The 114,592-nt window shown below is 56.8% G+C and carries 108 protein-coding genes and 4 pseudogenes (1 of these 112 cut by a window edge); 83 read left to right on the top strand and 29 right to left on the bottom strand.

What is annotated here, in order from left to right:
- Positions 1–495, top strand: the final stretch of a protein-coding gene (locus B30_RS16425; protein ID WP_009573266.1) for a tyrosine-type recombinase/integrase. 600 nt of this gene lie to the left of the window's left edge; 495 of the gene's 1,095 nt are visible here — the last part of the coding sequence; its start codon lies beyond the left edge, outside the window; its stop codon occupies positions 493–495.
- Between the two features lie 255 nt (positions 496–750).
- On the opposite strand, the gene repC is transcribed toward B30_RS16425, so the two are convergent.
- The 3 genes from repC to repA all read right to left on the bottom strand — a co-directional run bounded on the left by repC (position 751) and on the right by repA (position 4,237).
- A complete protein-coding gene (gene repC / locus B30_RS16420; protein WP_009573265.1) occupies positions 751–1,845 on the bottom strand; it encodes a plasmid replication protein RepC in 1,095 nt (364 codons plus the stop codon).
- Between the two features lie 224 nt (positions 1,846–2,069).
- On the bottom strand, positions 2,070–3,047 hold the full coding sequence (gene repB / locus B30_RS16415; protein WP_040402774.1) for a plasmid partitioning protein RepB: 978 nt from the start codon (positions 3,045–3,047) through the stop codon (positions 2,070–2,072).
- Positions 3,047–4,237: a plasmid partitioning protein RepA gene (repA, locus tag B30_RS16410; protein WP_009573263.1), complete on the bottom strand. Its 1,191-nt coding sequence runs from the start codon at positions 4,235–4,237 to the stop codon at positions 3,047–3,049. The genes repB and repA overlap by 1 nt, the downstream gene beginning before the upstream one ends.
- A gap of 557 nt (positions 4,238–4,794) precedes the next feature.
- Here repA and B30_RS16400 point away from each other — a divergent pair.
- From B30_RS16400 to B30_RS21520, 5 genes are read left to right on the top strand one after another with little or no spacing between them, the layout of a single operon-like run.
- Entirely contained in the window at positions 4,795–5,703 is a 909-nt protein-coding gene (locus tag B30_RS16400) for a siderophore ABC transporter substrate-binding protein (RefSeq protein WP_009573261.1), read from the top strand.
- Positions 5,704–5,735: 32 nt separating this feature from the next.
- Positions 5,736–6,686 carry an ABC transporter permease gene (locus B30_RS16395; RefSeq protein ID WP_009573260.1) on the top strand — a complete coding sequence of 317 codons (951 nt, stop codon included), beginning with the start codon at positions 5,736–5,738 and terminating at the stop codon, positions 6,684–6,686.
- A 10-nt stretch (positions 6,687–6,696) separates the two neighbouring features.
- Positions 6,697–7,680, top strand: a complete 984-nt coding sequence (locus tag B30_RS16390) for an iron chelate uptake ABC transporter family permease subunit (RefSeq protein ID WP_009573259.1) — start codon at positions 6,697–6,699, stop codon at positions 7,678–7,680.
- Complete coding sequence (locus tag B30_RS16385) at positions 7,677–8,465, top strand: iron ABC transporter ATP-binding protein (protein WP_009573258.1); 789 nt, start codon at positions 7,677–7,679, stop codon at positions 8,463–8,465. Before B30_RS16390 ends, B30_RS16385 begins: the two co-directional genes overlap by 4 nt.
- Entirely contained in the window at positions 8,462–9,508 is a 1,047-nt protein-coding gene (locus B30_RS21520; RefSeq protein WP_009573257.1) for a siderophore-interacting protein, read from the top strand. Before B30_RS16385 ends, B30_RS21520 begins: the two co-directional genes overlap by 4 nt.
- A gap of 114 nt (positions 9,509–9,622) precedes the next feature.
- Here the strand turns inward: B30_RS21520 and B30_RS21970 are convergent.
- The 3 genes and pseudogenes from B30_RS21970 to B30_RS16370 all read right to left on the bottom strand — a co-directional run.
- Positions 9,623–9,748: pseudogene (locus tag B30_RS21970) on the bottom strand (ExbD/TolR family protein); the annotation flags it as partial.
- Positions 9,741–10,232, bottom strand: a complete 492-nt coding sequence (locus B30_RS22550; protein WP_232616938.1) for a MotA/TolQ/ExbB proton channel family protein — start codon at positions 10,230–10,232, stop codon at positions 9,741–9,743. The pseudogene B30_RS21970 and the gene B30_RS22550, both read right to left, overlap by 8 nt.
- Positions 10,233–11,087: 855 nt before the next feature.
- On the bottom strand, positions 11,088–11,387 hold the full coding sequence (locus B30_RS16370) for a hypothetical protein (protein ID WP_009573254.1): 300 nt from the start codon (positions 11,385–11,387) through the stop codon (positions 11,088–11,090).
- Positions 11,388–11,479: 92 nt separating this feature from the next.
- Between B30_RS16370 and B30_RS16365 the strand changes: the two genes are divergently transcribed.
- The gene (locus tag B30_RS16365) at positions 11,480–12,379 is read left to right on the top strand and encodes a LysR family transcriptional regulator (protein WP_009573252.1); all 900 of its coding nucleotides are present in this window, start codon (positions 11,480–11,482) and stop codon (positions 12,377–12,379) included.
- A gap of 281 nt (positions 12,380–12,660) precedes the next feature.
- On the opposite strand, the gene B30_RS16360 is transcribed toward B30_RS16365, so the two are convergent.
- Positions 12,661–13,305 carry a TetR/AcrR family transcriptional regulator gene (locus tag B30_RS16360; RefSeq protein ID WP_009573251.1) on the bottom strand — a complete coding sequence of 215 codons (645 nt, stop codon included), beginning with the start codon at positions 13,303–13,305 and terminating at the stop codon, positions 12,661–12,663.
- A 98-nt stretch (positions 13,306–13,403) separates the two neighbouring features.
- Positions 13,404–14,348, bottom strand: a complete 945-nt coding sequence (locus B30_RS16355) for a nucleoside hydrolase (RefSeq protein ID WP_009573250.1) — start codon at positions 14,346–14,348, stop codon at positions 13,404–13,406.
- 97 nt (positions 14,349–14,445) lie between these two features.
- On the opposite strand from B30_RS16355, the gene B30_RS16350 reads away from it, so the two are divergent.
- The 7 genes from B30_RS16350 (at position 14,446) to B30_RS16320 (ending at position 21,170) form a co-directional block, all read left to right on the top strand.
- Positions 14,446–15,441 carry an isopenicillin N synthase family dioxygenase gene (locus B30_RS16350; protein WP_009573249.1) on the top strand — a complete coding sequence of 332 codons (996 nt, stop codon included), beginning with the start codon at positions 14,446–14,448 and terminating at the stop codon, positions 15,439–15,441.
- 67 nt (positions 15,442–15,508) lie between these two features.
- Positions 15,509–16,360, top strand: a complete 852-nt coding sequence (locus B30_RS16345) for a transporter substrate-binding domain-containing protein (RefSeq protein ID WP_009573248.1) — start codon at positions 15,509–15,511, stop codon at positions 16,358–16,360.
- Between the two features lie 59 nt (positions 16,361–16,419).
- Complete coding sequence (locus B30_RS16340; protein WP_198430625.1) at positions 16,420–17,379, top strand: amino acid ABC transporter permease; 960 nt, start codon at positions 16,420–16,422, stop codon at positions 17,377–17,379.
- Between the two features lie 10 nt (positions 17,380–17,389).
- Positions 17,390–18,178 carry an ATP-binding cassette domain-containing protein gene (locus B30_RS16335; RefSeq protein WP_040402800.1) on the top strand — a complete coding sequence of 263 codons (789 nt, stop codon included), beginning with the start codon at positions 17,390–17,392 and terminating at the stop codon, positions 18,176–18,178.
- 505 nt (positions 18,179–18,683) lie between these two features.
- Positions 18,684–20,195, top strand: coding sequence for a flavin monoamine oxidase family protein (locus tag B30_RS16330; RefSeq protein WP_232616936.1), 1,512 nt, complete (start codon positions 18,684–18,686; stop codon positions 20,193–20,195).
- A 17-nt stretch (positions 20,196–20,212) separates the two neighbouring features.
- Positions 20,213–20,617: a c-type cytochrome gene (locus B30_RS16325; protein ID WP_009573244.1), complete on the top strand. Its 405-nt coding sequence runs from the start codon at positions 20,213–20,215 to the stop codon at positions 20,615–20,617.
- 61 nt (positions 20,618–20,678) lie between these two features.
- Positions 20,679–21,170, top strand: a complete 492-nt coding sequence (locus B30_RS16320; protein ID WP_009573243.1) for a RidA family protein — start codon at positions 20,679–20,681, stop codon at positions 21,168–21,170.
- 177 nt (positions 21,171–21,347) lie between these two features.
- On the opposite strand, the pseudogene B30_RS22545 reads toward B30_RS16320, so the two are convergent.
- A pseudogene (locus B30_RS22545) lies at positions 21,348–21,596 on the bottom strand (IS30 family transposase); the annotation flags it as partial.
- 192 nt (positions 21,597–21,788) lie between these two features.
- On the opposite strand from B30_RS22545, the pseudogene B30_RS16315 reads away from it, so the two are divergent.
- The 9 genes and pseudogenes from B30_RS16315 (at position 21,789) to B30_RS16275 (ending at position 30,459) form a co-directional block, all read left to right on the top strand.
- Positions 21,789–23,081 (top strand): annotated as a pseudogene (locus tag B30_RS16315) (ABC transporter substrate-binding protein).
- 110 nt (positions 23,082–23,191) lie between these two features.
- Positions 23,192–24,079 (top strand): branched-chain amino acid ABC transporter permease, encoded by an 888-nt coding sequence (locus tag B30_RS16310; protein WP_009573241.1) that lies wholly within the window; start codon positions 23,192–23,194, stop codon positions 24,077–24,079.
- Positions 24,076–25,113: a branched-chain amino acid ABC transporter permease gene (locus tag B30_RS16305; protein WP_009573240.1), complete on the top strand. Its 1,038-nt coding sequence runs from the start codon at positions 24,076–24,078 to the stop codon at positions 25,111–25,113. Before B30_RS16310 ends, B30_RS16305 begins: the two co-directional genes overlap by 4 nt.
- Positions 25,101–25,844 carry an ABC transporter ATP-binding protein gene (locus B30_RS16300; protein WP_009573239.1) on the top strand — a complete coding sequence of 248 codons (744 nt, stop codon included), beginning with the start codon at positions 25,101–25,103 and terminating at the stop codon, positions 25,842–25,844. The genes B30_RS16305 and B30_RS16300 overlap by 13 nt, the downstream gene beginning before the upstream one ends.
- Positions 25,845–25,846: 2 nt before the next feature.
- Complete coding sequence (locus tag B30_RS16295) at positions 25,847–26,548, top strand: ABC transporter ATP-binding protein (RefSeq protein ID WP_198430628.1); 702 nt, start codon at positions 25,847–25,849, stop codon at positions 26,546–26,548.
- A gap of 38 nt (positions 26,549–26,586) precedes the next feature.
- Positions 26,587–27,237 (top strand): GMC family oxidoreductase N-terminal domain-containing protein, encoded by a 651-nt coding sequence (locus B30_RS16290; protein WP_009573237.1) that lies wholly within the window; start codon positions 26,587–26,589, stop codon positions 27,235–27,237.
- A gap of 145 nt (positions 27,238–27,382) precedes the next feature.
- Positions 27,383–27,604 (top strand): annotated as a pseudogene (locus tag B30_RS22805) (aldehyde dehydrogenase family protein); the annotation flags it as partial.
- A gap of 95 nt (positions 27,605–27,699) precedes the next feature.
- Positions 27,700–29,151, top strand: a complete 1,452-nt coding sequence (locus B30_RS16280; RefSeq protein WP_009573236.1) for a hypothetical protein — start codon at positions 27,700–27,702, stop codon at positions 29,149–29,151.
- Positions 29,152–29,316: 165 nt separating this feature from the next.
- Positions 29,317–30,459, top strand: coding sequence for an FAD-dependent monooxygenase (locus B30_RS16275; protein WP_009573235.1), 1,143 nt, complete (start codon positions 29,317–29,319; stop codon positions 30,457–30,459).
- Between the two features lie 59 nt (positions 30,460–30,518).
- On the opposite strand, the gene B30_RS16270 is transcribed toward B30_RS16275, so the two are convergent.
- The 8 genes from B30_RS16270 to B30_RS16235 all read right to left on the bottom strand — a co-directional run bounded on the left by B30_RS16270 (position 30,519) and on the right by B30_RS16235 (position 37,672).
- The gene (locus tag B30_RS16270; RefSeq protein WP_009573234.1) at positions 30,519–31,127 is read right to left on the bottom strand and encodes a flavin reductase family protein; all 609 of its coding nucleotides are present in this window, start codon (positions 31,125–31,127) and stop codon (positions 30,519–30,521) included.
- A 198-nt stretch (positions 31,128–31,325) separates the two neighbouring features.
- Positions 31,326–32,978 carry a tannase/feruloyl esterase family alpha/beta hydrolase gene (locus tag B30_RS16265; protein WP_009573233.1) on the bottom strand — a complete coding sequence of 551 codons (1,653 nt, stop codon included), beginning with the start codon at positions 32,976–32,978 and terminating at the stop codon, positions 31,326–31,328.
- Positions 32,979–33,100: 122 nt separating this feature from the next.
- Complete coding sequence (locus tag B30_RS16260) at positions 33,101–33,721, bottom strand: isochorismatase family protein (RefSeq protein WP_009573232.1); 621 nt, start codon at positions 33,719–33,721, stop codon at positions 33,101–33,103.
- A gap of 82 nt (positions 33,722–33,803) precedes the next feature.
- Entirely contained in the window at positions 33,804–34,835 is a 1,032-nt protein-coding gene (locus B30_RS16255) for a leucyl aminopeptidase (RefSeq protein WP_009573231.1), read from the bottom strand.
- Positions 34,836–34,868: 33 nt separating this feature from the next.
- Positions 34,869–35,645, bottom strand: coding sequence for an alpha/beta fold hydrolase (locus B30_RS16250; protein WP_009573230.1), 777 nt, complete (start codon positions 35,643–35,645; stop codon positions 34,869–34,871).
- Positions 35,646–35,656: 11 nt separating this feature from the next.
- Complete coding sequence (locus tag B30_RS16245) at positions 35,657–36,358, bottom strand: maleate cis-trans isomerase family protein (protein WP_009573229.1); 702 nt, start codon at positions 36,356–36,358, stop codon at positions 35,657–35,659.
- A gap of 159 nt (positions 36,359–36,517) precedes the next feature.
- Positions 36,518–37,189, bottom strand: coding sequence for a TetR/AcrR family transcriptional regulator (locus B30_RS16240; RefSeq protein WP_009573228.1), 672 nt, complete (start codon positions 37,187–37,189; stop codon positions 36,518–36,520).
- 51 nt (positions 37,190–37,240) lie between these two features.
- On the bottom strand, positions 37,241–37,672 hold the full coding sequence (locus B30_RS16235; protein ID WP_009573227.1) for a MarR family winged helix-turn-helix transcriptional regulator: 432 nt from the start codon (positions 37,670–37,672) through the stop codon (positions 37,241–37,243).
- Between the two features lie 349 nt (positions 37,673–38,021).
- Between B30_RS16235 and B30_RS16230 the strand changes: the two genes are divergently transcribed.
- Positions 38,022–38,510, top strand: coding sequence for a (2Fe-2S)-binding protein (locus B30_RS16230; protein ID WP_009573226.1), 489 nt, complete (start codon positions 38,022–38,024; stop codon positions 38,508–38,510).
- Positions 38,503–41,916, top strand: a complete 3,414-nt coding sequence (locus B30_RS16225; RefSeq protein WP_009573225.1) for a molybdopterin cofactor-binding domain-containing protein — start codon at positions 38,503–38,505, stop codon at positions 41,914–41,916. The genes B30_RS16230 and B30_RS16225 overlap by 8 nt, the downstream gene beginning before the upstream one ends.
- Positions 41,917–42,266: 350 nt before the next feature.
- Here B30_RS16225 and B30_RS16220 read toward each other — a convergent pair whose 3' ends face one another.
- Positions 42,267–43,178 (bottom strand): LysR family transcriptional regulator, encoded by a 912-nt coding sequence (locus B30_RS16220; RefSeq protein ID WP_009573224.1) that lies wholly within the window; start codon positions 43,176–43,178, stop codon positions 42,267–42,269.
- A gap of 112 nt (positions 43,179–43,290) precedes the next feature.
- Between B30_RS16220 and B30_RS16215 the strand changes: the two genes are divergently transcribed.
- The 4 genes from B30_RS16215 (at position 43,291) to B30_RS16200 (ending at position 47,030) form a co-directional block, all read left to right on the top strand.
- The gene (locus B30_RS16215; RefSeq protein WP_009573223.1) at positions 43,291–44,232 is read left to right on the top strand and encodes a ring-cleaving dioxygenase; all 942 of its coding nucleotides are present in this window, start codon (positions 43,291–43,293) and stop codon (positions 44,230–44,232) included.
- 103 nt (positions 44,233–44,335) lie between these two features.
- Positions 44,336–45,526: a low temperature requirement protein A gene (locus B30_RS16210; protein WP_009573222.1), complete on the top strand. Its 1,191-nt coding sequence runs from the start codon at positions 44,336–44,338 to the stop codon at positions 45,524–45,526.
- Positions 45,523–46,494, top strand: coding sequence for an ion transporter (locus tag B30_RS16205; RefSeq protein WP_009573221.1), 972 nt, complete (start codon positions 45,523–45,525; stop codon positions 46,492–46,494). Before B30_RS16210 ends, B30_RS16205 begins: the two co-directional genes overlap by 4 nt.
- Entirely contained in the window at positions 46,491–47,030 is a 540-nt protein-coding gene (locus B30_RS16200; RefSeq protein ID WP_009573220.1) for an NADPH-dependent FMN reductase, read from the top strand. The genes B30_RS16205 and B30_RS16200 overlap by 4 nt, the downstream gene beginning before the upstream one ends.
- A gap of 150 nt (positions 47,031–47,180) precedes the next feature.
- Here the strand turns inward: B30_RS16200 and B30_RS16195 are convergent, their stop codons facing one another.
- Positions 47,181–47,495: a GNAT family N-acetyltransferase gene (locus B30_RS16195; protein ID WP_009573219.1), complete on the bottom strand. Its 315-nt coding sequence runs from the start codon at positions 47,493–47,495 to the stop codon at positions 47,181–47,183.
- Positions 47,492–49,033, bottom strand: a complete 1,542-nt coding sequence (locus B30_RS16190; protein WP_009573218.1) for a VOC family protein — start codon at positions 49,031–49,033, stop codon at positions 47,492–47,494. The genes B30_RS16195 and B30_RS16190 overlap by 4 nt, the downstream gene beginning before the upstream one ends.
- A 161-nt stretch (positions 49,034–49,194) precedes the next feature.
- Between B30_RS16190 and B30_RS16185 the strand changes: the two genes are divergently transcribed.
- From B30_RS16185 to B30_RS22675, 5 genes are all read left to right on the top strand, one after another.
- Positions 49,195–50,133, top strand: a complete 939-nt coding sequence (locus tag B30_RS16185) for a pirin family protein (RefSeq protein ID WP_009573217.1) — start codon at positions 49,195–49,197, stop codon at positions 50,131–50,133.
- Between the two features lie 5 nt (positions 50,134–50,138).
- A complete protein-coding gene (locus tag B30_RS16180; protein WP_009573216.1) occupies positions 50,139–50,678 on the top strand; it encodes a DUF924 family protein in 540 nt (179 codons plus the stop codon).
- 1,043 nt (positions 50,679–51,721) lie between these two features.
- Entirely contained in the window at positions 51,722–52,270 is a 549-nt protein-coding gene (locus B30_RS16170) for a cytochrome c oxidase subunit 3 (RefSeq protein ID WP_009573214.1), read from the top strand.
- Entirely contained in the window at positions 52,267–52,536 is a 270-nt protein-coding gene (locus B30_RS16165; protein WP_009573213.1) for a cytochrome C oxidase subunit IV family protein, read from the top strand. Before B30_RS16170 ends, B30_RS16165 begins: the two co-directional genes overlap by 4 nt.
- Positions 52,537–52,589: 53 nt before the next feature.
- Complete coding sequence (locus B30_RS22675) at positions 52,590–52,724, top strand: hypothetical protein (protein WP_269771049.1); 135 nt, start codon at positions 52,590–52,592, stop codon at positions 52,722–52,724.
- Here B30_RS22675 and B30_RS16160 read toward each other — a convergent pair.
- The gene (locus B30_RS16160) at positions 52,703–53,116 is read right to left on the bottom strand and encodes an Rrf2 family transcriptional regulator (protein ID WP_009573212.1); all 414 of its coding nucleotides are present in this window, start codon (positions 53,114–53,116) and stop codon (positions 52,703–52,705) included. The genes B30_RS22675 and B30_RS16160 overlap by 22 nt on opposite strands.
- 47 nt (positions 53,117–53,163) lie before the next feature.
- Here B30_RS16160 and B30_RS16155 point away from each other — a divergent pair, with 47 nt between their 5' ends.
- From B30_RS16155 to B30_RS16085, 15 genes are all read left to right on the top strand, one after another.
- Positions 53,164–53,718 (top strand): hemerythrin domain-containing protein, encoded by a 555-nt coding sequence (locus B30_RS16155; RefSeq protein WP_009573211.1) that lies wholly within the window; start codon positions 53,164–53,166, stop codon positions 53,716–53,718.
- Positions 53,719–54,003: 285 nt separating this feature from the next.
- Positions 54,004–54,534 (top strand): ubiquinone anaerobic biosynthesis accessory factor UbiT, encoded by a 531-nt coding sequence (gene ubiT, locus B30_RS16150; RefSeq protein ID WP_009573210.1) that lies wholly within the window; start codon positions 54,004–54,006, stop codon positions 54,532–54,534.
- A complete protein-coding gene (ubiU, locus tag B30_RS16145) occupies positions 54,534–55,532 on the top strand; it encodes a ubiquinone anaerobic biosynthesis protein UbiU (protein WP_009573209.1) in 999 nt (332 codons plus the stop codon). The genes ubiT and ubiU overlap by 1 nt, the downstream gene beginning before the upstream one ends.
- A 5-nt stretch (positions 55,533–55,537) precedes the next feature.
- The gene (ubiV, locus tag B30_RS16140; protein ID WP_232616934.1) at positions 55,538–56,449 is read left to right on the top strand and encodes a ubiquinone anaerobic biosynthesis protein UbiV; all 912 of its coding nucleotides are present in this window, start codon (positions 55,538–55,540) and stop codon (positions 56,447–56,449) included.
- A gap of 396 nt (positions 56,450–56,845) precedes the next feature.
- Positions 56,846–58,357 carry an aldehyde dehydrogenase family protein gene (locus B30_RS16135; protein WP_009573207.1) on the top strand — a complete coding sequence of 504 codons (1,512 nt, stop codon included), beginning with the start codon at positions 56,846–56,848 and terminating at the stop codon, positions 58,355–58,357.
- Positions 58,358–58,600: 243 nt separating this feature from the next.
- A complete protein-coding gene (locus B30_RS16130) occupies positions 58,601–60,178 on the top strand; it encodes a GMC family oxidoreductase (RefSeq protein ID WP_009573206.1) in 1,578 nt (525 codons plus the stop codon).
- A gap of 25 nt (positions 60,179–60,203) precedes the next feature.
- On the top strand, positions 60,204–61,493 hold the full coding sequence (locus B30_RS16125; RefSeq protein ID WP_009573205.1) for an ABC transporter substrate-binding protein: 1,290 nt from the start codon (positions 60,204–60,206) through the stop codon (positions 61,491–61,493).
- Between the two features lie 5 nt (positions 61,494–61,498).
- Positions 61,499–62,260, top strand: coding sequence for an ABC transporter ATP-binding protein (locus tag B30_RS16120; protein WP_051130646.1), 762 nt, complete (start codon positions 61,499–61,501; stop codon positions 62,258–62,260).
- A complete protein-coding gene (locus B30_RS16115) occupies positions 62,260–62,964 on the top strand; it encodes an ABC transporter ATP-binding protein (protein ID WP_009573203.1) in 705 nt (234 codons plus the stop codon). The genes B30_RS16120 and B30_RS16115 overlap by 1 nt, the downstream gene beginning before the upstream one ends.
- The gene (locus tag B30_RS16110) at positions 62,961–63,833 is read left to right on the top strand and encodes a branched-chain amino acid ABC transporter permease (protein ID WP_009573202.1); all 873 of its coding nucleotides are present in this window, start codon (positions 62,961–62,963) and stop codon (positions 63,831–63,833) included. Before B30_RS16115 ends, B30_RS16110 begins: the two co-directional genes overlap by 4 nt.
- A gap of 2 nt (positions 63,834–63,835) precedes the next feature.
- Positions 63,836–64,867, top strand: coding sequence for a branched-chain amino acid ABC transporter permease (locus B30_RS16105; protein WP_009573201.1), 1,032 nt, complete (start codon positions 63,836–63,838; stop codon positions 64,865–64,867).
- 2 nt (positions 64,868–64,869) lie between these two features.
- Entirely contained in the window at positions 64,870–65,976 is a 1,107-nt protein-coding gene (locus tag B30_RS16100; protein ID WP_009573200.1) for a class II histone deacetylase, read from the top strand.
- 43 nt (positions 65,977–66,019) lie between these two features.
- The gene (locus B30_RS16095) at positions 66,020–67,054 is read left to right on the top strand and encodes a TRAP transporter substrate-binding protein (RefSeq protein WP_009573199.1); all 1,035 of its coding nucleotides are present in this window, start codon (positions 66,020–66,022) and stop codon (positions 67,052–67,054) included.
- Between the two features lie 53 nt (positions 67,055–67,107).
- Positions 67,108–67,620 (top strand): TRAP transporter small permease subunit, encoded by a 513-nt coding sequence (locus B30_RS16090; RefSeq protein ID WP_009573198.1) that lies wholly within the window; start codon positions 67,108–67,110, stop codon positions 67,618–67,620.
- Between the two features lie 9 nt (positions 67,621–67,629).
- Positions 67,630–68,955, top strand: a complete 1,326-nt coding sequence (locus tag B30_RS16085) for a TRAP transporter large permease (protein WP_009573197.1) — start codon at positions 67,630–67,632, stop codon at positions 68,953–68,955.
- 62 nt (positions 68,956–69,017) lie between these two features.
- On the opposite strand, the gene B30_RS16080 is transcribed toward B30_RS16085, so the two are convergent.
- Positions 69,018–69,584 (bottom strand): nuclear transport factor 2 family protein, encoded by a 567-nt coding sequence (locus tag B30_RS16080; protein ID WP_009573196.1) that lies wholly within the window; start codon positions 69,582–69,584, stop codon positions 69,018–69,020.
- Between the two features lie 251 nt (positions 69,585–69,835).
- Between B30_RS16080 and B30_RS16075 the strand changes: the two genes are divergently transcribed.
- From B30_RS16075 to B30_RS16040, 8 genes are read left to right on the top strand one after another with little or no spacing between them, the layout of a single operon-like run.
- On the top strand, positions 69,836–70,996 hold the full coding sequence (locus tag B30_RS16075) for an amidase (protein ID WP_009573195.1): 1,161 nt from the start codon (positions 69,836–69,838) through the stop codon (positions 70,994–70,996).
- On the top strand, positions 70,993–72,144 hold the full coding sequence (locus B30_RS16070) for an acyl-CoA dehydrogenase (protein WP_009573194.1): 1,152 nt from the start codon (positions 70,993–70,995) through the stop codon (positions 72,142–72,144). The genes B30_RS16075 and B30_RS16070 overlap by 4 nt, the downstream gene beginning before the upstream one ends.
- A 46-nt stretch (positions 72,145–72,190) precedes the next feature.
- Positions 72,191–72,553: a hypothetical protein gene (locus B30_RS16065; RefSeq protein WP_009573193.1), complete on the top strand. Its 363-nt coding sequence runs from the start codon at positions 72,191–72,193 to the stop codon at positions 72,551–72,553.
- A 55-nt stretch (positions 72,554–72,608) separates the two neighbouring features.
- Complete coding sequence (locus B30_RS16060; protein WP_009573192.1) at positions 72,609–73,886, top strand: aromatic ring-hydroxylating oxygenase subunit alpha; 1,278 nt, start codon at positions 72,609–72,611, stop codon at positions 73,884–73,886.
- Positions 73,883–74,377, top strand: a complete 495-nt coding sequence (locus tag B30_RS16055) for an aromatic-ring-hydroxylating dioxygenase subunit beta (RefSeq protein ID WP_009573191.1) — start codon at positions 73,883–73,885, stop codon at positions 74,375–74,377. Before B30_RS16060 ends, B30_RS16055 begins: the two co-directional genes overlap by 4 nt.
- A complete protein-coding gene (locus B30_RS16050) occupies positions 74,377–75,138 on the top strand; it encodes an SDR family NAD(P)-dependent oxidoreductase (protein WP_009573190.1) in 762 nt (253 codons plus the stop codon). The genes B30_RS16055 and B30_RS16050 overlap by 1 nt, the downstream gene beginning before the upstream one ends.
- 2 nt (positions 75,139–75,140) lie before the next feature.
- Positions 75,141–76,106, top strand: a complete 966-nt coding sequence (locus tag B30_RS16045) for a PDR/VanB family oxidoreductase (RefSeq protein WP_226946234.1) — start codon at positions 75,141–75,143, stop codon at positions 76,104–76,106.
- Positions 76,107–76,116: 10 nt separating this feature from the next.
- The gene (locus B30_RS16040; protein WP_009573188.1) at positions 76,117–76,620 is read left to right on the top strand and encodes a flavin reductase; all 504 of its coding nucleotides are present in this window, start codon (positions 76,117–76,119) and stop codon (positions 76,618–76,620) included.
- Between the two features lie 14 nt (positions 76,621–76,634).
- Here the strand turns inward: B30_RS16040 and B30_RS16035 are convergent, their stop codons facing one another.
- Positions 76,635–77,105 carry a MarR family winged helix-turn-helix transcriptional regulator gene (locus B30_RS16035; protein ID WP_009573187.1) on the bottom strand — a complete coding sequence of 157 codons (471 nt, stop codon included), beginning with the start codon at positions 77,103–77,105 and terminating at the stop codon, positions 76,635–76,637.
- 146 nt (positions 77,106–77,251) lie between these two features.
- Here B30_RS16035 and B30_RS16030 point away from each other — a divergent pair, with 146 nt between their 5' ends.
- The 5 genes from B30_RS16030 to B30_RS16010 all read left to right on the top strand — a co-directional run bounded on the left by B30_RS16030 (position 77,252) and on the right by B30_RS16010 (position 82,106).
- Entirely contained in the window at positions 77,252–78,274 is a 1,023-nt protein-coding gene (locus B30_RS16030; RefSeq protein ID WP_009573186.1) for a TRAP transporter substrate-binding protein, read from the top strand.
- A complete protein-coding gene (locus tag B30_RS16025; protein WP_232616933.1) occupies positions 78,271–78,792 on the top strand; it encodes a TRAP transporter small permease in 522 nt (173 codons plus the stop codon). The genes B30_RS16030 and B30_RS16025 overlap by 4 nt, the downstream gene beginning before the upstream one ends.
- Positions 78,793–78,806: 14 nt before the next feature.
- The gene (locus B30_RS16020) at positions 78,807–80,096 is read left to right on the top strand and encodes a TRAP transporter large permease (RefSeq protein ID WP_040402787.1); all 1,290 of its coding nucleotides are present in this window, start codon (positions 78,807–78,809) and stop codon (positions 80,094–80,096) included.
- An 87-nt stretch (positions 80,097–80,183) separates the two neighbouring features.
- Positions 80,184–81,242, top strand: a complete 1,059-nt coding sequence (locus tag B30_RS16015) for a maleylacetate reductase (RefSeq protein WP_009573183.1) — start codon at positions 80,184–80,186, stop codon at positions 81,240–81,242.
- Between the two features lie 24 nt (positions 81,243–81,266).
- A complete protein-coding gene (locus B30_RS16010) occupies positions 81,267–82,106 on the top strand; it encodes an intradiol ring-cleavage dioxygenase (protein ID WP_009573182.1) in 840 nt (279 codons plus the stop codon).
- Between the two features lie 67 nt (positions 82,107–82,173).
- Here B30_RS16010 and B30_RS16005 read toward each other — a convergent pair whose 3' ends face one another.
- The 3 genes from B30_RS16005 to B30_RS15995 form a co-directional block, all read right to left on the bottom strand.
- On the bottom strand, positions 82,174–83,658 hold the full coding sequence (locus B30_RS16005; RefSeq protein ID WP_009573181.1) for a tripartite tricarboxylate transporter permease: 1,485 nt from the start codon (positions 83,656–83,658) through the stop codon (positions 82,174–82,176).
- A gap of 11 nt (positions 83,659–83,669) precedes the next feature.
- Positions 83,670–84,209: a tripartite tricarboxylate transporter TctB family protein gene (locus B30_RS16000; RefSeq protein ID WP_009573180.1), complete on the bottom strand. Its 540-nt coding sequence runs from the start codon at positions 84,207–84,209 to the stop codon at positions 83,670–83,672.
- Positions 84,210–84,299: 90 nt separating this feature from the next.
- Positions 84,300–85,235 carry a tripartite tricarboxylate transporter substrate-binding protein gene (locus B30_RS15995; protein WP_009573179.1) on the bottom strand — a complete coding sequence of 312 codons (936 nt, stop codon included), beginning with the start codon at positions 85,233–85,235 and terminating at the stop codon, positions 84,300–84,302.
- Positions 85,236–85,450: 215 nt separating this feature from the next.
- On the opposite strand from B30_RS15995, the gene B30_RS15990 reads away from it, so the two are divergent.
- The 4 genes from B30_RS15990 (at position 85,451) to B30_RS15975 (ending at position 89,760) form a co-directional block, all read left to right on the top strand.
- Positions 85,451–86,479, top strand: a complete 1,029-nt coding sequence (locus tag B30_RS15990; protein WP_009573178.1) for an AraC family transcriptional regulator — start codon at positions 85,451–85,453, stop codon at positions 86,477–86,479.
- Positions 86,480–86,838: 359 nt separating this feature from the next.
- Positions 86,839–87,978, top strand: coding sequence for a tyramine oxidase subunit B (locus B30_RS15985; protein ID WP_009573177.1), 1,140 nt, complete (start codon positions 86,839–86,841; stop codon positions 87,976–87,978).
- A gap of 33 nt (positions 87,979–88,011) precedes the next feature.
- Positions 88,012–88,434: a Rid family hydrolase gene (locus B30_RS15980; RefSeq protein ID WP_009573176.1), complete on the top strand. Its 423-nt coding sequence runs from the start codon at positions 88,012–88,014 to the stop codon at positions 88,432–88,434.
- A 33-nt stretch (positions 88,435–88,467) separates the two neighbouring features.
- On the top strand, positions 88,468–89,760 hold the full coding sequence (locus tag B30_RS15975; RefSeq protein WP_009573175.1) for an NAD(P)/FAD-dependent oxidoreductase: 1,293 nt from the start codon (positions 88,468–88,470) through the stop codon (positions 89,758–89,760).
- 88 nt (positions 89,761–89,848) lie between these two features.
- Here the strand turns inward: B30_RS15975 and B30_RS15970 are convergent, their stop codons facing one another.
- Positions 89,849–90,628 carry a DeoR/GlpR family DNA-binding transcription regulator gene (locus tag B30_RS15970; protein ID WP_009573174.1) on the bottom strand — a complete coding sequence of 260 codons (780 nt, stop codon included), beginning with the start codon at positions 90,626–90,628 and terminating at the stop codon, positions 89,849–89,851.
- Positions 90,629–90,918: 290 nt separating this feature from the next.
- Here B30_RS15970 and glpD point away from each other — a divergent pair, with 290 nt between their 5' ends.
- From glpD to B30_RS15890, 16 genes are all read left to right on the top strand, one after another.
- Positions 90,919–92,502 (top strand): glycerol-3-phosphate dehydrogenase, encoded by a 1,584-nt coding sequence (gene glpD / locus B30_RS15965; protein ID WP_009573173.1) that lies wholly within the window; start codon positions 90,919–90,921, stop codon positions 92,500–92,502.
- A complete protein-coding gene (locus B30_RS15960; RefSeq protein WP_009573172.1) occupies positions 92,499–93,587 on the top strand; it encodes an ABC transporter ATP-binding protein in 1,089 nt (362 codons plus the stop codon). The genes glpD and B30_RS15960 overlap by 4 nt, the downstream gene beginning before the upstream one ends.
- The gene (locus tag B30_RS15955; RefSeq protein WP_009573171.1) at positions 93,580–94,662 is read left to right on the top strand and encodes an ABC transporter ATP-binding protein; all 1,083 of its coding nucleotides are present in this window, start codon (positions 93,580–93,582) and stop codon (positions 94,660–94,662) included. Before B30_RS15960 ends, B30_RS15955 begins: the two co-directional genes overlap by 8 nt.
- Positions 94,659–95,531 (top strand): carbohydrate ABC transporter permease, encoded by an 873-nt coding sequence (locus tag B30_RS15950; RefSeq protein ID WP_009573170.1) that lies wholly within the window; start codon positions 94,659–94,661, stop codon positions 95,529–95,531. The genes B30_RS15955 and B30_RS15950 overlap by 4 nt, the downstream gene beginning before the upstream one ends.
- Positions 95,532–95,576: 45 nt before the next feature.
- Positions 95,577–96,416 (top strand): carbohydrate ABC transporter permease, encoded by an 840-nt coding sequence (locus B30_RS15945; RefSeq protein WP_051130648.1) that lies wholly within the window; start codon positions 95,577–95,579, stop codon positions 96,414–96,416.
- Positions 96,417–96,444: 28 nt separating this feature from the next.
- Positions 96,445–96,720 (top strand): DUF2160 domain-containing protein, encoded by a 276-nt coding sequence (locus B30_RS15940; RefSeq protein ID WP_009573168.1) that lies wholly within the window; start codon positions 96,445–96,447, stop codon positions 96,718–96,720.
- A gap of 81 nt (positions 96,721–96,801) precedes the next feature.
- The gene (locus B30_RS15935; protein WP_009573167.1) at positions 96,802–98,508 is read left to right on the top strand and encodes an ABC transporter substrate-binding protein; all 1,707 of its coding nucleotides are present in this window, start codon (positions 96,802–96,804) and stop codon (positions 98,506–98,508) included.
- A gap of 98 nt (positions 98,509–98,606) precedes the next feature.
- Positions 98,607–100,112: a glycerol kinase GlpK gene (gene glpK, locus B30_RS15930; protein ID WP_009573166.1), complete on the top strand. Its 1,506-nt coding sequence runs from the start codon at positions 98,607–98,609 to the stop codon at positions 100,110–100,112.
- A gap of 539 nt (positions 100,113–100,651) precedes the next feature.
- Positions 100,652–102,229 (top strand): hypothetical protein, encoded by a 1,578-nt coding sequence (locus B30_RS15925; RefSeq protein WP_157789826.1) that lies wholly within the window; start codon positions 100,652–100,654, stop codon positions 102,227–102,229.
- Positions 102,230–102,544: 315 nt separating this feature from the next.
- The gene (locus B30_RS21515) at positions 102,545–103,186 is read left to right on the top strand and encodes a hypothetical protein (protein WP_051130644.1); all 642 of its coding nucleotides are present in this window, start codon (positions 102,545–102,547) and stop codon (positions 103,184–103,186) included.
- Positions 103,186–104,469: a TolC family protein gene (locus B30_RS15915; protein WP_009573163.1), complete on the top strand. Its 1,284-nt coding sequence runs from the start codon at positions 103,186–103,188 to the stop codon at positions 104,467–104,469. The genes B30_RS21515 and B30_RS15915 overlap by 1 nt, the downstream gene beginning before the upstream one ends.
- 24 nt (positions 104,470–104,493) lie before the next feature.
- A complete protein-coding gene (locus tag B30_RS15910; protein WP_009573162.1) occupies positions 104,494–106,629 on the top strand; it encodes a type I secretion system permease/ATPase in 2,136 nt (711 codons plus the stop codon).
- Complete coding sequence (locus B30_RS15905; protein ID WP_009573161.1) at positions 106,626–107,798, top strand: HlyD family type I secretion periplasmic adaptor subunit; 1,173 nt, start codon at positions 106,626–106,628, stop codon at positions 107,796–107,798. The genes B30_RS15910 and B30_RS15905 overlap by 4 nt, the downstream gene beginning before the upstream one ends.
- A gap of 320 nt (positions 107,799–108,118) precedes the next feature.
- Complete coding sequence (locus tag B30_RS15900) at positions 108,119–109,210, top strand: BamA/TamA family outer membrane protein (protein WP_157789825.1); 1,092 nt, start codon at positions 108,119–108,121, stop codon at positions 109,208–109,210.
- A 329-nt stretch (positions 109,211–109,539) separates the two neighbouring features.
- A complete protein-coding gene (locus B30_RS15895) occupies positions 109,540–109,971 on the top strand; it encodes a hypothetical protein (RefSeq protein WP_157789824.1) in 432 nt (143 codons plus the stop codon).
- 66 nt (positions 109,972–110,037) lie between these two features.
- A complete protein-coding gene (locus B30_RS15890; RefSeq protein WP_157789823.1) occupies positions 110,038–110,400 on the top strand; it encodes a hypothetical protein in 363 nt (120 codons plus the stop codon).
- Positions 110,401–110,425: 25 nt separating this feature from the next.
- Here the strand turns inward: B30_RS15890 and B30_RS15885 are convergent, their stop codons facing one another.
- On the bottom strand, positions 110,426–111,166 hold the full coding sequence (locus B30_RS15885; protein WP_226946241.1) for a response regulator transcription factor: 741 nt from the start codon (positions 111,164–111,166) through the stop codon (positions 110,426–110,428).
- A 92-nt stretch (positions 111,167–111,258) separates the two neighbouring features.
- Positions 111,259–113,232 (bottom strand): hybrid sensor histidine kinase/response regulator, encoded by a 1,974-nt coding sequence (locus B30_RS15880; RefSeq protein WP_009573156.1) that lies wholly within the window; start codon positions 113,230–113,232, stop codon positions 111,259–111,261.
- 289 nt (positions 113,233–113,521) lie between these two features.
- Here B30_RS15880 and B30_RS22210 point away from each other — a divergent pair.
- Positions 113,522–114,592: BapA prefix-like domain-containing protein (locus B30_RS22210; protein ID WP_009573155.1), on the top strand; the 1,071-nt coding region annotated here is incomplete at its 3' end.

Raw genomic sequence — 114,592 nt, 5'->3', positions numbered from 1 at the left:
CTCGACATGCGCAAGGACGACACGCTGGACGGCAAAGGTTGGATCGAGATTTTGGACGATGGTGTGCTTTTGACACTCAACGCCAAGACCGGCTGGCGCGAGGTCGAAATTGGCCGTGGATCCTCGGAGCAAACCTGCCCTGTTCACGCTCTGGCACAGTGGCTGCATTTCGCCAAGATCGACATTGGCCCAGTGTTTCGCCGCGCGTCTCAGGATGGCACCCGCGCGTTGGAGGCGCGCCTCTCAGACAAGCATGTCGCCCGCCTGATCAAGCAAACGGTGCTGGCCGCGGGCATCCGCTCTGATCTGCCGGAAAAGGACCGCCTTGCATTGTTCTCCGGCCACAGCTTGCGCGCCGGTCTCGCCAGTTCGGCGGAGGTCGATGAGCGCTATGTTCAGAAACACCTTGGCCATGCCAGCGCCGAAATGACCCGCCGCTACCAACGCCGCCGCGACCGGTTTCGCGTCAACCTCACCAAAGCCGCGGGGTTGTAGCACATGGTCCGTAAAGAGAGGACCCTAGTTGCCATGTTTGAACGCCATGCGGCCCTGAATTGCTTCACACTCGCCTAATCTGGGGCTTTCAGCATATGTAGCGATACATAGCTTGACGGAGATGGGGATGGATTTTTCCACGACATCACAAAGCTCTGCGGGTTTTGGTCTCAGCTTATTTTGGAGGGTTGGCATTTTTATCCGAGCCATCTTAAGTCCGTAATTTTTAAAATATTGTCCGCGGACAATATTAGCTTAGGCCGCATAGGTTTTCGCTGCCGCAAGACGCCTGATGAGCTTTTCTGGACTGAACTCAGCGCTCTTTGACCCCGTAGTAATCGCCCGGAAATATGCACCGATGGCTTTGATTTTGTCGTGGAATTGCATAATTGCCCAAACGGTTGCCGCCGCTCTTAGCCCGCCAAGACGTCGATGTGCGGCTTCATAGCTTTGGCTGCTGATGCCTAACATGGGTGCAAGCGTCCTTGCGTGGGCTACGACGTCATGCACTGTCTCGATGTTCTTCAATGAAAACTGTGCGGCTTCAGGACAAGCTGAGAGCAATTCAGGAACTGTGATTGGCTCTTCTGCTTGGGATGGGGATGTCTCTTTTTTTACACAGCCTTCTTCTTTATCAATATGTTCTTTATTTGACTTATGAAGGTGCCGGACAAAATGACCGTCACTGGCGGACAGTGTTGTTGTCGAATGAGCAGGAATATCGTCGGTTGTTTCGGCTTCAACCGTGGTGACGGTAAGCTCCGCAAACAGGGTTTCGCAGTCCTTGAGTGACAATTTACGACGAAGCGTACGCAACGTTTGAAGGGCAATCTCATCATCGGGATTGATCCGCAGGCTATCATTGGCGGCAGCTCTGATTTTGGCGCGGAGGTATTCAATTTGCTCTTTTTCTCTGAGGACCTCGGCGGCGAGGGCGGCAAACTCGTGGAGTCTTGAAAACAGAGGTGACAGATCAAAGCCAAATCGAAGGGCTGTGCCTTCGTGGCTGTTATGTTTTGTGAAGCGCTTCCTATTGGGGCTGTCACGGCGGATGAGGAGACCGAGATCCTGCAACACGGCCGCGTGACGCCTGATTGTCCGGTCTGAGATGCCGTTGAGGCGGAAGGTCAGCGTTGTGTTCGATGCAAAGACGGTATGGTGATTCCGTTTTGGTGCGAGGCATGAAAGCATCGCGTCCAAGGTCGAAATCACGGACGCGCTGAGACCCAGGCGAGGGGCCGCATTTCGGAGGGTTGCAATCACGATGTGGCGCTCTGGAATCGAATTGTCCGCGGACAATAGCTCTGTGTTCCGCAGCCCAATGGGTGCGGTTGCCTGTTTAAATGCCATGTTTTTTCACGACAACCTGGTCTGAAAGGCCCCGTCAGGTCCTAAATCAGAAAAAAGGCAACAAAAATGGGTCAACCGAATCGGTTGTTGTTGACTGACGTGGAGAAGCTGGTAAATCTGAAAGTGCAAAGAACAGATTGGGCTCTCCTAGGGAAACCTTGGGGGGCTCTTTCTTTTTGGGCTGTTGGTCGTGCTCCTTTTGATGTGGTTCTGCTCGTTTATGGTTAGTCCGGCGTTTGCGCCGACTGCCACGCCTCATAGAGACGCGTAAGCTCAGCTTCTGCGTTGTTACGCATCCACTGAGCAAATTCTGGGGCTTCGGACTTTGACAGTTTAAATGTCAACGCGCGGGCCGTTTCTTTAATTTCAGCCGAGACTGTTCCATCACCCAGTTTGATCGTCAGGGTAGGGGAGGGGGCTGGTTTTGCCGCCGCTTTGGCCGTCAGGGATTGTGCAACCGCATCACTGATCAATCCAAACCGGTCGTCAGAAGTCTTGGCAGTGTCGAGGTCAAGTGTGTGAGCGATCTGTTCAAGATCGACATCATGGGTGCGCATCTGATCGGCAAGCTCTTCCCAGCGACGCCGTCCGATGCCATGGGCGGACCCAATCCGCTCGATGACGGATTGGGGAATGGATCGCGCGACCTTGGTCATGCGCGACAGCATCGGTTTGTCGACGGCCAAGGCATCAAGAATGATCGCTTGCTCATAGCCGCTTGTGGCCAACTCAGCCGCAAAAAGCGCCTTTTCAATGAAACTGGGGTCCAGGCGCTGTGTGTTTTCCTGGCCTTGGGCGAGAATGGCCTCCTCGTCAGACAGAGACCGGACAAGGGCCTTTGCGGGGAGCCCAAGAGACCGTAAGGCCCGCAATCTGCGGCGACCATACACAATCCGATAATGTCCGGGCCGATCCGCGAGAGGTCGAACCATGATGGGGACTTGTTGACCATGGGCCTTGATGCTCGCCGCAAGGGCTAAAACATCGGCATCCGTAAAGGACAGGCGATCCTTGGGACCGTTCTCTTCAATGACATCGACCGAAATTTCTCGCACAGCATTGCTTGCGACATCCTTCAAGGTCGATTTGACACCACTCATGGCACCGGTATTGGGAAAGCGCGGTTTTTGCTCGCCGCTGGACATCGCGGCGCTACCAGTATTAGGTGGGGCAGGGGGCTGGAACAGGTTTCTACGGGCCATCAGTCAGTCTCCCTTCCCCAAGCGTGCTGGATCGTCTTTTCGAACTCGTCAGCGACGCCGTTCACGCTTTCAAGGATGCGATCCAGCGTCTTTTTCACAACTTGCGAAGGCTCCAGCTCATAGATGGTTTGCTGTGTCATGCCGGCGTCAGAGATTGCCGTGGATTTGAGCATCGGCGTGGTCAAAACTTGATCGAGCAAAATCGACCTCAGGAAACCCGCCATTTGCGATTGGGGGACGTCCGTTGGTTCATATCTGGCAATCAGAAACTTGAGGAAATTCCAGTCAATCGGCCCCGCGGCCTCCTCTAGAGTTTGGACAGTTTCTCCAGCCATTTCAAGGAATTGCGCCATTGAGGCGACATCCAACATGCTTGGAACGACTGTGATCAACAGGCCCGTTGACGCCAATAGTGCCGTCATGGTTGTAAAGCCCAGTTGCGGTGGGCAATCAATGATCACGAGATCGTAGTTTGCCTCAACTTCGTCGAGCGCAATCGCGAGGCGCTGAGTAAAGGGGGGATCGACCCTATGCTGAAGCGCATAGGCGGTTTCGGTCTCGTACTCAGACAACAAAAGCCCCGCAGGCGCGAGGTCGAGATTGTGAAAATAGGTCTTTCGGATGACTTGGCTTAAGGGAACGGGGTCATCGTATTTGAGCGCGTCATACACTGTGCCGCTCTCAGCAAACTCGATCTCAGGACGATATCCGAACATCGTCGTCAAGCTGGCCTGCGGATCCATATCGACGGCCAGCACCCGATAGCCTCGCAAGGCGTAACGTTGCGCCAAGTGGATGGCGCTGGTCGTTTTGCTTGAGCCACCTTTAAAGTTCACGATGGAAATCACCTGAAGAGCGTCATTTTCGCGACGGCCAGGGAGATAGGTATCGCCATTTCGACCTGTTCGGGCCATCACATGGCGGATTTGGTCGATCTCTTCTGCGCTGTAGAGCCTACGGCCTCGGGTATCTGTCTCGACATCAGGAAAGTCGCCTTCCTGATGGCGTGTTCTGAGATTTGACATACTGATGCCAGTGAGCTCAGATACTTCGGCAGGGTGGAACTTGCGTAGCACTTTTCGGCTGTCGGGCTGAAAGCTATTGCGCATATGGGTATTGAGCGCTTCTGACAAGCGCGCAGCATTTGACGCAATGGAAGCTGCGATGGAACTGGAATCTTCAGTTTTCATGTTTAAATTCACTCTGCCTTGTTGACCTCTTACTGGGTCTTTCTCGTTTCGTCGCTAAACGGCGCTATTTACGGCACATTGCGACAACTCAACTCATGACACGCAAGTTATCACGAGGCAATATTTTTTTATCTTTAGCCCGTCGAGGGAAGGGGGTGTGTGTTAAGGCTGTGCTCTAACTATTTCCGTTAACATTATGATAATATAGAATTTTTAAGTAATTTGTGAGATTTCGCAACATGTTGTGGGAGAACAGCCTCGAACCTCAAGCGCTGGTCATGGATGCGCGCTTCGAATCGGCTCTTTCTTCTGAATATCCCACATGTGACCCGGGAGGGGATGATAGTGGGGTGGGAAGCGATCCAGCCCGACGTGTCACCATAGGCCGTTAACTTGACCATGCCAGCCAGGCCTTTGTCCATCATCCGCGCCCATTTTTTAAAGTTTACTCTTTTTGTCGGTTAATTTATCGTCTAAATCGTTTCTACATATTTATGATCATGACTGCCCTCCCAGCCGCCGCCACGAGTCAGTCTTTCTCAAAAGAAAGCAAAGCGATGTTTGGACAACTCCTAAAGGGGGCCGCGTGTGTGATTGCCTTTGCAGCCCCTGCGGCTGCCGCAGAAACACAATTGACCACACTGGCCGGCACAGTCTCGGTTCAGCCTAACCCGACTGAGGTGATCACATTCGACCTTGGAACATTGGACACCCTCACGGCGTTGGAGGTTGATGTGGCAGGTGTTCCCTCGCCGATATATGTTCCGGCTTTGGAACATCTGGATGACGGCACGCGGCCCCATATTGGTACCTTGTTTGAACCGGATTATGAGCAGGTCTTTGCCCTCAAGCCTGACCTCATCCTCGCGGGACCGCGCACCCGAGAACAAATTGAGTTCTTGGGGAAAATCGCGCCAACCGTGGATATGTCGCCGTTCTCAGACGATATTGAAAAGGTGGTCAAAACCCAAACCACCGAGCTTGGTGCCCTGTTTGGAAAAGAGGCCAAAGCGACGGATCTGGTCGATCAGCTCCACAGGTCGCTCGAAACCCTGCGGGCTTTGACGAAAGATGCGGGGAAAGGTTTGATCGTCATGACCAATGGTCCGAAACTCTCCGCCTTTGGACCGGGATCGCGCTTTGGCTGGGTGCATGAGACCTTTGGCGTGGAGCCGCTTTTGGACAACGTCGACGCGGAAACCCACGGCGAGGCCATCAGTTTCGAGTTCCTGCATGAGGTCAACCCGGATTGGTTGATCGTCTTTGACCGCACCAAAGCCACGCGCGGCGATGGCGCAACCGCAGATGTGACCCTGAACAATGAGCTGGTGGCGCAAACCACGGCGATGCAAAAAGGGCAGGTGATCTATGTCCATCCGGCAGATTTTTACATTGCCACGACCGGGGTGCGTTCGCTGCAAGACACGGTAGACCAATTTATCGCCGCCTTTGGCGCCGCTCAATAAGCGTTTGTAGCGTGAAATCTCTGCATCTTCATATGGGGCTCGCCTTGACCAGTATTTTGGTCATGGCGCTTCTGTCTTTGACCATCGGTGTCGCTGATATGTCTTTTGGTGCGGTGCTTCAGGGTCAAGTCGATGATGCGCTCATTCTGCTGGCAAGCCGGGTGCCCCGCACCATGGCGCTGATCCTGACCGGGGCGTCTATGGCGATTGCCGGTCTGATTTTTCAAATGCTGACGCGCAACAAATTCGTTGAACCTGCCACCGCCGGAACGGCCGAAAGTGCGGGGCTCGGCCTGCTTGTTGCGGTGTTCTTTTTGCCGACCGTACCGATGTTGGCCAAAATGCTCCTTGCATCCGGCTTTGCCATTGCGGGCACGGTGCTGTTTTTGCGTCTTCTTGATCGGTTGCCACGGCATCAACCGTTGCTCGTGCCTTTGGTCGGGCTGATGTTGGGCGGGGTGATTGGGGCTGTGGCGACGTTTTTCGCCTATCAGACCGATTTGCTGCAATATCTCGGCATTTGGACCACGGGTGAGTTTTCCGGCGTGTTGCGTGGGCGCTACGAACTCCTTTGGATCACCGGCGGTTTGGCGTTGATCGGGTATCTCTATGCGGATCGGTTTTCGATCATCGGCATGGGCAGCGATGTTGCCATCACACTGGGGCTGAACCATCGCGGGGTGATGTGGTTGGGGCTTTTGGTCGTCTCTGTCATCACTGCCGTTGTTGTTGTCACCGTCGGGTCGATCCCGTTTCTCGGTCTCATCGTGCCGAATATCGTCAGCCGGATGGTGGGAGACAACCTGCGGGCAGCGGTGCCATGGGCGGCGAGCCTTGGCGCGGGGCTGTTGTTGTTCTGCGATATCTTGGGGCGGGTGTTGCGCGCCCCTTATGAGGTGCCGATTGGCACAATTCTGGGAGTGCTTGGATCGGCTGTGTTTCTGATGCTTCTTTTGGGACGACAAAGCCATGCCGTCCGATAGGTTTGCACAGATGGCCCTCCCACAAACGGGTCAGGCTCCACTGGATCGGGCGCGCGCACGCGTGCTGATCCTTGGCGCGCTGTCTCTGGTGGCACTCGGGCTTTTTCTCACTCTGGGCGTGCCGGGCGGGGCATGGGGGTTTGCACTTCCGTTTCGGGCCGGGAAACTCGTGGCCCTTGTGCTTGTGGCCTATGCCATCGCCACCTCTACCCAGCTTTTCCATGCCGCCACCCGCAATCAAATTCTTACCCCCGCCATCATGGGGTTTGATGCGCTTTATTTGATGCTTCAGGCCGGGTCGGTCTTTTTTATAGGAGCTATGGCGACACAAGATCTTGACCCGATCCTCAAATTTTCCCTCGAAGTGATCGTGATGATGGTGTTTTCCACCGGGCTGTTCCTGTGGCTTTTTTCCACGCAGGCGCGCGATCTGTATCTTTTGGTGTTGGTTGGGATCATTTTCGGCACGCTGTTTCGCAGCCTGTCCAGTTTCATTTCCCGGATGATTGACCCCAATGATTTCGTTGTCGTTCAAGGCGCAACCTTCGCGCAGTTCAACACGGTCAACATTGATCTTTTGTGGATCTCACTGGTGCTTTGTGCGTTCACAGTGCCTGTTCTGTGGCTGTTGCGGCACCAATTTGACGTGCTGGCCTTGGGCCGGGACACGGCGATAAACCTTGGGCTGCCCTATCGGCGGGTCATGTTGATCACCTTTGCGACGGTTGGCCTGTTGGTTTCGGTGTCGACCGCGCTTGTCGGGCCCGTCACGTTCTTTGGTCTGTTGGTCACCCATCTGGCCTATCGTCTTTTGCCCGGTGCGCGGTTTGGGCCGACATGGATCGCCGCGAGCCTTGTTGCGGTGATCACCCTTGTCGGCGGTCAGGCGGTTTTTGAACACGTGCTCGGCTTCAAAGGCACGCTCTCCGTGGTCATTGATTTGCTTGGCGGTCTCGTTTTTCTCACCCTCTTGCTCAAAGGCGCGCAGCGATGATTCAAATCTCCGATGTCAGTCATCAGATTTCGGGTCTTCCGATCCTCACCGATGTGACATTCACCTTGCCAAAGGGTGGGATCACCGCCTTGATCGGGCCAAACGGCGCAGGCAAATCCACGCTTTTGTCGCTTATGGCGCGGCTGAGTAAAGTGCAAACCGGCGCGATCTCCTTTGATGGCGCGGATGTGTCGACGACACCAACACAAGCGCTGGCCAAGCGCCTGTCCATCCTACGCCAGGACAATAGCGTTTCCGCGCGTCTCACTGTCGAAGACCTCGTGGGTTTTGGCCGCTACCCGCATCACAAAGGCCGGCCCAACGCGGAGGATCATCGGCTTGTCCAAGAGGCGCTTGCGGCCATGGCGCTTATGCCTTTGCGCCAAAGATTTTTGGACGAACTTTCCGGCGGCCAACGTCAGCGCGCCTTTGTCGCCATGGTTCTGGCGCAGGACACGGATTATGTTTTGCTCGATGAGCCGTTGAACTATCTGGATATGAAGCACGCCCGTCAGATGATGGAACGGCTGCGCGACACCGCCCGCGAGCAGGGCAAAAGTTTCGTGATCGTGATCCATGACATCAATTTCGCCGCCGCCTATGCCGACCGCATCGTCGCCTTGAAAAACGGCCGTTTGCACGCCGTCGGCACACCGAAAGACATCGTCACACGCCCGATGCTCAAACAGGTGTTTGACCTCGATATCATCGTTGAAAACATTCGAAACCTTCCCGTTGCGATACACCAAATCGCGCCTTTTCCAGAGAGACAGGAGCACCCATGACCGAGACATCTGCAACCTGCTATGGCCTTGCCGCTGGCGCATTTGCCGCGCCCCGCTTTGATAAAATCGCCCTGCACCTGTCTGAGCACGGATGTGAGTTAAAGCGCAGTGAGGCGTGGATGAGCGGCGCAACAGACCGCGGGCAGTTCGAAATTCTGGGCGAGGAGGGGGCAATCAAAATCACCCTCTCGGCCAAGGATGCCAGCACATTGTTCATGCTGCGCGATCAGATTCTTCATATTGTCGATCACGCCGACCCGGACCTTTTGGCCCAATTCGAATGGTCCGGCACCTTGCCGGATCAAGGTCCGCCAGCGAATTTTCGTCTGGCGGAAGTGGTGGAGGTGACACAGCCTTTCCCGCATTTTTATCGCGTGACGCTTAAGGCCGACAACATGGCGCATTTCGCCAGCGGTGCGATGCATTTTCGTCTGTTGTTGCCACCACAGTGGCGCAGCCCGGTTTGGCCGGCGATCGACGCGACGGGCCGCACCCGGTTTCCGACCGGCGAGGATCAGCTCCACAATCCGGTTTACACCTTTGTGTCGATTGATGTGGCGACCGGAATTTTTGCCTTTGATGTGTTCATCCATGACGGTGGCCGGATCACTGAATGGGTGCGTGGGGCGCAGGTCGGTGACACGATTGGCATGATGGGACCGGGGGGAGGGCAGATGCCGCAGGCCAAGGTCCTGACTCTGGTCGGTGACGAAACCGCACTGCCCGCGATCCGGCGTATTTTGGCGGAGGCCGCGCCGGAAGTGGCCGGGCAGGCTTATATCGAAGTGGACGGGGCGGAGGATATTCAGGATCTCATCAAGCCCGAAGGCATTACGGTGACATGGCTCATGCGTGGCAGGGATCTTGGGCCTGTGGACACGCTGTTTGCGCTCTATGGTGATGGGCCTGTCGACCCGATGCCGTTCATATGGTGCGGAGCGGAAAAGTTTCAGGTTCAGCGCGCCCGCAAACATTTTCGGGAGACGCTTGGGATCGGTCCCGAGCAGAGCTATTTCTCAGGTTATTGGCGGAAAGAGGGCTAAAGAGGCACATAAAAACCGGGCCAGCGCATGCGCATGGCCCGGCGGAGTTGCCGACGATCATATCATCGGTGCCTGATTTTAGTCGCCCGTTCCGAACAGATGCAAAAGCCCCTCGGCCAAGGGAAAGGGCACGACAGTGTCTACGCCAAAGCGTAAGGCCAGCATGAAAAACACCACGTCGATCATCGGTGTCAGACCGGGTTTACGCTTTGGTCGCGCGGTGAGGCCGAGATCAATCATGGACCTTTGCCACTTCAATGCGCGCGCTTGGGTGTGGCAACGGCGCTATGAAAATCCGGGCGGCGAGGTTTTCAAGATCCTGCCTCAGGGCGTCGAGCACTGCTTCAAACCAGGTCAGTGCCGCAGACGCGGGGATCGCCACCGCCATCCCGGCCGCGGTGGTCAAAAGGGCTTCCCAAATGCCACCTGCCAAAAGTGCAGGGGCGGCTTTGCTTCCGGCCTCTTGCAGCGCCTGAAACGCCGAAATCATGCCCAAAAGGCCCAACAAAGGCGTGATCGTGGCAATCGGTTCCAGCGCGCGCAACCCGCCCGAGGCTTGCCCCAAAAGAAGTTTGGCGATGCGGGCGGTTTCTTCGCGCGCGGTCTCATCCGGTGGATTTTGCCGGGCTGTCATTGCGGTGGCGGCGAGGCGGCTGCGGTAGCCCTTGCGTCCAGACACGATGCCAAGGGCATCTCGGGTCTGCCCCGCTTCCCAACGGGTCACCGCGCGCGCAGAGGTGCGGCGCGACCACGCCCCGATCAAAACATAGCGCCAGAGTTTTCACAGGATCAGCGCTACCGTTGCTACAGACAGAGCCGCAATGGCCCAGATCGAAGGGCCATCATTGATGAGGAATGTCATGGCGCGATTGTGTGCCGCAGCCACCAGACCCGTCGGGGCGGTGGCGGGGGTTCTGATGTCGCATTGACCAAGGGCGCCGGTGCGGGATAGGGACCGCAGGTCTCTGGTCCGGTTCTTCAACAGAGCCTTCAGGCGATCCATCGGACAGGGGCTGAGGGGCTGAGGGGCGGGCAAGGCATCAATGGCAGGGGATTGAAACGCAGGAGGTTGAAAGCCGGGCGTCTCAGGCGCGGTGCTGAGCTGAGGTGTCGTTTCCTGCGCGTGTGCGGTGCTGACAGGTGTGGCGAGCGCAAGGACCAAGGCGCAGCAAAACTGGCGCGCACTCGTGCCCAAGGCTATGCTAGGCTGGTGCTGTGTTTTTAAAAATCGTTCATTCGCCGCCCTTCACTTTTGTCATTGCAAAGGTATGGGCATTTGCCAAAGGCATGAACCATCACCGTAAGACGTCCATGTCGTCAGATGCTTTATGTTCGATGGATCGTGCGGTCACCTTGCCTAAAACTCTGCCCACAGGTTCGGATGTGAACGCAGTCGGGCGTGATGGCTGATCGAGGTTCGGGGCCTAAAGCTATGATGGTCCGACGATTTGCTTTTGCGGTTCTATAGAAAACCTCTGATGGCAGGCCAAGAGTAGCTTACTAAATTACTAAGACTTAAAATTGCGCGTTTGAACAGAAATCAAAGACCTCTTCGCAGCTTTGTCATGTGCTGAAAACGTCACAAGTACTTTGTGCTCGCCCAATGCCCCTGCCAAATGGGCTCAGCCATGGCGTCGCCGCCTTGGTCGTAAGCAACAGGCTGCGATCGGCGTTTGCGCAGATACCACCATGTGGCCAAACGTTGATAGAATGAGCAATTTTCAGGATGTCGGAAAATCACAACGGCATCGGCCCGCGCTTTCTCCCACGCCGCTTGTTTTGCCTCAAGGGTGCTGAAAGCACGGGTTTCGATCTGTTCGTCACTCAAGTCCAGAATCAGCGTTCCGGAGGGGGTAGAGGGGATTTTTTCATGTTTCATATCGGGTCACCAAACAACTGACCTTCAGATTGACATGGCGTCCTTAATATTGAAAATTCAGACTTAAAATAGATCATATTGGAAAAACTTATATGCTCACGCATCGTCAGATTAGGTACTTTCTTGGGGTGGCCGAGGCGGGCCAAGTGTCGGCGGCAGCGCGCGCCTTGAACGTATCGCAATCGGCCGTGACACTTTCGATCAAGGACATGGAAGCTTTTCTTGGTACGGCATTGTTTGAGCGTTTGCCAACAGGTCTGAGGTTGACCCGGGCCGGACAAAAATTCAGGCACCACGCACATGATATTGTCGCGTCCTTCGAGGCGGCCGTCAAAAGTGTAGAAGCTGATAGCGATACGATTTCGGGTCATGTGCGTCTCGGAATGAGTTGGACGCTTTCAAGCTATTTCGCCTTTCCTGTCATAGAACATTTCACCCGCCAGCATCCTCAGGTCGACGTCCAACTCACAGAGCAACCTAGAGAGATCCTGGAACAGGCGCTTGTTGATGGCCAGCTCGACTTGGCTTTGATCCTCACCTCGAATTTGACATCTGACATTGGTTTGAAAAGTAAGACGTTTCATAAGTCACAGCGACGCCTGTGGACCAGCCTGGATCACCCGCTGACAAAACAGGCGAAGGTGACGTTGGCTGATGTTGCCAAATACCCCTACGCCGTCTTGCATTCAGATGATGCCGAAAAACAGGGCTTGGCACATTGGACAGAAGAAACCGGCCATCCTGACATCAAATTGACCTCCACCTCCGTTGAGGCCGTGCGCAGTTTTGTCGCCACCGGTCAAGCCGTTGCGATCCTGAGCGATGTTGTCTACCGCCCTTGGACACTGGACGGGCGAAGGGTGGAGAGGATTGATCTGGCCAAATCCATCCCGTCCATGGATGTCGGCATCGCTTGGAACGCAGGCCGGGGTCTCAGCCCTGCTGCCAAACGCCTGCGCGAAGCATTTGATAAATCAATGCCTAAAATGTGATTCCGTCTGTCGCCATTTTTGGCGCTTTTTGGGTGACGGCAAAAGAGCTGCTGCACCGGCCAACAGCTCTTTTGCCCTGCAGGTGTGGTTCTGAACATTCTGGCTTGGCATTGCGAGCCGCCGCCGTTGACAACCACAACCTGCACGCCCTGCGGCTCTCGTGCGGGTCCGTCGCCTACTGCGATCAGTATGACGGATTGAGGAGACAGACGAATGAAACGATCAGACGCATGAAGTTTGCAACGCTCTCAGGGTTAGCGCACCCTCGAAGAGGCTCCGGTCTACAGAACGCGAAGATGCTCTGGTTGTTCGACCAAAGGTCCAAGCAGCACATCGCCAAAGATGGGCTGATACCTCTTGCGGATGTCCTGATCTTCTTCAAAGGACAGGGCATATTGCCCGATTTGGTGGAAATAGGTGAGGCGCGCCCGCACTGTGCTTTCGTCATCGGAATAGCCCATGGCCAAAAAGGCCCGGACCAAAAGATCAATGCGCAGAGTGTCGATGTCTTTGATCTCACGCGCGACGGTCGCATCTCTGCGAGACCATTCCCGGACAGCAAGGTCAAGGCGCGGACTAAAAGGGTTCTCGTCGACCCAGACATGGACAATGTCGCTAAAGAACTGGACACCGTCGATGTCTTTGGCGTCCTGCAATTTTAGGAACGGGGCGCAATTTGAAGCCCGCCACACATTCATGAGGCCGTCGTGAAGATCCTGCAAACTTGAAAAGTGAAAATAGAAACTGCCACGGGTCACACGGAGCAAGCGCGCGAGCCGATCAATTTTTACCGAAGAGATCCCGCCGGTTTCGAACGCCTCCCGGGCGGCGGCAATCCACGCCTCGCGTGAGAGTGTCTTGCGCCCTTTCGAGCGCTGAGGCTCATCTTTTGCCTCCCCTGCGGGACTATCATCGAGATCAGACACAACACTCTCCTTTGCGGTGGAGTATACGGATGACCAAGCGGGGCACAAGGTATTGTGCCTCCCACAGGGGGAACCGCGTTGTATCGCTGCGCGAAGGATTACGGCAGGCTGCCAATGCGCTCCGCCATAAGGGCAAAGAACGGTTCAGGATCAATTCGGCGCAGCACGTTGCAATTGCGCTCTTGGCCCGTGACATGCCACCAATCGACGACCGTCATGCCGATGGTGACGGGAGAGGAAATGTCGACCGTCACATGGCATTGGCGTTGCTCGAAAATCTCAGGCTTTAACAAGTAACCGGTGACGCAAGCGTCATGGATCGGTCTGGCCTCTGTCGGGAACTTATGGCTGCCATAAATACGAAAAAAATCGGCCAAGTTCGCGGCCTCAGTCGCGGTGCGGCTACCCGTGTCACGCAAGCTGTTGATCCAACCGGGGGTCATCTGCGCCGTATAGGTACAGTCGATACCCGCCATCGTGATCGGCACACAGGAGGCGTACACCTTATGGGCAGCATGTGGGTCAACAAAGATGTTGAACTCGGCGGCAGGCGTCGCATTGCCGCCTTCAAAGAACCCGCCGCCCATCGACACGACTTCGCGAATCCGGGGAATGATACGCGGCTCCATGGTCATCGCCATTGCAAGATTGGTCATCGGCCCAAGCGTGCAGACCGTCAGCTCGCCTTCGGGGGCTGCCATGATGGTCCGGACCAGATAGTTGACCGCATGTTCGGATTGCGCGGCCGTTGTGGGTTCCGGAAAATCGGCACCATCCAACCCCGTTTCGCCGTGGATATTCTCCGCCGTGATCAGTTTGCGTACGGTCGGCCCAGGGCAGCCCGCATAGACTGGAATGTCAGGGCGTTGTGCAAGTTCCAGAACTTTCAAAGCATTTGTCGTTGTGCGGGCCAAAGGGACGTTTCCGCCAACTGTGGTGATGCCGATGACGTCAAGCTCTTCGGGGGAGCCCAGAGCAAAGAGGATCGCGAAGGCGTCGTCCTGACCGGGATCGGTATCAATGATTATTTTTCTGGCTGCCATGATCCGATGAGTCCTTTTTTCTGATTATCTATTGCCGACTGCGCTTTGATATGTAGAAATACAGTACTGTATTGTATGTTCAAGTGGGGGCTCGAAAATGAACACCAATGATCGTGGGGATTTTTCCGAAATTCCGGTGCTGGACGTTGCGCCGCTTTACGGGACGGACCGCGAAAAAATTGCCGCAACCGCAGCGCAGTTGTGCGATTATCTTGAGAATATCGGCTTTCTCTATGTGGTCGGGCATCAGGTCGCGGCACAAAGCGTCGAAGCGGTGCGCGAGGCAAGCAAGGCCTTTTTTGCTTTGCCTGAAGAGCAGAAACTTGACGTCAAAATTGACAAGAACTTTCGGGGATATTTGCCCTTTGCCGGGTCAACCATCGTGACCTCATCGGTGGAAGCCGTCAGCAAGCCCAATCAAAGCGAGTCCCTCTTTTTCATGCACGAAGTCGATGAGACCGACCCGCGTTGTCTTGCGGGGGAGCCTTTGCAGGGGCCAAATCAATGGCCGACAGAGGACCTGCTACCAAACTTTCGCCCGACCATTGAGCACTATGTCGACGGCATGAGCACGCTGGCCCGCAAGATGGTGGGGGCCATTGCCCTGTCGCTTGGGCTGCCTGAGGACAGTCTTGATGCTCATTTCGAAGACCCGACAATTTTTCTGCGGTTGCTGCATTATCCGACACAGCCCAAAGAAGAGGGGCTGTTCGGCTCGGCCCCGCACACGGATTATGGCTTTATCACGCTTCTGGCGCAGGACGATGTCGGCGGGCTTGAGGTCAAGAATAAAGACGATGAGTGGATCGCGGCCCCGCCGATCCCGAATGCTTTCGTGATGAACGTCGGAGACATTCTTGCGCGTTGGTCGAACCATCGGTTTGTCTCGACGCCGCACAGAGTGGTGAATTACTCAGGCCGGGAGCGCTATTCGCAACCCTTCTTCTTTGACCCGTCGATGGACGCGATGATCGAAACGATTGAGGCCTGCGTCCCGACCGGAGAAACGCCAAAGTCAGGTCCCGTGCGCTATGGCGACTACCTGATGGAACGGATCGACAAAAATTACCATTATAGAAAAAAAGCGAGCTGAACCAACAGCCGCCCCCGCCGGAGCGGCCCAATTGGCCGCCTCCATCACGCACAACATGGAGAAAGAGATGAACGATACAACACTCACGGCGGCCGCCTTTGTGGCCCTCGCCCTTGCGGCCACGCCGAGCTTTTCTCAGACGGTGACCCCCAGTGATTCCGTTCGTGAAAGTGGATTGCTGTCGGTGGCCAACACGCTTGATTTCGCGCCTTTCGAATACCTCGATGAGACCGGTGAACAGACCGGGATCATCATTGAGCTTGCAGAAGAGGTTGCGGACTTGGTCGGTGCAGAACTTGACATTCAGCGCACGCCGTTTCCCTCGATGATCCCCGGTCTCGCCGCAGGCCGGTTTGACATCGCGTGGGAAACCTTCTCGGCGACACCGGATCGCCTCAAACAGGTTGAATTTGTGATGTTCCTGAAGGCAGGTGTTGCCGCGTCAACGCTGCCGAGTCTGGTGGACACGTTCTCCGGGGATCATCCTTTGTGCGGCAAACGCGTTGGCGTGTCGGCTGGCAGTGCCTCTGATTTCCTTGTGGACGAATTGAATGTGACCTGTGCGGACAACGATCTGGAACCGATCGACAAATCCGTGTTCAATTCTTCAACCGATATTGTTCAGGCGGTCATGTCCGACCGGGTGGACGCCCGGATGGATGACGCAACCGCGTCGAGCTATTTCGAAGTGACCAGCAAGGGACAACTTGTCGTCTTGCCCACGCTCTATAACGTTTCACCGCTTGGCTTGGCGGTGAGCAAAGGCGATAGCGCAACAGCCGAGATGATGGTCAGTGCGCTTGAAACCCTGTTCGAAAACGGCACGTATCAAGGCATCCTTGAGTCCTATGGCATGGGAGCCTACGCCATTGACGCGCCGTATCGCGTCGACAGCATGGACGATTTGCGCGCGGAATAAGGCCATAACACCCGGCCCGTCTGGTCGGGTGTCCACATATCTACCAAATGAGGGCACAGGTGGTGACCAGACCGGCTCAGCCAGACGCACAGGGACAAAAGACCCAAATCCATGGGGTGGACGCACTGACCGTGGTTCCAAGGCGCAATTACGCGATCTGGATCGGCACTGTGGTGGTGTTGGTCCTTGCGGCGCTGATCCTCAAAGCCTTCGCCAGCAACCCGGCTTTCGCTTGGGGCACAGCCTGGGGCTACATGTTCCATCCGTCGATCCTGCGTGGCCTCGGCAACACGTTGTTGCTCACCGTTTTGATCATGTCGGCCGCCACGCTGATTGGCACCGCGGTTGCAATCATGCGCGTGTCGCCAAGCCCAATTCTACGAACCTTCGCCGGTGTTTATGTCTGGTTTTTTCGCGGGGTTCCGTCGCTCATCCAATTGATCTTTTGGTTCAACCTGTCTCTTTTGGTCCGTGAAGTGTCTCTGAACTTGCCGGTTTTTGGCGAGGTCTTCTCTGTGCGCACCAATGATTTCATGACGCCGTTTTTCTCGGCGGTGGTGGCGCTCGCCCTCTGTGAGGCGGGCTATATGGCCGAGATCATCCGGGCAGGCATCAAATCCGTGCCGTCTGGTCAAGCGGAGGCCGCCCGAGCGCTCGGCATGCCATATCGCAAAATTCTAAGACAAATCATTCTGCCGCAAGCGATGCGGTTTGTCGTTCCGCCGACCGGAAATGAGGCGATCAACCTATTGAAAATGACATCCCTCGTGACCTTCATTGCCGTCGATGATCTGTTCTATTCGGCTCAAAGCATTTATGCGCGAACTTTTGAAACCATCCCGCTGCTGATTGTCGTAGCTGTTTGGTATCTTGCTGTGGTCAGCATTATGTCCGTCGGCCAGTTTTACATCGAACGATATTTTGGTCGTAGCGACAGTGGTCACGAGCCGGAGGCTCTGCTGTCTATTGTGTCGCGCGGTCTCTTCTTGGGGCGGAAAAAGGAACGCGACAATGTCTGAAGCGCGCAAGATGAACGCAGATCGGTTTGGTGTGCCCGCTGAGTCGATGATCTTTGCGCGCAATGTCCGCAAGACATTCGGTGCATTAGAGGTTCTTAAAGGCGTCGATCTTGATGTGCCAAAGGGGTCGGTCGCCTGTATCATCGGCCCGTCCGGGTCAGGAAAAAGCACCTTCCTGCGCTGTATGAACCACCTCGAAAAGCTCACGGGTGGTATTATTCTCGTTGATGGGGATTTCGTCGGCTACGATTTGGTGGGGGATAAGCTCTACGAATTGAGGGAAAACCAATTGTGCCGTCGCCGTGCGGAAATTGGCATGCTTTTCCAATCGTTCAATCTGTTCTCACATATGACGGTGATGGAAAATCTGATCCAAGCCCCGGTTCAGGTGCGGGGCACGCATGTGGAACAGGCGAAGGAAGAAGCCGCCGCCCTGCTGGCCCGTGTCGGTCTGTCCGACAAAGAGGCCGCCTATCCGCGCCAACTGTCTGGCGGTCAACAGCAACGTGTCGCCATTGCCCGCGCTCTGGCGATGAAACCGAAAGTCCTGCTGTTCGATGAGCCGACATCGGCGCTCGATCCTGAACTCGTGGGGGAGGTTCTTGGCGCGATGCGCGACCTCGCCGAGAGCGGGATGACGATGGTTGTCGTGACCCACGAAATCGCTTTTGCCCGTGAAATCGGGGATCAGCTTGTGTTCATGGACCAAGGCCAAATTGTCGAACGCGGCAATCCGCGAGAGATGATCAACGACCCGCAATCGCCTCGGACACGGGAATTTTTGTCGCGCGTGCTTTGAGGGTTGGATCACCCCGGTGATCGCCTCACAGTGAGACTGGCCGCTATGGCTTATCTTCACTGCGCCCCTGATGAAAAGCTGCCGCCGTGCCGCCCGCAGTGTCCATTGTAGGACACGGCGCGCCCCAGCGCTGTGTGCAAAAAGACAAATCCCGGCTCTCACAATATATCACACTCGACCGCGCAACGTGGTCCTGCCGATCGACGAAAGCACTGACACTACGCCCGCTTCGAGCGGAACTGATTTTGCACTTCGATGCCATTTTTAGCACCTGTGATTACTTTCTGTTCGTCATCCCTCCCTTGCATTTTTGCTTTTCTCATTTTGATTGCGTCGGACTTGCATGGACGCGCTGCAGAATGGCTAAAGTACAGTACTGCATGTTGATCATTTGGGTCGGCATGAAAGGCAATAAAACATAGGATTTTCAATGACTTTTAATGCACAAGGGATGTCCCGCCGGTCATTGCTAAGCATGATTGGCACTGTTGCAGGCAGCGCGGTCATGTATAGCGCTATGACTGAAATGGGGTTGGCTCAATCCTCCAATTGGGCAGGTCGACCGGAGTTGAGAGGCGCGCCGAAAGGCACACGGATTTTGGTCCTTGGGGCTGGTCTTGCCGGTATGACTGCGGCGTTCGAGTTGCGGAATGCTGGCTATGAGGTGAAGGTTCTCGAATACCGTGAAAAGGCTGGCGGGCGATGCTGGACACTGCGTGGGGGCGACACTTACACGGAGCTTGGGGGATTTGAGCAAAAGGTTGAGTTTGAGGACGGCAACTACCTCAATCCCGGTCCTTGGCGCATCCCAAGCGACCACTTCGCGGTGCTTGATTATGCGAAACGGTTTGGCGTGGAGCTGGAGCCGTTCATTCAGGTCAACTACAACGCCTATGTCCACAACACCGAAGCCTTTGAGGGTAAACCGCAGCGGTTCAAAGAAATTGACGCCGATTTCAGAGGCGGTGTCAGCGAACTTTTGGCCAAGGTTGCGGATCAGGGCAAACTGGATGGGCTGGTCAGCGCCGAAGATGCGAAAATCCTTGTCTCGGCCTTGAAACGCTATGGCGCCCTGGATGAAAACGCGGCCTATGTCACAGGCGAGGACTCGTCGTCCCATCGCGGTTGGTCCAAGGCAGAAGGCGGCGGTGCCGACGGTGAACCCATCCCGTCCGAGCCGCATGATTTGTCCACCATTCTCAATTCCGATTTGTGGAAGAGCCTCACGGGCGGTCTGCACCTGCACATGCAGACGACCATGTTCCAACCTAAGGGTGGCATGGACATGATTGCGCAGGGCTTTGAAAAACAGATCAAAGACCTGATCACCTACAACGCCAAGGTTGTGAAAATTCGCAACACCGACGACGGCGTCGATGTCACATGGGTGCCGTCAGATGGGGCAGGGGCCGCGGTGGTGGAAAGTGCAGATTACTGTATCTGCACCATTCCCTTCTCCGTTTTGGGGCAGATTGATCATGATTTTTCTGCGCGGATGTCTCATATCATTTCGACCATGCCCTACGCCTCTTCGACCAAGGTTGGTTTGGAGTTCAAGCGGCGGTTTTGGGAGCAAGACGAGCACATCTATGGTGGGATCAGCTACACCAACTTGCCGATCTCGCAAATCTCTTACCCGTCTACGGGATATTTCAGCGATGGCCCCGCTGTGCTTTTGGCGGCCTATAGCTGGGGCGCGTATTCTTATCAGTTCAACGCCTTGCCGCCTTCTGAACGGGTGGCCAAAGCCTTGGAATATGGGGCGCAGATCCACCCGCAATACACCGAAGAGTTCAAGACCGGCGTAGGCGTTGGTTGGCACCGCGTGCCATGGACGCTCGGCTGTTTCGGCCTGTGGAATGACCGCGAGGCCGACTACATGGAGGCGACGAAAATGGACGGACGCACATTGATGGCAGGCGAACATATTTCCTACCTCCCGGCGTGGCAGGAAGGGGCGATTTTGTCTGCTCTCGATGCCATCAAACGCCTGCACGCCACAATCATCGAAAACTGAGAACAGGAGAGACATCTATGAAGCATATATTTATGGCTGCCCTTGCCGTCTCAGTTTTTGCTGTGCCGCTTTGGGCCGACGAGGTCCGTCCTGACACTTCTGGCTGGTTTGAGAACCCGGCTAAGTTGGATCAACGTGGAGGTGAAGATATCTACCGCGCGGTCTGTGCAGCGTGCCACATGCCTGACGGCAAAGGCGCGCAAGGGGCGGGGATGTATCCGGCCTTGGCGGGAAATCACAACCTCGAATTCGCGGACTACCCCACCCACGTCGTGCTCAACGGGTTGCGTGCCATGCCCGCCTTGGGTGGCCAACTTGATGACGCACAAATTGCCGAGGTCGTAAACTACATTCGCACGAGCTTTGGCAATAGCTACGTCGAAGATCCCGCCACAAGCGATCTGGTTGCGGCGAGCCGCTGAACCTTCTGGCGCCGGGTGATCGCCCGGCGTCCTCTCTCCCTACATTCAAAAGGAATATAACATGTTGTCCATTAAATCTCTGCTCTCCGCTTTGGTTCTGTCCAGCTTGGCCGTGCCTGTTCTTGCAGAGGAGCCTGTGCGTCACCCGCTGCCGAACTCGACCTTTCCGATCCTTCAGGCTGTGGAAGTTCCTGCGACTGCGACCACGGTTTACCTCTCGGGCACTGTCCCGGGTGTGTTGAACGCAGACGCGGAAAAGGGCACAATCGCGGCCTATGGCACAATGGAAGAGCAAACCGTCTCCGTGCTGAACCGCATTCAGGCCACTTTGGAGTCGCTGGATATGAGCATGGGCGATGTCATCAAGATGCAGGCTTTCCTTGTGGCTGAGGACGACAAACTGGTGGATTTTAGCGGCTTTATGGACGGCTATACACAGTTTTTTGGCACAGAAGACCAGCCAAACCTTCCTGTGCGGTCTGCTCTGGTTGTCGATGCTTTGGCGAATCCGGGCTTTCTTGTCGAACTTGAAGTGACGGCTGTCCGTCCTTGATCTGACGCGTCAAATCTATGACAACCTCCGAAGCCACAGTGTGTTCCGTGGCTTCGGAACGGCGATTGTCCCGAGAGACTGCCGATGGAATCCACCGGCGCGTCATCGGTTGGGCTGTCAACGACCGGATGAAACGCGACCTGGCCATCCTCAACGATCACAGCGGGCAAAGCAGATTCAACCGGTTGTCGCAGCACCATTGATCATATCCTGTTTGAGCAGTTGGTCGAGTACTTCTGCTGGTGTTCGCCAGCCGCGTGTTTTGCGTGGTCGCGTGTTCAGGGCATGGGCAACCGCATTCCATTCGTCTGTGTGATGCTGATCGAGCTCCGTTTCTGTGCGGAAGCATTGTCGGCGCAAACCATTGGTGTTCTCGTTGCTGCTGCACCGCCAGTGGCTTTGCAGGCCGCAGAAGCAGACGTCAAGCGGGAGCCTGGGTGAATTGTAGCCACATATGGGGCAATTTCGCCCAATTATTAGTCGACTGAATAATTTATTTACAAGCAACCGTAATTTTTACTTGTCTGAATCAGTTCGCTTAGAGATCGTTGTTATACGAACAAAAACACAGCCAGTCTCAATTGGCCAAGTGATGTACATATCCAACAGGAGCGCACTATGAAGAAGGACATCGTTTCCCAATCTTCCCTTTCCCGCCGTTCGCTGCTGCGCGGTGCTGCCGGGGCTGGGCTTTTACTGTCAGCGCCCGGCCTCATCGGTCGCGCGCATGCACAGTCCGGCGACGCTATTCGCCTCGGAGCCCCGTTCCACCGCACTGGCATCGGTGCCTCTTATGGGCGCTGGTATGAACGCACAGCAAACGCTGCCCTTCAATTGATCAACGAGCAGGGCGGCATCAACGGTATGCCGGTTGAAATGATCGTTGAGGATGATGGCACCGACCCGAAACGTGGCGTGGAGGTGATGGAGAAATTCGCAACCGAACACAGAGTCGACGCAGTTTTCGGTCACCTCTATTCCCACGTCGTCGCTGCCACGGCGCCGCGCGCGGGCGAATTGAAAATGCCGTATTTCCTTTGCTCCGAGGCGCACACTCTCGCGTCTGGCGCCTTCAGCCGCTATTGTTTTCAGCCCTCGATCACCGATGTGAAAAGCCAAGTCGTCTCGATGGCACCGTAGATTTCCAACAATCTGGGCAAGAAAATCACCCTGATCTACCCGGATTTCAACTTTGGCTATGATCATCGCGACAACATGACTGCCGCGATTGAAGCGCAGGGTGGTGAAGTTGTGGCATCGATCGCGATTCCGCCGACCGAGACCTCCTTTACCCGCTACATGCCAAAAATTCCGTTCAACACCGAAGCGATCTATCACGTGATGGTGGGCCCGGCTGTTCTGACCTTTGTGAAAGAACTGGGCGAGCATCTTGGCAGGAACCGCCCGGAAATCTTTGGCTTTATCGACAGTCTCGAAGGTGTGGATATGAATATTCCACAGCTTGAGTACCTCGAAGGCACCTACTTCTGGGAGGCCATGCCGCGCTATGCACAGGCAAATCAATCCGAGTTTGACAAGTTCTTCCGCGAAAAAGTTGGCGTGGATTCCAATGGCGCTTCGCTTGGCGATCCGAAAGACATCGCGACCTACGCGCATATGTTCTCCGTCTGGGAGACCTTGTTTGCGATGAAGGCGGCGATGGAAAAGGCCGACTACAAAGGCCCGGATCAAAAGATCGACTTCTTGGAGGCGATGGAATCCATCACCGGCTTCGAAGAATCGAACGAGTTCCCGCAGGGTGACAAGCTGTTCAACGGCAAAACGCACCAGTCCTTCGGGCATCAGAACATCTCCAAAGTCACGGACGGCAAACTCGATGTGGTGTATCGCACCACGATCGAAGAAACGCTCTACCCGGACGAGACCGACTACACGCAGATGTCGTTCTGATCTCATCTCTCTGCGAAGGCTGATTCATGACGGCCTTCGCCCCTTAAACTTCAAAAAAATCGGACGGGTTTGCTTTCATCGGCAGGAACGAACCGATTGGAGTACGCACAATGGACATCGCTCCATATCTCTTGCTCGCCACATTGGAAGGGCTGGTTCAGGCCTCCGTTTTGATGCTGACGGCGCTTGGTCTTTCGCTGGTGTTCGGCGTGATGCGCGTTGTGAACGTCGCGCACGGCGAATTCTTCATGGTCGGTGCGCTGATCGCCTGGGCCTGTGGGGTCTATATCCCGGGCCCGCCTGCTGTAGGCTTTGTCATCGGCTTGGTGGTCGCGCCGCTGTTCGTTGGGGGGCTTGCCTGGTTGGCCGACTGGGCCGTTCTCAAACGCATCAATTACAACCCCGAGGGCACCATCGTTTCGACGATCGGGATGCTCTATATCATCCAACAATTCGCGCTTTTGACCTTTGGTCCCGATGCGCGCGCCGTCGATGCGCCATTCTACTACACGATCCGCACGCCTTGGTTTGGGTATTCGAGTTACAAGCTCTTTATCATTGTGATCGCCTTGGCGCTTGTCGCCGGTCTGTGGTTCATGCTGCGCCGCTCCAAAGTCGGTTTGCTGATGCGGGCCACCCAGTTTGACAAAGAAACGGCGCAGAATTTTGGCATTCCCGTGGACAAGGTCTATTCCGCTGTCTTCGCCATTGGCGCCATGCTGGCCGCCATCGGTGGGGTGCTCGTCGTGCCGAACCAACAGGCGCATTACCTGATGGGCACCGATCCGCTGCTTCTGTCTTTTGTGGTCGTCATCGTCGGCGGACTGGGCTCGATTCCGGGCACCATTGCCGCCGCCGTGCTCATCGGCCTCTCCGATGGTTTGCTCTCTGTGTTCTTCTCTCCGACACTGGCCAAAATCGTATCGACACTGCTCGTCGCCATCGTTCTGGTGTTCAAACCGCAGGGCCTGTTCTCCGGAAAAGGAGCGCGCGCATGAGCCTGCACTCCACAGAAATTTCCTCTGTCAAGGCCGCGAAAGCGGCTGAGGCGAAGAAAGGGAAGGATCGCTTCATGATCATCCACAACGGCAGGCTACTTGCCCTGTCCCTCGCCACGCTTTTCGTGATTTTCGTGTTGCAGTTTGCATTGAGTGACTATTTGGTTCTCGCTTTGACGCGTATTTTGATCATGTCGATCTTCGCCATGGGATATAATATGTTGATGGGCTACACGGGTCTCCTGAGCCTTGGACATGCGATGTTCTTTGGTTTTGGGCTCTATGCGGCCGGGTTGTCGAGCTACTATTTTGGCACATCCCTACCCGTGTCCTTTGTCATCGCGATTGCCGCCTCTTTGGTGTTCTCCTTTGTCATCGGGCTTTTGGCGCTGCGCACCGAGGGCGTGTCCTTTATGATCGTCACCTTGATGTTCGCCCAGGCGGCCTATCTGGCGACGCTCTATTTCTCGAAAATCACTGGCGGTGATCAGGGCCTGACCCTGCCGACCGATGCGCGTTCCTTCTCCTTGCTCGGGGCCAATTTTGACATGACCTCGGATGTGGTGCGCTTCAATCTGGCGTTCGGTATCTTTGCCGTGGTGCTGATTTTCTTCTTCTTCGTGACCCAAGGCCCACTTGGCCGCCTGTTCACCGCCGTGCGCGAAAACGAACCGCGCACCCAGATGTTGGGCTTTGACACCTACCGCGTGCGCCTTGCGGCCTTTACCCTGTCGGGCACCGTTTGTGGCCTTGCCGGTGCGCTCTACGCCCTGATGTTTGGCTATATTGGCTCGGCCTTTGCGGGGTTTCACTACTCGATCGAGGCGCTTTTGTTCACCCTCGTCGGTGGTCCCGGCACGCTTTTGGGTCCGCTTTTGGGCACCGGCATCATGACCATGCTCATCGACCGTCTGAGCGGCATCACCACCGCCTATCTGATCATCATCGGGATCATCCTCATCGTTGTGAACATGTGGTTCCCCAAAGGCATTCTTGGCACCATTCGTGAAAGGTGGGTCCCATGGCTGAAGTAACTCTTCTTGAAACGCGTGGTCTTGCGCGCCATTTCGACGGGCTCAAAGCGGTGGATGGGGTGGATTTCACCCTCAACGTCGGAGAAATCCGCGCCATCATCGGGCCGAACGGGGCGGGCAAATCCACTTTCGTGAGCCTGCTCTCCGGGCGCATCCCCCCCTCTGCTGGTCAGGTGTTCTTTGACGGCAAAGATGTCACCAATCTTCCGGCGTTCAAACGCGTGCGCCTCGGCATCGCCTATACGTTTCAGATCACCAACATCTACCCCAGCCTGACCGTGTTGGAAAACATCGAAATCGCGGTTCAAAACCGGCTTAAACCGTCGCTGTTTGGCGGTGCGAGCGAAGCGCAAATTCAGTCCGAGGCGGCCCTTGCCGCACAGGCTGTCGGGCTTGGCGACCGGATCGGGGACACAGCGGGCAACCTCGCCTATGGTCACCAGCGTCTGCTGGAAGTGGCGATGGGGCTTGGTCTTGAGCCGAAATTGTTGATCCTCGATGAACCCACACAGGGCCTCTCGGATGCCGAAATCAAGAACTTCATCGAAGTGGTGAAACGGGTCAATGAAACCGCCACCGTATTGATTATCGAACACAATATGGACGTGGTTTTGGCGCTGGCCGACCGCATTACCGTGCTCGAACGCGGTCGTCTTTTGGCCGAAGGCACGCCGGATGAAATCGTCGAAAACGTCGCCGTGCAGGCCGCCTATTTGGGAGAACCGGCATGAGCATGATGTCTGTTAAAGGCTTTGACGCCTTCTATGGCCGCAGTCAGGCGCTGCGCAATTTTTCGATTGAGTTGAAAAGTGGCGAGGTGCTTTGCCTTTTGGGGCGCAATGGCGCGGGCAAAACCACAGCGCTGAAAACCATCATGGGCACGGTGCGCCCGGCGGCGGGTACGCTGATGCTCGACGGCAAGGATTTGACTGGCGTGCCAGCTAAGGACATTCCCCGCGCGGGCATCGGCTATGTGCCGCAGGGACGGCGGTTGTTTACCGAGTTGACGGTTTGGGAAAACCTCGAAATCGGCCTGTGGACCCGCAACACCAACGTCAGCGCGCTCGATCATGCGTTGGAACTTTTTCCGGTGCTCAAAGAGCGGATGACTCAGCGCTCCGGCACTTTGTCGGGCGGCGAACAGACCATGTTGGCCATGGCGCGCGCCATGTGCATCAATCCCTCGGTGATCATGCTTGATGAGCCGACCGAAGGCCTGATGCCCTCCGCCATTGCCGGGATCCGCGATGCGGTGATCAGGTTGCGCGACGAAGGTGTCGCCGTACTTTTGGTAGAACAGCGCGTCGATGCCGTCCTCTCCATCGCCAATCGCGTCGCCTTTATGGACCACGGCGAAATCAAAGCCGAATTCGATATCGAAGAGGTGCGCGCCAACCCGGAGCTTCTCCACCACTATGTGGGGGTCGGTCGTTAGGCCGTCCTCCCTCCGTCGTCCAAAAGGGGGAGTAAAGTATGAACCAGTTTAGCCCTGCCGAGCTGTCCCCGGATGGCGAACTTATGTCGGAATCGATGCGCTCTAGATATGACTTTATCGTCTGTGGCGGTGGCACCACCGGCAGCGTGGTGGCGCGGCGCCTCGCCGAAGATCCAAACGTCTCGATCTTGTTGATTGAAGCGGGCGGATCAGATCGTGTGCCGCAGGTGATCGACAGCACGCAATGGATGTGGAACATCGGCACATCGCGCGATTGGGGCTATAAAGCGGCTTCCTCCAAAACCGTCAACGGTCGCACACCGCTTTTGCCGATGGGCAAAGTCTTGGGCGGCGGTTCGTCGATCAACAGCTCGGTCTGGGCGCGCGGCCATATGAACGACTTTAACAACTGGGCCGCCGCCTCGGGCGAAGAGGGCTGGAATTACGACAACATCTTCAAGGTCTATTGCAAGATCGAAGATTGGCAAGGCACCCCGGAGGCGAAACGCCGCGGCCAGGGTAGGTTGTTGAACATCCTTCAGCCGGAAAATCCGTTTCCGCTCGTTGCAGGTCTGATCAAAGGCGCTGAGCCGGAAACCACAATGGGACCGCTGAGCTCGTCGTGTCAGTTGCAAAAAGTCATGGGCTATCTCGACGAAGGCAAAACCCCGTCGGGGCAGAAACCGTGATCGGCGGCGGGCGCATTGGTGAGAGCGGTTTTTTCATGGAGCCGACGATCCTTGCGGGCACTACAGATGACATGTCCGTGTTGCGTGGCGAAATCTTTGGCCCGGTTCTGGCCTGTCAGGCCTTTGAGGCGCCTCTCTCGATAAAGTTGCCGCCAAAGCCAACGACACCGATTTCGGTCTGGCGGCCTCGATCTGGACCCGTGACATTTCCACCGCGCATGAGCTGGCGAAAAAGGTCAAAGCGGGCTCCGTTTGGATCAACCAACACAACTTTTATGATCCGGCCTTGCCGTTCGGCGGTTACAAACAATCCGGTTGGGGACGTGAGGAGGGCTCTGAAGCCTTCTGCACCTTCACCGAAGTCTAAACCGTCTGTGCCGCGCTCTAAGCCGGCCCAAGGTCAGGGCGTTAGGGTCCTCTCGGATCGCTCTGGCTTTCCTTTGTTTCTACAGGATGAGAGCCATGACCCTTTTGCATCTTCGTGGGTCGCAGAACACAGTCCCTGTGTCGTTTGACCGTCGGTTTCTACGCGCCATGACTCGCGCCATGACCGCGTTTCTCTGCGCCATGCCTGCCGCCGCCATGGCCCATGAGGCGGCGGGTGGGTTCATCCTGTTGATGCCAACGGAGATTTATATCTTCGGTGCGGGTCTTGCGGTTTTGGCCAGTTTCCTAATCCTCGCAATCGTCCCCGCCGCCCGGTTTCATCGCCTGTTTGCCTTAGAGGTCCGCGTCTCAACCGCTCCGCGCCGCATCCCGACTGCGCCGCTGTCGCTCCTGTCGCTCGGCTTCACCCTGTTTTTGCTCTATGCTGCACTGGCGGGTCCGGATGATCCGCTGACCAATCCGATCACCCTCGGGGTGTGGACCTTGGGATGGATCGTCCTGTCTGTGATGACGGTCGTGTTTGGCAATCTTTGGCCCTGGCTCAATCCATGGATCGGCCTGTTACAGATTTTGGGACTTGGCAAACGGCCCATTTTGACCCTGCCCAAGCAGATCGGGTTTGGCGTCGCCTTGGTGCAGATGTTCTACCTGGTCTGGATTGATCTGATCTCGCTCCATGCCACCGATCCAGAGGCCTTGTTCGTGCATGTGTTGTGGTTTTTGGTGCTCAATGGTTTTGGCATGATCCTGTTTGGCACAGAGGAATGGACACGGCGCGCCGAGCCTTTGCATGTGCTTTTTTCCCTGCTCGCGATCCTCTCGCCCTTTGCCTGTACGCAAGGTGGTAAGTTGGGTTTGGTGTTCCCCGGTGCGCGCGTGTTGCGTGACGCGCCGCTCTCTTTGAGTGCCAGTGCCTTTGTCATTTTTATGCTGGCCTCTGGCACGTTCGATGGGGTGTCGTCCACGTTTAAATGGTTGCAGCTTTTGGGCGTGAACCCGCTTGATTTTCATGGCCGTTCTAGCGTGATGTGGCCCAATTCTTTGGGGCTGGTCGGGGCCTTTGTCTTGGCCGCTTTGGTGTTTTTCGGTGCGATTTGGCTGGGCGGTTGCATGGCCCAAAGCACCGTGTCCTTTGCTGTGCTCGCGGGACGCTGTGTCTATACATTGGTGCCGATCTATGTGGCCTATATGCTGTCGCATTTTGCCACCCGCCTGATCATGGATGCGCAATATCTGTGGATTGTGCTCTCTGATCCTTTGCACAAAGGCTGGGATATTTTCGGCACCGCCCACAACCATCCGAGCCAATCCATGTTCAACACCGAATCGGGTATTCATCTGATCTGGGCGTTTCAGACCGGGGTGATTACGCTTGGTCATATCGTCGCCGTGCTCATGGCTCATGCCGTCGCCTTGGACACTCATCGCCGTCCGCGCGATGCGGTTTTGGGCCAGGTGCCGTTGGCGCTTTTGATGGTCGGATATACCTCGCTCGGGCTGTGGCTTCTTGCCGCGCCGCGGCTGTGAGGGGAAGAGGTCATGCTCTGTCTTTTGCTGGAGGTTCTTGGGGGTTTTTTGCGCAAACCCGTGAAATATCGGTGTTTCGCGTTCGAAAATGCTTTCGTGATCCGCTTTTATTCATTAGCATACTAACAAATAATACCATCCTCAAATCGCACAAGGATTCCAAAAATGGATGAGATCGAACATGTCGACATTGCCGTCATCGGTGCAGGTCTTGGGGGCGCCGCTGCCGCCGCACTTTTGTTGAACGCAGGCTTTTCTGTGCACACGTTTGAACAGGCCCCCGAGTTCAGCCGTCTGGGCGCGGGTATTCATGTCGGCCCAAACGTGATGAAGATTTTCCGCGAAATCGGCCTTGAACAACGCCTGTCTGAGATCGGATCGCATCCGGATTTCTGGTTCTCGCGTGATGGCAACACCGGCGAATACCTGTCCAAAATTCCGCTCGGAGATTATGGCCGCAAAGAGTACGGCGCCTCCTATATCACCATTCACCGAGGTGATTTGCACGCGGAACAGATCAACATCCTGCCCAAGGATAAAATCCATTTTGACCACCGTCTGACCGGGATCGAAGAGCGCGACACGGATGTGCTTTTGACCTTTGCCAATGGCAACCGGATCGCCGCCAAAATCGTTGTTGGCGCAGATGGTATCAATTCAATGATCCGCGAGACGCTTTTGGGCGTTGAAAAACCGCGCTATTCCGGTTGGGTTGGACACCGCGCGCTGGTCAATATGGACAAGCTGAAATCGACCGGGATCGACTTTGAGCCCTGTGTGAAATGGTGGTGGGAAGCCTCGCGCCACATCATGGCCTATGCCACCAAGGGCGATGGGTCCGAATATTATTATGTCACCGGCGTGCCTGCCGACACATGGGATCACGACACCAGTTTTGTCGACAGTTCGCGCGCAGAAATGGAAGCGATCTTTGGCGGCTCGCATCCGATGGTGCAGGCGCTGATCGACGCGACAGAAGAGGTCACCAAATGGCCGTTCTGGAACCGGGATCCGATGAATCTCTGGAGCCGGGGCCGTCTTGTGATGTTGGGCGACGCCTGCCATCCGATGCGCCCGCATATGGCGCAAGGGGCCTGTATGGCCATCGAGGATGCCGCCGTTTTGACCCGGGCTTTGTCGATCACGGGGCTGACAGATTACGCCAGCGCGTTTAAAACCTACGAGAGCACGCGCATCAAACGTGCCACCAAAGTGCAAAGAATCTCCAACGCCAACACATGGCTGAAACAGCCTGAAGACCCTGCCTGGGTCTATGGCTATGATCCGATGACGGCGGAACTGAGTTGACAAAAGCGGCCCCGGAAACGGGGCTGCTTTTATGTGGACCAGAGAGTTAGGTCAGAGGATTAAAGCTTAGGCCGCCGCATTTGAAATACCGTTTCAATCGCGGCGAAATCCTGGTAGCCAAGCCTGCTCAGAGGGGCGTAGGACAAGACGTCAAAGCGGCCGTCTTCGGTCAGGCAGTCGTCGCGCAAATGGATGGCCTCGACCCGCGCGAGGATCATCAGATTGCCCTCACCCTCAAGATCAATCGGCTGTGTCAGGCGGCACTCCATTGACGCAGGGGCATGGGCGAGCCTTGGGCAATCTATGGTCTCACATTCCGCCATCGGCAATCCCAGCACCTCAAATTCGCTTTGATCCGCGGCATAGGGCGCAGAGGAGGCATTCAACGCGTCGCGGTCGGCAAGCCCGGCGATGTTGATGCAAAATACGCCCGTTTCCAGAATATGACTGTAGCTGTCCTTGCCCTTGTCCCGATCCGATTTGCCACCAATGGACGAGACAATCACCTGCGGCGGCGTATAGGCCACGGCGTTGAAAAAGGAATAGGGCGCAAGGTTGGTCGCGCCACTGCTGCCACGCGTGGATATCCAAGCAATCGGGCGGGGGGACACGATGGCAGAAAACGGATCACGCGGCAGACCGGAGCCATCTCTTGTCAGGTAGAACATCACTTTACTCCTGTGTCGAAGATATTCAGGGAATTATCTCGTGCTCGGCACCTATGCGATAGGGGCGAAACTGCACAGCGCTTGTCGGCTCAGGCCCCTGCGCGTTCGGTCGGTGGCAGCGGCGCGGGCAACTCCGGTCAGGGGCCTTGGTCGAGCGGAGCCCGACCAAAGTCTTTTCAGGGTATAAAGTTGTATCGCTTACTGGGTCGGTTCTCCGGCGGACAGCAGGCCCGCTGAGATACCGACGCTGCCCAAGATCACCTCGGACGGCGCACTGGGGCAGCTCCAATTTGAGGTGTCGTTCACATCGCCCTCGCCCGAATAGTGCGCCTGTGCCGGATAGGGACACAGGGGCATCGAGCGGGTGACGTCCCCGGCCTCAGTCAGCTTTTCAGCGGCGATGGTTGCAGGGGCCACGCCGTTTTCCACCCAGTTCTCAAGGGCTGCCAGCGTGTTGAAGCTGTCGGGGCCCGTCCCGCCGGAACAGTGACCCATTTCCGGCACCATAAAGAGGCGCGCGCTTTGTGAGAGTGCGTCATAGCCGCCTTTGCGGCGGGCGAGATCATCCACGAACCGAACGGTGCGGAACGGGCTGAGCGCATGATCGCCCCAACCGTGGTAGAGGATCATCTTTTTGCCCTGATCGAAAAAGGCTTCTGTCTCATCAAGGCCGGAACCGTTGCCATCCTGTGTCATCTTGATGAAATATGCGAGGGCATCGGACGGGATGGTCCCGTCGGCATCAATGCCAAAATCGCGCACATTGTAATCGGGGTCCTGCATCACGAGATACTGGATGATGTGGTCAGAAAACGCCCATTCGATCGGCGCAGGCGGGTTGCCGTCATTGCCCCAAGGCTCCGCCGCCGTGATGTCGTCAGCTGAAACACTGCCGCCTTGGAACAGGCTGAAGCCGCCGTCAAAGAGGACCGGCGCATAGCCGGGATAGACCAGACGGCCATCGTCGGTATGAAGCGCTGCGGCCTGCGGTTTCGTCAGACAATTATCACTGTCCGCGCCATCGCAAATCAGGCTTTCGGGCGCAAAGGAACACGCCGCCGGATTCTGGATCATACCGTCTGTCACCCCGTCGACTGCATCACAAGATGCCATGACTGCGTTCTGGATTACGGGCAGCGTGTTGGGGAGGATCTGGGCATCGTCGGCGAGAAGCTGATTGATCTGGAAATGCTGGATTTTCAGCATGGATGAGACATCCATGAAAGCCGCGCCCGAGATGACCCCATCGAAGTCGTCGGGATACCGGGCGGCGGCGACTTGTGCCATGCGGCCACCTGTCGAGCATCCGCTCAAATAGGAATAGCCGGGGCTCTCGCCATAAACCGCTTGGGCAAAAGCTTTAGCCGTGTTGGTCACAACATGTGAGGCACGATAGTAGTAATCGGCGATGGCGGGCGCATTCGGACTGCCGTCTTCGATCAGGGCAAAGCTTGCGTCAAGACCGCTTTCGGCGGTGTGGCCAAGATCGGTCATGGCGGTGACATAGCCAGAGTCATTGGCGTAGGCCACATCAACCGTGTTGGCCGAAGCTTTAACAGTGCCCGCGAGGCCGCCGTTGCCCAGCATTAAAAATCGGTTATTCCATTTTTGCGGCAGGCGAATCTGAAATTTTGCAAGCCCTTCGCCGATGTTATTGCCTTTGGTAATGACCGTACCGTCAACCAGACAAGCAGGGGTTCCCGAGGCTGTCGCGGTTACCTCGGTGACCGTCACCCCGTCAATATCGTAAGATTGTAGGGCTGATACCGAACATTCAAAGGCAAATGCGTCTGTTGCTGTGCATAACTGCGCCGATATAAGTCCTGTGATAAGGACACCTTTGGTGTGCATGTTTTCATCTCCATGTTGGGGAAGGGAGCGCGCAAGATGGCGCGGTATGGCCCGTTTCGGGTCCGATTGGGGCCACCCTTTTTGTGGGATGTGCCCGGCTTTCAGGCTGGCTGAGAGACGATTTATAAGTGGTTCAGCCAAGTTAGAATATCGGCACTGTCGGTGACATCGGCGTATTTCTGATCCATGTCGTAGAGGTTGGCCTCATGCGGTGCCTTGGCGCGATCCGCGCAGCAATCGCGCGGCACCAGAACATTATAGCCCGCCTGCACCGCATCGACGACAGTCGCACGCACACAACCTGATGTGGTCGCTCCAGTCACCACGACAGTGTCCACACCCGCGCCGGTCAACAGCGCATTCAGCGTTGAGCCGAAAAACGATGAGGCGCCTTTCTTGGTGACAATCGCATCCTTGGGCTGAATGCCAGTGGCGGCGTCGATCTCCACCAACCGTGTGCCCTCGATCAGTGCGCGCATGCCAGTGGCCTTTTTCAACCACGGGAGCTTGTCCAACTCGCCAGGATGGTAGGCGATGGTGGTGAAGATCACCGGAAAGCCCTTGGTCCGCGCCAGATCGCAAATCTCTTTGGTTCGAGCCATCTGAGCGCTGGCATCCGAGGCGGTCGGATATTGCACATCCGTGAACCCGTAGGAGAAATCCACCACGACGATGCCGGGGCATATCCCGCGCGGAACCGGCGCGCCAAACCCTGCGGCCTTATAGATGTCTGTCTGGGACATAGTGTTTCCTTCGGAAAAAATGGGGCGACCACAAAGTGGTAAGCAAGAGGCCGCCCCGGATGCGTCTGAGACCGGGGAAGCCTCAGTGCCGCTCCATCTGAATCTCTTTGACCACGATGTCGCCGTCGATCACGACCGGTTCGTCATCTAAGAACAAAGAGCAATTGCGCATCGGGATGTCGAGGTGACAGGCGGTGTCGTTCGGCCCGCCCAACTCGTTGTTCGGCCCGGTGGAGAACATGACATTGCCGTAGAAACTGCGCGGTTCCATGCCCATTCCACCCGGGAAAGCCCCTGGCACCATGTTGTGCCACTTTGCGTTCGGGTTCATCCCCCAGCCGATATGGCTCATGCCAAGCCCGCGCGGATCGTTAAACGCATCCATGTAGGACTTCACCAGTTCGGCATCGAGACCGCCACGCATATCCGTGATCCAACCTTTTTTGATCGTGTAGGTGATCGGCGAGCTGACATACATATTCTGCGGCAAAAGCACGTCACCAGGGGCCACGACGATCGTCCCGTCTACCCCGTCATCATCGCCGCCCGTGAACACAAAACCCGACGGCCAGTGATCCCAACGCCCCGGTTCATCGGTGCAGGCATATTCTGTCACTGCCGGATAGGTGTTGAGTTTGTAGGTCACATCGGTGCCATGCCTTGATGTGATGCGCATGACCTTGGCTTTCGAGAGCATCTCTCCGGCAATAGTCACTTTCTCTTTGATTTCCTGCGTTGGCAACATCCGCGCCAGAAGTTCGGGTGGCTCGACTGCGGTCAAAATCCGGGTGCCAGCCGCCTGAATCGCAAATTGTTCCGGCGAGAACAACAAGAAGATACAGTCGATCAACATATCGCAATTTTTAAGCGCCTCGACCGCATCGGGCAGGGCGGCCAGCCCGGTTTGACCCACGGCCCATTCCCCGATGATCGGCGGTGCGGGCAGGCGCATGTGATACATGCTCGCGCCAAGCATCCGCCCGGCGGCCATAAACGCATCGGCATAATCGAGGCGCTCATTGCCTTGGGTCAGTACGATGAGGCGTTCATCGCTTTGCACGCCCGACATCTTCAGCTGATGCAGGCAGATTTCCGTGAAACTGGCGTGATCCATTTCTGTCGTCCCTGTCTGTTTATGTGATCGGTCTCAGGCCGTGAAATCCATGGTGGCGGCAAGGAAGCCTTCAAGGTTGTCCCAAGGGATCATGTGTCCCGCGCCCTCGACCCTGCGTACCTCCATCGACGGCAGGAGCGCTTTGAGTTCCGCCTCATCCTCGTCTTGGATGACTGGCGCATTGCCTGCGATCACAAGCCGGGTCGGGATTGTGAGTTTCGGCACATCGGCGTGAATGTCGTCGGTATGAAACCCGTCATAGGCGGTGCGGATCGCGCCCCAATGACAGGTGTGCAGCCATTCGGCCCGCAGTGCGAGCTGGTCGTCACTCCATGTCGGGCAATAGGCGCGCATGTCCTCTTTGGTGCACCCCTTCACAGCCATTTTGATCGAGTCGCCATACCAAGCCCAAGGCGACGGGTAGGCGCGGCGGTTTGGGCCGGAGACCGGCGGATCGACCAGAATAGCACCTTTGAACACATCGGGTTTGGTCGCCACCGCACGGATCGCGGTGCGCGCGCCCATCGAATGGCCCATGACGATGGGCTGTTCCAAGATCTCGGCCAGTGCCACCGCATCAGCCGCCATAGCATCGAGCGTGTAATCCAGATCGCCGGTCTCACTGAGACCGCGCCCACGCACGTCGAGCACATGCACGTCAAATGCCTCCGCTAGGCGTTCGGCGACGAAGCCCCATGTGATCGCAGGCGATGTGATGCCGGGGATGAGCAAAAGCTGCGGCCCTTGCCCCTCATAGCGGATCAAATGATGACGAATGCCGTTGGCGTGCAGGTTATATCCAAATCCCATCTCAACTCTCCTCAATACGCGCCGGACAAAAGCGTCCCGCCACCCGGCACACGGGTGTCAAGGTTCAGCGCTTTGAGCATCTGCCATGTCGTGGCGATGGCGGCAGTCAAAACCGGTTTGCCGGTGATCGCTTCGGCCATGGAAACGGCCGACAATGACGGCATTTGAACGCAGGCCGACAGCACCACGGCGTCCACATCGTCGGTTTTCAACCGCTTGACGATCTCCGGCAGGTTCATCGGATCATGTGCCGCAACAGCCAAATTGTCCTGAATTTCAAGCGCAATGTAGTCGCTGACCTCGATGCCTTCGTTGCGGATATATTCCACCACCATTTCGGTCAGCGGCTTCATATAGGGCGCCACTAGGGCAATGCGTTTTGCGCCGAGCGCCCGGATGCCTTCGATCAGCGCCCCTGCCGAGGTCACGACCGGGGCGGGGGCGTCATTGTCGGCGGCAACCTGTGCCAGACGCGGGCCTGATACGCAGTGGTAGCCTTTGCCCATTGACATGATCGCCACGAGGCAGGCGTAGCCCATCACGTCGACCTTGGCATCGGACAGTTCAAGTGCGCAGCGGTCGCTGTCCGCGTCCATTTTCGCGAGCTCTTCCTTGGTCACATGCTTCATGCGCATCCTTGAAGAGTGAAAGGTGAACCGCTCCGGCTCAATGGCTTCGCGGGCTTTCAACAAGGCTGGAATTTCCGTTTCCATGGTGACGTTTGAACTGGGGACAATTTGCCCGATACGAAAGCTTTTCAATTGCGTGTCTCCGCTGTGACGTTAGGAGCACGTTAAATTAATCATATGTATAATAACAAGTCTAAATATTGAGCAGAAATAGGACTTATTCTGCTGTGGGTTAGCTGTGGTTCAGGGGGCGGCGCGCATGCCTGCGGACAGGAATGTCACCAGTTGGTGCAGCATGTCTTCTTTTCCGAATCCATTCAGATGCCCGTCAGTCAGGTCGTCCAAACGCCCCAAATCATTGAGCATGAAGAGATAGGTGCCGACCAAAAAGGCCATGCGAGTCGAAATCACATCGCGCGGAATATGTGGCAATGCATCGCACAATGCGCTGATGTAGCGCTTGACGGAGGCGTCGTAGACCTCTCGGCGCAGACGCAGGGCATGTTCTTCGGGCTCGGCGTGAAGCCGCGCTTGCAAAGCGACGAAGGCCGCACCGTTGGGGCCGGAATATTTCATATCCCACTGAGGCTTAAGGTAAGCCAAGAGAATATCTTCGACCTCGGGATTGGGCGTTTTCTCCAAAAGTCGGTCGAGATTGACATGGCGATGCCCGGCCAAAAACCCGCCACGCCGCAGGAAACAGGCGTCAAACAGATCCGCTTTCGAACCAAAGTAATAGCGCGTCAAAGCTTGGTTCACATTGGCGCGCCCGGCGATGTCGCGCAGGCTTGCGCCCTCAAAGCCAAACTCCGCAAAAGCCAGTTCCGCCTGATCTAGAATCACATCGCGCAAATCTTCGCTTTTGGAGGGGCGACCGGGTTTGCGGTTCTGAGAGAGTTTGGAGGCCGTTGCCATACTGTAAACCTTTAACGCGTCTGGGTCGGTAAAAATTATCTAACTGTATAGTCAGGTGAGCTTTTTGAGCAGATCGACAAATTGTTTTGCTTCATGCGGGGTCAGCGGGGCAAGCGTGTCTTCGGAAATCTGTTGCATCCGTGGCAGCGTATCTTCAATCAGAGCACGCCCCTTTTGCGTTGTGGACAACATATAGCGCCGTTTGTCTGTCGGGTCTTTTTCCATCTGGATCAACCCCCGGCTGATCAATCGCGAGACCACGCCTTTGGTGGTGGCGGCATCCATGCCAACAAGGCGCCCGAGGGCATTTTGCGACATCGGCCCGGCCTCGTTGCGCAGGCGAAACAGGGTTGAAAATTGCACCGAAGTCAGGCCGTCGACGATATGCTCGGCGAAAATACTCAGGTGGCGTTGGTTGGCAAGCCGGAGCAAATAACCGACTTGCTCTTCAAGCACATAATGCTGTTCCTGGCTTTCTGTCATCGGTCTGACGAATCCTTCGACGTTTTTCAGAGCTCCGCGGGGGTGCTATGGGGTTAATGTGTAAAAACACGCAGGACGCGCAAGCACAAGCCTGTGGACGTTTTTCATTTGGTCCAAGTATTCCACGCATTCGGAAAAGAAACCTAGAAATTCGTGTGAGGCGGTGTGGATGGCTTTGACGGCTGCCTGTCTATTGATCGAAAGCTGATTAAAATTTAGGCGTGTTTGTCAAATTATAATATTCAATCGAATAATTTGCAATTAACGTTTGCATGCATACGAATATCTTGCTCACACTGGATCATATAATTGCGCAAAACCGCAAACTCATGGCCAAACATGGGGCAAAATGAAACGCACGCTCACTATAACTCTGAACGGGGTCGAGGTCACCACAGAGGTGCCTGCGCACGCACTGCTCTTGGATGTGCTGCGTGAGACCTTTGGTCTGAATGGCCCGAAATACGGCTGTGGCAAGGCTCAATGTGGTGCTTGTACCGTTCTTGTGGATGGCGTCCCGGCGCGCGCCTGCATGTTGGCGGTCAGCCGGGTTCAGGGTGCAAGGATCACGACACTCGAAGGTCTGGTTGATCCCGAAACCGGCGCGCTCTCGCCGGTGCAACAGGGGTTTTTGGACTGTGAGGGTGCGCAATGTGGCTATTGTCTCAACGGCATGGTGATGGCTGCGACCGCGCTGCTGAAGCGTAGTCCCGATCCCAAAACCGAAGATATTGTTCAAGCTTTGCGTCATAACCTATGCCGTTGCGGCACACATAAAGAGATCATCGCTTCGGTCAAACGCGCTGCTGAATTGATGCGGAAGCGTGCCAATGCCTGATGTCGTCCCATCCGCATTGGCCGTGGTGATCGAGGGCCCAAACGGGCCACACACCTATATTTCCCTCGACGCAAAGGGCAGGGCAACCGGATTTAACGGCCATGTGGATTTGGGCACGGGTATCACCACGGCGCTGGCGCAGATCGTCGCGGAGGAATTGGACCTGCCGCTGTCCAACGTCGAGATCGTCCTTGGCGACACGGCGCGCACCCCGGACCAAGGTCCGACGATTGCCTCTGAGACCATTCAAGTCGCCGCGATCCCGTTGCGCAAAGCGGCCGCTCAGGCGCGCATTTGGTTGGCGGATCGTGGTGCACGGGCGTTGAATGCGCCGTTGGGGCAGGTCGCGCTCAAAAACGGTGTGGTCCATTGGAAAGACACTCAGCGCAGCTACGCCGACTTGCTTTTGGACCAGAATGTAACGCTGACCTATGATCCCGACACGCCCACGAAAGACCCCAAAGACTATACCATCGTCGGAACAAAGACTCCGCGCCGTGATCTTGAGGACAAGCTGCGCGGGGCGCATCTTTATATCCACGATCTGAACGTCGAGGGCATGGTGCATGGTCATGTCTTGCGCCCGCCCTATGCCGGGCGTGACAGCGGGGATTTTGTCGGCAGGAGCCTGATTGGTTATGATGAGAGCGCGGTGCAGGACATGCCCGGCTTTATTGCCGTGGTGCGCGAGGCTGATTTCCTCGGTGTCGTGGCCGAGACCGCAGCCCTGGCTCAAGCGATTGCTGAAGCCCTGCCGACTCGTTGGCGGATGCCGCCGAACCTGCCCGATATGTCAAAACTTGCCGACACCATCCGCCACCAACCGGCCACGCCGCGTGTGCTGGATGGAACCGGTGATTTCGACACTGCTTTGGAGCAGGCGGATCATGTAAAAACCCGCAGCTATATCTGGCCCTATCACGAACATGGCTCCATCGGCCCGTCCTGTTCCATCGCCGATTGGAACGGTGCACAGCCGATCATTTGGTCCGGCACCCAAAACCCGCATATGCTGCGTGGCGATCTGGCCGAGCTTGTCGGGCTGAATGCTGAGGCGATTGAAATCCGGCGCTATCAGGCGGCGGGCTGTTATGGCCGCAACTGTGCCGATGATGTGGGCGCGGATGCGCTTTTGCTGTCGCGTGCGGTGGGCAGGCCTGTGCGGGTGCAACTGACCCGGGCACAGGAGCATCTTTGGGAACCCAAAGGGGCGGCCCAGGTGATGGATGTGCAAGGAGGGCTGAAAAAGGCGCGGCTTGATGCCTATGCGATTGACACATGGTATCCATCGAACCGGGCACCGAACCTTGGGTTGTTGCTAACCGGGCGGGTCGATCCCGCGCCGCGTCCCGCCGATATGGGCGACCGCACCATCGTGCCGCCCTATGAAATTGCCAACAAGCGGATCACCGTGCACGATATGGCGCCAATTGTGCGCGCCTCTTGGATGCGTGGCGTCTCGGCCTTGCCCAACACCTTTGCCCATGAAAGTTTTATGGATGAAATGGCGTTTGAGGCGGGCGAAGACCCGGTCGCTTTCCGGCTCAGGCATCTCAAAGACCCGCGGGCAATGGATTTGGTGCGCCGGACCGCTGAGGCTGCGGGCTATGTCCCGCATGATGGTCCGCGTTTGCGGCGCGAAGGGCGGATGGCCTATGGTCAGGGCTTTGCCTACGCCACCTATGTGCATGGGCCTTTTCCCGGCACAGCCGCTGCCGCTGCCGCTTGGGTGGTGGATGTTGCGGTCGATCTTGAGACCGGAGAGACCACCCTGTCGCGGGTGTTTGTTGGCCAGGATCAGGGCTTGGTGATCAACCCGGACGGTGTGCGTCAGCAAATCCATGGCAATGTCATCCAGACCGCCAGCCGGGTGATGGCCGAAGAGATCACCTTTGACGAGATCGCGCCTAGGGCACAAAGCTGGGCCGCCTATCCGATCCAAACTTTCCCCGCTGTGCCCGACATCGAGACGATGCTGATCGAGCGCCCCGATGAGCCGGCTTTGGGTGTGGGCGAAAGTGCCGCAGTGCCGTCTGCTGCTGCCATTGCCAATGCGATTTTCGACGCCACGGGCGTGCGGATGCGCGAAGTGCCGTTTACGCCCGAAAAGCTGCGCCGGGATTTGGCGGTTCAGGCCGGGGGGCGCGTGACGCTGCCATCGACCCAAACCCACCCCGCCAAAAAAAGCCGCAAGATCGGGGCTTTGGTCGCGGCCCTTGGTGGTGTGTTGACATTTGGTGCGGTTTCAGTGCCGCTGCATCGCAGCATTCCCCCGACAACGCCGCCCGCGCCGGCCACCTTCTCTGCCGAGACCCTCGCGCGGGGCAAAGAGGTCTTTGCTCTGGGGGATTGTGCCGTTTGTCACACCGCCGAGGGCGGGGTGAAAAACGCGGGCGGCAGAGCGGTCCCAACGCCCTTTGGCACGGTCTACACCACGAACCTGACGCCCGATCCTGAAACGGGGCTTGGCAGATGGTCGTTCGAGGCCTTTGAGCGCGCCATGCGTCGCGGCATCAGCCGCGAGGGTCACACTCTCTACCCGGCCTTCCCCTATACCTCTTTCGCCAAAATCGACGGCGCAGACATGTACGCGCTTTATGCCTATCTGCAAACGCTGCCCGCCGTTTCCTCGCCGACGCCCAAGGCCCAAATGATTGCCCCTGCCAATCTGCGTAACGGGGTTGCGGCGTGGAATTGGCTCTATCACGATGCCACACCTTTTGCGCCCGATCCGGCCCAATCTGAGGCCTGGAATCGTGGCAAATATCTCGTTGAGGCGGCGGGTCATTGTTCCGGCTGCCACGCGCCGCGCAATGGGGCAGGAGCGGAAATGCCCAATATGACCGGCGCTGTGGTCGAGGGGTGGTATGCACCGCCGCTTGAAGGATTGGCCAACGCACGGATGAATTGGGACGAGGCAAGCCTCTTTGCATATTTGCGCAAAGGCCACGCGCCGAATGCCAGTGCCTCCGGCCCGATGGCCGAGGTGGTCGAAAGCCTGCAAGAGGTGCCCGATCCCGACATCCGCGCGATGTCGGTCTATTTGGCCTCGCTGATGGCCCCCGCACCAGACTCTCTGCCTGAAACACGCGCCCTGCCGCGTGAGGCCGATCTGCCGCCAAGCCGCGCCAGCCGGCTGTTTGAAAGCGCCTGCGCCTCCTGTCACGATCCGGTATTTGCCGACAGCCTCACCGTGGCGCGGATACCCCTGACACGGGCTCCGGTCTTGCGCGCGCCGACATCCGAGGCGTTGACGAGCGTACTCAACGAGGGCCTGCGCGCCCCCGAAGGTCTTGATCTGCGCGATATGCCGTCTTTTCGGGATGAGTTTTCTGACGCCGATCTGACCGAGTTGACGCAGTACCTGCGCGCCCGGTTCGCGCCCGATTTGCCCGCCTGGCGATGACTTCGGCTTTGAACAGGTCATTGATCGTCTCGGCCCGCGCGCTATCGACCTCGGTCTTCTTGACCCAGTCGTTCAGGGTGTGAGCTGCGCAGCCGATCTTTGCCGCAATTGGCATGATCGTCGGCCAACGCGATCCGTCCTGACTCGTGTTGTCGAGGACCAGCCGCCCATCACCGTTCGCCCGGCTGAGGGCGGCGATGATCTCGCTGCATCATAAAAGAGCGGGCCTTTGTTTGGCCTCGGTTGACCGTTTCCGTGTCGCTGGCATGGGACGGTGCCTTCGTTTCACGCATTACGGATCGCGGACCCAAGATTGTGCGGAACTGCAAGGGGACGATAGCCACTTTCGTTCACGGTGTCTTCCACGGCGCGCCATCAGCCAACTCATCCGCCAAAAAGTCGATCAGTGCCCTCAATTTTGCGGGCATCGGGTGAATGTGTGGCCAAACAGCGCTGATCGGCATATCGCGGGTTGTGGCCTCGGGCAGGACCTGCTCAAGCTGCCCCGACGCGATGGCGGGGAATGCGATGAAACCCGGCAGCATGGCGAGACCAATCCCGGAAATTGCGAGATCACGCATGGTTTCACCATTGTTGACCATGGCGGCTTCACGGACGGCCGGATGCACGTCGCGACGACCGGTGCGAAACCGCCACAGCGTGGAATTTGGCATGTGGCTATAGCCGATAACGGGCTGACCAGTCAGATCCAGCGGCGTTTCGGGTCGGCCATGACGGTCAAGATACGCGGGAGAAGCGCAGGCAACCGAGACATCGTTGCAAAGTTTCCTGGCCATTAGCGCGCTGTCCTGCAACGGACCGATCCGAACGGCGAGATCGAAACCCTCACGCGCCAGATCCACTGTCCTGTCGTCATATTCGATACGCAGGCTCAATGCGGGATTTTGCGCGGCAAACTGTCCAAGGATCAAAGAGAGGTGCAGTGTGCCAAAACTCATGGGCGCGGCAATCGACAAGGTTCCGCGCAGCTGTTCTGTACTGCCCCAGGCCGCCGCTTCGGCGGCGGAGCGCAAATCGGCGAGTGCGGGGCGGATACGCTCGGCAAATCTCTGAGCGCTTTCTGTTGGGGCGATCCGGCCGGCATTGCGCCGAAACAGGGCGGTTCCCAATTCAAGCTCCAAGTCGCTGATCCGTTTGCTGATCACGGATTTCGACAGGTTGAGCCGCGCGGCGGCCGCCGTCACGGTTCCGAGTTCGAGAACGGCGAGGAACGTTTCCAGTTGGTCGAGATCATAACGCATAGGGGAGGAATACCCGTGTCGTTCGCATTTGTCGAACGCCATGTGCGGCATTGGCTGTCTGGATAGAACCGTGTCCCGTCCCCAAATTCGACGCAACGAAAGGAGGCCGATCATGCAACTTACCGGTATACATCACCTGACGGCCATCACCGCCGATGCGCCCGCAAACAATCGCTTTTATACCGAAACTTTGGGAATGCGGCGGGTCAAAAAGACCGTCAATCAGGACGACACCTCTGCGTATCATTTGTTCTTTGCCGATGGCGCGGGCCGCCCTGGAAGCGACCTGACCTTTTTTGACTGGCCGGTTGCGCCCGAACGGCGTGGCACGCATTCGATCAGCCGTACTGGTTTGCGGGTGGCTGAAAACAGTCTGGAGTATTGGGCCAATCGCTTGCGCGATGCCGATCTGACGGTTGGAGAGATTGCCGCACTTGACGGGCGCGCAAGCCTCGACTTCGAAGATCCCGAAGGTCAAAGGTTTCGCCTGATCGCGGATCAACCGGGAACGGCCCATCCTTGGGATCGCAGCCCGGTTCCGGCGGCCTACCAGATCCGGGGTCTGGGTCCGATCACGATCTCCGTGCCCGATCTTACGGCAACAGATCTGATCCTGACCAAGGTCATGAACATGGGGAAACTCCGGGAATACGCCAGCCCTGATGGCGTCGGGCAAGTCCATGTCTATCGCATGGGCGATGGTGGCCCATCGGCGGAACTGCATGTCGCGGTCCAGCCGGATCTGCCGGTGGCCCGTCAAGGGGCGGGTGCGGTGCACCATGTCGCTTTTCGCGTGCCGGATGTACCGACGCTCCACAGGTGGGCGCAACGGTTGAATGACTTTCACGTGCCGTCCTCCGGCGAGGTCGAACGGTATTACTTCCGCTCGCTCTATTTCCGCGAGCCAGGCGGCAATCTGTTCGAAATCGCCACAGACACACCCGGTTTTGCCGTGGATGAGCCGTTCGAGACCATGGGCGAGTCACTGTCCCTGCCGCCCTTCCTCGAAACGCGGCGGGATCACATTGAGGCGGGATTGAAGCCGCTGGACTGACCTTTTGAAGAGCTGCCGATTCCGGCGGCTCTTTGCATGCACAGCAAAGTTGCTAACCATTCGATAATTTTGCAAGATTTCAGGATGAGCAGGGGACGTAGCAATGACTGAATTTCCAATCTGGCGAAAGCCGCAACACCACATGGATGCGGAAAACCCGACAAACCACGTTCATTGGGTCGAATTGTTCTTTGATCTCGTCCATGTGGTCACAATTTTCCTGTTGGGGAATTTCCTGTCGCATCACTTGGACTGGCACGGGTTCCTGATCTTCACGGGCCTCTTCATCGCGTTTTTCTATGCGTGGGCCGATAGTTCAATCTATAACTCGCTCTACATCTCCACTGATATTCCCCATCGCCTTATCATGGCGGCCCAAATCGTGACTGTCATGTTCTTTGCCGCCTCCCTGAATGCGGTGACCGGCAAGGGTTGGGTCTATTTTGCACTGGCATTCGCCGCCAACCGCGGGTTGACCGGATTGCTGTATTGGCGCGCGCGCGGCGGCGAGAACGATCGCTGCGGCTTGGCCTACGAACAAGGACGAAACTTTTTCATCCTCGCGATTGTATTCGCCCTATCCGCCTTCTTGCCAAAGCCCTTGGCCTATTGGCTGTTTGGTGCAGGGCTTATCGCCATCCAACTGCAATACATGTTGCCAAAGATAGGCACGCTGAGGTTGGAGCGTTTCGTGCCGCGACTTGGCCATATCTCCGAACGTTTCGCCCTGATCATGCTGATCCTGCTCGGTGAGGGGTTCTTCAAGATGGTTGTTACACTGTCTGACAAGGGCATCTATAAACTCGGGGCTGGGGCCTTATTGAACATGGCCATCGGTGGCCAGTCGCTTTTTGCCATGGCCTGGGTCTATTTTGATGGTGTCGGCAACGCAAAGCCGAAATCCCGCATGTTGGGGACGTTGCTGGGGTACTGGTTCGGTCACATCGTTCTGATGTGGTCAACGGTCATGGTCGGTGTGGCGTTGGCCGGGGAAATCTATGTCGGCATTCTGGCCCCATACCCATACGACTATGGCATCATCGGAACCGTTGGCCTGAGCGTCTTTCTGGCATCGATCTGGCTGTTGCAACAGCTTGTCGAAGGGCGCGATACCACGCGTCGGCATTCTCATGGCGGCGTGCGTCTGTTTGGGATCGCTGTGACGGTCGTCCTGCTTCTGGTTCTGCCCCATGTGCCAGCCATCGTGGGCAACACTCTGTTTGGGACCGCGCTTTTCTCACAGATCGCCTGGCCACTTAGCATTGCCCTTCGCGAAAGACGTGCCAAGAGATGACCGGGACCGCCTCTCATGTACGGCATCGGGTTTATCAGACCCTGGAAAACCCCAGTCGCACTGACCGGGCGTCTTGGGCGATTGAGATTGGTCTGATCCTTCTCATCTTTGCCAGCGTCACTGCAGTGGCACTGGAAACCGTGCCAGACCTGTTCGCACGTTATCGGGTTGAGTTTCGCCGCTTTGATCTCTTTGTCACCCTCGCCTTTTCCGTGGAATATGTCGCACGGGTCTGGGCCGCGCCCGAAGCCCGGCCGGACGAGCCCGCGTGGCAGGCCAGACTGCGCTACATGCGCTCTCCGATGGCGGTGATCGACCTTGTCGCGATCCTGCCTTTCTATCTGACGCTTCTCATGCCGCTGGACTTTCAACTCTTGCGCGTTTTGCGGCTGTTGCGCATCTACAAGCTGACCCGGTATTCGCCAGCGCTGTCCGTTCTGATGGCGGTGATCCGGGAGGAGGCGGCGACGCTTTTGGCCGCCTTTTCGATCCTGACGATCCTGCTCATATTCGCCGCTGCGGGTGCCTATATGGTCGAACACGAGGCACAGCCGGATGCCTTCGGTTCTGTTCCCGCCGCGATGTGGTGGTCGATGGTCACGCTGACGACCGTCGGATACGGTGATGTCACGCCAATCACGCCGCTGGGGCGGGTATTTGGTGGGGCGATCACCATTTTGGGTGTCGGCATGGCCGCACTGCCCGCCGGTATCATCGCCAGCGGTCTGGCCGATCATCTGCATCGCCGCCGCGATCTGTTGCGCGAGGAATTCCGCTGTGCGCTTGAAGACGGGCAAATTGACTTGGGCGAAGGTCGCAAGATCGAAAAGCTTCGCCGTGACCTTGGCATCAGCAGAGAAATCGCCCACAGCATCCATCAGGACGTGCGGCGCAAGCAGGTTCAACGATCCCAATGCACATGCCCTCAATGTGGGTATGAATTCCAACACATAGGAGATGAAGAATGAGCACAATCCTTGGGATTTCCGGCAGCCTTCGTAAAGCCTCTTTCAATACAGGACTGTTGCGCGCGGCAGCAGAGGTGACATCCGATGACGTTCAAATCGACATCGGGTCCATTGCCGATGTGCCGCTCTACAATGCCGATGCCGAAGCCGCCGAAGGTTTGCCACCGGCGGTGCAGGTATTGCAGGCGCAGCTTGCATCGGCGGACGGGGTGTTGCTGGTTACGCCCGAATATAACAACGGCATACCTGGCGTCTTCAAGAACGCGATCGATTGGATGTCACGGGGCGAGGGGTTGAAGCTGTTCGTGGGGAAACCCATCGCCGTGATTGGCGCCTCTCCGGGCGGGTTCGGTACAATCATGGCACAGAACCATTGGTTGCCGGTCTTGCGAACGCTGAAATGCGATCTGTGGACAGAAGGCCGCCTGATGGTCTCGCGCGCTGGCAGTCTTTATGATGAGGCGGGCAACCTGACCGACGACAAGACGCGCGCGATGCTGGGCGATTACATCAAGTCCTTTGCCGCCAGCCTGTAGGCCGTGAGCCGGACTTTCCCGCTCACGGTCTCGGCAACCGGATCGACGTGGTGCCCTTCGACCTGCCGGACATTGGCAATGTCAATCAGACCCTAACCCGGTCTGATTGATCTCCGTTACGCCTGACAATTCTGCCATAACCTCTACTCCTTATGGATCTTCGCCAGGTTTGGTTGTGAACAGATCGGCCCATTCGGGATGCTTGGCGTATTGGCTGCGCACAAAGGGGCAAATCGGAATAATGCGGAACCCGGCGCGGCGCGCATCCTCCAGCATGTAGTTCAGCAGGGCCTTGGCAACGCCATGTCCGCTCATTGTGGCGGGCACGCCGGTATGATCCGCACTGATGATGCCCGCGCCTTGATGGCGAAACGTGATCTCGGCTTCGGCGTCGATCCCGGCGAGACGGGCGACGTATCGCCCGCGCCGTGCGCCCTCTTCTTTTGACAGTATGAGGTCGGTCATCTCGGTTCTCCTTGCGGGATCTTTGCCAGCCATTTTGCGGCGATACGCACATCTTCGGGCGACAGGTCGTGTCCGGCGTCGATAATCTGTGCATTGAGAGTTGCGCCGCCCGACGTGAGGGAGGCTTCCAGTTGCGGGACCATGCGCCCGAACGGGTCCTGTGCGCCGGTCAAAAGTAGAACGTCGCTGTCTGTCAGATCGGCTGTTGGTGCGTCTTCGAGCGCCTCGATCCCACGTAGCAGGATGGCGCGTTGCACCACACCGGGATGCAACCGCAAGATTGCACCCAACAGGTTTGCCCCGTTGGAATACCCAAGGAATGTCGTCGTTTTGGGGTCGAGCCCATAACTCCGGGTCGCCCCCTCGACGAATGCCACAAAGGCGCGCGCCTCTGCACGAATGTCGTCCTGATCATAGGTCACGGCGTCAAAGCGCCGGAACCAGCGCGTGATCCCTTCTTCGGTGGCTCGGCCACGAACCCCCAAAAGAGTGGCGCGCGGATTCAGCCTGGCCGCCAAAGGCATCAGATCGGCTTCATTCCCGCCGGTGCCGTGCAACAGCACAATGGTAGAGCCGTCGGGGGTGTCTGGCGTATGGAACCGGTGAACAAATGGCAGGTCTCTCATGGGTCTCCTTTCCTCACCCGGACGGGCAAATTGCGGCAGGGTCACGCGTAAATCAGCGGCGCGCACCGCATCTGTGGCCGGAATCATCAGGGTCTCACCCAGATGGGCGGCGTCTTCATCCGCGGTGAAGCCGGGGGCATCGGTGGCGTATTCGACCAGCGTTCCCATCGGTTCACGCACGTATAGCGACAGGAAATACTTTCGATCATGCACATTGGTCACACCGTCCTGCGTGCGCAGGTCCAGTCGCATCTGGCGAAGGGCATCGACATCACGGGCTCGAAAGGCCACATGGTCGAACATACCCGTGCCGGGGAGTGCCGGAACGAACCCTGCCGAGGCCCGCACATCCACCACGTCCTGATCCGATCGCAACCGGATGAACGGCCCGTCTCGCAACGCTTCGGAATAGCCAAACCGCACCAAAAAATCCGCCGTCGCCCGCGCATCCTCCGACAGGAGGGTCACGCCGTGTATCCGTGTCGGCGCGACGGGATCGGCCAGCGGGGCGGTGGCCGGCGCATCGCCGCCCACGAGTTTCACGACAATCCCGTCGGGATCGCGCAGCCGCAGCACCGTTTCGCCCAGTTCCCGCGTCGGCCCGCTGACCTGAATGCCTGCGGTCATCGCACGGGTCAGCCAATCGCCCAAGCTGTTTTTGGGAACTGTAAAGGCGACCTCAGACAGCGCGCCAAGACCGACGCGGCCCGGTGCGCCGTCCTGCCAGACCAGAAAGGTTATGATCGAGCCCGGACTGCCCAAAGCATCGCCATAGAACAGGTGCAATTGCTCTGCGTCCTCGTAGCCGCCGGTCTGTTTCACCAATTTGAGGCCGAGAAAACCGGCATAGAAATCGACGTTCTTTTGAACATTGCGTGTGATTGCGGTGACGTGATGGATGCCGGTTGTCATGGTGCCCCTCATTTGGAAACAACTCTCTGTCCGCCAAATGGGGACGTCACAACAGTCTCTCAACACCGACGATATGGAACCCTGCGTTCCATGGTAGCGAACAGCTATCGCTTTTCAAGGGCGCGCTTTTGCGGCTAACCTGAACCTGAAAGGAGAGTGCCATGAGTTGGAATCCCGCTCTTGACCCCGGCTGCCCCGACGAGATCGGTGTGGATGCCATCGAGACCCTGATCATACCGCGCGCCCGCGATCTGGGCGGGTTCGAGGTGCGGCGCGCCTTGCCTGCGCCACGACGTCAGATGGTCGGCCCGTTCATCTTTTTCGACCAGATGGGACCGGCCGAGTTTCTGACCAATCAGGGCATCGACGTGCGCCCACATCCGCATATTGGCCTTGGCACTGTCACGTATCTCTATCAGGGCCATTTTCAGCACCGCGACAGCCTTGGGACCAACCAGGTGATCCGTCCAGGTGCGGTCAACTGGATGGTCGCCGGACGCGGCGTGACCCATTCCGAGCGCAGTACTTCCGAGTCGCGCAAGGCCCCGCAAGAGCTGTTCGGTATCCAGACATGGATGGCCCTGCCCGAAGAGGATGAAGACCGTGCGCCGTTGTTCGAACATCATGGCCAGGGCGCCCTGCCTATGATCGAAGCCGAGGGGATCGAGGCCCGGCTGATCCTCGGTACAGCCTATGGCGAAACCGCCCCGGCGACGATGTTCTCGGAAACCTTTTATCTGGATGTGACGCTTGCACCAGACGCGCGCTTCCCTCTGCCGGACGATCATGAAGATCGCGGGCTTTATATCACCCATGGTGAGGTCGGCATCGCGGGCGAGACCTTTGAGGCCGGTCGTATGATGGTGTTCCGCCCAGGCGATAAGATCACCGTGCAGGCTGGACCGCAGGGCGCACGGTTGTTGGCACTTGGCGGGGCCACGCTGAACGGGCCGCGCCATGTGTGGTGGAATTTTGTGTCCTCCAGCAAGGACAAGATCGAGGCAGCCAAGGAAGAATGGCGCGCCGCGAATTGGGGCAAGGGTGTTTTTGAGTTGCCCGAGGACGACAAAGCCGAGTTCATTCCATTGCCAGAGAAGTGACAGTCATGAAAACCGCAAAAGACATTCGCGATTTCTGGTTTGCGGGCACGGTGCAGCCCTATTGGTTTGCCCGTTCCGATAAGGTCGATGCGCGGATCAAAACCGATTTTGCCGAAACTTATGAAACAGCGCATCGCGGCGATCTCGATCACTGGATGGAGAACGCGGCGGACGCGCTTTCGCTGGTCATCGCCTTGGACCAGTTCCCGCGCAACCTGTTCCGCGGCTCGGGCCGGTCCTTCGAGAGTAATGATATTGCCCTGACCCATGCCCGTACGGCGCTGGATCGCGGCTATGATCAGGACCTTTCGGAAACCGAACGCCAGTTCTTTTACCTGCCCTTTATGCATTCAGAGATGCTCGCCGATCAGAACCGATCCGTGAAACTCTACAAAGCGCTCGGCAACGAGAATGCACTGGATTTCGCCCATCAGCACCGCGACATCATCGCCCAATTTGATCGGTTTCCTCACCGCAACGTAGTGCTGGGGCGCGATAATACGCCAGAGGAAGCGGAGTTTTTGAAAACTCATTCAGGGTTCTGAAAAGCATCCACTATCCGTAACACACCAACGACCTGCGTCGACAGGCCCGCGCCAGAAGCACAGTCCCGGCAATCGCACTAACCGCCCGACCCGGAACCGACCGATAAATGCGGAAAGGGATGAACCTATTCTGACAGTTCCGTTTCAGCCGATGCGCCCCAAACGTGTTGAATGTCAGATGATTTTGGCCTGCACGTCACAAGCCGCCCAAAAATTGAAAACCAGACCTTCGCGCAGATCGCAGCGAAGGGCGGGTTTGAGGCCAAATTGCGCATTGTATGAGCGGTTTCAATCTGTTTAGATTTCCATCTTTGAAATGCGCGAGCCGGTGATTATGAAGAAATTCTTTGCGTACCTTAGTCTCTTTATTCCGCAATCCTTGTTGTCGACAAAATACATCGTTGAACGCGTCTCACTTATGGCTGATGATCCAGCCACTTGCGATCACGAATGGGACGTTGTCGCGGGCATTTTAGATACCGTCGAACTGCAGGTTCAATGTAGAAAGTGCGCTACATATAGCGAGGTCCCTAGCCCGACCAAGGAAGAATGGGACGCCTGCTATGGAGCGATGGAGAATCCGTATCCTTGGGAAGACAAATCTCGCATCAGATACTATCACGTTGATGACACGCCCCACTGATTTTCAAAACTTCGGTGTTTGATCACTGATAATGACCCAACGGCAGCTTTGTCCCGCATTGCAGACAGTGACCCACACCGCGCCTAAGGTCCGGGTAGGGGTCAGACCTGCATGACGGTTGGCCCGATATTGCGTGACGCGGCCTGCTGATAGGATTCAGAAAGTCAGCCACATCGCGTCAAAGATGTTCGACATTCGACAATATGACTGCGCGTGTTGTATGGGCTGGCTTCAAAAGGGCGGCAGTCAATGCCTCTTTTGTGGCTTGTGAATAGGTATTTAAAATACTAATACAAAAGATAAGCCAGTGACATAACAGGGCTGATCAAATGATTTGCAAGACGCACAGCCAGATGGCGACCGTTACGTGCCTTTCACTTTGTGAAAGGATGCTGCCCGCATGACCGATAAAGATGCTTTAGACGCATTGCCCGGCGAATTGTTGATGTGGATTCTGATTGTCAGTGAAGTGCTCGTCTTCGGGGCGGGGCTGACCGTGTTCCTGTCTGTTCGGATCACCGACCCCGACGGCTTTGCCGAGGCACAGGACATGTTGGATCGCACGGCGGCGGGGATCAACACGATTGTCCTGATCACCAGTGGCTTTCTTGCCGCCTTGGCCAATGCCTTGCGTCAGGGCGGCGCACGGACGAAAGCGCGGTTTTGTCTTGTTGCGGCGGCTTTGCTTGGCGTGGTGTTCCTGTGGATAAAAGGGGCGGAGTTTGCCTCCAAGGCCGCCAGTGGCATCGTTTGGGACACCCATGTCCTTTTCAATTTCTACTTCATGCTGACAGGATTTCATGCCGCGCATGTCGCGGCCGGTGTCGTGCTGTTGTTGCTCGTTGCCTGGCGCGATCATGTTGACAATATAGAGGACGCCACGGCGTTTTGGCACATGGTTGACCTGATCTGGGTGCTGCTCTTTCCCGTGATCTATCTTTTGCAATGACACATCGGTCGCTTTATATCGCCTGGGCGCTGCTGGTGGCCCTCAGCTTTGGCTCAACAGCTCTGTCGGCATCGGGGATCTGGGCGCAATGGCCCGGTGTGGCGGGGGTGGCGGTGATGGCGCTGGCCTGGCAAAAAGCCCGGATCATCCTTGCCGACTATATGGGATTGCAGCGGGCCCCAAGGTGGCGGCGCGGGTTCGATGTGTGCTTGACGGGACTATGCCTTCTCATGCTGGCGCTTTACGCCGCACCTCTCGTGCTGTGAACGCCAAAGCGCTAAGGCGATCCGGGTAGATCCGAACCGCTTTTCGGGGCGGCATGCCCACGATGGTGACCGAGGCCGATATTCTGGCGGGCGCGTGCGAGTGGCGGACCGTCTGTGCCATGCCTCTGCGCCGCGCGGTCTGGGCGGTGGTCACGCTCTTGGCGCGTCAGAGGGTTTCCGGGCGGTAAACACAATCGGCCAATGTGCTGCGGTTGAGGTCGGCAACAAAGGCCGTCTCGGCTTGGGCCAGCCGCGCCTTCAACCGGCATTGCGGGGTCAGTGTGCAGGCGTTGCCGCTGGCCGCGAAGCATTCCACCAGGGCTTGGTCAGCTTCGAGTGTCGCGATCACGTCGCCCAGCCGGATGTTTTCGGGCGGACGGGCCAATGCCGCGCCTCCGCCCCCTCCGCGTCGGGTTTCCAGATAGCCTGCGGTGGCAAGGGCCGAAATCACCTTGGCCAAGTGATTGCGGGATATTTGGAACTCGTCGGCTAGGTCCGCCGTGGTGAAGGGTCGGTCAGGGTCGCCTGCCATGCGCATCAAGACGCGCAGGCCGTAGTCGGTGAAGGAGGTGAGGCGCAAGGTCGCAGTCCTGATTTGGTAATTGAAGTGCGTATTTGGGGAGTGATATGCGTATTTTAGATACCAATTTGCTGCGGCCCGCGCAAGGGCTGGGCGATGAGCCTGAGAAAGGGTCTACGATGAACACTCTTGCCGAAGCGGACGTCCCCCAGGAAACTGGCGCGCTAATCGATCATATTTTGACCCGGTATCATGAAATGCACCGCGCTGACTTTGCCGCGTTGATGTTGCTGGCGGAGCGGGTCGAGCACGTCCACGAGGGCGATGCGGAGGCGCCCGTGGGTTTGGCACAGGCCCTCGCAACGCTGGCGCATGAGATGGAGGATCACATGACCAAGGAGGAAAGAATCCTGTTTCCGGCCATGCGAGACGGCGGGGGCGCGGGGATCGAGCATCCCATAGCGGTGATGCGGGCCGATCATGACGACCACGCTGAAAACATCGCGCTGATCCGGCAACTGACACACGATCTGACTCCTCCAGAGCATGCCTGCGGATCTTGGCGATCACTCTATAGCGGCACGTTGACGCTGTTTGATGATATTGCCGCCCATATCGCGCTGGAAAACGACGTCCTTTTTCCGAGGTTCGAGCGAGGGTAAGGGCAATGATGACGCTGGCACGCGTTTCGACGCAGGGACGCGGGGCGCGCGCGCTATCCGCCATGGTTTTCGGCGACCCGGTGACGTCTGCCCAAGCTGGCGGCACGGCGTCCAAAGCCCGGTGTCACCGGTATTGCGTAGTCCGCGGCAGGTGACCACAATTCATCCGCACTCCCATCACCCACAACCCCATGGCATCCCGCTTGACCTGATCGTGACGGAGACCAAGATCGCGACCAAGATCGTGACCAAGACCGGGTTGCTTGCAGAACGGACCCCCTGATCATGAGCATCCATGCAGATGTCAATACCCGCCCTCCGGGCCCCGGACGGACCGCCGCCGCGCGGCTGGCCTGTGTGCTGATACAGCCGTTTCTGTCCCGCGTTGTCCATCGGACTGCCGCGCGGCACCCGTCGCTCTTTGCGCGGCTTGGGCCACACCAGACGACCGATTTCCTGATCGACCCGGTGGAACTGCCTTTCGCGCTGCACCTGCGCCCTGATCCAGAGGCGCTGGTGTTCCGCGCCGTGCCGCGTGATGCCGCACCGCACACGGGTGCCGCGATCCGGGGGCGGTTTTTGTTGCTGCTGGAGTTGGTCGATGCCGAACAGGACGGCGACGCAGCCTTTTTTTCGCGCGATCTGGAGGTGAGCGGCGACACCGAGGCCGTGGTGCGGCTGCGGAATGCGCTCGACGATATCGACGGGTCTCTGGCCGAAGAAACGGCGGCGATGTTTGGAGCGCCGGGGCGGGCCATGCTCGCACGGCTGCGGCGGGCCTATCTCAACGACACCAAAGGACAGGAGTGCATATAATGAGCCTTGCCGAACTGATCTGCCCCGCTGGCACCCCCGCCGCGCTGCGGACGGCCGTGGATGCGGGTGCCGACGCCGTTTATTGTGGGTTTCAGGATGCGACCAACGCGCGCAACTTTCCGGGCCTGAATCTCACGCCTGACGAGCTTGCCGCATCGGTCGTCTATGCTCATGCCCACGGCACGAAGGTTCTGTTGGCGCTCAATACATATCCGCCCGCCGGCAAGCTGGATCTGTGGCGGCATGCGGCGGATACCGGCGCTCGGTTGGGTGTGGATGCCTTTATCGTCGCCGACATGGGCGTGGCCGATTACATCGCCCATGCTCACCCGCAGGTGCGGCTGCACTTGTCGGTACAGGCTGCTGCCTCGTCGCCCGAGGCGATCCGCTACTATTGCGAAAGTTTCGGGGTAAAGCGCGTGGTTTTGCCGCGTATTCTGACGATCCCAGAAATCCGCCAGATCCGCAAGGAAATCCCCTGTGAGATCGAGACCTTCATCTTTGGGAACCATGGTTTGATGGTCGAGGGACGGTGCAGCCTGACGAATTATCTCACCGGGCAATCGACGAACATGGACGGTGTCTGCTCGCCCGCCTCGGACGTGGAATATGTGCGCGATGCCGATGGGTCGATGTCTTCGCAGCTTGCGGGGTTCACCATCGACCGGTTCGGTCCAGACGAGAAGGCCGGGTATCCCACGATCTGCAAGGGGCGCTACACTGCGCCGCACCGACCCGAGGGGTACTATGCCTTTGAGGAGCCGGTGAGCCTGAATCTCTCGCGGTTGCTGCCCGAGTTGATTGACGCCGGGGTCCATGCCTTCAAGATTGAGGGACGACAGCGGTCGAAAAGCTATGTCCGGGGTGTTGTGCGGGCCTTTCGTGCGGCGGTGGATGATATCAAGGCGGGGCGCAAGGCGAATATCGCGGATCTTCTCGCGCTGACCGAGGGGCAGAAGCAGACCCAAGGTGCCTTCGAAACAAAGAAATGGCGGTGACCAACATGACGAAATTGACACTCGGCCCCATCGCCTATCACTGGTCCGCCGAGGCGCGGAGCGACTTTTATGCCCGCATCGCTGACGAGGCCCCGGTGGACGACGTCTATCTGGGCGAAGTGATCTGTTCCAAGCGCGCGCCCTTTCACGAGGCCGAACTGCCCGCCACGATCGACCGGCTGGAGCGGGCGGGCAAGCGGGTGATCTTGTCCACGCTGGCCGAAGTCATGCTTAAACGCGAGCGCAAGGCGACCGACGATCTGGCAGGGATCGACGCGCCTGAGATCGAAATCAACAATGCGGCGGGCCTCTTTGCGCGGGGTCGGCGCCCGCACCGCATCGGTCCGTTCATGAACGCCTATAACGAGGCAACCATCGGATGGATGGCCGCACGGGGCGCGACCCATGTCTGCCTGCCGTCCGAAATGCCAGCCCCGGCCATCGCCGTCGCGGCGCGTGCCGCAAACGATTTGGGGCTTGGTGTTGAGGTACAGGTCTTTGGCCGCGTCTCACTCGCCGTCTCAGCGCGCTGCTACCACGCCCGCGCCCATGGCCGGACCAAGGACAATTGCCAGTTCGTCTGCGAAGAAGATCCCGACGGTATGCCACTGCGCAGCCGTGATGATCAGCCAATCCTGCGGGTGAACGGCATTCAGACCCAGTCTGAGAGTTATCTTGACCTGTTGCCCGAAACCCCGCAACTGGTGGCCGACAGGGTCACCCATCTTCGGCTGATGCCGCAGAGGGTGGACATGGTTGCGGTGGCGCAGGTGTTTCGCGACGCGGTGGACGGCAGGCTGTCGATGAGCGAAGCAGACGCGCGCCTCGCGGCGCTGAGCGGTGATGCGCGCCTCAGCAATGGCTTCTACCATGGTGCGGCGGGCTACCGGCGGATCGCCATGGCGGCACCGGTCTGACTGCGGGACGAAGTCCACAACTCGATCCCGGCCTTGGCGCAGATATGTGCCTGCACCGGTCCGCGTGCGGTGAATGGCCCACATCATCATGCCTGTCATGCGCAGAGCATCGACCGGCCCATCCCCCTTTTAACACCTATGCCCATTTCGCGGATTTTGCGCTTGGGTTCGGTGAACTTTATGCGTGCAATATCAACGGAGCCCACTTTTCTCTAAGTGGTTATTGTAGACATAGACCCATTTTGCCGTTTAAAAATTCACCAATTTTTACGTTAACTTTCATTTAAATTTGACAGGGCGAGTCAGTTGCGTCAAGTTTCACGTTAACAATAACGCAAAAGCCAGAGATTCAATCGCTGGCGAAATAACGCACAACGCACCCCTTGGAGGTCAAAAATGAAAATTGCTGTGCCAGACAGCGCAGTGGAGGCTATCCTCCCGGCTGTCGCCGACTTTTTGAGCGTGCCTAAGATGGTCGTGGGCGGCCAAAGCTGCGAGGCGCTTTCCGGCCAAACCTTTGCTGTCTACGATCCGGCAACAGGTGGAGAAATCGCTCAGGTGCCCGCAGGTGGTGTCGAAGATGTCAATGCGGCAGTGGCTGCCGCTCGCACGGCCTTTGAAGGCCCTTGGTCCAACATGAGCGCCATGGCGCGTCAATCCCTGATGCTCAAACTCGCGGATATCATCGAGGAGAACGGCGAAGAGTTGGCCCAGATCGAGACCTTGGAAAACGGTAAGAACGTGATGATTTCACGTCTCATCGAGGTGCAATCCTCCGCCGAATACATCCGCTATATGGCCGGTTGGGCGACCAAGATTTATGGTCAGACCTTTGACGTGTCCATCGCCATCCCCGAGGGCACAAAATACCAAGCGCAGACCCGCAAAGAAGCCGTCGGCGTGGTTGCGGCGGTGACGCCGTGGAATTTCCCGCTCAACATGGCCGTCTGGAAAATCGCACCTGCATTGGCGGCGGGCTGTACCGTGGTGTTGAAGCCTGCCGAGGAAACACCGCTGACCTCGATGTATCTGGCGAAACTTTGCCTTGAGGCCGGGTTCCCTGAGGGGACGGTCAATGTCATTACCGGCACCGGTTCGGACGTGGGCGCGCCTTTGGTGGCGCATCCTGGGGTCGATAAAGTCACCTTTACGGGGTCCACCGCGACCGGAAAACTCATTGGCATTCAGGCGATGAAAGACATGAAGCCGGTGACATTGGAATTGGGCGGCAAAGCCCCGATGGTTATGTTCGACGATATGGATCTTGATCTGTTGGGCCCGGCAATCGGCATCGGCACGATGTTCAATTCCGGCCAAACCTGCACCTCGGGCACGCGGCTTTATATCCAAAAAGGCATCTACGAAAAGGCGCTCGACATCATTGCGGCCATTGCCGGGAGCCTGCCGATTGGTTCTGGGATGAACCCGGGCAATATGATCAATCCGCTGGTCTCAGCCAAACATCAGGCCCATGTCAAAGCCTGTATTTCCAAAGCGATCGAGCAAGGCGCAAAGCCAATTCTCAACGGGGCAGCCCCGAATGAGGGCTATTACGTTGCGCCGCAGATTTTTACCGAAACCACTCAAGACATGGCGATCATGCAGCAAGAGGTGTTTGGTCCGGTGATCTCAGTCACGCCGTTTGGCGACGCCGATGAGGCGATGACCATGGCCAACGATACGATCTATGGGCTTGGCGCGTCGATTTGGACCACGGATGTCAACAAAGTCATGCGCTACGTGCCGAAACTCAAAGCCGGAACAGTTTGGGTCAATGCCCACAACATCCCCGATCAAAACATGCCCTTTGGTGGCTTTAAACAATCGGGTGTAGGCCGTGAACATGGCGCAGGCGCACTTGAGAATTATCTCGAAACGAAATCGGTTTGCGTGGCGTATCCCGCGTAGACTGCATGGCCCTGTCCCTTTCCCCGAGGGGCAGGGCCTAAAGATCCTGTGTGTCTGACACGCAGCTTACCCCGCGAAGCCCCCGCCATAGAGGGGTCGCGACAACAGAGAGGAATGATCTGAAGATCGAGATGTACCCTCGGTCGGACGCCTTCCTTGTCACTGCAAAGCTCCCTCCCTCGTGTCGGCACCGCTGGCACGAACCGCTCTTTCTTTGTCCATTGCCAAGAGGCTCATCTCCCCATGAATGCCCATACCTATCCTCAGCTCTCCGCCGATCTGAACGGCAAAACATTTGATTATATCATCTGTGGTGCCGGGTCCGCCGGCTGCGTGATCGCCGCGCGCCTGTCCGAGGACCCTGCGGTTTCCGTCCTTCTGGTGGAAGCAGGTCACGGTGACACGCCCGATATGGTCTCCACCCCGCTGCGGGTGATCGACATTTGGTTTTCCGATTACGATTGGGGCTTTTCGACGGTGCCGCAAAAACATGCCGGAAACCGCCAAGTCTATTGGCCACGGGGCAAGGTCATGGGCGGCTGTTCGTCGATGAACGGCATGATCTATGTCCGCGGGCACAAGGCGGATTATGACGCTTGGTCGCTTCAGGGCAATTATGGTTGGGATTGGAAATCTGTCCTGCCGTATTTCAAGAAAATCGAAGATTTTGAAGGCGGTGCGGATGACTATCGTGCCACTGGTGGACCGCTACGTGTGATCAAGGACTACGAGCCGCACCCGGTGATGCAGGCTTTGGTCAAAGCCGGTGTCGAAGCAGGCATTCCCTATAACGAAGATTACAATGGTGAGACCACTGACGGTATTTCGCGCATCCAGTTCAACATCAAAGAAGGTAGGCGCGCCTCAACGGCGGCGGGTTATATCGACCCGATCCACAACCGCGCCAATCTGACGGTGATGAGCGGCGCGCGGGCCGAGAAGGTCTTGATCTCTGAGGGCGTTGTCACCGGGGTTCGACTTGCCACGGCTACGGGGTCGGTCACGCTCAATGCCGCCAAAGAGGTGGTGCTTTCTGCGGGGACTTTGGAAAGCCCGAAAATCCTCATGCTCTCAGGGATCGGTCCGAAAGAGCACTTGGCCGAACATGGCATTGGTTGCATCTGTGATCTGCCGGGCGTGGGCCAGAACCTGCATGACCACACCTTCCTGCCGATGGTCTATGAGAGTAAGCCGGACTACCCGTTCCCGACCGACCCGAACCTGCCACCGATGCAGGTGCATATGTTCACCAAATCGCATCCCGACATGGCGGTGCCGGACCTTCAGCCGCTGTTTTTCTCGGTGCCCGCCTATGCGCCGGGGCAGGAGGGGCCGATGAATGCCTTCACGCTCCACGCTGCGGGCATTCGTCCAACGTCGCGTGGTGAGATGCGGTTGACCGGGGCGTCGATCAACGACCCTGTCGCGCTCGATCCAAATCTTTTGTCGACCCAATATGACGTTGATTGCCTCGTCACCTCGATGAAGCAAATTCGCGATCTCACCTCTCAGCCTGCGCTCAAAGACTGGGTGACGCGCGAGGTCTATCCGGGGCCGGAAGTGCAAACGGATGAAGCGTTGGCAGAGTATGCCCGCTCTTTCGTAGGCAGCTATCACCATCAGGTTGGCACCTGCGCCATGGGCACCTCGGCCATGTCGGTCGTCGACCCTGAATTGCGGGTCTATGGCGTCAAAGGGCTGCGTGTGGCGGACGCCTCGATCATGCCCGCCGTGCCGTCCGGCAACACCAATGCTCCGGCCATCATGATCGGCGAAAAATGCGCTGATCTTATCAAGTTCAACGTCTGTGCCAGCGTTTGAACCGTGTGTTCCAAGGATATTCAACATGACAAAGCTCACCATGAATCGTCGTCACCTGATTAAATCCACCGCAGCGGCAACCCTGTTTGCGCCGTCGATCGTGTCTGCCCGCCGTGCCCATGCCGCGGGGGGCACCTTGCGGGTTGGGTATGTCTCTCCGCGCTCCGGCGCGTTGAGTCAAATCTCTGAAAGTGACGGCTTTGTCATTGACGCCGTGCGGGATACGTTGGGCGGTAAACTTGAGACGGCGGCAGGGGCGCTCGACATCGAGATCATCGAAAAGGACACGCAGTCTGATCCGAACCGGGCGGGCGATATGGCCTCCGATTTGATCTACCAAGATGAGGTCGATCTTGTGCTCGTCGGGTCCACACCGGATACGACCAACCCGGTTGCGGACCTGTGTGAACTCAACGGCGTTCCATGCCTCTCTGCGGCCACCCCATGGCAGTCCTGGTACTTTGGCCGCGGTGGTGCGCCAATGGAGAAAAGCTTTACCTACACCAACCACTTCTTCTGGGGGTCTGAGGATCTTTTGGCGGTATATTTTGGCCTTTGGGCCGGATTAGAAACGAATAAAGTCGTCGGCGCGCTTTGGCCAAACGACCCGGATGGGATCGCTTTTGCCGATCCGAATCTGGGTTTTCCGCCCGCTCTGTCTGAGGCTGGCTATACCCTTGTCGATCCGGGCCGCTACCAAAACCTGAAGGATGATTTCTCCGCCGAGATCAATGCGTTCAAATCCGCAGGGGTCGAAATCGTCACTGGTGTCATGCTTCCACCTGACTTGGCGACCTTCATGACACAGGCCAAACAGATGGGCTACACGCCGAAATTCGTCACTGTGGCCAAAGCTGCTTTGACTCCAAAAGGTGTTGAAAGTTTCCCGGATGGTTTGGGTGAAAACCTTTCCGGTGAATATTATTGGGGGCCACAATACCCCTATGTGTCGTCGCTCACCGGCCAATCGACCGAGATGCTTTGTGCCGCTTACATGGAGGGCACAGGCAACCAATGGCTGCAAGGCACAGGCTATGTTCATGCCCTGTTCGAGGTGGCGGTGGATCTGCTCAAGCGCACAGAAGATGTGACTCCCGAGGCCGTTGTGGCGGCGATGAATGCCACCGATTTGAACACCTGTGTTGGGCATATCAAATGGGGCGATTTCGCTTTGGCGCCAAACGTTGCCAAAACGCCGGTCGCAGGCGGGCAGTGGCAATCGGACGGTGAGGGGGGCTTTAAATTGGTCTGCACCTTTAACGATGTCGCGCCTGATATTGTGACCAACGGCACTTTGGAACCGAAGGTTTGGTAAGTGCTGTGACTGAGGTATTTACTCCCTCGGGACCCGTGCTTGAGGCGCGGGCCCTGACCAAGCGCTACGGCGCTTTGACGGTCAATGATGCGGTGTCCTTTTCGCTCGCAGCGGGTGAGGCGCTTGGTGTGCTTGGTCCGAACGGTGCAGGTAAAACGACGCTGTTGAAAATGCTCGCGGGATCGACCGCCCCAAGCGCCGGACAGGTGCTCTATGACGGGCGCGATATGTCCGGGCTGACCGAACCCGCACGCTGTCGCCAAGGCATTGTGCGGACCTCGCAAGTGCCGCAACCGTTTGAACAAATCTCGGTTTGGGAAAACGTTTTGACGGCGGCCTATCACGGCGGGGGCCATCATGGCGATGCGGCGGAAGAGGTGGCCTACACCGCGCTCAAGCGCACGGGACTTTTGGAACGCCACGAAGAAATGGCCGGAGCGTTGTCATTGATGGGGCGCAAACGGTTGGAATTGTCGCGGGCACTGGCCTGTGAACCCAAGGTGCTTTTGCTGGATGAAATCGCAGGCGGCTTGACCGATTTTGAGGTCCACGACCTTGTTGTGCTGATCCAAGATATTCGTACCTCAGGTGTTTCGATCATCTGGATTGAGCATGTGGTGCATGCGCTTGTGGCTGTCGTGGATCGACTCATTGCCTTGGATTTCGGTCAATTGATTGCCGAAGGCACTCCCGACGAGGTGATGGAAGGCGAGGCCTTCAAACGCGCCTATTTTGGCGAGGATGCGATTTTAGAAGGGGTGCGCTGATGGCTTTGCTTGAGGTTGAAAACCTATCCGCCGGATACGGATTGTTTCAGGCCCTTCGCGGAATTTCCTTGGCTGCTGAGGAAGGCGAAACCTTGGCCATCGTCGGGGCCAATGGTGCCGGCAAAACAACATTGCTGCGCACGATTTGTGGCGCGCTTCCGGCGATGACGGGTCGGGTGTCCTTTGACGGCACGTCGATTGAAAACAGTTCGGCGCATCAACTGGCCCGGCTTGGTATTTCGATGGTGCCAGAGGGGCGCAAACTGTTCCCAAGCCTCACGGTCGAAGACAATTTGATCATCGGCAGCTATCCAAAACGCAAAGGCTTTTGGACGGTGGAGCGCGTGTATGCGCTTTTCCCCGAATTGGTCAAACGCCGCAACAATCGCGGGCTGGATCTGTCAGGCGGGGAGCAGCAAATGGTCGCGATTGGCCGGGCCCTGATGGCCAATCCCCGGTTGTTGTTGATGGATGAAATCTCCCTTGGCCTTGCGCCTATTGTGGTGAATCAAATTTACAAAAGCCTGCCGGAAATCAGCGGCCATGGCACCTCTATTGTCCTTGTTGAACAGGATTTGAACCGGGCACTGAGTGTTTCCAATCACGTCTATTGCCTGCTTGAAGGCCATGTTGAACTGTCCGGTCTTTCGGCCCAGATGGATCGCCAGGCCTTGATCGACGCTTATTTTGGAGCAAATGCATGATTGCGACGTCTACCATGCTCAACGGTGTCCTTTTGGGCGGTCTTTATGCGCTTTACGGGCTGGGTCTGTCTTTGACATTCGGCATTATGCGCACCGTCAATCTCGCCCATGGGGACATCATTGTTCTCGCGACCTACCTCGCGCTTATAACCACGCAGGTGTTGGGGCTGACGCCTCTCATGTCGCTCGCCGTGCTTGTTCCGGTGATGTTTTGTATCGGCTACGGGCTTCAACGCTTGATCCTCAATCGCACGCTGAAAGACGGGATGATGCCGGCGGTGATCATCACCTTTGGCCTGTCTTTTGTCATTCAGAACGGCTTGCTTTTGGGCTTTTCCGCGGATCGTCAGGTGCTGCGGCAGGGGGCGATTGAAACCATGGGGGTCACGCTCGCGCCCGGAGTGACCATCGGCGTGTTCCCGATTTTGACTTTGGCGGTTTTGTTGGTGATGATCTTTGCGCTTCAGGCCTTTATGGGGCGCACGCTTTTGGGGCGCGCGTTTCGTGCCACGTCAGATGACCCGGCAACGGCGGAGTTGATGGGCATCGACGGCAAGCGCATTTATGGCCTCGCGATGGGGCTGTCTTTTGCCATCATCGCGGTCACTGGCGTGGTGATGGGCATTCGCTCGAACTTCTCGCCGTTTGACGGCCCCGCGCGGCTTATTTTCGCTTTTGAGGTCATCATCATTGGCGGCATGGGGTCGATTTATGGCGTGCTTGCGGGTGGGTTGATCCTTGGCATCGCCCAGACGATTGGCGGCGCGATCAATCCCACATTTTTCCAACTTGCGGGCCATCTCGTGACGCTTGGCATTCTTGTCGTGCGGCCGTCTGGTCTGTTTCCAGAGACCATAGAGAGGGACTGATCATGGCCGAGTCTCAGATCGTGCCCCCCCGCCCGTATGCGCGCACATCGTCTGCCGCGCTGCCACTCTTTGCCTTTGCCGTCATCTTGGCCGCGCTCATCACTTTGCCATTTTGGGCCACGGGTTACACCCAGCGCTCGGTGTTGGAATTCCTGTATTTCCTCGCTCTTGCCCAAGCATGGAACCTGATGGCGGGCTATGCCGGGATGATGTCCATCGGCCAACAGGCTTTTGTTGGCATCGGGGCTTATGGCCTTGTGGTCATGGCCGAAGACCTTGGCATAAACCCCTTTCTCACAGTGCCTCTTGCCGCCATTCTGGCCGTCATCCTTGCGGTCCCGGTGAGTTGGCTTTTGTTCCGACTGAAGGGCGCATATTTTGCCGTGGCCACATGGGTCATTGCCGAAACCGTGCGTCTGACGGTGAACGCCAATATTGATTGGCTCGGCGGTGGTCGCGGCCGCACCGTGCGGTCGCTGGGTCAATTTGACCGGCATCTGCGCGAAGACCTAGGCTATTGGGTGGCGCTTGCGCTCGCGATCATCGCGGTGTTCGGCGTGTTTTTCCTGTTGCGCTCCAAAACCGGGTTGGCGCTTCAGGCGATCCGCGACACCGAGAATGGCGCGCGCAGTGTGGGTGTTGAAACCCGGCGCACCAAACGCATCGTCTACCTTTTTGCCGCTGCCATTGCCGGGGCAACGGGAGCGCTGATTTACATTGTTCAGATCAATGTGCGCCCGGATGCGGCCTTTTCGATCAACTGGGCGGCCTATGTGATTTTCATCGTGGTGATTGGCGGGATCGGCACCATCGAAGGGCCGATCTTGGGCACGTTGGTGTTCTTTTTCCTGCGCGGCATGTTGGCCGATCTTGAGGCGTGGTCGATGCTGATCTTTGGTCTGATCGCCATCATGATGATGCTCTTTGCTCCAAAAGGGCTCTGGGGTCTTTTGAACACCCATCGGCCTGTCCTTTTGTTTCGTACGGCGCGACGCCTTCCGGAGAGGTTCGCGCCCCAAAAAGAAGGTGAATAGACGTGACAAAACCAGTTTTTTATTTCGACGAAAAGACACTTTGGTTCACGGCGGGTCTCTCCGCATTGGTGCAGCCTGTTGGCGGCTGGGTTCAGCCTCCGGCGAGTGGCGGCCATGCCGACAGCCCAGATCCCAAACGGCGACTTAAATCTTTGATGGATGTCTCCGGGTTGACGCAGGCATTCGACGTCAAAACCGCAGCGCCTTTGACGGACGCGGAGCTACAGCGCATTCATCCCAAATCCTACCTTGAGGCATTCAAAGCCATGAGCGATGCGGGCGGTGGGGCACTGCATCCGACCGCGCCTTTTTCCGGTGGGAGTTATGAGATCGCGGCACTTTCTGCGGGGCTGGTGAGCCGCGCCGTTTTGGATGTGGCCGAAGGAGCGTGTCAGCGCGCCTATGCCATTTCGCGCCCCTCTGGCCATCATTGCTTGCCCGACACGCCAATGGGATTTTGCATGTTTGCCAATGTCGCCATTGCGGTGCGCTCCGCTCAGGAGGCTGGTATCGGGCGGATTGCGGTGCTCGATTGGGACGTGCATCACGGCAATGGCACAGAGGCCTGTTTTTACGATGATCCGACGGTCTTGACGATCTCGATGCACCAAGAGGCCTGTTTTCCGCCCGGAAGTTCGGGCGCAGTGGAGGCCGCAGGAGAAGGGGCGGGGATCGGTGCAAATGTGAATGTCCCGATTTGGCCCGGCGCGGGGCACGCCGCCTATCTCTATGCCTTTGAGCGTATCGTTGCGCCGTCGATCACTGAGTTCGCGCCAGAGATGATCATCGTGGTCAACGGGTTGGATGCCAATGGTGTCGATCCTTTGGCGCGTATGTTGGCGCATAGCGAGACGTTTCGGGCCCTGACCAAGAGCGTGATGGCGCTTTCCGAAGTGCTCTGTGAGGGCCGTCTCGTGATCGTCCAAGAGGGCGGTTATGCCGAAAGCTATGTCCCGTTTTGCGCACTTGCCGTTCTCGAAGAACTTTCGGGTGCGCGCACCGAGGTTGAGGATCCCTTTCTCGATTTGCTCATCGAACAGCAACCCAGCACTGAGGCCGTCGCAGCACAGCTTGCGGCCTTGGCGCGACACCCACGACACGTCCCATAAACACGGCCGGAAAGGTCGGAACACACTCAATAGGAGACAGCAAATGAAGACGCACATCAAATCTCTGGTCACCTTGGCCGTCACGGTTTCCACACTGGTGGCCGCCCCGGTGATGGCCAAAGGGACCAGACTCGACATTCAAAGCGCATGGCCTTTAACCATGCCCGCAAGTGGCGCCAACGCGGCATATTTGGGTGAGACGCTCAATGAAAGCTCAGGTGGGTCGCTTGATGTGACTGTTTATGGCGCGGGCAAATTGGTGCCGTCGCTGCAAATTTTCGACGCGGTGCAACAGGGTACGTTGGACGCGGGTATCACCTCTCCGCTCTATGTCGCGGGTCGCTTTCCGGCTGTGCAATTGTTTGGCGGCATCCCCTTTGGCCCCGACGCAATCACCCACACGGCTTGGCTTTATGACGGTGGCGGGCGCGAAATCTGGTCCGAAATCTACGCCAAACAGGGGGTTGTAACCATCCCCTGTGGCCTGATGGATAGCGAAGCGGGTGGCTGGTACAATTTCGAGATCAACACGGTCGATGATTTCAAAGGCAAGAAGGTTCGGTTTGCCGGGCTGGCCGGCGAGGCGATGGTCAAGGTCGGTGCGTCCATCGTGCTTTTGCCGGGTGGTGAGATCTATCCGGGTCTTGAAAAAGGTCTGATTGATGGCACTGAATTGTCCATGCCCGCCATCGACATCACTCTGGGTCTTCAGCAAGTGGGCAAATACTATTACCTCCCCGGTTGGCACCAACCCGCCGCGATGAATGAGTTGATCGTCAATCAGGCGAAATGGGACAGTTTGGACGCCAGCCAACAGGCTTTGATCGAAGAGAGCTGTAAGGCCGTGAACCTTGAGTCCATCACCTCGACCATGGCGTTGAATGCCAAAGCCGTGGCCGAGTTTGAAGCCGCTGGTGTTGAGATCAAATCCTTCCCGCCGGAAGTCTTGGAGCATCTCCATGCCGCCTTTGACGAGGTGATCGCCGAACAAACTTCCAAAGACGCCGATTTCAAACGGGTCTGGGAGTCGCTGACCGCTTACCGCGCCTCTGTCGCACCTTGGGCGGAACGCCGTTAAGCCATCTGCGCCGGGGGGGATACCTCCGGCGCGCATTTGCAGGGAAGCACATCATGCAAATCGTTATCGCGCTCATTGAGGGCTTCATCATCCGGGTTGGTAAAATCGGCGCGTTGTTTTTACCGCTTTTGATGCTCACCATTCTGGTTAATGTCACCTCTCGATATGCCTTCGGCATTGGCTCGATCGAGTTGGAAGAACTGCAATGGCACCTCAATGCCGTGGCGGTGATGTCGTGTCTGGCATGGACCTATCAACAAGACGCTCATGTGCGCGTTGATGCGTTTCACGTCAAAATGTCGGCCACGCAAAAGGCCATCGTCGAACTGTGCGGCGTGGTGTTTTTGTTGTTGCCGTTCCTTTGGTTTGTCACTGACAGCGCGTGGACGATTTTTGGCTATTCTTGGCGCCTCAAAGAAGGCTCGCCCATGCCGTCGGGGTTGCCCGCGCGCTACATCATCAAGTTCGTGATGGCCGCTGGGCTCAGCCTTTTGGCGTTGCAGGCCGTGGCCATTGCTCTGAAATCCATCCTCTTTCTGTTTGGTCCCAAGACCTACAAAGACTAAGGCGCAATCATGGACATTCTCTTTGTTTTCCTTCTTTTCGCCTCCTTCATGGTGGTGATGTTCTCGGGCTTTCCGATTGCGTTTGTTTTGGGCGGTGTAGCAGTTCTGTTCGCGGCTTTGGGTACTCTGCTTGATGCGTTTAGCGTAGACGCCGATATGGCCTCACTGCGGATGATCGGATTTGTTGCCAACCGCATCTTCGACACGCTCTCAAGCTACTCTCTCATCCCGATCTCCATGTTCGTCTTCATGGGCATGATGTTGGACAAATCTGGAGTTGCAGAGCGGCTTTTGACCCGGATGCACCAGGTGTTGCGGGTGGTTCCGGGGGGTATGGCGGTTTCTGTTGTGTTGATCGGCGTGGTACTTGCTGCCTCCACTGGCATCATCGGGGCCTCTGTCGTTTTGCTCGCCACAATTGCCATGCCCGCGATGCGCGGCGCGGGTTACGATGACCGGCTTGGCCTTGGCGTTGTCGGGGCAACCGGGTGTTTGGGCATTCTTATCCCACCGTCGATCATGCTTATTGTCATGGGGGATCAGTTGCAGATCCCCGTCGGCGACTTGTTTCGTGGCGCGATGGTGCCGGGGCTGTTGTTGGCGCTGGCCTATGTGGCCTATGCCGTGTTTGTTGCACTGCGCTATCCAGATCGCGCTCCGGCCAAGCCGATTGAACCGGGGCGTGAGCTGCGCGAGGTCGTGCTTGATTTGATCGGCTCTCTGGTCGCGCCGTTGCTTTTGGTCATTGCGGTTTTGGGGTCCATTGTCTTTGGCATCGCCACGCCGACCGAGGCCTCTGGCGTCGGTGCGGCGGGGGCGACGTTGATCGCATTGATGTCGAAACGTCTCACGTGGTCGGGATTTCGGGAGGTGTGCGAAAGCACAGGTACAACCACCGCGTTTCTCTTTGCGTTGATCTTTGGTGCATCATGTTTTTCCGTCGTGCTGCGCGGATATGGTGGCGATGAATTGATCGAAAATGCGCTTCACGCCATCCCCTTGCCGCCGACCGGGACATTGATTTTGATCCTGTTCATCGTGTTCCTGTTAGGGTTCTTTCTAGACTGGATGGAGATCATTTTGATCGTTGCCCCTTTGGTTTTGCCGGTTTTGACCGCGTTGGGGCATGACCCCGCCTGGGTGGCCATTCTGATGGCGATTTGCCTGCAGACCTCGTTTTTGACCCCGCCGGTTGGGATGGCGTTGTTCTACCTCAAAAATGCGGTGCCGGATGTGGAGATCACCCACATCTATCGAGCGGTTCTGCCTTTCGTGGCAATGCAAATCGGGATTTTGGTACTCACGCTTCTGGTGCCAAAACTTGCCCTTTGGTGAGACGAGCAAACTGAAAAAGGGCGCCTGTTGGGGCGCCCTTTCGCGTGTGAGTCGCTGTGATTTCACGGTTTCATCAAAACCGAGGCAGAGGGATAATCCGAGGCCCAAGTGGCAGGAAGCGGCGCAACAAAGACGTTTTCCGTGCGGTTGCGGGTGTAACGCCACGTGCCATCGTCACATTTTTTGAACGCATTAAACAGGCGCGAAGAACGCAAAAGCGCTTTGCCGTCGGAGAACAGCCAAGGCTGCATATGGACCCATTGACCCGTTGCAGTCAGGCCGTCGGAGGCCACGTTGATCTGTTCCGAGGTCAGGTAGTGACAGTTGAGAATCAGCGCCGGATCGGTTTTGCCGCCCCAGAACCCTTCGAAGTGTTTGCGCACGGCGGCTTTGCCTTCGGCGCGGCCAAACTGTCCGGTGTAATATTCGCCAACGCCTTCCCAAACGGCTTCTTCAGAGAAGAGTCCCATAATTAAATCAATGCGTTCTGCATCATCTTTGACGCCATATTCGGGCATCGGCGTGTCGCAAAGAAACATATAGCGGGATTGTACGCGGCGGACTTCAGCCTCGGCTTCGAGCAGTTCAAGCCGTTTGGTGAGGGCGGCGATGGTGTCAGAGTCGGTCATGTGCGTCCTTTCGGTTCGGCGCTGTGTCGCGCCTTGGATTTTGAGACAAACCTCGGGCAAAAATTGAGCTTTGCGGAGGAGTGTTGCCTGCAATTAAAGCAGTAAAATTACCGTAAATAGGTTTTACAGCACTCTCCATAAATGCGCAAAGAAATTGTTTCATCTTTCACTTGACCTGTGACGTAAATACGTGAAGATTACTGTAACAGCGTCACGCCAGATGACGTCAAAGCCCAAACAGGGACCAGAAAATGAACGCACACGCCACCAGCTCTCACGCGCTGGTCCAAGAGCTGTCTATGGGCGGCACTGGGCCAACCGTCGTGATCAAAGATTGCATCGACATTGCCGGCACAGTGACGGGCTGTGGCTCGGAAGCCTTTGCTTCTGCCGCGCCAGCCCTTGAAAACGCCGTTGTGGTCGACGCCCTTCTGACGGCCGGATGCCGGATCATCGGCAAAGCCAATATGCACGAACTGGCCTTTGGAATGACGGGCGTGAATGGCTTTCACGGCACCCCGGTGAACCCCAATTGGCCGGACCGCATTCCCGGCGGGTCGTCGTCCGGGTCCGCCGCCGCCGTGGCCTCGGGCCTATGCGATTTTGCTATTGGCACGGATACCGGCGGATCGGTGCGCCAGCCTGCGATTTGCTGTGGTGTGATCGGGATCAAGCCCACCTTTGGCCGGATCAGCCGCAAGGGTCTGTCGCCCAAGAACAGCTCGCTTGATTGTGTCGGGGCCTTCGCCCGCGACATGGATATGATCGAGACCGCGATGGCGGCAATGGACCCGACCTTCACCCCCGAAACCCTTGTCAATGCTCCCAAATTGACTCGAATCAAATCTGATCCCGTGGCCGAAGTGGGGGACCCTTTGGTCTATGCCTTGATGGATGCCTATCCGGGCATGGGCTATGAGTGCCTCCCCCATTTTGAAGCGGCGTTTCAGGCTGGAATGACGGTGATTTCCTATGAGACCGCCGCCGCGTTTGGGCATTTGCTCGACGAAGGCGCGCCGCTTGGCGCGGATATTCACAAGCGCCTGACGGCGGCACGCCACGTGACCGAGGCGCAATTGGCCGAGGCCGAAGCAGTGCGCACCGCGTTTACCGCCGAAGTGGACGCGCTTTTGGAACAGTATGACGCGCTTGTGACGCCGGCTTTGCCGGTGATTCCGCCGACGCTGAGCGAGGCGCAAGATCCACAAACCATTCTGCCGCTGACGCGTTTTTTGCGTCCGTTTAACCTCAGCGGCCACCCCGCCATCACCTTGCCCGCGCGCACCAACTCCGGCTTGCCCATCGGGCTGCAATTGGTTGGGCGTAAAGGCGAAGAGGCCCGACTTTGCGCGATTGCGCGTTGGATCGTCTCCTGTGTTCCCGATTTTCAGTCAAAGGACCAAAGCCAATGACCTCACTGTCCAAACTCTCCACAAATCAGGCAAATGATGCGCTCTACATCTCCGTCTTAGATGAAATCCGTGCCCGTCGGGCCGAGTTTACTCAGCTGCGCCATGTGCCGCTGGATGTGGTGGAGCGGCTGCAACACATTGGCGTCTATCGTTCTTTTGTGCCCGCCCGGTTTGGCGGCGATGAGAAAACCCCCGCCGAGTTTTGCCGTCTGATCGAAGACGTCTCTGCCGCGGATGCCTCCACCGGCTGGGTTGCAAGTTTTGGTGTCTCCGCCACCTATTTGGCGGCGTTGCCGTCGCAGACCTATGCGGAAATCTACGGCAAAGACCCAAACACCGTGTTCGCGGGCGCAATGTTCCCGCCGCAAAAAGCCGACAAAGTCGATGGCGGGTTCAGGGTCAAAGGCCGCTGGCCGTGGTGCTCTGGCATCATGGGGGCCTCGCTGGTTGGCGCGGGCATCAAGGTCGAAGGCGATGACACACCGCTGCCTCGTGTGGCCGTGCTGCCCCGCAACAAGGTGTTTGTCGATGAGACATGGAACACCATTGGCTTGTCTGCGACCGGATCGCATGACGCGGTGGTCGAAGATGTCGTGGTTGCCCCTGAGTGGACCTTTATCCGCGGCGGCAAACCCGAGATGGACGATCTGATTTTCAAATACCCGGCGATGGCTTTGGCGTCACAGGTTTTGGCCGTCGTGGCCTTGGGCGCCGCACGCGAAGCACTTGATTTCTTGGTGAAAGACGCTGCCGAGCGTGCCTCGATTACCGGCGCACCGAACCCGGGCGCACGTCCTTATGTGCAGGCCGAATTCGCTAAGGCGCAGGGCATCTTGATGGGCGCACGCGCCGCGTTTTACGACACGATTGAGGCGGCTTGGGAGCAACTCAAGACCACCGGAGATGTGTCGCAGGACATGAAAATTCGCCTGCGTCTGGTCGCCACAAAAGCCGCCCGCGATGGCGCAGAGGCGGCCCGTATTGCCTTTGTCATCGGCGGCTCGGGCGTGATGGAAACCGGCCATACCTTGGGCCGTTGCATGGTGGACGCGGCTTGTGTCGCGCAACACGCCTTTATGGGCGAAGGCACCTGGACCGCCGCGGGGGCCGGTTTTTTCGACCAACCGACCATGCCTGGCTACCCCTAAAACACCCAACTGATTGCACGAAATATTCCCGAAAGAGGACGACCCCATGAGCGACCAAAAGCCGATCCGCACTCTGTTGTGCTTTAACAACCATCCGACATTTTTCAGCCTGCCGTTTGACCAAATCGGCCCGGTTTGGAAAGCCACCCAAGAGTTGATGTCCGGCATTGACCAGATGGAGGGCGTCGAAATCGTCGGGACGTTTGACGACGATCAGACCATGGTGGGGGCTTCCTCTGGCTTTCCATTCACATGGTACATGCTCTGTGATTTCCCGACCCGCGAAGACGTTCAAGCCGCGTGTAACCTGTTGCGCACCATCGTGGTGGGTGAGGGCAATGACCGCCTTTGGAAATACATGACCGTCGAGGCGCGCATGGGCCGCGCTTTGGAAATCCCGCAACTTTAATTTTCCGGGGTGCGCGGTTTCGACGCCATCCTGATGCCACTGAGAAGGAGCTAACATGTCTCTTGATATGCCAAAGTTCAGTGACCTTGACGCACTCTACGACGAAGAGAATGCGCTGGTCGGAACCGCCATGTACGAAGATCCTGATCTCTTTGACGAAGAGATGGAAAAGATTTTCAAAAACACCTGGGTCTGGATCGCACATGAAAGCGAATTCCCTGACAAAGGCTCGTTCAAACTCTCCAACGTCGGTCTTGAGCCGGTGATCGTGGTGCGCGACCGCAAGGGAAAAATCCATTGCATGGTCAACCGGTGTCGTCACCGGGCCGCCACCGTGTGCGAAGTCAAAAAGGGCAAGACCTCGTCGTTCCAATGCCCGTATCACGGCTGGGGCTACGGGCTTGACGGCTCTTTGCGCGCGCTGCCTTACCCGGAACAGTACGGCGATGATTTCGACAAGGCTCAGCATGGTCTGTTGAAACTGCGCACCGAATCCTACAACGGCATGGTCTTTGCGACCTTCAAAGAGGACATGGAACCGCTCGAAGAGTTTCTGGGCGAGGCCGTGTGTCGCTACATCGACCTGTTCATGAAACAGGGCGGTGGCTTCCCGGTCAAAGTGTTGGGCGAGCATCAGTTCACCGTGCCGATGAACTGGAAAGTGCAGTTGGAAAACACCACCGACGCCTATCATTTCCCGGTCGTGCACAAGAGCTTTATGCAAACGCTCGACGGCCAGACCGAAGAGATGTTCGACTTTCTCGACAAGGGCAAAGGCTGGGTTGAGGATCTGGGCAATGGTCACTCGATCATGATGATGATCCCGGAGCTTGAAGACCTCGACGCCAACCTCGGCGCACCGATCCCGGCCCGTTTTGAAGAGCTGGCACAAGAAATCCGTGACGAAGGCTATCCCGAGGATCAGGTCAAGAAAATCGTCCGCGCCGTGGGCGGGGCGGGGTTCAACCTCAACCTTTTCCCCAACGTGTCCTTCTCCTTGGCGTTCTTTCGTGTGCTTACGCCGATCTCGGTTGAGCAAACCGACATTCGTCACATCGCCATCGGCATGGACGGCGGCCCGGATGCCGCCAACCAAGCGCGGATTCGTCTGCACGAGCATTTCCAAGGGCCGATGGGCTTTGGCTCGCCGGATGACGCCGAAGTGTGGGAGCGCATTCAGCGCGGCACCAAAGGCGGCGAAGACCTCAAGATCCTCGTGAACCGCGGCATGGTCGATGAGGTCGACGGGCCGAATGGTCCGCGTGGTCACATCTCCGCTGAGACCGGCATGCGTGCCGCTTACAAAATGTGGAAAGGCTTGATGGCACAATGACTGAGATGAGCAAAATCGACACCAAATCCCTGTTGGCCGATGTCACAGCTTTCATCTGGGCCGAAGGCGCGATGCTGGACGCGCGCGAATATGACGAGTGGCTCGACCTGTGGACCGATGACGGCCTCTACATCATGCCGATCGGCGACACGGTGGATTTCCAAAACAGCGTCAACCTGTGTTATGACAACGCCAAAATGCGCAAAGATCGCATTGGTCGTTTTCACCAAGGGTTCTCCATCTCGTCCGCGCCACCCGCTTTGACGGTGCGCACGTTGTCGCGGTTTCGGATCGAGGGCACAGAAGGCGACTTGGTCACCGTGACCTGCGCCGAGCATGTGATCGAGGACAAATTTGGCCGCCAACGTACTTGGGCGGGCAATATCGCATACACTCTCAAATCCACCGAGGGCGGGTTCAAATTGCACCAAAAGATCATCCGTCTTTTGAACTCTGATGGGATGCTGAATTCGTTCAGCTATCTGTTCTGATGAGCGCGCCTCTTCCAGAAAAAATCTCGACCGCAGTGGTCACGGGCGGCGCGCGTGGTTTTGGCGCGCAGGCGGTCCGGGCACTGCACAAGGCGGGCTACCGTGTGATCATTACCGACGTAAATCCCGGTGAGGAGGCCAAAGCCTTGGCCTCCGAATTGGACCTTGCTGGGGACACCGCGATCACCGCGACATTGGATGTTTCCAAGCCTGAGGATTTCCAAACCGTGCTCGACAAATGTATCGAACGCTATGGCTCGGTCGAGGTCCTGGTCAACAACGCCGCGCGCACCGCTGTGCAAAATGTGCTCGACATTGATCCCGCATTTTTCAACGAGGTCATGGCGACAAACGCTGGCGGTACTTTTGCGGGCTGCCAGATTTTTGGCCGCTATTTCAAAGCGCAAGGCTACGGTCGTATGATCAATATGGCCTCTTTGGCCGGTCAAAACGGCGGCACCGCCACGGGCGCGCATTATGCCGCCTCCAAAGGTGCGATCCTGACGCTGACCAAAATCTTTGCCCGCGATCTCGCGCCGTTTGGCGTGACCTGCAATGCCATCGCGCCGGGTCCGATGGACACGCCAATGGTGCGCGCGGTTTTGGGCGACACTATCGACAACGCCATTGCGGGCATCCCGGTCAAAAAACTCGGCGATCCCGACTTTGTTGCCAAGATGGTTGTCATGTTGGCGGGCCCCGATGCGGGCTTTGTCAACGGCGCCTGTTGGGACGTCAATGGCGGGCTGTATGTGAGGTAATGATGACCGAAAACAACGCACAAAAGCTAAAGGTCAGCGCCCGAATGGATGACCGTGGCGGGATTTCCCGCATTCGGTTCGTGCCGGAAAACGGCGGGGACATTCTCCCGTTTGCGGCTGGTGCGCATCTTGATCTCTATTTGCCTGACCTCGATATGTGGCGGCAATATTCGCTCTGCTCCGATCCTGCGGAAACCGGGTTTTACGAAATCGGGGTTCTCAAAGACCCGAACAGTCGCGGTGGTTCGCTTAAAGTCCATGAAACGGCTGTGGAGGGCGCGGTGTTCACCGTTGAAGGTCCGCGCAATCACTTTCCGTTGGATGAAACGGCCCAGACCACCGTGCTTTTGGGAGGGGGCATTGGCATCACGCCGATGATCGCCATGGCCAAGCGGTTGCACGCCATCGGTAAGGACTTCACACTGCATTATTGTACCCGCTCGGCGGATGTGACGGCCTTTCGCGACGCGCTTGAGAGCTGTGGGTTTGCCGACAAGGTGGTGTTTCACTTTGACGACCAAGACCCCGCACAACGGCTTGATCTCACGCGTGATCTTCCCGCGCCGTCTGCGGCGACCCATCTTTATGTCTGTGGCCCGCAAGGGTTCATGGATTGGGTCATCGAAACGGCGGAAGCCGCCGGCCATGCCAGTGCCAATGTGCATCGCGAATATTTCTCGGCGGATGTGGACCTCTCGGGCGATAGCTTTGAAGTCGAGTGCCGCGAAAGTGGCGTGACGCTGACCGTCGGGTCCGATGACACCATCGCCAAAGCTCTGGCGCGTGCGGGCATCAAGGTCGAAGTCAAATGCGAAGAGGGTGTTTGTGGCACCTGTCTGACGGATGTTCTTGAGGGCGAGATTGATCACCGCGATCAGTTTTTGACCGAAGAGGAACGCGAAGATGGCGACGTGATGTGCGTCTGTTGCTCGCGGGCCAAAGGTCCAAAACTGGTGCTGGATATTTAAGGGGATGATGATGGATTTGACTCAAACCCAACAGGATTTTCGCGAAGGCATGAGCCGCCTTGGTGCCGCTGTGAACCTGATCACCACCGACGGCCCGGCGGGTAAGCATGGCATCACCGCTTCGGCTGTGTGCTCCGTCACGGACAATCCGCCGACGCTGTTAGTCTGCATCAACACCCGCGCATTTGCCCATGATAAATTCGTGGAAAACGGCGTGCTTGCGGTCAATGTTTTGGCTGCCGAACACCAAGAGCTTTCGGGCATTTTCGCCCGCTTTGTCGAAGGCGTGGACCGGTTTTCCTTTGGCGATTGGGAGGCGGGTCCTACCGGCGCGCCGATGCTGACGGATGCCAATGTCGCGTTCGATTGCCGCATCACCGGCCGCCAAGAAGAGGGCACGCATTCGGTGTTTTTCTGTCAGGTCGAAGAGGTCCGCATGAGCGCCAAAGCGCGTCATGGGCTGGTGTGGTTTAGCCGGGATTTCCATCATCTTGTGGCGGAGGAGCAGGCGTGAACCTCACCTTGAACTCAGATAATCCGGCCGAGATCCGTTGTGATCTTTTCAAGGATGGTGTTCAGGGTTTTGATCTCTGCGGGCGTGACGTTGTGAAAACTTTCGTCGCGAATGCGGTAAACCTCATTGAGCGCCTTGGCGCGCAGATCATCACCCTTTTCGGTCAGGCAGACTTCGGTCACGCGCCCGTCCGTGGGGCGCACGCGGGTCTCAACCAAACCATCGACGATCATGCGCTGAACGATCTTTGTGGTGGTGTTGAGTTTGAGGGTGGAAAAATCCGCAACCTCGGAGACCGACATGTAGTCCTGTTGGTACAGCGAGATCAGAACGCGCCAGCGTGGCGCATCGACACCCAGGGGTTTGAGCCGTCTTTCGAGTGCGCGCGTGTAAAAGGCGTTGACCCGGTTGATCCAAAAATAGGGCCATGTATCACGGAAATGATCGGGTTTTTGGGACTCTTCGGGGGGCGCTATTTTTGTCATTATCGGTCTCTCCAAGTCCCGTTTTCGTCGCGTGGATTATAGAATAACACATATGTATCAGTATGATGCGGTGATTTTTCCAATAACTAAAGAACTCCCCGCGAAGGGCGTCATACCATCAAAATGCACCAATAGGGAATGTGAAAATGAACATGAAACTTAAAAAGATCGCCGCCACGGCGACAACCATCGCACTCTTCTCTGGCGCGGCGTTTGCCGACACGGTTCTCACCATGAACAGCTGGCTGCCCCCGACCCATCCGCAAGTGGCGGAGTTGTTCGTGCCATGGGCGTCGGACATTGAAAAAGTCACCGAAGGTCGCGTTAAAATCAACATCTTGCCCGCTCCGCTTGGCCCGCCCCCCGCGGCGTTTGATTTGGCCAAAAACGGCATCGCCGACATCACGTATTCGGTGCATGGCTACACGCCGGGTCGGTTTAAGACCTCCGTTTTGGGGGAGATGCCGTTCCTTTCCGATGATGCCGTGGCCACGTCTGTTGCCTTTTGGAGGGTTCAAGACGCGATGCTGAAAGACGCGGGCGAATACGACGGCGTTAAGGTTTTGACCGTGTTCACCCATGGCCCTGGCGAGATTTTCTCGCGCAAACCCATTGAGACCGCAGAAGATGTGTCGGGTCAAAAAATCCGTATCGGGTCCACTATGGCGCATGACATTGCGACCAATCTGGGGGCGGTTCCGGTCGAAGGCCCGTCGTCCAAAGCCTATGAGCTTTTGAGCCAAGGTGTCGCGGACGGGATTTTCTTTCCCTTTGAAACAGTAACCTTTTTTAGCCTCGAAGACATCTTGGACTATGGCTACACCGTGAAAGGCGGGCTTTATAATTCCGCCATGTTCGTGGTCATGAATGAAGCCAAATGGAACAGCATTTCGGCTGAGGACCAGGCCCTCATCGAACCTCTTTTGGGCGAAGCTTTCGCGCGTCGTGCGGGCGAAATGTGGAATGCTGCCGACGCCAAGGGTCGGGCTGAGATGGAGGGAAAAATCACCATCAAAGCTGCCTCTGACGAGGAGGTAGCCGCGCTCAAGACCCGTCTTGCGCCGATTGTGGAAGAGCGGATCGCGCAGATCACAGAAGCGGGTGTCGATGGTCAAGCGGCCTATGACATGATGCTGTCCGAGATCGCTAAAATCGAGTCTGAAAAATGATGAACCTGTCCGAACTCATTGCCGGGCATCACGAGGATGGGCTGCCGCGCGCGGTGGCCCGACCTTTTCACCATGTGATTGCTTGGCTTTGCGCCGTGCTGTTGATCCTGATGATGGGCTTGACCGTCTTCGACGTGTTGGGGCGCTATTTGGTGAATGCGCCGGTGCCGGGGTCGACGGAACTGACCGAAATGCTCTTGGCCGCGATCATTTTTTTGGGTCTCCCGGCGGCGAGCCTTGACCGGGAACATGTGACGGTCGATCTCTTTATTGACCGCCTGCCGGATTGGATCAATCGGCTGCGTGAACCTGTGATTTTGCTGATGTCGGCGGGTGTGCTTGGCGTCATTGCCTGGCGTCTTTGGATCACTGCGGCTCAGGTCGCCAGCTATGGCGGCACCACTGCGACATTGGAACTGCCCGTGGCCCCCATCGGGTATCTTGCCTCTTCGCTCACTTGGGTCGCGGTGGCACTCACCCTAGCCGAAGTCTTTTATCGCCCGAAAAAGGAGGCCTGATGATGGCTCAACTTATGGCCTATTGGGAATTCGGGACGCTTGTCCTCTTTATCCTGTTGTTTCTTGGCGTTCCGATTTCCTTTGCCTTGGCTCTGATCGGCACGGCGGGCACGGCGGCCATCATTGGCTGGTCCCCGTCTTTTTCGCTTTTGGGGCAAACCTATTTCGAACACAGCCGCAGCTATTCGCTGTCGATTCTGCCGCTGTTTTTGATGATGGGGAATTTCGTGGTGCAATCGGGCATCGCGCGCGATCTCTATTCTGCGGCTTACGCATGGCTTCGGCATCGCAAGGGCGGGCTGGCCGTGGCGACCGTTGTGGCCTGTGGCGGGTTTTCGTCGGTCTGCGGATCGTCCTTGGCGACCGCGTCGACCATGGCAAAAATCGCCCTGCCGAACATGCGTAAATTTGGTTACCCGGACAGTCTTTCGACCGCCTCCATCGCGGCGGGGGGCACCTTGGGCATCCTGATTCCGCCGTCCGTGATCTTGGTGTTTTACGGCATCATGACCCAGCAAGACATTGGCAAGCTGTTCCTTGCGGGCATCCTTCCGGGCATTTTGGGGGTGATCCTATATGCGCTTGCGGTTCGGATTTCGGTCCATTTTGGCAAGTTTGATTTGCCGATTGAGGCCAAGCTTCCGCTTAAGGATCGCGTCATCGCCCTCAAAGGGGTGGCCGGGGCGCTTGGGCTGTTTGCCTTTGTCATGGGTGGCATTTATTTTGGCGTGTTCACCCCAACGGAAAGTGCCGGTATGGGGGCTGGGGGTGCGTTCCTTTTGGTGCTGTTGCAAGGGCGCCTGACCGTGACCAAAACGCTTGTCACCCTTTATGAGACGGCCAAAACCACAGCGATGATGTTCTTCATCCTGTTTGGCGCGCTCACATTCGCCAACTACGTCAACCTGTCCGGGATGAGCCGCGACATTCAGGTCTTGGTCACCTCCGTGGGCGATCACCCTTTGGCGGTGATTGGGATCATCACGGTGATTTACCTGATCCTTGGCTGTGTCCTTGAGGGCCTGTCGATGATCACGCTCACCGTCCCGATCTTTTATCCCATCGTCGCTGCGCAAGGGTTCGATCTGATTTGGTTTGGCATCTATGTCGTGATCGTCACTGAGGTGAGCTATATCACCCCGCCCGTTGGCCTAAACGCTTTCGTCCTCAAATCCGTGGTCAAAGACGTGCAGCTCAGCACGATCTTTCGCGGTCTTGGGCCTTTCCTTTTGGTGGATGTGTTGCGCGTGATCTTGATCCTCGCGTTTCCGGCGCTCGTCTTGTTCGTTCCCAACATGATGTAGTGCGCTCACACCAACTGCGGCGGGTCGTCCGGCAAGAGGCCCGCCGCATTTTTCTGTGCACTTGCCGTCCTGAGAGTTTGAAAATCCATGAAAGACTTCACCTATCTGTCTCATCCGCGCCGTGTCCTTTTTGCGTCGGGCGCGCGCCGATCTCTTGGGGATGAACTCGATCGGTTGGGGATCACGCATCCGCTGATTTTGACCACACCACATCAAGAAAACGCCGTCGATGATCTGACTGAGGGGCTCATGGGGCGGAACTGGTCGCAGTTTTCCGGTGCTGCCATGCACACGCCGATAGAGGTCACCAAAGAGGCGCTGCGCAGCTATGAAAAGAGCAGCGCGGATGGGGTTGTCTCCATCGGCGGCGGGTCGACCATCGGTTTGGGCAAAGCGCTTGCGGTGCGCCAAGGCTGTGCACACATCAGCCTGCCGACGACCTATTCCGGTTCTGAGATGACCGACATTTTGGGCGAAACCGATGGTGGTCAGAAAGTGACCCGTCGCGATGCCAAAATCCGTCCCGATACGGTGATTTATGATGTCGATTTGACGCTGGGGCTGCCGGTCGGGCTTTCGGGGCTTTCGGGGATAAACGCCATGGCCCACGCGGTTGAGGCACTTTATGCCCCGGATGCCAATCCGGTCAGCGACCTCATGGCGCTGGAGGCCATCGGCGTTTTGGCCGAGGCGCTGCCAAAGCTCGCGGATGCGCCGCGAGACGCCGATATCCGCGCTCAATTGTTCTACGGTTCGTGGCTCTGCGGTCTTTGTCTTGATAGCGCGGCGATGTCTCTGCACCACAAGATTTGCCACACGCTGGGTGGCAGTTTTGATTTGCCCCATGCCGAAACGCATACGGTCATGTTGCCGCATTCGCTTGCCTATAACGCCCCGGCGATTGCTCCGGTGATGGCGCGTTTGACATCTGTGCTTGGGGCCGATCCGGCACAGGCAATTTTTGATCTGTCCGGTCGTTTGGGGGCGCCACGCGCGCTGTCCGATCTGGGGATGCCCGAAAGTGGGATCGGCAAAGCGGCGCAGGTGGCGCTGAAAAGCCCCTATGCCAATCCTCGTCCGCTCGAAGAGGCGGCTTTGAGCGCGATGTTGACGCGCGCCTGGCATGGCGAGGCCCCGCAGTCATAACCAAGTTTGGGAGGAGACGCTGATATGAGTGGCTATTTTGAAGAGAGTAAATCCGTAGAGGTGGTGAACGGCCGTATGGGCACGGATGTGCCGGAGCGGTTGGCCACGGTGATGCGCGCGCTGGTTGCGCATCTGCACGCGTTTGTCAAAGACGTGGAGCTGACCGAAGAGGAATGGGGCAAGGCGATCGAATTCCTCACCAGCACGGGCCAAATTTGTTCCGGTGAACGCCAGGAATTCATCCTGCTGTCGGATGTTTTGGGCGTGTCGATGTTGGTTGACGCGATCCAGAACCGCAAACCAAAGGGTGCGACGCCCTCCACCGTGTTTGGTCCGTTTCACGTTGAAGGCGCGCCAGAGCGTCCTATGGGCTTTGACATTTCACTGGACGGAAAAGGGGAACGATGCCTGTTTGAAGGTCGGATTCTGGACATCGACGGCACTCCGATTGAGGGGGCTGTGATTGACGTGTGGTCCGACAATGCGGAGGGCTTTTACGATGTGCAACAGCCCGATATTCAGCCCAAATGGAACAATCGCGGGGTGTTTAAAACCGGGCCCGATGGGCGCTACTGGTTCTACGGGATCAAGCCGGTGTCCTATCCGATCCCTGATGACGGCCCGGTTGGGCAAATGCTGGGCCATATCGGGCGGCATCCGTTCCGCCCGGCGCACACCCATTTTCGCGTGGTGGCGGAGGGCTATAAGCCGTTGATCACCCATACATTTGTGGCGGGCGACCCCTATCTTGAGGGCGATACGGTTTTTGGCGTGAAAGGCGATCTGATCGTTGATTTCGTCCAAGAGGATGAAGGCGAACGGACCGGAGAGTGGACGGCGCGGTTTGATTTTGTTTTGGTCTGATCCAGAGCGACAGTTTCCACGACAAAGGGGCGCCGTAAGGCGCCCCTTTTGCATTTCAGCTCAGTCTTTAATGCGCTATTTTCAAGCGATGATTTTGGATGGCCGCGCGGATTGAGGAGGCGATGATCACCACGATAACGATGGCAAGGAACGCCGCAATCGGTCGGTCTACAAAGTCCAGCGGGCTGGTGACGCGGGCCATGGCGGCGCGGAGTTTGACCTCCATGATATTGCCCAAAACCATGCCAAGGATGATCGGAACCACCGGAAGGTGGAGCCGTTTGAGGATCAGCCCAAGCACCCCGAAGGCGGCGGCAATGGCGCAATCCACGGCGGAGTTGCGCAGCGAATAGACGCCGACAAAACTCAGCATCAGGATCATCATCCCCAAGAACCGCGTGGGGATGCGGATCAACCGGATCAGCCAGTTGGAGGAGACCAGCATAAACAGAATGACGATCACGTTGAGCGCCAAAAGCGCGATGTAGAGCGCGTAGATAAAGTCGATATGATCGCGGAACAGCGCCGGGCCGGGCACCACGTTGTGGACGTAGAACACCGACAACATCATCGCGGTCAACGCCTCGCCGGGGATGCCAAGCGCCAAAAGCGGGATCATCGCGGCGGCGGGCACGGCGTTGTTGGCGGATTCGGAGGCGACGAGGCCTTCTTCGGAGCCTTTTCCGAATTTTTCAGGCGTCTTGGACCGTTTGCGTGCCAGAGTGTAGCTCATGAATTGCGCGGTGAATTCGCCGACGCCGGGGATCATCCCCATAACCACACCAAAGAATGATCCGGTGGCGGCAACGCGTTTGTATTTGAGCACGCCGAGCATCTCTTTGCCCATGCCGCCTTTGACCGGGGCGGCGTCTGGGGCGCTTTCTGGATCGACGAGTAAGGAGAAGGCCTGAGAGATCGCGAACAGACCCAAAACCACCACAATCAGGTCGAGACCAGAGGTCAGCCAGTCTTGGCCAAAGGTGAAGCGCATGGTGTATTTCACCGGCTCCATGCCAACGGATTGCAATAAAATCCCCAGACCTGCCATCATGCCCGCCGCCGCGATCTGGCCGCGGTGAGCGACGATGACCAAAACGATGCCAAGCAGGGCCGCAAGGAAGATTTCGCGCGCGCCAAACATCGGGGCGATTTTGGCCAAGAGCGGCGACAACAGGATCAAGGCGAGGATCGATAGGATGCCGCTGAAAAATGACGCGCCATAGGCAAGGCCGAGCGCTTTGGTCGCCTCGCCGCGTTGGGTCATCGGGTAACCGTCATAGGTGGTCAGTGCGTTCACCGCCGTACCCGGCGTGTTGATCAAAACGGCGGGCAGCGATCCCCCAAACATCGAAGACCCGTAAATCCCCAACAGCATCACCAACCCAACCAGCGGCGGCAAGGCAAAGGTGGCGGGGAGTAGGATTGCGATCGCCACAGCGGGGCCAACGCCCGGAATGGCCCCGATGACCACGCCGCCAATGGAACCAATCATGAGGGCCACCAAGACGTCGAAACTCATCAGGAGGGAAAGACCGGAAAGAAGCGCATCCATTTCGGAAACCTTTAGAAATTGACCATCATGAAGGTGCGGATGCTGTCGGGAAGATAGGCATACAGCGCGCCTGAGGGCACTTTGACATTGAGGCCGGCCTTAAACACGGCGACGACTGCGAAGCCGAAGACGGCGGCAAGGGCGAAGCTTTGTGCGCTGCGATAGCCAAGACGCCAGACCAGCAGTACGGAGAAGAGAATGGAGGCGGGCAGGTACCCGATCACGGGCACGGCGAGCACATAGGCCAAAAACCACGCCACGAATTCCAGCGACCGCGCCCAATAGAGCACCTCTTTGCCACGCCCCGGACTGCGTTCAGAGGCGATTGAGCCGATCAAATGTATTGCGCCGAACCCGACCATCATGAAAACTCCCACAGCAGGCCAGAATGCGGGCTGGGCAAACAGCGGGGTTTTTTCGACCCAGCGGGTTTCTTGCGGCAAAAGCATCAGGCTTACGAGGGCGAAGACCATGAAAGCCGTGGCAAACACGAAATCGCCGGGGCGACGTTGACGCTGAAACAGCTCAACAAAGGATTTTAGGCGCTCCATGGCGTGGCTCCTAAGGCATGAAGAAGAGACGGGACCCGAGCAGCCCCGTCGTCAGTATATGAGAGCAGTGATGTCATCGCAGGCGTGTGATCAGTCAATGTAATCGCTGATCCGTTGAAGCGTTGCGGTATCTTTGAGCATCTGTGCTTCGGACGCATCAATGTCGAGCCAATAGATTTCGGCGCCTGTGTCTGCGGCAATTTGTTGTGCGGCATCAGAGTGGATCACTTTCTCAGCGATGGCCGCGATTTTGTCGCGGGCCACTTGCGGTGTGTCCTTATGCACGAACAGGCCATTCCATGTGGAGAACGGCAGGTCCGCTGCGATCTCTCCGGCTGTTGGGACATCCGGCAAAAGCGGAATGCGATTGTTGGTCACCGACATCAGAATGTTGAGATCATCCAGACAAGGACGGATCAATTGCAGTGTGGTGTTGATGACATCGGCGTCCCCGGAGGCGAGTGTGTTGCAATCGAGCGCATCGAAGGCCGCATCAGAAGCGTAGGAAAAGCCGAGCTCTTTGGCGAGAGCAAGCGTGTGACGCGCGGGGCTTGTTTCGGAGCCGAAATGGCCCAAAGCGACGTCGTGATCTTTGGCGTAGGCGGCAAGCTCTGCCATGGTGGTGTAGGGCGCGTCACCCGCTGCGGCGACGACGAACGGATAGCTCAAGAAAATGCCAACAGGCTCAAACGGGTTGGGGTCAAGCGGACCGATGCCAATGTATGGACCGACCATGGGCACGTCGATCACGAAGGAGCCGACAGTGTAACCATCCGCCGGAGCCAGCGCCACGTCAACCGCACCGGGGAAGGGGCCACCGCCGCCGCCGGGTTTGTTCACCACGGCTGCGGGCACGCCGTAGGTGGCCTGAAATTCGTCCGCGATCATGCGGGTCAGGATGTCCTCCAAATCGCCGGGCGGAAAGGGAACGACAAACTCAACGGGTTTTTCGGGATATTCGGCCGAAGCTGCCAAAGGCATAGCGGCAAGCACGGCGGCGGAGCCGATTTTCAAAAGCGTGGTCATAGTTTCTCCTGTCGAGCGTATCAGCGACTTTGTAGGCCGGTATTTGTTTTTATATGCGATGTACCGCCATCCAATGAGTCTGTGAGAGCATCAGAGGTCAGTTTCACTTTGCCCCCTAAACATGTCATCCACCCAGTTTTCCGCCATTGCAAAACGCGCCAAAAAAGCGATAATTTGCGCAAGTTCCTTTTCCAAACAGATGGAAATTTAAACAGATGGCAGATGCGACGCACGGCCATGCAGCAATTCGCAGTACGGTGCTTGGATCCGTTCTTGATCGTTTGATTGCGCGAGGCGTTTCGACTCAGCCGCTTTTATCGAAACATGGAATGAGCCTTGATATATTGAAGGATCCCTATGCGCGACTTTCAGTGATGGAATACGCGGGATTTATGGAAAGTGCCGCCGCTCTATCCGGGGACGAGCATATCGGGGCCCGGATCGGAAGCGACATTCGTGCCGGGGATCTTGGTCCAATGGGCATCCTTTTGTCCCTTTCGCGGTCAATTTATGTCGGAATTGATCGGATTGTGCGGTCTACGCGGTCGCTTCAAACAGGCACCGAAGTTGCGCTCATCGAAAATGGCGATGATGTGTTTTGGTCCTATCGTTTGGTCGATGGCCACATCTGGCCCCGCAGGCAAGATGCGGAATTCACCCTTGTCGCAACCACGCAGGTGATCCGCGACAATTTTATCAGTCGCTGGGCGCCACAACAGGTTCATTTCGAACATGTGGAGCCAGAAAGCGCACAGTTTTTACGTCGATATTTTGGGTGCCCGGTGCTTTACGGTCAGGCGACAAACCGGCTGGTGATGGATCGTGGCCCGATGTTGGAGATTTACCGTGCGGAGGACACTGCGTTGGTGTCTATGTTGGAACGTCACATCGCGGATTTGATCGAGAAGACACCGCGACGCTCCACGCTTACGGAAGCGACGCGCTCCATCGTCTCTTCGTCTCTCGGGTTGCGGCCCGTGTCGGTTGAGCGGGTGGCAGAAACCCTAGGCCTGTCCTCACGCAACCTTCAGCGCAAGCTGGCGGAAGAAGGCACAAGCGTTCGGATTTTACTTGATGAAATCCGGCGAACGCGAGCCGAAATGCTCTTGCAGGAAGGCACGCAAAGTGTTGGCCGCATTGCGACGGCATTGGGATACGCCGACGGCACAGCCTTTTGGCGCGCCCATAAACGATGGTCCGAACATTCGCCGCGCCAAGTGAAGGCATCGGGGTCGTCGCTATGACCGAGGGTGTTTTGCGCGACATGCGGGCAATCTGATCATGTGTGCCGCGCGGGGATTCGCTATGGGTGGCCATGGAAAATGCGCCACAACATCAAAGCGCTTAAATTTCGCGCAGACCTTAGAAAAACCCGCACAGAGATTGGAATCCTTGAAGATAAAGGGGTTCCGCGATGGCTGCGCCTAAATTGAAAATGCCGCTGCAGCGTGTGGATAAGGCTCGGATGGCGTAAACTATCGGAAAAATGACGCGCCGCGCAATGGGCAAACCTGTCTGCAATCTCGTTTCTGGTCATCAGATCGTCGCCCGTGTTCATTCGGAACCATGGCGGCCCATGACACAGCGACCAAAAGAGAGCCCTATGACAGACTTGCCCAAAATCGATTTCATCTACCTCAATGAACAAGACATGATCAAAGCAGGCGTGACCGATATGGCCGGTTGCGTGGATGCCATGGAGGACATGTTCGTCCTGCTGCACAAAGGCGATTATCGCATGGCGGGCGCGAACAATGACAGCCACGGTGCGATGGTGGTTTTTCCCGAAAATTCGCCCTTTCCGAACATGCCAAAACCCACGGCGGATCGCCGTTTCATGGCGATGCCGGCCTATCTTGGTGGCGCGTATGGCACCACCGGTGTGAAATGGTATGGCTCCAACATTGCCAACCGGGACAAGGGCCTGCCGCGGTCCATTCTGATGTTCACGCTCAACGATACCGATACGGGTGCGCCGCTGGCGATCATGTCGGCAAACCTGTTGTCGGCTTACCGCACGGGCGCGGTGCCGGGGGTCGGCGCCCGTCATCTGGCACGCAAAGACTCGAAAGTGGTGGCGGTCTATGGCCCCGGCGTGATGGGCAAAACCTCCCTGGCGGCTTTCATGGTGGCGTGTCCGGGCATTGACACTTTGAAAATTCAGGGCCGGGGCCAAAAGAGCCTCGACAGCTTCATCTCTTGGACCAAAGAGACCTATCCGCAGATCACCAACATCGAGATCGTCACCGACATCGAAACCCTCGTGCGCGGCTCTGACATTGTGACCTATTGCGCCTCTGGCGAGACAGGTGACGTGTCGAAATACCCGATTGTGAAACGCGACTGGCTCAAACCCGGTGCGTTTCTGTCGATGCCCGCGTCCTGCGAAATTGACGAGGGCATGGAGCAAAAAGACGTGCGCAAGGTGATGGATAACATCGGCCTCTATGAGGCGTGGTTCGAAGAGCTGCCGAAACCCGCCCACGTCCACGTTCCGGTCATTGGTGTGCGGTTCATGGACATGATCCATGAGGGTAAGATGACTCATGATGATCTCGAAGACCTCGGTGATATTTGTGCGGGGGCCACTCCGGGTCGGCAAAATGATGAGGAGATCATCATGCTCTCCGTCGGCGGGATGCCGGTCGAAGATGTGGCCTGGGGCACAACCGTGTACCGCAATGCCATCGCCAAAGGCATCGGCACCAAGCTCAACCTGTGGGACGTGCCTGTTCTGCGTTGATTTGAGTATCCATTTGAAACAGAAAGAAAAAACATGACAAAAATTGTCAAAGTTAAAACCGGTGCCAAGCTGGAACAGCTCAGCAGCTATTCCCGCATTGTGATGGTCGACAACTGGATTTCGGTGTCGAACACCGCCGGGCGCAACCCGCAGACCAAAGAGATTCCCGAAGACCTGCGCGAACAGACGCTTCAGGTGTTTGAGAATATCGAAAATGCGCTCAAAGCCGTGGGATCGGGACTTGAGGATGTGATCTCGACCCGCGTGTTCATCCAAACGCCCAGCGACACCCCGGCTGTGATGGAGATTTTCGGCGAAAAATTTCGTGGCGTTGATCCAACCACCTCGGTGACCTGTCCGCCGCTTGGCTCCTCTGTTTACAAAGTTGAGATCGAGGTCAGCGCCTATCGCGGCGCGTCCAAAGCCGAGATCGAATACATCGACACGTCGCTTTGATCGCTCCACATCCCCTCTTTCAAGGACTGCCCCATGGCCCCCAAAACCGCCCCCGTCCAAACCGCCACTGAGGCACCTAGATCCACCTCTGTTGTCATCATCGGCGGTGGAATTGTCGGGGTGACGGCGGCTTTGACCCTCGCGGAGCGCGGGGTCTCCGTCACCGTTTTGGAAAAGGGCCGGGTCGCGGGCGAACAATCCTCGCGCAATTTGGGCTGGATTCGGAAAACATCGCGTGCGCCGAAAGATGTGCCGATGTCTTTGGCCTCGGATGCGCTTTGGGCGACGATGGCGCAGCGTACGGGCGTGGATGTCGGGTATCGGCAAGAGGGCATTTTATTCGCCGCAAAAACCGAGGCGGAAATGGAGATGCATCGGGCATGGCTTGCCTCGGTGGCGGAGTATAACCTCGACAGTCGGATGGTGACGGACAAAGAGATCGCGGAGTTGGTTCCGGGGGGAGGGACGTCTTGGGCTGGGGGGATTTACACGCCCTCGGATGGCTACGCCGAACCGACGATTGCCCCGATCGCCATTGCCAATGCCGCGGTCGCCAAAGGTGCTGTGATCGTCGAGAACTGTGCGGTGCGCACATTGGTGCGGTCTGCCGGGAAGGTCCGCGGTGTGGTGACGGAAAAGGGCGAAATCTCTTGTGATCATGTCATCCTTGCGGCTGGGCTTTGGTCGCGCAAATTCTTAGGCAATATGGGGGTGTCTTTCCCGACTTTGCCTTTGGTGTGTTACGCCATTCGCACCGCGCCGATGGAGGGGCCGACACATATCGCCGTGGGGACGCCGGATATGTCGTTCCGCAAACGGATGGATGGGGGCTTTACGGTCTGTCAACGCGGTGCAGTGGGGTCGCCTTTGGTTCTTGACCATGCGCTTTTGGGGATGAAATACCTGCCGATGTTCAAACATGGCCGCAGCATGTTGCGCCTCTCTTTGGGGCGAGAGTTCATCGAAGATCTCAAACTTGCGCGGCACTGGTCACCTGATCGCATGTCGCCATTCGAGAAAGTGCGTACCATGGGCCCGCGTGTGAATACCGGTATCAATGCCGAAGCGATGGCCAATATCAAAACCTACTGGCCAGCTTTTGCGGAGATCAAATCCGCTGAAGAATGGGGCGGCACGATGGATATCACGCCGGATTCGCTACCCGTCATTGGTGGGATCGACGGGATTGGAGGGCTCACGCTTGCCACGGGTTTTTCAGGCCATGGGTTTGGCACTTCGCCTGCGGCAGGGCAACTTGCCGCCGATTTGGTGATGGGCGTCCCGCCGATTATTGACCCAAGCCCCTATCGGTTTGATCGGTTTTGAGATTCAAATCCCACCGGGGCGGCGATTTTGGACTGGGTGCATTTTCGAAACGATGTACGGCCAAATATGTGGACGGTGGGGCAGGGGGCTATTCCGTCTCTCGTTCAAGCCGGCTCACATGTATTTGGGTCGCCCACATTGCACACAGGTCTTCCAAAGGGCGAGGCACCGGCGCGTCGGTAAAGAAGTCGTCGATCTCCGAGAGGGAGGCGATCCGGGCAGGGGCGGTACGTTTGAGCTTGGTGTGATCCGCAACCAACATGGTGCGGCGAGACTGATGCAGGATCGTTTGACTGACGCCGACTTCGCGCAGATCAAAGTCCAAAATGTCGCCGTCTTGATCAATGGCGGAACACCCGATGACACCGATGTCGAACTTGAATTGCCGGATCGCGGCGGTTGTGATGTCCCCGATCAGCCCGCCGTCGGATTGGCGCAGTGATCCTCCGGTCACAAGCACCTCACAATCTGGGTTTCGAGTCAAAATATTGGCCACGTTCATGTTATTGGTGACAACCATGAGATTGCGATGATGCAGCAACTCAGCCGCGACCGCCTCCGTACTTGTTCCTATGTTGAGGAAAATCGCACAGTTTTCGGGGATCATCGCGGCACAGGCCTGTGCCATGGCGATCTTTCCTCCCGCATTCAGCCGCCGCCGCTCTTGATAAGCGATGTTGACCGTGCCGGACGGCAACACCGCGCCGCCGTGAACACGCTCCAACCTCCCGGCATTGGCCAACTCGCTCAGATCGCGGCGGATCGTTTGTAATGTGACGCCAAGATGCTCCGCAAGATGTTCGACCGTCACTTTCCCGTCCCGTCGGGCAATATCAAGGATCTCAGGGAAGCGGATGTTTTGCGACATAAAGAGGCTTTCGGTTTGGTGTGAGGCGATCCTGCTTTGCAATTGTCCTGTGCGGCGGAATCAAAGGGCTGAATGGCCATTGAGCTCAGGCTCGGCCATGTTCGTTTCTGCGTGGTTTTAGCATCTATCGTTTATTTCTACGATAAAATGCGCAATTCTCAATTCTTTTTCTCTGTAAATTCAGGGCGTTTTCGCAATTTTTACAAAAACCGAAAAAAATCGAAAATAAACATTTTCTTTTTAGCGCGACTTTGTCACAGTGCTGTCATCAGGGTTTGGGAGGATCCAACGTGAGCGAGAATGCGCAGATCTGCGATTTGCTGGTGATTGGCGGCGGCATCAATGGCTGTGGAATTGCCCGTGACGCCGCAGGTCGCGGATTAAGTGTGACGCTGGCCGAAATGTCGGATCTGGCCTCTGCGACCTCTTCCGCCTCGACCAAACTGTTTCATGGTGGGTTGCGGTATCTTGAGTATTTCGAATTTCGTTTGGTCCGCGAGGCATTGATCGAACGCGAAACCCTTTTGCGGGCAATGCCACATATCAGTTGGCCGATGCGGTTTGTTTTGCCGTACCAAAAGGATATGCGGTTTGAGAGTGACACGCCCACCTCAAAACTGCTGTCCCTGTTCATGCCATGGATGAAAGGGCGTCGCCCGGCTTGGCTGATCCGGCTTGGGTTGTTGATGTACGACACTTTGGGGGGGCGGCAAATCCTCCCCGGCACCAAAACGCTTGATCTCAAGCATGGACCAGAAGGCGCACCACTCAAACCCCTCTTTGCCAAGGCCTATGAATATAGCGATTGCTGGGTCGAGGATTCACGCCTTGTGGTTTTGAACGCGCGCGACGCGGTGGCGCGGGGTGCCAAAATCCTCCCCCGGACCAAAGTTGTGTCCGCCAGATCCGAGGGCGGCATCTGGACCGTGACGCTCAAAGATGTCGAAACCGGAGACACTCACGAGATGCGTGCCCGTATGGTTGTCAACGCGGGCGGCCCATGGGTCGGTCAAATCTTGCGTCAACAAATCGGCTCCAACAGCACCGACAACATTCGCCTTGTGCGCGGCAGCCATATTATCACCAAGCGTTTGTTTGATCATGACAAATGTTATTTTTTCCAAGGCACGGACGGGCGGATCATGTTCGCGATCCCCTATGAGACGGATTTCACCCTGATCGGCACCACCGACAATGAGCATAGCGACCTGTCGCAAAATCCGGTCTGCACGCCCGAAGAAAAGCGCTACATGATTGAGTTTGTGAACGCCTATTTGAAAGAGCCAATCCGCGACGAGGACATCGTCTGGACCTATTCCGGTGTGCGCCCGCTTTATGATGATGGTGCGAGTTCTGCGACGGCGGCGACGCGTGATTACACCCTTAAGATCGACGACAGTGCTGGCGCACCGGCGCTTCATATTTTTGGCGGCAAGATCACGACCTACCGCCGCCTCGCCGAAAGCGCGCTTGAAAAAATCGGCACCCGCCTGACCGTGGCGCAAGGCCCATGGACCGCAGGGGTTGCCATGCCCGGTGGGGATTTTCCCGTCGATGGGGTCGAACCTCTTATCACCGATCTGCGTCACATCTATCCCTTCCTCGATGATCGCTGGGCGCGCCGTCTCATCCGCGCCTATGGCACCGAGGCCCGCGATGTTTTGGGCGCGGCCAAAACGATTGAGGATCTTGGCCAGGATTTCGGTGCAACATTGACCGCCGCAGAGGTCAACTGGCTTATGGACCGCGAATTTGCCCGGACCGCAGAGGATGTTCTGTGGCGGCGCAGCAAATTGGGCCTGCGCAGCGTAGAGGCCAGTGCCCTCGAAACCTACATGACCGAGCGCCGCGCACACGCAAAGGACATTGCATGACACTTGAACTTGATGACGTCAGCTATGTTGCTGGCGGCAAGACCTTTATCTACCCAACCAATCTGACGCTTGAAAACGGCACAATGAACGTGCTGTTGGGGCCAACCTCGTCGGGTAAAACGACCTTGATGCGCCTGATGGCGGGGCTCGATGTGCCGACCAAGGGGCGCATTCGCTGGAACGGTGAGGATGTGACCGGACAACGTGTCCAGGATCGCAAAATCGCGATGGTCTATCAGCAATTCATCAACTACCCGGCGATGACGGTTTACGACAACATTGCCTCGCCGATGAAGCTGATGGGGCTTGAGACAGCAGAGATCGACAGTCGTGTGCGCAAGACGGCGGAGTTGATGCAACTGACCCCGATGCTGGATCGCAAGCCGCTTGAACTCTCGGGCGGTCAGCAACAGCGCTGTGCTTTGGCACGGGCCTTGGTCAAAAATGCGGGTCTGGTGTTGCTTGATGAACCCCTTGCGAATTTGGATTACAAATTGCGCGAAGAGTTGCGCGCCGAAATCCCGCGCATCTTTGCGGAATCCGGGTCGATTTTTGTCTATGCCACCACAGAGCCGGAAGAAGCCCTGTTGCTGGGCGGCAATTGCGCGACGCTTTGGGAAGGCCGGGTGACACAATTCGGCCCGACGGCACAGGTCTATCGTAACCCGAAGGATGCCACGACCGCACGCGTATTTTCCGATCCGCCGATGAATTTCCTGCATGTGGAAAAACGCGGCGATCTGATGCATTTTGGTCATGAAGAAAGCATCCCTGCGGTGGGCGGACATGCCGCCGATGGCAAATATATGCTTGGATTCCGGCCCAACCACCTTTCGTTGGAGCCGGGCGAAGGCAAGCTTGGTTTTGATGCGACGCTTGGCGTGATGGAACTGACCGGCTCGGAAACCTTTGTGCATCTGTCGCATTTTGACGCGAAATGGGTCGGTTTGATCCATGGTGTGCGCGATCTGAAGCCGGGTCAAAAACTGCCCGTCTATCTCGATACATCGCGGATTTATCTGTTTGCTGAGGACGGCACGCTTGTCGCCTCTGCCCCTTATGCGGAGACGGTGTCACATGGCTAAGATCACACTTGAGAACCTTGCGCATTCCTATTTGCCGGACCCAAAGAGTGAAAACGACTTTGCGCTCAAAGAGTTGAATCATGATTGGGCCGATGGTGAGGCCTATGCGCTTTTGGGCTCATCCGGCTGCGGCAAGTCCACGCTTTTGAACATCATTTCCGGACTGTTGATCCCCTCACAAGGTCGGGTGTTGTTCGATGGCACCGATGTGACGATGTCGCCCACGGCAGACCGCAATATCGCGCAGGTGTTTCAGTTCCCTGTTGTTTACGACACGATGACAGTGCGGCAAAACCTTGCGTTCCCGCTAAAAAACCGGGGTATGGACGCAGCCGAGATCAAACGTCGCGTGCAGCGCGTCGGTAAGATGATTGATATGGAAGCGGAGCTGGATCACAAAGCGCGCGGCCTGACGGCAGATGCAAAACAAAAGATTTCGCTTGGCCGCGGCATGGTGCGCGAGGACGTTAATGCGCTCTTGTTTGATGAACCCCTGACCGTGATTGACCCGCATATGAAATGGGAATTGCGCACGCAACTCAAGCAACTGCATCAGGATTTCGGGCACACAATGATCTATGTGACCCACGACCAAACCGAGGCGCTGACCTTTGCGGATAAGGTCGTCGTTATGTACGACGGTCGCGTCGTTCAAATTGGCACGCCACAAGACCTGTTCGAACGCCCTGCACATACTTTTGTGGGCTATTTTATCGGATCGCCCGGTATGAACCTGTTTGAGGCCACAATTGAGGGCGCCACGGCCCGCGTTGGCGATACCACTGTCGAGCTGGGGGGCACCTATGTGGCAAGCGGCAAAACACAGCTTGGCGTGCGCCCTGAATTCATCCGGCTGAGCGCGGGCGGCACGGGTATTCCCGCGCAGATCAACCGCGTCGAAGATGTCGGGCGTCACAAGATTGTCCGCCTGACCGTCGAGGGGCACGAAACAAACGCGGTCATCGGTGAGGGGGTCGACATTCCCGCAGGGACGGACCGGATCAGTTTTGCGCCCGAAGGGATCAATGTTTACGCCAATGACTGGCGCATCAGTGCAAAAGGGGACGCCGCATGAACAAGACCGTCAATCAAAAAGCATGGTTCCTTGTCCTGCCCGTGCTGATCTTGGTCGCCTTTTCCGCCGTCATCCCATTGATGACCGTGGTGAACTATTCTGTCCAAGACACGTTCGGCAACAATCAGTTCTTCTGGGCGGGCCTCGATTGGTTTGATGACATGTTGCATTCGGATCGGATGTGGAACGCGCTTGGGCGTCAGCTGATGTTCTCCGGCATCATTTTGGCCATTGAGGTGCCGCTGGGGATTTATGTCGCGCTGCACATGCCGAAAAAGGGCTTTTGGTCCTCGTTCTGTCTTGTGTTGATGTCGCTGCCTTTGTTGATCCCGTGGAACGTGGTGGGCACCATTTGGCAAATTTTTGGCCGCGTCGATATTGGGCTTTTGGGCCACGCGCTGGACGCGCTGGGTGTGGATTACAACTACACCCAAGACACGATGGACGCGTGGATCACTGTGATCGTGATGGACGTCTGGCACTGGACCTCGCTCGTAGCGCTTCTGGCCTATGCTGGTCTGCGGTCGATCCCTGATGCCTATTATCAAGCGGCGAAAATCGACCAAGCCAGCCGCTGGGCCGTGTTTCGCTACATTGAATTGCCCAAGATGGCGGGCGTGTTGATGATTGCGATCCTGCTGCGCTTTATGGACAGCTTTATGATCTACACCGAGCCTTTCGTTTTGACCGGGGGCGGTCCGGGCAATGCGACCACCTTCCTCTCCATCGACCTTGTGAAAATGGCCTTGGGGCAATTTGATCTTGGACCCGCGGCCGCCTTTAGCCTGATGTATTTCCTGACGATTATGGCGATCAGCTGGGTGTTCTACACGGTGATGACCACGATTGACAAAAGGGATGGCAAGTAAATGACCGAGACCGCAATTCCAGAAATCGTCAGCCGGACGGGCAAGATGAAAATTGAAAAACCGCGCACCCCGTCCAAGCGGATGCGCCCCTCTGGCGGGGCCGTGGTGATGGGTCTGTACCTGCTGTTCTTGATGCTGCCGATCTATTGGCTGCTCAATATGAGCCTCAAGACCAACTCTGAAATCCTTGGTGCCTTTAGCCTGTGGCCGCGCAATTTGACCTTCGCAAACTATGCGACCATCCTCACCGACCCGAGTTGGTACATGGGCTATGTCAACTCCCTGATCTATGTGGTGATGAACACAACCATCAGCCTCGCCGTCGCGCTACCGGCTGCCTATGCGTTCAGCCGCTACAGCTTCATGGGCGATAAACATCTGTTCTTTTGGCTTTTGACCAACCGCATGGCACCGCCTGCCGTGTTTGCCCTGCCGTTCTTTCAACTTTATTCCAGCATCGGCCTGTTTGACACGCATATCGCGGTGGCTCTGGCGCATTGCCTGTTCAATGTGCCGCTCGCGGTCTGGATTTTAGAAGGATTCATGCGGGGTGTGCCCAAGGAGATCGATGAGACCGCCTATATTGATGGCTATTCCTTCCCGGCGTTTTTCGTGAAAATCTTCACGCCCCTCATCGCAAGCGGCATCGGCGTCGCGGCGTTCTTTTGCTTCATGTTCTCTTGGGTCGAGTTGTTGCTGAGCCGCACTTTGACCTCTGTGGAGGCCAAACCCATCGCCGCCACCATGACCCGCACCGTCGGGGCCGCAGGTGTCGACTGGGGCGTACTGGCCGCCGCGGGTGTTCTGACCATCGTCCCCGGTGCTTTGGTCATCTATTTCGTGCGCAACTACATCGCCAAGGGCTTTGCCCTGGGGCGGGTGTAAAGGATGCGTCGCTTGAAAGGAGTTCGCTATGCTTGACTGGATGGCCTGGACATGGCCCACCGCCACATTTTTTCTCATCATCGCCGCGCTTTTGGCCACGTTTACGGTGCTGGCGATCAAATTCCCCGAGATGCCCCGCAAGGGTATTCTACAGATCGAAACCACGCGGGGGGATCGGTTGTTCATCACGCTCTTGGGGTCCGCGTTTGTCAATCTTGCGTGGCTTGGTTTGGGCGTTGGCCCACAAGCTTACGCCTTGATTGCCTGTCTGGTCTATGCCGCAGCGGTGTTTCGCTGGGTGTAGGTGCTGACAAACTCCGGCCTGAAAATGGAAGAGGTTCAGGCCGGCTTTACGCCTACGTTCAATCAAAGGGAGGAAACCTACATGAACGTCTTACTGAAATCATCAACGGCTCTGGGATTGGCGCTTGCGCTCACCCAACCCGCTTGGGCCGATATGGCCGCTGCGACTGACTTTCTGGACAACGAGATCGCGGGCCTGTCGACCCTGTCCCGTGCCGACCAAGAAGCAGAAATGCAGTGGTTCATTGATGCCGCTCAACCGTTTCAGGGCATGTCGATCAACGTGGTCTCCGAGACCATCACCACCCATGAATACGAATCCCAAGTGCTTGCCCCTGCGTTCACAGCCATCACGGGGATCAACGTCACGCATGACCTGATCGGCGAAGGTGATGTGGTCGAAAAACTGCAAACCCAAATGCAGTCCGGCGAAAACATCTATGACGCTTATGTCAACGACTCTGATCTGATCGGCACCCACTGGCGCTATCAACAGGTGCGCAACCTGACCGACTGGATGGCGAATGAGGGCAAGGATGTGACCTCGCCGACGCTGAACCTCGCCGATTTTATCGGCACACAGTTCACCACCGCCCCCGATGGGGATCTGTATCAGCTCCCGACCCAACAGTTCGCGAACCTCTATTGGTTCCGCTATGACTGGTTCAATGATCCTGACATCAAAGCGGCCTTTAAAGAAGCCTATGGTTATGATCTCGGTGTGCCTGTGAACTGGTCAGCCTATGAAGACATTGCCGAATTCTTTACCGGGCGCACCATTGATGGCGTCGAAGTCTATGGCAACATGGATTACGGCAAAAAAGACCCGAGCCTCGGCTGGCGCTACACCGACGCGTGGATGTCCATGGCCGGGATGGGCGACAAGGGTGAACCGAACGGGCTTCCGGTCGACGAATGGGGCATCCGTGTGAATGAGAAATCGCAACCCGTTGGGGCCTGTGTCGATCGTGGTGGGGCAACGAACTCCCCTGCGGCTGTCTATGCCATCGACAAGGCGATCAAGTGGCTGCAAGACTACGCCCCTCCCTCAGCGGCGGGCATGACCTTCTCTGAGGCGGGTCCTGTTCCGGCGCAGGGCAATATCGCGCAACAGATGTTCATGTACACCACCTTTGTTGCACCTCTGGTCGCCTCGGATGCGGTGATGAACGAAGACGGCACACCAAAGTGGCGCCTCGCCCCAAGCCCGCATGGCGTGTATTGGGAAGAGGGCATGAAAGTTGGCTATCAGGACGTGGGCAGCTGGACCTTGATGAAATCCACTCCGGTGGATCGGGCCCAAGCTGCGTGGCTTTACGCACAGTTCGTCACCTCTATGACTGTCGATGTGAAGAAATCCGATGTCGGCCTCACGTTTATTCGCGAGTCCACCATCAATTCCGACCACTTCACAGATCGCGCGGACAAACTTGGGGGCCTGGTCGAATTTTATCGCTCGCCGGACCGTGTCCGTTGGTCGCCTACGGGTACAAACGTGCCCGACTATCCGAAACTTGCACAGCTGTGGTGGCAGAACATCGGCGACGCCATGTCCGGTGCGAAAACCTCGAAAGAGGCGCTTGATCAGCTCTGTGGTGACATGGAAAGCGTGATGGCACGTCTGGAACGCGCTGGAATCCAAGGCGATCTTGGTCCGGTTCTCAACGACAAAGAGGACGATAGCTATTGGTTGGAACAGCCGGGCGCACCGAAGCCCAAGCTGGACAACGAGGACGAAACCCCGATGACCATCGGCTATGACGAACTTGTTTCCTCCTGGAAGCAATAAGTTTGTGACCCTTGCCGGGGCGCGGCAGATCTGCTGCGCCCCGTTTTTGTGCCCGGCTGCTTAAGCCCGGCCGTTTTGCCTGAACGGGGAGGACCCTCATGACATATATTCTTGCCATTGATCAGGGCACGACCTCCAGTCGGGCGATCTTGTTTGACGCCCAGTTGCAAACAGCGGCTGTTGCCCAAGAAGAATTCCCGCAGTATTTTCCACAATCCGGTTGGGTCGAACATGATGTGTCGGACCTCTGGGCCACGACCGCAGGCACCTGTCGTGCGGTCATTGAAAAAGCCAATATAGACACACGCGACATTGCCGCCATCGGGATCACCAACCAACGCGAAACCACTGTGGTGTGGAACCGTAAAACGGGTCAGCCCATCCATAATGCCATTGTCTGGCAAGACCGGCGCACCGCCGCAATCTGTGAGAGCTTGCGCGCAGAAGGTCATGAACAGATGTTCACCGACCGTACCGGATTGCTGATTGATCCGTATTTTTCCGGCACGAAAGTCAAATGGTTGCTCGACACGGTCGAGGGCGCGCGCGCTGCGGCCAAAGCCGGGGATCTTTTGTTTGGCACCGTTGACAGCTACCTGATCTGGAAACTGACGGGCGGCAAAGTGCATGCCACCGATGCCACAAATGCGGCCCGGACCCTGTTGTATGATATTCGCAAAGGGCGTTGGAGTAAGACGATTTGTGATCTCTTGGACATTCCCATGGATATGCTGCCCGAGGTCCGCGATTGCGCCGCCGATTTTGGCATGACGCGCTCCGACCTGTTCGGGCATCCCCTTCCGATTCTGGGTGTCGCAGGCGACCAACAGGCGGCCACAATTGGTCAGGCCTGCTTTCGGCCCGGCATGTTGAAATCCACTTATGGCACTGGTTGTTTTGCTCTGATGAACACCGGCGACACGCCCGTCACCTCGCAAAACCGTTTATTGACCACCATCGCCTATCAACTGGACGGCAAACCCACCTACGCACTCGAAGGTTCGATTTTTATCGCCGGGGCTTCGGTTCAATGGCTGCGGGACGGGTTGAAAATGATCCGGGATGCAACAGAAACCCAACCCTTGGCCGAAGTTGCCGACGAGGAGCAGCCCGTGATCATGGTGCCTGCGTTCACCGGACTTGGAGCGCCCTATTGGGATGCCGAGGCGCGCGGAGCAATTTTTGGCCTGTCGCGCAACTCTGGGCCTGCCGAGTTCGCCCGTGCGGCGTTGCAATCCGTCGGCTATCAGACCCGTGATCTCTTAGAAGCCATGCACCGCGATTGGCGCGCGCCCGAAGGCGATGCGATCCTGCGGGTTGACGGCGGCATGAGCGCATCGGATTGGACCATGCAATTCTTATCCGACATCATCGGTATGCCCGTTGATCGCCCCGCGTGCCAAGAAACCACCGCCATGGGTGCTGCGTGGCTCGCGGGCAGCCGCGCAGGCCTATATCCGGATCAGACAGGCTTTGCCGAAATGTGGTTTTGCGACCGGCAGTTTGTGCCAACCATGACGGCGGGTGATCGAGACGCCAAGTATAGCGCATGGCAACGGGCGGTTCGAGCAACACGCATGTTTACGGCGCCATTGCCAGCCTGAGGATGCGGTGAACGACGCGCCAAGTGTGAACAGATATTGCCGTCAGTTTGTAAAATTTGGAGACGGGGCTCATATCGGCAAGTTATGGAGGCACTTGGGACGTTGGGTCATAAAGTGATTAAAATGAAAAACGTTATTTCCATCCGAGCCATTTGATCTATGTCATTTTCAACCCTATTTGGGGCGCTAACCTTATACGTTGGGAGGTGATGGCCCGCTAACATGTGGCGAAGCCTGAAAAAGTTATCGTTATACTGTCGCCAGTATATGGTATATATACTAAATATTGTCTATTTGATATCTTAAGGGTATGAATAGGTAAATCGGACTAATCAAGAGGCGAATCTGCGCCGATATGGACGCGACAGAATTGCTTTTATGAGCAGAAGTAGATAAGGTAGCCGCGCGGTGGGTGGGTTTTTTGCTAGTATTCGCGCTGAAGAGTTTTGTTAAATTGGAGTGCGGCGAACGTGTCGGCGAAAAAAAGTCAAAATGAAACGGTAGAGCGTCAGGAATTGGCAAATGTTTTGCCTCTTTCCATGAGTGCGGCTGCACCGGATCGCCTAAGCTCCAAGTCTGGCCTGAGCGGCGTTGCCGCCAGTGCGATTGGCATGGGGCTGGCGATGCAAAGCGGTGTTGCCAACAGCCTGTGGGCTTCTTCGACAGAAGATATGGATGTCGAACCTACCGACGATGATTTTGACCCGACGCAAGCGCCCGTGACACCTGATGATGTGAACGGGGATGATGTGGCTGCGGAGAATGTAGCCACAGAGGCACCGGCTGCGCTTACAGTCGATGAGACGGCTGAAAGCGTGGGTGTGGAGCCAGAGCTTTTCCCTTCTGGTGCCGTGGCCGCATCGGGCCGAACGTCAGGCGTGGCCAATGCGGGTGCCGCTGCGGAGGCGATGACCGAAATGTTGTCTCAGGACGACGCCGAAGGAGATGGCACGCGCCTTTCGGATGAAGAGGGTCCCTCTCAAACTATTGATTTTATTGGGTCTGACACAGAGGGTTTGGTCGGGTCTGTTCTTGATCCCGTGTTGGGGGAGGATGGCCTTGTCGACGACCTCCTCGATGCCCTGTTTGGTGAAGGTGGGTTGCTGGATGGGCTTCTTGGGGATGAGGGGCTGCTTGACGATCTGCTTGACGGGTTGATCGGGGAAGGCGGCATCCTGGACTTGGAGGTTCTTGAAGGGCTTCTGGGCGAAGACGGTCTTTTGGATGGCGTGGTCGAAATCATTCTGGGCGAAGACGGCCTCCTGTCCGATTTGATTGGAGAGGATGGGCTTTTGGGCGACCTCCTTGATCCGCTGCTCGGGGATGGCGGTCTTTTGGATGGTGTGCTTGACCCAATCCTTGGAACGGGCGTGGTTGACGACCTGCTTGGCGAGGATGGCATTGTTTCTGGCGTTGTGGACGACCTGCTTGGCGATGGCGGTCTTGTCGATGAAATCGTCGGCGACATCCCTGTGGTCGGTGATCTTGTCGGGTCTGATGGCATCCTGGGGGATGTGTTGGGGAGCGATGGTCTTCTTGGGGGGGTGCTCGGTCTTGGTGGTGCGAACGCCGAGACTCTGGACGAGTCCTCCACAGTGCCTGATGAAGGATATATCGAGTCTCTGATAGATTTCGATGCTCCCTTGGGTGAGGCATCCGATACGGTGTCAGAGCTTATTGAAGGTCTGTCGTCTGGGACTGTTGATGACTTAATGTCGAATCTGCTCGGCGATACCGATGTGTTGGGTTTCGATGTTGCACAGGGGGATGTCGGAGGCTTTGATGATTTGTTTGCGGGCCTTGCGAGCGAAGATAGCCTGACGGGTTCTTTTGTGGAGCAGGGCTTGCTCAGTGGCGTGGCCTCTGCCGTTGCGAGCGACGATGTTGACTCCCTTTTGAGCGAAATTCTTGGGCCCCCCAGTAGTGATATTCTGGCTGGCGGTGACGCATTTGATGTTCTGCTTGAGGGCGCAGGTCAGGATCTGTTGAGCGGTGTTGCCGAGGTCGGTGGGATTCTTGGCGATTCGGATGGCATTTTTGCGGGCATTGCGGATATTGTTCAGTCTGATACGTCTCTGCTTGATGGACTTTCCTTCGATCAAGATGATCAGGTTTAAGTGTGATCTAGTCACATAATTACATCCTTTGCCTTGATATTCATTTTGAATAAATGAATATTCTGCCATATGCCTTTTATTGGGCGGTTTCTTTCATGTAGTCCTTATGGGTAACTGTTGGCGGTTGCCTTAATCAAAAGGACATGGTGAAATCATTATGGTGGAGTTTGATAGGGGGGATGGGGTGCCTGAAGTTCTTTTTGGAAGCAAATGGCTCCTTAAGATATTTGAAATGATTGACGTGATTCTATGGCCATGCTTTCACGATGTTAGGTTTGGGCATGTTTTTCCCACTCACAGCTTGAGTTCACAGGAATGACCGTATCTGTCCTCTTTCAGGCCAGCGATGGCAGAGTTGCGCCAATGACGACGTCGCGCCTTGCGCTGACGTTGCCGGGTCGTTTGACGTTGATGCAAGATCAGGCGGAGATCGCGGGATTTGAAAAACTTGGCGCAGATTTGCATGTGACCTTGGCCGATGGCTCCGAGATCCTGGTCGAAGATTTCTTTGTGATAGGGCCTGATGGTACATACAGCCTGTTTGCCGATGAAACGGGTGTTCCGGTTGTGACCGGTCTGATGGTGCCTGAAGCCGACATGGCCTTTGATGACCCGGCTGTTGCGGTGGCGCACAATGTACCGGCTGATGACGCCGGCGAGGGTGGCGTGGAGCTTTCCCATGAGAATGGCGGTGCGCTTGATCCCTTTGTCATCACGGGCTACGGCATCGGGGCCGCAGGCTTGCTTTTTGCCATGACCCAAGAGGAGGAGACCCCTCATGGGGAGGGCGTCGATTTGGCAGCGCCTGATCAAGCTGACCTACAAGCTGTAGAAGTGACTGAGAGTGAAGGTATTTTTTCGACCTCCTCAGAGGGTGCCACAACACACTCCTTCGATATGATCATATCAGAGGGGCAAGGTTTGCTTGCTGGTCTGGATGTTGGGGAGTTGCTGTAATGCCAGTCCACATCAGGAAAATCGGCGCATTTTTCGAACGTTCTCTGAAAGCGGTGCTATGGCTTTCACCGCTTATTTTTGCCCTGTCGACCCCCGCACATGCACAAATGTCGCTTCAGGAAGCCGTCCTGATCGCCACGGCAAGTGATCCAAGTGTCGAAGCGCTGCGCCAGAAAGTGGCGGCCAAAAATGTCGATATTCAAGCCGCCAGAGATGCCTATTTCCCCTCGATCAGCCTGTCAGGAGACAGCAGCACGACGGACAGTGACGGGCCCGGTGTCACGTTGAGCGTGACGCAAGTCCTGTTTGATTGGGGCCGCACACGCAGCCAGATTGCCGAGGCGTCCCAAGTCCGGGTGCAAGCCGTTTCGGATTTGAAGATGGCGGTCGAAGACCTCACCTTTGAGATTGCGGGATTCTTCCTTGATGTTGAGGTGATGGATCGCAAAATTTCTTATACAAAAGAATACATGACGTTTGCGCGTCGTCTGGCCGGTCAAACGCAGGACCGAGCGGCGGCAGGGGTGAGCGACAACAGTGAAGTGGCGCGGGCGCGGTTGGAAATTTCGCGTGCCGATGAGCAGATGTCCCAGCTGATGGCAAACCGTCAGATTGCCATGGCGCAGCTTGAGTTTTTGATTGGCCAAAAGGTGGACGCGGTCCAACTTCCGCCGCCTCTGCTGTTTTCGGAGCATTATGGTTCACGAGATAAGATCAGCGCAGCGATCCGGATTGCGCCCGGTTACATCGCGGCTCGCGCCGCCGTTGCCGAAGCCGAAGCCGGGGTGCAGGTCGCGAAGGCGCAACGTTTCCCAACGATCAACCTTCAGGCACAGGGACGCATGGACCTCAACGGCGGCGATACACAGACGGCAATTGGGATATCTGCCGGCGTGGATCTGAATTCGCGAGGGTTCGGTCAACGCAAAATACAATCTGCACAGTTGGCCGTAGAGGGGGCAAAAGCCTCGCTTCAAGGGCAAGAGCGGCAGCTCATGAACATCGCAAGTAGCGCACTTGAACGTCTAAGCCTGTTGCGTCGCAGTGAACAATCCAGGGATGTTCAGCTTGTCGAAGCCAGAAAGGTCTTGCAGACCTATGAAAAGCAATTCGTTGCCGGTCAGCGGGAAATTCTCGACCTTTTGACCACCGGGCGAGATCTCTACGACGCACAGATTGACAAGATCGACACTTACGATGAGCGTAAACGCACTGAATATGAAGCTGCCAAAGACCTTGGTGTCTTGGGCACCATGCTTTTGGCTGGAGCGACGGTGCAATGATGCGAGATGGAAAGAGGTACTGAAATGAAAGATACCGTGTCTCACGATCCTCTTGTTCTCGGACTTTTGGAACTGTGCCGTTTGCAAGGCGTTTCGACCTCTGTCACGCAGTTGACCACAGGGTTGCCGCGCGATGTTGGCGCGCTGTTGACGCCAGATCTGGCACCGCTGGCCCTGCGGCGTGCCAATATGAGTTGCCGGATTAGCCGTGAGCCGCTGCGCGCCTTGCCGGATCATAGCTTTCCGGTGCTGCTCTTTTTGAAAGATGGCCGCACACTCATTCTCGAAACTCTGACGGAGCAGCGGGCGACCGTCGTTCTGCCTGAATCCGGAGGCGGAAAAGCGATTTGGACCTTCGAGGAACTCGACCGTTTGCATGACGGAAAGGTCCTCATCTCCAAACCGATCGACATCGTTTCGGACCGCCTCGATGGCAAGAAGGCCGGGCGTGAACATTGGTTGCTTGGCCCGCTTTGGGAGAACTGGTGGATCTACCGCGATGTGATGATCGCCTCCTTTGCGGCCAATATTCTCGCAGTCGCTACGGCGCTTTTTTCGATGCAGGTCTATGACCGCGTTGTCCCAAACAACGCGTTCGATACGCTTTGGATTCTGTCGAGTGGGGTCGGCATCGCGATTGTGCTCGAATTGGTGCTGCGGTTGATGCGCTCGTCTCTTGTCGATGTCTCCGGTCGTGACCTTGATCTGCGACTGTCGGCCCAGCTTTTTGACAAAGTCGCCAATATGCGGTTGGCCAACCAACCTGCGTCGACGGGGGTTTTTGCCAATCAGGTTAGAGATTTTGCTGTGGTGCGAGAGTTTTTCACCTCAAGCACGGTCACGGCGATTTGCGATCTGCCTTTCGTGCTTATCTTCCTTGGCGTGATCTGGTTTATCGGTGGCAATGTGGCTTTGGTTGTCCTCGCCGGTGTCGTTTTGAGCGTGTTGCCCGGCCTGCTGATGCAGAAAAAGCTTGCGCGGGCTTCAAGGGAAAACACGCGTGAAGCTGCGGCACTGAACGGTCTGCTTTTGGAGACGATTTCCAATCTTGAAACCGTTAAGGCCTGTCGTGCCGAAGGCCGGTTGCAACGTGCGCATGCACAATTGACCGCGGCAATGGCGACGACGGCCATCAAAACGCGGAATTTGACGACATTGATGAGCCAACTGGTCAGCTCTGTGCAAAGGCTTGCCTATGCAGGCGTCGTCATCGCCGGTGTTTATCTGATCAGTGCCGGGGAATTGACGGTCGGGAGCCTGATTGCCTGTACGCTTTTGTCCACGCGCGCGATGTCGCCGATGGGGCAGGTGGCCGGACTCTTGGCCAAGTGGCAACATGTCCGCGCAGCTCTGGAAGGTCTGAACGAAATCATGAAGCTTTCGGTCGAACGCCCTTCGGATCGTCACTTTGTGCGAGCCGCCGAAATGGCGGGGGATTACCATCTGCAAGATGTGGTGTTTCGCCATGACCCGCAGGCACCGCCCGTTCTTGCGATCCCTGAGCTGAAAATCGCCCAAGGCGAGCGGATTTCGCTGCTTGGTGGCAATGGTGCGGGGAAATCAACGATGTTGCGGCTTTTGGCCGGGTTGACCGATCCGCAAGCGGGCAGCGTTCTCGTCGATAATCTTGCTCTTAGCCAAATTGATCCAATCGATCGGCGCCGCCAAATTGGATATCTGCCCCAAAGCGTGGCGCTGTTTCAGGGCACCCTGAGGGAAAACCTGCTTTTGGACCATGGGCTTCATTCGGATGATGAATTGCTTGAGGCGCTCGATGCGGTCGGACTTGGGAAATTTGTGCGCCAGCACGTCAAAGGTCTCGACCTTCGGATTCAAAGCAATGCGAACGTATCCGGTGGACAACGCCAGTCTATTGGTTTGGCGCGTGTCCTGTTGCAAGATCCGAAAGTCGTCCTGCTTGATGAACCGACCTCTGCCTTCGATCATGTGACCGAAGCAAAGGTGATCGCGCATTTGAAACAATGGCTCCAAGGGCGGACAACGATCATTTCGACGCATAAGCGCGAATTGCTTGGGCTGACGGAGCGCGCGATTGTTCTAAGTGACGGGCGAGTGGCCCGCGATGGGGACTTGCTGCAAATCTTGAACTCTGCCCGTGCAAATTCGGTTCAGCAAAAACCTGTTCAGGCCGTCAAATGACGAGCGCGGATTTGGTCACCACAAGCCATATCGACGGGAGCTACCGTCGTCAGACATTGAAACGGTCGCGTTTGGTCATTCAAACCGTCGTTTTGTCTCTCTTTATCGCTATCGGTTGGGCCGCAATTGCGCAGATCAATGAAATCACGCGCGGTGACGGGCGGGTTGTTCCGTTGCGTCGTTTGCAATCCATTCAAAGTCTGGAAGGTGGGATTCTTGCTGAACTGCATGTGAGCGAAGGCGATATTGTTCAGGAAGGTCAATTGATTGCCCGTTTGGACCCGACGCGGTCGGAGACGGCATTTAATGCAACGCAAGCGGAGATCACGGCGCTTAAGGCGGAAACCATGCGGTTGGAAGCCGAGGTGATGGAGCAACCGCACCTTGAATTTGGGCCGACACCAAACGAGGCGGAGGCCGGAGAATTGCGCTTGTTTAAGGCGCGGCGCACCAAGTTGGAGGCCTCTCTGATGTCGCTGGAGGAGGAGCGGGGCACCATTGAACGCCAGATCGAGATCACAAGCCCTTTGGCCGCAGGGGGATCGGTGAGTCAGATTGATCTGTTGCAACTGCGCCAACAAAAAGCGGAGCTGGATGGCAAGATCAATGAGGTCCGAAATGTCTATGTGCAGGACGCTTACAAAGACCTGGCTGCGCGGCGGGCGAAGCTGACGACTCTCCAACAGGAATTGATCCAGAAACAAGACGAATTCCAACGGACGGAAATCCGCTCTCCTGTGGCTGGCCGGGTCAACAATATCAAAATCACCACGCTTGGCGGTGTTGTTCAGCCGGGCGAACCGATTATGGAAATCACTCCGACGGACGATCAACTTTTGATCGAGACAAAAGTGAAACCGCAAGATGTTGCTTTTGTTGCGCCGGGGATGCCTGCGAGTGTGAAAATCACAGCATATGATTTTGCCACCTACGGGGACTTGCGGGGCACGGTGACCCAGATTTCCGAAGATACGGTTGAAGAGGACACGGCGCAGGGTCCGCAGGATTTTTACCGCGTCATGATCCGCACGGATGTCAGCTATCTTGAGCGTTTTGGCGAGCAGTTTGCCATTCGTCCGGGGATGGTGGCGCAGGTCGATATCGAAAGCGGCAAGCGGTCCGTTTTGAGTTACATGACACGGCCCCTGATGCGCGCGAGACTGCGCTAGGTCAGCGAGGATGTGGGGGCATCCTTAAAGACCATACATAACGCAAAATAACCGAGATTTTGAAGAGAAAGACGACCATGCTGCCGCAGTATTTTTGGAGTGTCACCCGATGTACGGGGACTTTTATGCGTCGGTGTATCGTACCGTGCGCGGGTCTTTCACTGATTTCGGGGGCGTCGGCACAAGGGGTTCAAACCTTTGAAACGATTGAGGTTCAAGGCGCTGAATTTATCCCAGAACACGACATTCAAATGACATGCGGCGCGGTAGAAGGCGTTCCTTATCTCACGATTGAATTGCGCGCGATTGAGGATTGCCTCATGTCGACGGGGGTGTTCGAAACTGTGAAACTGATCCCCAACGGGGAAACGCTGGTAATCGCAGTGAAAGAGGTGAACACGCGGCCGGGCCGTGTCGAAGCCTCGCTGTCCTATGCCTCTCAGGATGGGCTGATCGGCGGATTGTTCTTTGAGCGCTATAATCTTTTGCCGGACACATATGGGTCGGTCAGGTTGGAATATAACCCGGAAGTAAAGCGCGGAGGTGGCCGCTTGTATCGGACCGATGTCCTCGGGAGTGACTTTGATCTGGGGGTGAAGCTGGGCTGGGAAGAATTGTCTTTCGATGACAGCTCTTATTCCAAAGAGACGAAGCAGCTTGAAACCTATCTTGCATGGATGCCGAGCCAGAAAACCCGATTGGAAATGGGCGTGGGGTATCGTGATTATCGTCTTTTCGATGTGGACGATGACGCGAGCGCTCTGTTGGTCTCCGAACAAACTCTGGGCATTTCGGCGCCCTTTTTACGCTTTGCACTGAACCATAGCTCTTTGTCGGAGGAAGAAAACGGGTGGGGCACGTGGGAATATAGTGTCGGAATAGACCAGTATTTTTGGAACCTTGGCACCGATGACAGCCTGTCGGATTTCAGGTTTGAAAGCCGCTCTTATGTGCCGCTTGGTCAGATGTGGCGGATGCTTGTCTCTTTGGATGCCGGGAGGGTGTCCAGTCTTGATGGAAATAACGCAACGCGTGTCACAGACCGCTTTGCTCCGGGGGGCGGCAGTTTCCGCGGATTTGCGCCGCGTGGGGTTGGGCCGCATGATAATGGCGACGCGCTTGGAGGAAACACATTCGCCGTCTCTTCGATCGAAGTTCAGGGCAATTTCGAGGACGTTGTGAATGTGCCATTGGTTGGTGGCGTTTTCTTGGACACCGGCGCGTCCTGGGCGTTGGATGACACTCTTGGTGGTGTGATTGATGATGGGTTCCATCGACGTAGCTCAGTCGGTCTTTCGCTTGCATTTGAAGTGGGACGCGCGCCGGTCTCGCTCTTTGTGGCGAAGCCTATCGACAAGCAAGACGGTGACAAAGAACAGGTGTTTGGTCTCCGTCTCAGTACAGCATTTTGAGGAAGGCTTTGTTTGTCGAAACACAGCGCTGCATGAGAATGCAGTGACAATTTCTACAGACCGGGATGCCAGCATCGAAAGCCCGTTCTCCTCAGCGTGCTGAATTCGCAACATGGCAGTACGAATATAGTGAGCTGAGGCGTCTCAGGGCAGGCGCCTCAGCTCATGTGCCCTTACTGAAAACATGGCGTCTTTGATGGGCTGAGGTTTAAGGGTATGTATTGAATTATCCTTATTGCCATATGTAAAATCTTTAGTATTGCTTTATTTATATTTTCCATACTAAGGTATGTATATCGGCCCTGCTTGTGCAGTGATCCGGCGCAGACATGGGAAGTTCGGTGTTTGCCAAAAATTTGTATCTTTCAGCTGCCGCATATGCCGGTGGTGAAAACAGGGAGTGCGATGAGATGGCAGAGATGAGCATTCTTAACGGTTCTCATGGCCATCCTTATAAGCCCCGGACGAACACTAAACATGTAAGCCTCGAAACCAGACTCTTCCATCGTCTCGATGATGAAATGGCACAGGCTGACAGTGCCTACTCAGAGGTTATTGACCTTTTACGTGTGAACCGTCGTGTCTTTGACCCCGCGTTCCTGCCCCGCAAGATGAGGTATGCGGCGACCGACACATCAGGCCACCACATCGTATTCGACGTTCTTTTCGGATTGCGGGCCCACCTTGGCGCGATTCGCAATGTCGTGATGCCAGTTCGGTTGCTCGCAGCGTCCGGGCGAAACGGAAAAGGCGCGATTTAAATGTTACAACAGAGTTTTGAAACATCAGGCGCCGTTGCGGTAACCCACACTGTAGGGCCTGAGAAGGTGAGTGTTCTTGCGCTGTTGGATTGGGATCATCTGCCTCACGAATTCTGTCGGTCGGATCAAAAATTTCGCGTGTCGCTTTTGGCGGGGCAGGACTGTGATCGTGCGCTTGAGATTCTGGTTCAGCTCAGCAAAGCGCCGGATATTCTCATTGTTGATGAGGATTTTTTTGGATCACCAGAAGCCGCGGCAGACGCCTGTACCCAGATTCGCCGCTTTCAACCCCATATTCATATCATCGCGATTGAAAGTGAAATGTGGGAAGGCGAATCTGTCTTGGCGTCTTTTGGGTTATGCCACGAAATTTTGCCCGCTAAATGTGGTCAGCGGGCAATTCTGGGCAAGCTTGAGACATTGAACTGAGAGGTCTTTCGCGGGGCTTTTTCGCTTACATGATATTCATGTCGCGGGCGACAATCACAGCCTGAGTCCGGTTGTTGGCACCCAGTTTCGTGCAGATTGATTTAACATGCATTTTAACTGTGGCCTCGGCGAGAGAGAGGCCTTCTGCAATCTCGCGGTTTGGGAGACCTTCAGCCAGGAGCGAAAGCACTTCCATTTCCCGACCGGAGAGAGGCGATTTGGCAGTGTCGCGTGCCTTTAGTCTTTGGTGATCAATCAGTTCAACAGGGATATACCGACCGCCTGCCGCCATAAAGCGGATTTCATTGGCGAGATCTTTCAGGGATGCGGTCTTGAGGATCACACCTGCACTGCCATTTTCCAAAATTTCCGAAATGACCTGTGCACTTGGGGCGCTGGTCAACAGAGCTGCAGGCCGGCCGCCATTGTTTTCAAGGACTTTACTCAGGCCCGAGACACCGTCCATTCCGGGCATGTTCAAGTCAACGAGAACCAGATCAAACGGACCTTCCTTCTCCATGATCGAAAGTGCCACGTTGAGATCGGGCGCCGTTGTGACATCGAATTCCGGCAAATTTGACAGAAAATGTTCAAACATTTCGAGGACCATCGCATGATCATCCGCGATCAAAACGCGAATTGCCGTAGCTTTGGACGACTCTGTGGATTGAGCTGCCATCGCGCGCTTCTCCCTTCTTGTTACTTTCACCGGATTTGGCGCTTGCCTTGTTCCCCGTGACGTGCGGGCAATTAGCGTAACATGCACAAAAAACAAGTAAATTACATCTAAAGTACTATATTGAATCTCTGCTGAACTGCAAGTTTAGAAGAGACCGCACGCTTAACAGGCACGGGGGGTCAGTTTAAGGCGTCGATGGCATCCTTTGTTCGAGTGAGGGCCACTTTGAGACGCTCCTCACAGGGGGAAAGGGGCGCGCCGCCATCAAATGCGCATTCCATGGCGCGCAGGCATGATTCCAACTCTCCTAGACCCGTGAGGCTGCAAGCCCCTGTTGCGGCATGAAGCATCCGACCCGTATCGGGGCCGACGCCCTCCTGTTGCAGGTTTGAGAGGACGCTGACCGCCTCGCTGTGGGCGCGTTGCATAAAGGAGATCGCTCCAGCCCGCCCCAGTTGCGAAAGCAGATCCTCGACGATGCGGGCCTTTAGAGGGCCGTCTGTCGTTTGGGACTCGTCTTGTGGCGCGGGTGCTGTTTCGGGTGCTGTTCGCTGTGGGGCATCGCTATCTGATCGCGTGGACAGAATACGCAGGAGCGTGTTGCGTAATTCCGCCGGTTGGATTGGCTTTTCAAGAACCTGGGCAATGCCCACTTTGGAACACGCGTTCAGGATCGAATCAGCGACATGTGCGGTCAGCGCGACGATGGGACCGTTCCAATGGGTTTGGCCTTGCTGTCGGATGCGCTGCGCAAATTCGATCCCCGACATATACGGGAGGGTCATGTCGGTCAGGATCAGATCCAGTGTGTGCGCGATTTCAGGTCGTTCCAGTAGGGAGAGCGCTTCAACTCCGTTGCCAGTTGCCCAAACTTGCGCACCTGCACTTTCAAGGATGTGGCGAATCCAATCGCGGCTTGAGGGGCTGTCTTCGACTAGGATCACCGAGATGCCCGCGAGCGGCGCGTCTGAAAGAGGCTGCAATGTCGCGGGGGTCTGCAACCGATTTGGTTGTTCGCTTTTTTGTAGTGTGACAGTCGCGTGCATCGTCGTGCCAATCACTGGCCGATGCTCGGTGTCTTGCGTCGAGTCAGAGACGGCATATCTGTCGGAGACATGAATTTTGCCCCCGAGTTGGCGCAAAGCATGTGCCAGAACATTCATGCCCGCTGAAGGGCGCGCGTTCGCAGTGGCCGCTGTTACGGTCGGTTGGCGCGCCTCAGTTTGGCCGAGCGCCTCGAACAGGCGCGCTTTCTGTTCTGGGGGGAGGCCGCCGCCCAAATCCGAAACTGTGAGTGTGATCATGAGGCGATCAGTCTCGTCGGTTGGGCTGGGAAGCGGATGGCAGGACAGACCGATTTCAACCGCGCCTCCGCCATATTTCACTGAATTATCAATCATATTCTGGAAAGCGGCGCGGACAAAACGCACTGGACCATGCACCCATATGTCATCATGCGGATCAAGCCACAGCTTGAGGTCAACGTTTTGTTTGCGCGCAATCGGAGCGATCATCATGAGCAGAGTGCGCAGCTCTTCGGTGATGTTGAACGTTTCGTCCGGTTGAAGGCCAGTGACACTTTGTTCGCCGCGAATGACGCCTAAAATATTGCTGATGTGATCCAATGCCAGTTCGGCCGAGTGATGAAGCTCTTGGCGAGCCGCTGCTTTATCAGCTGCCGTCTCGTGGGCGGTCTCATTGAGCACGTTATCTGCGGTTGCGAGCAGCGATTGGATCGGGGTGCGCAGGTCATGCGCCACTCTCATCAGAGTGGCCGCCCGCGCCCGATTGCGCAGCCAGGTCGCTTCGTGGTCGTTTTCGGACAGGCGTAAAAGATAGCCTTCTCCAACGCAAAGCGACACGTGTACGACCTCCCCCTCCAATTCAGTGGACCCCAAAGACAGAGAGGCTGCGGTGCTGCCCGCCCGTTGGGCTTGGATACAGAGGGCAGGCCAGTCTAGCGCATCATGAATACCTGCCTGATCGAGGTGCAGGCGCTGTGCGGCAGCATTGGCCAAGAGAACCTTGCCGCTTTCACTGGCCAAGATGGAGGGCCGGCGATCCGTCGCAATCAAACGAGCGATGGTGTTGATGATAGGACGCATTGCCGTGCCTGCGGTCTCGGAAGGGGTGAAAGCAGCCTTAGAAACCATTCCGGACGTCTCTTTCATTTCAGGGGCGCGCCCCGCGCATGAGTTTGGTCATCGCACGGGGTCGTCTGCAACGTGTTGGGGTAATTTGCCGATAATTTCAGCGAGTTTAAAGCAGATTCCACACGAACTGTTGTGTTTTTGCAAGCTTGAGGCTCGTCATATAGCCCAAAGGATAATAATGAACCAAAGTATTGATATTGATACATACATTTGATAACCAAAAGAAGGGGGTGAGCCCCTTATTTTTATTCGCAGCCGTTGGGTACTGCGCGGTAGAGGGAATTATAAGATGGCGATGAGTGGACTGGTTGCGGGCGATGCTGTTGATGTTCAGGTGAATGTGAACAGGGAAAGCATTAGCCGTTATGTGAAATCTAACTCTGATCTGGTTGTTGAACTGGTCAATGGCGACAGCATCCGTGTGAGCAATTTTTACACCGCAGCAGGGAATGGCGACGTGCACCGCCTTATTTTGGCGGATGGTACGTTCAGTGGTGTTGAGGGCGTTTTTGGGGAAGAAACCGCGACTGCGGGGCTCGGCAGTGCTTTTACGCTTGATGAGGTCGGTGCCGGCCTTGCGGCTCTTGCAGGTCTTGGCGCGGCGGTGCTTTCTGGGGAGTCCGGGTCTGACGAGACCCCTGAACCTGAGCCGACACCCGAGCCGGAGCCTGAACCTGAGCCAGAGCCGACACCGGAGCCTGAAGTCGAAAGCGGTGTGTTGGATTCCATTCTTGCCGATGATGGTCTGCTTGGTACTTTGACGGGCAACGAAGGCGGCCTTGGGGCTGTCACCGGATCGGATGGGTTGCTTGGAACTTTGGTGGGCAACGAAGGTTTGCTCGGCGCGGTCGCCGGAGAGGATGGCCTTGTCGGCTCGCTCCTCGGCACTGGACTCATCGGCGATGAGGCAGGCTCCGGTGATCCGTTGAGCAGCGTCACCGAGGGCCTTTTGGGAGAAAACTCTCTCGTTGGCGGCTTGCTCGGCAGTACGGGATTGACGGATGGGCTTCTCGGTTCCGATGGGATTGTTGGCGGTCTTTTGGCCGAAGATGGTCTCGTTGGCGGCCTGTTGACCGAAGACGGCCTTGTGGGCGGACTTTTGGCGGAGGATGGCCTTGTGGGTGGCCTCCTGGGCGGGGACAGTCTTGTTGGCGGTCTGCTTGGGGAAAATGGTCTTGTCGATGGCCTGATCGGTGAGGACGGTTTGGTTGGCGGCCTTCTTGGTGATGGCGGCCTCGTTGGTGGGCTTGTTGGTGGCGACGATGGCCTTTTGGGTGGTCTGCTAGGTGGCGAAGACGGTCTCCTCGACGGCGTGCTTGGCGGTGATCTGTTGGGTGGCCTGACCGATGGTCTGTTGGGT

The sequence above is a fragment of the Celeribacter baekdonensis B30 genome (genome assembly GCF_000299875.1).
Lineage (GTDB): Bacteria > Pseudomonadota > Alphaproteobacteria > Rhodobacterales > Rhodobacteraceae > Celeribacter > Celeribacter baekdonensis_A.
The sequence above is the reverse complement of the archived record's forward strand: the minus strand, read 5'-3'. Positions and strand labels throughout refer to the sequence as shown.

What these genes read in the sequence shown, in the direction of transcription:
- repC (WP_009573265.1), bottom strand. Translation starts at nt 1,845, where the DNA reads ATGGCATTTAAACAGGCAACCGCACCCATTGGGCTGCGGAACACAGAG.
- repB (WP_040402774.1), bottom strand. Translation starts at nt 3,047, where the DNA reads ATGGCCCGTAGAAACCTGTTCCAGCCCCCTGCCCCACCTAATACTGGT.
- repA (WP_009573263.1), bottom strand. Translation starts at nt 4,237, where the DNA reads ATGAAAACTGAAGATTCCAGTTCCATCGCAGCTTCCATTGCGTCAAAT.
- B30_RS16400 (WP_009573261.1), top strand. Translation starts at nt 4,795, where the DNA reads ATGTTTGGACAACTCCTAAAGGGGGCCGCGTGTGTGATTGCCTTTGCA.
- B30_RS16395 (WP_009573260.1), top strand. Translation starts at nt 5,736, where the DNA reads ATGGGGCTCGCCTTGACCAGTATTTTGGTCATGGCGCTTCTGTCTTTG.
- B30_RS16390 (WP_009573259.1), top strand. Translation starts at nt 6,697, where the DNA reads ATGGCCCTCCCACAAACGGGTCAGGCTCCACTGGATCGGGCGCGCGCA.
- B30_RS16385 (WP_009573258.1), top strand. Translation starts at nt 7,677, where the DNA reads ATGATTCAAATCTCCGATGTCAGTCATCAGATTTCGGGTCTTCCGATC.
- B30_RS21520 (WP_009573257.1), top strand. Translation starts at nt 8,462, where the DNA reads ATGACCGAGACATCTGCAACCTGCTATGGCCTTGCCGCTGGCGCATTT.
- B30_RS16370 (WP_009573254.1), bottom strand. Translation starts at nt 11,387, where the DNA reads ATGAAACATGAAAAAATCCCCTCTACCCCCTCCGGAACGCTGATTCTG.
- B30_RS16365 (WP_009573252.1), top strand. Translation starts at nt 11,480, where the DNA reads ATGCTCACGCATCGTCAGATTAGGTACTTTCTTGGGGTGGCCGAGGCG.
- B30_RS16355 (WP_009573250.1), bottom strand. Translation starts at nt 14,348, where the DNA reads ATGGCAGCCAGAAAAATAATCATTGATACCGATCCCGGTCAGGACGAC.
- B30_RS16350 (WP_009573249.1), top strand. Translation starts at nt 14,446, where the DNA reads ATGAACACCAATGATCGTGGGGATTTTTCCGAAATTCCGGTGCTGGAC.
- B30_RS16345 (WP_009573248.1), top strand. Translation starts at nt 15,509, where the DNA reads ATGAACGATACAACACTCACGGCGGCCGCCTTTGTGGCCCTCGCCCTT.
- B30_RS16335 (WP_040402800.1), top strand. Translation starts at nt 17,390, where the DNA reads ATGAACGCAGATCGGTTTGGTGTGCCCGCTGAGTCGATGATCTTTGCG.
- B30_RS16330 (WP_232616936.1), top strand. Translation starts at nt 18,684, where the DNA reads ATGTATAGCGCTATGACTGAAATGGGGTTGGCTCAATCCTCCAATTGG.
- B30_RS16325 (WP_009573244.1), top strand. Translation starts at nt 20,213, where the DNA reads ATGAAGCATATATTTATGGCTGCCCTTGCCGTCTCAGTTTTTGCTGTG.
- B30_RS16320 (WP_009573243.1), top strand. Translation starts at nt 20,679, where the DNA reads ATGTTGTCCATTAAATCTCTGCTCTCCGCTTTGGTTCTGTCCAGCTTG.
- B30_RS16310 (WP_009573241.1), top strand. Translation starts at nt 23,192, where the DNA reads ATGGACATCGCTCCATATCTCTTGCTCGCCACATTGGAAGGGCTGGTT.
- B30_RS16305 (WP_009573240.1), top strand. Translation starts at nt 24,076, where the DNA reads ATGAGCCTGCACTCCACAGAAATTTCCTCTGTCAAGGCCGCGAAAGCG.
- B30_RS16300 (WP_009573239.1), top strand. Translation starts at nt 25,101, where the DNA reads ATGGCTGAAGTAACTCTTCTTGAAACGCGTGGTCTTGCGCGCCATTTC.
- B30_RS16295 (WP_198430628.1), top strand. Translation starts at nt 25,847, where the DNA reads ATGATGTCTGTTAAAGGCTTTGACGCCTTCTATGGCCGCAGTCAGGCG.
- B30_RS16290 (WP_009573237.1), top strand. Translation starts at nt 26,587, where the DNA reads ATGAACCAGTTTAGCCCTGCCGAGCTGTCCCCGGATGGCGAACTTATG.
- B30_RS16280 (WP_009573236.1), top strand. Translation starts at nt 27,700, where the DNA reads ATGACCCTTTTGCATCTTCGTGGGTCGCAGAACACAGTCCCTGTGTCG.
- B30_RS16275 (WP_009573235.1), top strand. Translation starts at nt 29,317, where the DNA reads ATGGATGAGATCGAACATGTCGACATTGCCGTCATCGGTGCAGGTCTT.
- B30_RS16270 (WP_009573234.1), bottom strand. Translation starts at nt 31,127, where the DNA reads ATGTTCTACCTGACAAGAGATGGCTCCGGTCTGCCGCGTGATCCGTTT.
- B30_RS16265 (WP_009573233.1), bottom strand. Translation starts at nt 32,978, where the DNA reads ATGCACACCAAAGGTGTCCTTATCACAGGACTTATATCGGCGCAGTTA.
- B30_RS16260 (WP_009573232.1), bottom strand. Translation starts at nt 33,721, where the DNA reads ATGTCCCAGACAGACATCTATAAGGCCGCAGGGTTTGGCGCGCCGGTT.
- B30_RS16255 (WP_009573231.1), bottom strand. Translation starts at nt 34,835, where the DNA reads ATGGATCACGCCAGTTTCACGGAAATCTGCCTGCATCAGCTGAAGATG.
- B30_RS16250 (WP_009573230.1), bottom strand. Translation starts at nt 35,645, where the DNA reads ATGGGATTTGGATATAACCTGCACGCCAACGGCATTCGTCATCATTTG.
- B30_RS16245 (WP_009573229.1), bottom strand. Translation starts at nt 36,358, where the DNA reads ATGGAAACGGAAATTCCAGCCTTGTTGAAAGCCCGCGAAGCCATTGAG.
- B30_RS16240 (WP_009573228.1), bottom strand. Translation starts at nt 37,189, where the DNA reads ATGGCAACGGCCTCCAAACTCTCTCAGAACCGCAAACCCGGTCGCCCC.
- B30_RS16235 (WP_009573227.1), bottom strand. Translation starts at nt 37,672, where the DNA reads ATGACAGAAAGCCAGGAACAGCATTATGTGCTTGAAGAGCAAGTCGGT.
- B30_RS16230 (WP_009573226.1), top strand. Translation starts at nt 38,022, where the DNA reads ATGAAACGCACGCTCACTATAACTCTGAACGGGGTCGAGGTCACCACA.
- B30_RS16225 (WP_009573225.1), top strand. Translation starts at nt 38,503, where the DNA reads ATGCCTGATGTCGTCCCATCCGCATTGGCCGTGGTGATCGAGGGCCCA.
- B30_RS16220 (WP_009573224.1), bottom strand. Translation starts at nt 43,178, where the DNA reads ATGCGTTATGATCTCGACCAACTGGAAACGTTCCTCGCCGTTCTCGAA.
- B30_RS16215 (WP_009573223.1), top strand. Translation starts at nt 43,291, where the DNA reads ATGCAACTTACCGGTATACATCACCTGACGGCCATCACCGCCGATGCG.
- B30_RS16210 (WP_009573222.1), top strand. Translation starts at nt 44,336, where the DNA reads ATGACTGAATTTCCAATCTGGCGAAAGCCGCAACACCACATGGATGCG.
- B30_RS16205 (WP_009573221.1), top strand. Translation starts at nt 45,523, where the DNA reads ATGACCGGGACCGCCTCTCATGTACGGCATCGGGTTTATCAGACCCTG.
- B30_RS16200 (WP_009573220.1), top strand. Translation starts at nt 46,491, where the DNA reads ATGAGCACAATCCTTGGGATTTCCGGCAGCCTTCGTAAAGCCTCTTTC.
- B30_RS16195 (WP_009573219.1), bottom strand. Translation starts at nt 47,495, where the DNA reads ATGACCGACCTCATACTGTCAAAAGAAGAGGGCGCACGGCGCGGGCGA.
- B30_RS16190 (WP_009573218.1), bottom strand. Translation starts at nt 49,033, where the DNA reads ATGACAACCGGCATCCATCACGTCACCGCAATCACACGCAATGTTCAA.
- B30_RS16185 (WP_009573217.1), top strand. Translation starts at nt 49,195, where the DNA reads ATGAGTTGGAATCCCGCTCTTGACCCCGGCTGCCCCGACGAGATCGGT.
- B30_RS16180 (WP_009573216.1), top strand. Translation starts at nt 50,139, where the DNA reads ATGAAAACCGCAAAAGACATTCGCGATTTCTGGTTTGCGGGCACGGTG.
- B30_RS16170 (WP_009573214.1), top strand. Translation starts at nt 51,722, where the DNA reads ATGACCGATAAAGATGCTTTAGACGCATTGCCCGGCGAATTGTTGATG.
- B30_RS16165 (WP_009573213.1), top strand. Translation starts at nt 52,267, where the DNA reads ATGACACATCGGTCGCTTTATATCGCCTGGGCGCTGCTGGTGGCCCTC.
- B30_RS22675 (WP_269771049.1), top strand. Translation starts at nt 52,590, where the DNA reads ATGCCCACGATGGTGACCGAGGCCGATATTCTGGCGGGCGCGTGCGAG.
- B30_RS16155 (WP_009573211.1), top strand. Translation starts at nt 53,164, where the DNA reads ATGCGTATTTTAGATACCAATTTGCTGCGGCCCGCGCAAGGGCTGGGC.
- ubiT (WP_009573210.1), top strand. Translation starts at nt 54,004, where the DNA reads ATGAGCATCCATGCAGATGTCAATACCCGCCCTCCGGGCCCCGGACGG.
- ubiU (WP_009573209.1), top strand. Translation starts at nt 54,534, where the DNA reads ATGAGCCTTGCCGAACTGATCTGCCCCGCTGGCACCCCCGCCGCGCTG.
- ubiV (WP_232616934.1), top strand. Translation starts at nt 55,538, where the DNA reads ATGACGAAATTGACACTCGGCCCCATCGCCTATCACTGGTCCGCCGAG.
- B30_RS16135 (WP_009573207.1), top strand. Translation starts at nt 56,846, where the DNA reads ATGAAAATTGCTGTGCCAGACAGCGCAGTGGAGGCTATCCTCCCGGCT.
- B30_RS16130 (WP_009573206.1), top strand. Translation starts at nt 58,601, where the DNA reads ATGAATGCCCATACCTATCCTCAGCTCTCCGCCGATCTGAACGGCAAA.
- B30_RS16125 (WP_009573205.1), top strand. Translation starts at nt 60,204, where the DNA reads ATGACAAAGCTCACCATGAATCGTCGTCACCTGATTAAATCCACCGCA.
- B30_RS16115 (WP_009573203.1), top strand. Translation starts at nt 62,260, where the DNA reads ATGGCTTTGCTTGAGGTTGAAAACCTATCCGCCGGATACGGATTGTTT.
- B30_RS16110 (WP_009573202.1), top strand. Translation starts at nt 62,961, where the DNA reads ATGATTGCGACGTCTACCATGCTCAACGGTGTCCTTTTGGGCGGTCTT.
- B30_RS16105 (WP_009573201.1), top strand. Translation starts at nt 63,836, where the DNA reads ATGGCCGAGTCTCAGATCGTGCCCCCCCGCCCGTATGCGCGCACATCG.
- B30_RS16095 (WP_009573199.1), top strand. Translation starts at nt 66,020, where the DNA reads ATGAAGACGCACATCAAATCTCTGGTCACCTTGGCCGTCACGGTTTCC.
- B30_RS16090 (WP_009573198.1), top strand. Translation starts at nt 67,108, where the DNA reads ATGCAAATCGTTATCGCGCTCATTGAGGGCTTCATCATCCGGGTTGGT.
- B30_RS16085 (WP_009573197.1), top strand. Translation starts at nt 67,630, where the DNA reads ATGGACATTCTCTTTGTTTTCCTTCTTTTCGCCTCCTTCATGGTGGTG.
- B30_RS16080 (WP_009573196.1), bottom strand. Translation starts at nt 69,584, where the DNA reads ATGACCGACTCTGACACCATCGCCGCCCTCACCAAACGGCTTGAACTG.
- B30_RS16075 (WP_009573195.1), top strand. Translation starts at nt 69,836, where the DNA reads ATGAACGCACACGCCACCAGCTCTCACGCGCTGGTCCAAGAGCTGTCT.
- B30_RS16070 (WP_009573194.1), top strand. Translation starts at nt 70,993, where the DNA reads ATGACCTCACTGTCCAAACTCTCCACAAATCAGGCAAATGATGCGCTC.
- B30_RS16065 (WP_009573193.1), top strand. Translation starts at nt 72,191, where the DNA reads ATGAGCGACCAAAAGCCGATCCGCACTCTGTTGTGCTTTAACAACCAT.
- B30_RS16060 (WP_009573192.1), top strand. Translation starts at nt 72,609, where the DNA reads ATGTCTCTTGATATGCCAAAGTTCAGTGACCTTGACGCACTCTACGAC.
- B30_RS16055 (WP_009573191.1), top strand. Translation starts at nt 73,883, where the DNA reads ATGACTGAGATGAGCAAAATCGACACCAAATCCCTGTTGGCCGATGTC.
- B30_RS16050 (WP_009573190.1), top strand. Translation starts at nt 74,377, where the DNA reads ATGAGCGCGCCTCTTCCAGAAAAAATCTCGACCGCAGTGGTCACGGGC.
- B30_RS16045 (WP_226946234.1), top strand. Translation starts at nt 75,141, where the DNA reads ATGACCGAAAACAACGCACAAAAGCTAAAGGTCAGCGCCCGAATGGAT.
- B30_RS16040 (WP_009573188.1), top strand. Translation starts at nt 76,117, where the DNA reads ATGGATTTGACTCAAACCCAACAGGATTTTCGCGAAGGCATGAGCCGC.
- B30_RS16035 (WP_009573187.1), bottom strand. Translation starts at nt 77,105, where the DNA reads ATGACAAAAATAGCGCCCCCCGAAGAGTCCCAAAAACCCGATCATTTC.
- B30_RS16030 (WP_009573186.1), top strand. Translation starts at nt 77,252, where the DNA reads ATGAACATGAAACTTAAAAAGATCGCCGCCACGGCGACAACCATCGCA.
- B30_RS16025 (WP_232616933.1), top strand. Translation starts at nt 78,271, where the DNA reads ATGATGAACCTGTCCGAACTCATTGCCGGGCATCACGAGGATGGGCTG.
- B30_RS16020 (WP_040402787.1), top strand. Translation starts at nt 78,807, where the DNA reads ATGGCCTATTGGGAATTCGGGACGCTTGTCCTCTTTATCCTGTTGTTT.
- B30_RS16015 (WP_009573183.1), top strand. Translation starts at nt 80,184, where the DNA reads ATGAAAGACTTCACCTATCTGTCTCATCCGCGCCGTGTCCTTTTTGCG.
- B30_RS16010 (WP_009573182.1), top strand. Translation starts at nt 81,267, where the DNA reads ATGAGTGGCTATTTTGAAGAGAGTAAATCCGTAGAGGTGGTGAACGGC.
- B30_RS16005 (WP_009573181.1), bottom strand. Translation starts at nt 83,658, where the DNA reads ATGGATGCGCTTCTTTCCGGTCTTTCCCTCCTGATGAGTTTCGACGTC.
- B30_RS16000 (WP_009573180.1), bottom strand. Translation starts at nt 84,209, where the DNA reads ATGGAGCGCCTAAAATCCTTTGTTGAGCTGTTTCAGCGTCAACGTCGC.
- B30_RS15995 (WP_009573179.1), bottom strand. Translation starts at nt 85,235, where the DNA reads ATGACCACGCTTTTGAAAATCGGCTCCGCCGCCGTGCTTGCCGCTATG.
- B30_RS15990 (WP_009573178.1), top strand. Translation starts at nt 85,451, where the DNA reads ATGGCAGATGCGACGCACGGCCATGCAGCAATTCGCAGTACGGTGCTT.
- B30_RS15985 (WP_009573177.1), top strand. Translation starts at nt 86,839, where the DNA reads ATGACAGACTTGCCCAAAATCGATTTCATCTACCTCAATGAACAAGAC.
- B30_RS15980 (WP_009573176.1), top strand. Translation starts at nt 88,012, where the DNA reads ATGACAAAAATTGTCAAAGTTAAAACCGGTGCCAAGCTGGAACAGCTC.
- B30_RS15975 (WP_009573175.1), top strand. Translation starts at nt 88,468, where the DNA reads ATGGCCCCCAAAACCGCCCCCGTCCAAACCGCCACTGAGGCACCTAGA.
- B30_RS15970 (WP_009573174.1), bottom strand. Translation starts at nt 90,628, where the DNA reads ATGTCGCAAAACATCCGCTTCCCTGAGATCCTTGATATTGCCCGACGG.
- B30_RS15960 (WP_009573172.1), top strand. Translation starts at nt 92,499, where the DNA reads ATGACACTTGAACTTGATGACGTCAGCTATGTTGCTGGCGGCAAGACC.
- B30_RS15955 (WP_009573171.1), top strand. Translation starts at nt 93,580, where the DNA reads ATGGCTAAGATCACACTTGAGAACCTTGCGCATTCCTATTTGCCGGAC.
- B30_RS15950 (WP_009573170.1), top strand. Translation starts at nt 94,659, where the DNA reads ATGAACAAGACCGTCAATCAAAAAGCATGGTTCCTTGTCCTGCCCGTG.
- B30_RS15945 (WP_051130648.1), top strand. Translation starts at nt 95,577, where the DNA reads ATGAAAATTGAAAAACCGCGCACCCCGTCCAAGCGGATGCGCCCCTCT.
- B30_RS15940 (WP_009573168.1), top strand. Translation starts at nt 96,445, where the DNA reads ATGCTTGACTGGATGGCCTGGACATGGCCCACCGCCACATTTTTTCTC.
- B30_RS15935 (WP_009573167.1), top strand. Translation starts at nt 96,802, where the DNA reads ATGAACGTCTTACTGAAATCATCAACGGCTCTGGGATTGGCGCTTGCG.
- glpK (WP_009573166.1), top strand. Translation starts at nt 98,607, where the DNA reads ATGACATATATTCTTGCCATTGATCAGGGCACGACCTCCAGTCGGGCG.
- B30_RS15925 (WP_157789826.1), top strand. Translation starts at nt 100,652, where the DNA reads ATGAGTGCGGCTGCACCGGATCGCCTAAGCTCCAAGTCTGGCCTGAGC.
- B30_RS21515 (WP_051130644.1), top strand. Translation starts at nt 102,545, where the DNA reads ATGACCGTATCTGTCCTCTTTCAGGCCAGCGATGGCAGAGTTGCGCCA.
- B30_RS15915 (WP_009573163.1), top strand. Translation starts at nt 103,186, where the DNA reads ATGCCAGTCCACATCAGGAAAATCGGCGCATTTTTCGAACGTTCTCTG.
- B30_RS15910 (WP_009573162.1), top strand. Translation starts at nt 104,494, where the DNA reads ATGAAAGATACCGTGTCTCACGATCCTCTTGTTCTCGGACTTTTGGAA.
- B30_RS15905 (WP_009573161.1), top strand. Translation starts at nt 106,626, where the DNA reads ATGACGAGCGCGGATTTGGTCACCACAAGCCATATCGACGGGAGCTAC.
- B30_RS15900 (WP_157789825.1), top strand. Translation starts at nt 108,119, where the DNA reads ATGTCGACGGGGGTGTTCGAAACTGTGAAACTGATCCCCAACGGGGAA.
- B30_RS15895 (WP_157789824.1), top strand. Translation starts at nt 109,540, where the DNA reads ATGGGAAGTTCGGTGTTTGCCAAAAATTTGTATCTTTCAGCTGCCGCA.
- B30_RS15880 (WP_009573156.1), bottom strand. Translation starts at nt 113,232, where the DNA reads ATGGTTTCTAAGGCTGCTTTCACCCCTTCCGAGACCGCAGGCACGGCA.